Below are 115,343 nucleotides of genomic sequence, written 5' to 3' on the forward strand. Positions count from 1 at the left end.
CGAACGTGCTCGTCTGCGCCCATGGCGTGACGCGCGTGGCGGACGACTTCGACAACCTGGCGCGCGCCATGGCCAGCGATTACCGCGTGATCTGCCCCGACGTGGTGGGACGCGGGCGCTCGGGCTGGCTGGCCAATCCCCAGTTCTACCGCGTGCCCCAGTATGTGAGCGACATGGTGACCCTGCTGGCGCGCGTGCTGGCCAATGGCGAGCGCCAGACGGTGGACTGGTTCGGCACCTCGATGGGCGGCTTGATCGGCCTGGGCCTGGCCTCGTTGCCGCACAGCCCGATCAGCAAGCTGGTATTGAACGATATCGGCCCGACCCTGGCGCCGGAAGCCTTGCAGCGCATCGGCGACTACATCGGCCAGGACTTGCGTTTCGATACCTTCGAGCAGGGCGCCAAATTTGTGCGCGACGTGTCCGCCAGCTTCGGCCCGCACACGGATGCGGAATGGCATAAACTGGCAGTCGATGTGTTGCGGCAAGACAAGGATGGCCATTGGCGCCGTCACTATGATATGGGACTGGCCATGCCGTTCCGCTCGGCCACGCCGGAATCGGCGGCCAGCGACGAAGCCATGCTGTGGGCCGCGTACGATGCCGTGCGCTGCCCCACCTTGCTGGTGCGCGGGTCGGAATCCGATCTGCTGTCGCACGCGACGGCGCAGATCATGCTGGGCCGCGGCCCGAAAGCGGAACTGGTGGAAATCGCCGGCGTGGGCCATGCGCCCACTTTCGTCCACGACGACCAGATCGCCATCGCGCGCAAGTTTTTGCTGGGCAAGTAAGAAGGCAACAAGCAATACCGCTGTACAGATTTTGAAACAACCGAAAGAAGAAGCATGGAAATTACACGACTGCACGTAGGCAAACGCCTTTCTGAAGTAGCGATACACAACAACACCATCTACCTGGCGGGACAGATCGCGGAAGACACCACGCAAGGCATCGTCGGCCAGACGCGTGAAGTGCTCGGCCACGTCGACCGTTTGCTGATGGAAGCGGGCAGCGACAAGACCTGCATCCTGTCGTGCCAGATCTACATCGCCGACATGAAGGATTTCGACGGCATGAATGAAGTGTGGGACGACTGGGTCGCTTCCGGTCACACGCCGCCGCGCGCCACGGTGGAAGCGAAACTGGCCAATCCGGCTTGCTTGGTAGAAATCGTCATCATCGCTGCAGAGCGCTAAGTTATTGAGTTGTTAAGTTTATAAGGTATCACATGGTTTCCATCTCGGCCCCGAATAGCGCCACCTCGGAACAACTGGTAGAGGGCTTGAGTGCGCCGGACTGCGCGCGCGTGCTGGACGCGCTCGCGTATGCCACCGCAGCGTATGGCGACAAGCAGACCTTTGCCGGCCGCTCCGCGCTGGACTTCGCCATCGGCGTGGCCACCACCCTGGCGTTCCTGCGCAGCGATGCGGAAACGCGCATCGCCGGCCTGATGTTCGAGCTGACCTTGCTGGAACCCGATACGGCGGCCGACATCGAGCCGCGCTTCGGCAAGCAGGTGTGCGACCTGGCGACAGGCGTGCGCCAGCTGATCCGTTTGCGTGCGCTGACCCAGGCGCAGCACGGCGGCGCTGCCGGGCGCGGCAAGAATGCGGCGCAGCAAGCCGTGGCCCAGGTGGAAACCTTGCGCAAGATGTTGCTGGCGATGGCGTCCGACATGCGTGTCGTGCTGGTGCGCCTGGCCGCTTGCGTGACGACCTTGCGTTACTTTGCCGAATTAAAGCTGTTCAATGAAATGACGCGCGAATACGGCAAGGAAACCCTGGATTTGTACGCGCCGCTGGCCAACCGCCTCGGTATCTGGCAACTGAAGTGGGAACTGGAAGACTTGTCGTTCCGCTTCATCGAGCCGGAAGCGTATAAACGCATCGCCAAGATGCTGGAAGAAAAGCGCATGATGCGCGAGGGCTTCGTGTCCTCGGCGATTCTGCGCCTGCAGACGGAACTGGCTTCGGCCGGTATCCAGGCGGAAGTATTTGGCCGCCCGAAACATATTTACAGCATCTGGAACAAGATGCGCGGCAAGGAACTCGATTTCACGGCCCTGTACGACGTGCGCGCCTTCCGCGTCATCGTTGCCGACGTGAAAACTTGCTACACGGTACTGGGCGTGGTCCACAATATCTGGACCCCCATCCCGAAAGAATTCGACGATTACATTTCGCGCCCGAAACCGAATGGGTACCAGTCGCTGCACACGGTGGTGACGGCCGAGGATGGCCGCCCGCTGGAAGTGCAAATCCGCACGAATGAAATGCACAGCTTTGCCGAATACGGCGTGGCTGCGCACTGGCGCTACAAGGAAGAGGGCGGCTCGAACTTTGCCGGCCAGAAATACGACGAAAAGATCGCCTGGCTGCGCCAGTTGCTGGCCTGGAAAACGGAAGTGGCCGATGCCGTCGTGGGCCAGGAAGAAATCCAGCGCGAATGGGTGGAAAAGCTCAAGTCCGCCACGCTGGACGACCGCATCTTCGTCATGACGCCGCAGGCGCGCGTGCTGGAATTGCCCGTGGGTGCCACGCCCGTCGACTTTGCGTATCACCTGCACACGGACGTGGGCCACCGCTGCCGCGGCGCCAAGGTCGACGGCATCATGGTGCCCCTGAATACCCAGCTGAAGAACGGCCAGACCTGCGAAATCATCACGGCCAAGGGTGCGCCGGGCACGGCCGGGCCGTCGCGCGACTGGCTCAGCGCCGGCTACGCCGTCAGCACGCGCACGCGCTCGAAGATCCGCGCCTGGTTCCATGCCATCGACATGCAGGAAACCCTGGCCCACGGCCGCGCGCTGGTGGAAAAATCCCTGCAGCGCGAAGGCAAGACGGCCGTCAACCTCGAGGCGCTGGCGCAAAAGCTGGGCTTTGCGAAAGTCGACGAGCTGTTCCTGTCGGTAGGCAAGGATGAATTCAGCCTGCGCCACGTGGAGCAGGCGCTGCACGACAATGGCGAAGTGGTGGTGCCGGAAGACGCCGTGCTGGTGGGCAAGAGCCGCGCCTCCAGCGTGGAGCAGGGGGCCAAGTCCGGCGTGCTGGTGGTCGGTACGGAAGGCTTGATGACGGTGCTGGCCAAGTGCTGCAAGCCGGCGCCACCGGACAGCATCGTCGGTTTCGTCACGCGCGGCAAGGGCGTCTCCATCCACCGCGCCACGTGCAAGAACTTCGAGGAAATGCGCGCCAAGTCGCCCGAGCGCGTGATTTTTACCGAGTGGGGCAGCACGGGCGGCCACGACACCGTGTATCCGGTCGACATCTTTATTCTGGCAGGCGACCGCCAGGGCTTGCTGCGCGACATCTCCGAAATCTTTTCGCGCGAAAAGATCAACGTGATCGGCGTCAACACCCAAAGCGCCAAGGGCCAGGCCCGCATGACGTTTACGGCCGAGATCAGCTCGACGGCGCAGTTGTTGAAGGCGCTGAATGTGATCAAGGATGTGAGTGGGGTCCTGGAAGCGCGGCGCAGTTAGTTGGAGTTACCCCGAGAGCAGAGGCTGGGGTCAGACCCGGCGGGTCTGACCCCGGTCTTTGCCGTTGGGTTCAATTAATGCGTCTTGTCACCCTGATGTAACCCCGCCATCGCCGCCGTCTCCGGCTGCAGGGTGATGTGGTCTATCCCATGCTTGGCCAGCAACATCTTCTTGATCGCGCGCAAGACCTTCGGCCAATGGTCGAGGTGCTCGATTTCCACATGGCCGATCAGGGCCGGCTGGCCCGGCGACATGTCCCACACATGCAGATCGTGCACGGCAATCACGCCATCGACTTGTTCCACGTCCGTGCCCACTTCGATGTAGTCGATGTGCAGGGGCACGCCTTCCATCAGGAAGTGGTAGGACTCCTTCAATACCCCGAAAGTCGATTTCAGGATCAGCAGCGATACCAGCACGGACAGCAGCGGGTCGATCTGCATCCAGCCCGTAAAGTAAATCACGGCGCCCGCAACGATGGCGGCGACCGAGCCGAGCAAATCGCCCATCACGTGCACGAGGGCCGCGCGCGTGTTCACGCTTTGCTTGTCTTTCGACAATACCCACGCCACCACCACGTTGATCGCCAGGCCGATGAAAGCGACGATGAAGACCATGCCGCCCTTGACAGGTTGCGGGGCGGAAAAACGCAGCACGGCTTCATAGCAGATCCAGCCCACCACGCACAGCATGGCCAAGCCGTTGACGAAGGCGGCCAGCGCTTCGGCGCGGCCGAAGCCGAACGAGTGGCGCGGCGAGGGCGGGCGGCGCGCGATGATCTGCGCCAGCAGGGCCAGGCCCAGCGCGGCCGCGTCTGTGACCATGTGGCCCGCATCGGAAATCAAGGCCAGCGAATTGGACAGGAAGCCGGCTGCCACTTCGATGCCGGCAAATGACAGGGTCAGGCCCAGCGCCCACGCGAGGATGCTCTGGCTGCGCCCCTCGAAAGAGTGGGTGTGCTTGGCGTCGCCCTTCAGGTGGGCGTGCAAATGGGTGGCGTCGTGTTCGGTGTGGGTCGGCTGCATGGAATGCTTTGTTGAATGAGGTTGCCGTCAGTGTAATTGAAAAGCAACAACATAGGCGGCATGTAAAAAACCCGCAGGCCCGGAGGCGCTGTAGGTTTTTGCTGGTACACGTCAGTTACTATGCGGCCGTCTCGCCAAACTTGCCTTCGCGGAAATCCTGCACGGCCTGGAATACTTCCGCCTGGGTATTCATGACAAACGGGCCATACTGAGCGATGGGCTCGTTCAAGGGCTGGCCGGCGACGAGGATCACGCGGCCGCCTTCCGGTGCTTCGATGCGCACGCCGTCGCTGCCTGGCGTATTGGCGAAGATCGCCATGCGCAAGGCGGGTACGGCCTTGCCATCGACCCGCACTTCGCCACGGAACGTGTACAGGAAAGCGTTATGGCCTGGTGGCAAGGGCTGCTCGAAGCTGCTGCCGGCAGGTAAGTCGATATCGAGGTAGAGCGGTTCCGTCAGCTCGCGCTGCACGGCGCCCGTCACGCCATGGCTCTCGCCGGCGATCACTTGCACGGCCACGCCTGCGTCCGTCGTGTAGCGGGGGATCTCGGCGCTTGTAAAATCGCGGTACCACGGCGTGCGCATCTTGTCGCGCGCGGGCAGGTTCAGCCACAGCTGAAAACCTTCCATCACGCCTTCTTCCTGCTCCGGCATTTCCGAATGGATCACGCCGCTGCCAGCCGTCATCCATTGCACGCCGCCCGACGTCAGCAAGCCTTCGTGGCCCGCGCTGTCCTTGTGGCGCATGCGCCCCGTGATCATGTACGACACCGTTTCGAAACCCCGGTGCGGATGCTCGGGGAAGCCGGCGATGTAGTCGTTCGGCTTGTCGCTGGCAAAGTTGTCGAGCATCAAGAACGGGTCGAGACGGCGCTGCAGCTGCTGCGTCAGCACGCGGTTGATCTTCACGCCGGCGCCATCCATGACGGCCTGGCCGGCGATCACGCGCTCGACGGCGCGTGGCTTGTTGACGGTGGTGGTGTCGCTCATTGTTCTCTCCTCTAGGCCGGGACGGCGCCAGTGCGCCGTCCCTTTCACTGCTGGGGATTACACCAGGATCGCGTTGATCTCGGCGTCCGCTTGCGCCTGCGCCTTGGCCACGGCTTCCGGGCCCATGCCCATGCCTTCCGAATACACGTATTGCACGTCGGTCAGGCCCAGGAAGCCGAACATGGTGTTCAGGTAAGGCACCTGGCTATCGTTGGCGCTATCGCGGTGCAAGCCGCCGCGGGACAGGCCCACGTAGACTTTCTTGCCGGTCAACAGGCCCACGGGACCGTTTTCCGTGTACTTGAAGGTGACATTGGCGCGGGCAATCGCGTCGAACCAGCTTTTCAGTTGCACGGTGATGCCGAAGTTGTACATGGGCGCGCCGATGACGATGACGTCGGCCGCTTGTACTTGCGCAATCAGCGCGTCGTCGAGGGCGATGCGGGCCGCCTGTTCCGGCGTGCGCTTGTCGGCCGGCGTGAACAGCGCTTGCAGGGTCGGCTCGTCGAGCACAGGGTGCGGTTGGGCAGCCAGGTCGCGGCGGACCAGGGCGGCGCCAGGATTGGCGGCTTGTACGCGGGCAACGATGGCGTCAGCCAGGCGGGTCGAGGCGGAGCCGGTGCTGCGGGCGCTGGAATTGATTTGCAGGATGTTCATCTTGTTTCTCCGTGTGAGGTGTCTTGCGATGGATGAACTATAGCAATTCCAAAAACCATCCGGAAGCCGTTAAAATGGATAACATTAATCCACCAATGGAACAATTAAAGCTATGGATATCGATCCCGGAGATTTGCTGCTGTTCGCCCGCGTCGTCGAATGCGGCAGTTTTTCGCGCGCCGCCGTGCGCGTGGACTTGCCCAAGTCGACCCTGTCGCGCCGCATCTCGCAGCTGGAAGCGAAGCTGGGCGAGCGGCTGCTGCTGCGCACCACGCGCAAGCTGGCGCTGACGGAATTTGGCGCCAGCCTGCTCGAGCATGCGCGCAAGGTGGTCGAGGAAACGGAGGCGGCCGGCGCGCTGGCCCAGCACCGCCAGGCGGGACCCAGCGGCTTGCTGCGCATTTCCATGCCGGCCGACTTCGGCGACGCGCTGATGCGCCAGGTGCTGGCCGAATTCGTGCGCCGCTATCCGGCCATTTCGCTGGAACTCGACTTGTCGGCGCGCCGCGTGGATTTACTGGAAGAAAATTTCGACCTGGCCATCCGCATGGGCAACTTGCCCGACGACGCCAGCCTGTCCGCGCGCCGCGTGGCCTTCAGTACGCTGGCCTTGTATGCCTCGCCGCAATACACGAGCGTGCACGGCTTGCCCGAGCATCCCGACGATTTATATGGCCATGATTTGCTCAGCTTGCCACGGGCCGTGCATGGCCTCGTGCATTGGACTTTGATCCGCGGCAAGACGACGTGGGAGCGCGACTTGCCCGTGCGCCTGCTGGCAAACTCGCCGGAATTGCTGGTGCGCATGGCCTGCACGGGCGTGGGCATCGCGGCCAGCACGGACCGCTTTGCCAAGGCCTATGTGGCGACGGGGGAACTGGTGCGCGTGTTGCCGGAGTGGAGTTTTCCGCTGGTCACGGGCTGGGCCGTATTTCCCGGCCGGCGCCTGATGCCGGCCAAGACGCGCGCGTTTCTGGATCTGATGGAAGAGATGTATCAAACGGACGCGCCCGTATAGGCGCGCGTCCTGTTGGCTTAGCTGGGCAGGTTGCCCATGACTTCGCCCAGCTGCACGGGGCCGGCCGGTTGCCAGTTGGCGTTGAATTGCACGGTGTCTTTCGGGAACAGCATGACGACGGTGGAACCGAGCAGGAAGCGGCCCAGCTCTTCGCCCTGTTTCAGCACGACATTGTCGTTCGCATAGCTCCAGTCGCGGATCTCGCCCGTGCGGGGCGGGTTGACGACGCCGTGCCAGACGGTGGCCATGCTGCCGACGATGGTGGCGCCGACCAGGGTCATGACGAAGGGGCCGTTGGCCGTGTCGAACACGCAGACGACGCGCTCGTTGCGGGCGAACAGGCCGGGAATGCCGCGCGCCGTCGTCGGGTTGACGGAGAACAATTCACCTGGCACATAAATCATGCGCGTCAAACGGCCGTCGCACGGCATGTGGATGCGGTGGTAGTCGCGCGGGCTCAGGTACAGGTTGGCGAAGCTGCCATGTTCGAACTGGGCCGCCAGGGCCGCGTCGCCGCCCACCAGGGCCGTGGTGCTGAAGTTGTGGCCCTTGGCCTGGAAGATCTGGTCCTTGTCGATCTTGCCGAACTGGCTGATGCGGCCATCGACGGGGCAGATGTAGTCGGCCTTGGCCAGCGGACGGGCATCGGGGCGCAGCGCGCGCGTGAAAAAGTCGTTGAAGCTCGTGTAGTGCGTGATGTCCGGGTCCAGCGCCTCATCCATGTTGACGTTGTAACGGCCGACGAACCAGCGGATCAAACGGGTGGTCATGGCGCCGCCTTTGGCGCCGGCGATCCGGCCGGCAAAGTTGGTCAACGCTCCTTTTGGAAGCAGATATTGAGGCAGGACGGCAAGACGGTCAGACACGATGGGAAGCCTTTGACGGGGTGATGGGAACAATGGTGAAAACGCATTATAGCGGCGATGTGGCGCGCAATGATATGCGCCGTATGCAAGGGGGCGTATCGCAGCCTGCCGCCGAATTTAATTTGCTATAGGAAATATTTTCAGGAAACTGTGCCAGTCAGAAAAAATTACAGCACAATACGGCGGCCTGTTTTTTAGCTTTCAGCCATTTTTATTCAGCCAACTTTTTTCAGTCAGGTCATGATGCCACGCCGTTGCCTCCGCCTCACCGTCCTTTGTTCCGCCGTTTTACTTGCATGGAATGCCCATGCCCAGCAATCCGAAACGCCGGCCGTTGATACCGCCGCCGTGCCGTTGAAGGCCGAAAAGGCTGAAAATCCCATGCAAACCGTCGAAGTCAAGGGCAGCGGCTACGATCCGCGCCGCGACGATACGGCCAGCAAGATGATCGTGGGCAGCGAGGAAATCCTCAAGTATGGCGACACGAACGTCACCGACGTGCTCAAACGCTTGCCCGGCATTACCGTGTCCGGCGCAGCCGGGCGCTCGGGCGGCGAAATCCGCATGCGCGGGCTGGGCAGCGGCTACACGCAGATATTGCTCAACGGCGAACGGGCGCCGGCCGGTTTTTCGCTCGACACCCTGTCGCCCGACGTGATCGAGCGCATCGAGATTTTGCATGCGGCCAGCGCCGAATACAGCACGCAGTCGATCGCCGGCACCATCAATGTGGTGCTCAAGAAAGCCGTGAAGACGGCGCAGCGCGAACTCAAGCTGGGTGTGCAGGGCAGCGACGTGAGCTTTTCGCCCAGCGTGAATCTGCAACTGTCTGACCGCGACGGCAATTTTTCATACTCGCTGGCCGGTTCGCTGTACCGCTACGACTACCATTACGACAATCCCGGCCTGGAACTGGGCTACGCGCCCGACGGCCGGCAAAACCTGCTGCGTCGCACGAACGGCACGGGCGATGGCCGCCCGGAAGGCATCAATCTGTCGCCGCGCCTGAACTGGGTGCTGGCCAACGGCGACAACGTGACGGCGCAATTCTTTTTCAACGGCGGGCGCTCGAACCACCGCAATTTCAGCCGCGCGGAAACAGAACTGGGCTTGCGCCCCGATTACGACACCAACGCGGGCAGCTCCAGCAACCACAATGCCTTCGGCCGCAGCGACTTGACGTGGATGCACAAGCTGGGCGGCGGCGCCAAACTGGAACTGAAAATCGGCGCCTCGGCCGCCCGCAATACGTCCGACAGCCTGCAGCAAGGCTTTATCGACGGCGGCGGCCTGGCGCTCGAGCGCAAGGTGGGCGTGAAGGCGACGGAAAACGGCGTCAGTTCCACCGGCAAGTATTCCTCGCCCTTGCTGCCCGGCCATGCCCTGTCGATGGGCTGGGATGGCGCCTACACGGAGCGCGAGGAAACGCGCCGCCAGCGCGAAGCGGCCCTGGGCGTGCGTCCGCCCGTCAACAGCGACGAGGGTTTCGACGCCACCATCAAGCGCCTGGCCCTGTACGTGCAGGATGAATGGGAAATCACGCCGCGCTGGTCGATGTATGCGGGCGTGCGCTGGGAAGGCATCGATACGCGCAGCGCGGGCGATACCTACGACGAAGTGAACCAGCGCACCAGCGTGTGGAGCCCGCTGCTGCAAACCCTGTGGAAGTTGCCCGATACCAAGGGCGACCAGGTGCGCCTGGCCCTGACGCGCACCTACAAGGCGCAGCCCACGGCGAGCCTGATTCCGCGCCGCAATACCTCGACGAACAACAGCCAGACGGACCCTGACCGCGAAGGCAATCCCTACCTGAAACCGGAGCTGGCGCTGGGCATCGATGTCTCGTACGAGCACTACTGGGCCGAAGGTGCCTTGCTCAGCGCGCGCGCCTCGGCCCGCCGTATCGATGGTTATACGCGCCAGGGTTTGTTGTTCATCAATGAGCGCTGGGTGTCCACGCCCGTCAACGATGGCCGCGCCAATACGCAGACATTGGAACTGGAAGCGAAGTTCCCGCTGCGCGCCGTGCTGGCCGCGCCCGTGCCGGCCATCGACCTGCGCGCCAGCGTCAGCCGCAACTGGTCACAGGTGGAGCAGGTGCCGGGGCCAAACAACCGGCTCGACCAGCAAACGCCCGTCAGCGGCAATGTCGGTCTCGACTACAAGACGCCGGACGGCGTCTTGACCACGGGCGGCAGCTTCAACTTCCGCAATGGCGGCCCCGTGCGCATCACCGAGCGCCAGAGCGCCTATACGTCGCCGCGGCGCGACCTCGACATTTATGCGCTGTGGAAATTCGATGCGAAGAACCAGCTGCGCCTGGCCGTGTCTAACCTGCTGGCGCAAGACTTCGAAAGCGACACCATCTATGCGGACGCCAGCGGAACCATCGTGCGCAACAGCATCTCGCCGAGCTCGCCGCAGGCGCGCGCCACCCTGGAAATGAAGTTCTGATGGCGATGTTCTCGCGCTGAAAACCCCGGCCGGCATCCCCGCTGGCCTATAATCTCGGCAATTGCGCGCGCGGCCAGCCCGTGCGCGCCGCCTTTTCATTTGCCAAGATTGCTTTCCCCATGACGTTTTCCTCCCTCGGCCTGATCGATCCCCTGGCCCGCAAACTCGATGAGCTCGGCTATGCCAAGCCCACGCCCGTGCAGGCACAGGCAATCCCGGCCGTGCTGGCCGGGCGCGACCTGATGGCCGCCGCCCAGACGGGCACGGGCAAGACGGCGGGCTTTGCCGTGCCGCTGCTGCAGCGCCTGACCCTGGAAGGCGTGGTGGCGCCGCAATGCGTGCGCGTGCTGGTGCTGGTGCCCACGCGCGAGCTGGCCGAGCAAGTCTATGCCAGCTTCCGCAGCTATGGCGGCAACTTGCCGCTGCGCAGCTTTGTCGCCTATGGCGGCGTGCCCATCGAGCCGCAGATCAGCAAGCTGCGCAAGGGCCTCGACGTGCTGGTGGCCACGCCGGGCCGTTTGCTGGACTTGCAGACGCAGGGCGCCGTCAAGTTCGAGCAATTGCAGACGCTGGTGCTGGATGAGGCGGACCGCATGCTGGACCTCGGTTTCGAGCGCGAGCTCGATATATTGCTGATGACGATGCCCAAGCAGCGCCAGACCCTGCTGTTCTCGGCCACCTTCTCGGACGCCATCCGCGCCATGGCGAAAACCATGCTGAAGGACCCCGTGTCGGTGGAAGTGAGCGCGCGCAACAGCACGGTGAAAGCCGTCAAGCAGTCGGTGATCGTGTGCGACAAGAAACGCAAGCCGGAACTGTTTTTGCACTTGCTGAAGAAAAAGCGCTGGGGCCAGGTCCTCGTCTTCGTCAAGACGCGCAAGGGCGTCGAGCTGCTGGTGAATACCTTGCTGGAGCAGGGCGTGCGCGCCGATTCCATCCACGGCGACAAGACGCAGCCGAACCGCTTGCGCGCGCTGGCCCGCTTCAAATCGGCCGAGGTGCAGGTGCTGGTGGCTACCGACGTGGCCGCCCGTGGCCTCGACATCGATCAATTGCCCGTCGTCGTCAATTTCGACTTGCCAACGGTGGCGGAAGACTATATCCACCGCATCGGCCGCACGGGCCGCGCGGGCGCCTCGGGCGAAGCCATTTCCCTCGTCTGCGCCGATGAAGTCGAATTGCTGTCGGCCGTGGAAGCGCTGACGCGGCAAACCCTCAAACGCAACGAGGAGCCCGGTTTTGAGGCGGAACACCGCGTGCCGGGCACGTCCGCCGGAGGCACGATTCAGAAAAAGATCGTGAAAGTGCTGGCGCCGAAGGCGGCGGAGCGGGCGAAAAAGCGCCGTTTTTATAAGTAAAGGACGCACAAGGCGCGCAGCACGGATATCGCATTCGTGCCATCATGCGCCATGACCTCGATACCTTTGTTCCCGCTCAATACGGTGCTGTATCCCGATGGCTATCTGCCCCTGCAGATCTTCGAGGTGCGCTACCTGGACATGATACGTCAGTGCATCATGGGAGAGCAGCCGTTCGGCGTGGTGCAGCTGCTGGACGGCGCCGAAGTGCGCAAGCCGGGCCAGCTGGAAACCCTGGCGCCCGTGGGTACCCTGGCGCGCGTCATCGACTGGGCCGCGCCCTTGTCGGGCTTGCTGCAAATCAAATGCATGGGCATGCAGCGCTTTCACATCGTCTCCAGCGAACAGCTGAAAAACGGCTTGTGGATGGCGCAGGTCGAAACCTTGCCGCCCGATAAAACCATTCCCATCCCCCAGGAGCAGCAGAACGTGGCCGACGCACTCGGTGCCCTGATCCGCACCTTGCAGGAGCAAAAGATTCCGCCCGATCAAATGCCCCTGCAGCCGCCGTACCGCCTCGACGAGTGCGGCTGGGTGGCGAACCGCTGGTGCGAGCTGCTGTCCCTGAGCGCCATGCAAAAGCAATTGCTGCTGAGCCAGGACAATCCCGTGCTGCGCCTGGAACTGGTGCAGGATATGCTCACGGAAAACGGCTTGCTGGAAGAGTAGACACGCCAGCCCGCATGTTTTCTCGCGCTTCCGTTGTGCAATTGCAATTTCTATTGAGAAATACTTTACGCTTTGCCGCCGCTGGCATAAGATAATGCCCCTGGGCAAGATTGCCCTGGGCAACATTCAAGAGCAGACGACATGGCAAAAGTAAGCGCGGAACAGATCAATGCGGCAATGGAAGCGATGGCGGGTGAAGGCCAGGCCATCACGGTGCGCGCCTTGCGCGAACGGCTGGGCAACGGCGCCTGCCTGGGTACCATCAGCAAGCTCTTGCAGCGTCGCAAGGCGGGCGCGCAGCGCCAGATCGCTGCCGCCGCCGAACTGTCGCCCGTGCTGCAGCAAGCCATCCTCGATTATGTAGGGCAGGAATTAAGCGCCAGCCACAGCGCGCATGAAGCCGAGATGAACGACAATCAACAGGAATTGATGGACCTGGCCAGTGAGAACGAGCGCCAGCAAGAGTTGCTCGACCTGCAGGCGGGCGAGCTGGAAACCTTGCGCGAGGAACTCGAGCGCGAGCGGCAGGTGGCGAATCAGGCTAGAACGGACCTGGCCAAGGCGCAGCTGCGCCTGGAAGGCTTGCCGCGCCTGGAAGAGGCGGCCGAACAGGCGCGCATGGACCTGGCCAAGGCGCAATTCAAGCTCGAGGGAATACCGCGCCTGGAAGAGGCTGCCGAAGCGGCGCGCGCGGAACTGATCCAGGCCCAGCTGAAGCTGGAAAGCCTGACGCGCGTGGAAACGGAACTGGCGGCCGCCCGCCTGGAACTGGAAGCGGAACGCGAAGAGCTGGGCGAAACGCGCGCCGAGCTGGACGAAGAACGCACCTTGCGCATCAAGGCGCAGCAGTTTATCGTCGATCCGATCTTCAAAACACCTGTCTGAGGACGCCTGGCCTAAGCTGCTGCGCGTCGGTATAGGTAGCTCGCGACGGTTTTGTCAGGTGTCGATACGTCGGGGGAATATGTCATGCGAGCCTTGCTGGCTTAAAATGGCGCACTGTCGCGCCATGCCATGCCATGTGACGCCTTGATCGCAAAGAAGGTTTATGTCTGTAGAAAAAGAAGTGCCGCTCCCGCTTGCGGCCGCCCCCATCGCGCCGCGCGCGCTGCCGCCCCGGCCGCCAGCCGAATTCAGCTCGCCCGAAGCGGCCCTGGCACGCAAGCTGGCGCGCGAAGACAAGGATGCGCAGGTGCGCGGCGTTACGTCCATCGATGCCATGCGCGAGGCCATCAAGCGGGCGGCGCGTGACTTGCCCGCCATTACCGAAGTGCCGCGCCTGGCCATGCTGGACGCCGCCGCCTTCCGTGCGCGCGCCGCGCTGGGCTTGCCCTTCCTGATGCGCGGGCTGGTGCGGCGCTGGCCTTTGTCGGCATTGGGGCCAGAGGTCTTGCGCGAACGGTTCAGCCACGTGCCCGTGCGCGCGCGGGTGGGCGACTATATCAACACGGCGTTCGCGGCCGACCGCGCCATGCAGGACATGTCGATGGGGCAATATCTGGATATGGTGGAAGAAGGGGCGCACGCGTTGCCGCCGTACCTGGGCAACCTGGAATTGCGCGAGCTGAACCGTCTGTGCCACTGGCCCACGTATTTCGACAAGATGGGCCCGCCGCGCTTCTGGGTGGGGCCGGCCGGCACGGTGACGCCCCTGCATTGCGATTACGACGACAATATCTTCGCGCAAGTGTGGGGCCGCAAGCGCATCTTCCTGTCGCCGCCGCACCACGACGCCTTCCTGTATCCCAGCGAAGCGAACGCCATCCTGTTCGGTTCGCCCTTCGACCCGGAAGCGCCCGATTTCCAGCGCTTCCCCCTGGCAAGCCAGGCGACCATGATCGATTGCATCGTCGAGCCGGGCGACATGCTGTACGTGCCCGCCGGCTGGTACCATCAGGTGCGCGCGCTGACGTTTTCGCTGTCGTCTAACCGCTGGGCCAGGGCCATGCCGCTGGCCTTGCATGGAGATACGGCGCTGCGGCGTAGCGAGGCCTGATCTTATGGCGCGATGGCCAGTGCCTGCAGGCGCAGCGCGGCACCTCGTGCTGGCAGCGGAAACCGGATGAGTGTGGCCCGCCAGGAATCCACGGAGAATCATGATGGCGTCAACTTTGCACAAACCAACCTTACACAAGCGCTATCTGGGCGCCTTGCTGGGACTTGCCTGCGGCGATGCCGTCGGCACGACCGTGGAATTTTCTCCACGCGGCAGCTTTGTGCCGGTGACGGGCATGACTGGCGGCGGTCCGTTCGGCTTGCAGCCGGGACAATGGACCGACGATACGTCGATGGCGCTGTGCCTGGCCGAAAGCCTGGTCCAGAAGGGGGCGTTCGATGCGGCGGACCAGATGGTGCGGTACTTGAACTGGTGGCAATGGGGCTACCTGAGTTCCACCGGCACCTGCTTCGATATCGGCGGCACGGTAAGGAGCGCGCTGGCCAGTTTCCAGGAGACGGGCAATCCCTGGAGCGGCTCCGCCGCGCCTGACACGGCGGGCAATGGGTCGCTCATGCGCCTGGTCCCCGTCGTGCTGTTTGCCTATCCCGATGCCGAAGCGGCCATGGCCTGCGCCGCCGACAGTTCCCGCACCACTCACGCGGCGCCGGAAGCCGTCGAAAGCTGCCAGCTGCTCGCCGCCTTGCTGTGCAGCGCGCTGGCGGGCACGGCGAAAGACGCGCTGCTGGACAGCATTGCGTTCCGGCCTGCGGAACCGAAGCTGGTGGAGCTGGCCAGCGGCAGTTTCCTCGCCAAGACGGAGCAGCAGATACGCGGCACCGGTTATTGCGTGGAATCGCTGGAAGCGGCGCTCTGGTGCTTCTTCCATACCGACTCACTGGAAGCGGCGGTATTGCGCGCTGTCAATCTGGGCGAAGATGCCGATACGACCGGCGCCATCGTCGGCCAGCTTGCCGGCGCCTATTATGGCGCCCAGGCGATTCCCCCGCTATGGCTGGATGCGCTGGCCATGCGCGACGATATCGAAGAACTGGCGGGCAAATTGTTCGAGCGGGCCCGGGCCTAGCGCAGGCTGCAGCCCACCAGCAGCAGCATCGGCCGCTCGCGCTCTTCCGCCAGGGCCGGCTGCTGCGCCACCTGTTCGTCGCTCGGCCCCCATTCTTCCACATGCTCCAGCTGGAAACCCGCTTGCAGCAGTGCATTGATGGTCGTGCCCAGGGTGCGGTGCTGCTTGATCACGCCAGGCGCCAGCCAGTCCGACACGCGCGGACCTTGCTGCTGGTAGCTGTCGACGGGCCAGCGCTTGCGGCCCTGTCCATCCGTCAGCCAGCCCGGCTGGCGCGGCGCCATGAAAATCGGGTGCTCGATGGAAAATACCAGCTTGCCGCCCGGCCTCAAGCCGTGGCGGATGGCGGCCAGCAAGGTGGCGAAATCCGCGATGTAGTGGAAGGCGAGCGAGCTGTAGATCAGGTCGTAGCCGGCTGGCGGCAAGGCCAGTTGTTCCAGATCAAGCCGGGCATAGCTGACAGCCGCATGTTCTCCCATGCCGCCCGCCTGCGCCAGCATCTTTTCCGACACGTCCACGCCCAATACCCGCGCCGCTCCCTGTTCTGCCGCCCAGCGGCAGAACCAGCCATAGCCGCAACCCAGGTCGAGTACTTGCATGCCTTGTACGTCTGGCAGCATGGCGCGCAGGGCCGGCCATTCGGGCGCGCTGTCGAGGCCGCCGATGGAGCGGGGCAGCTGGCTGTAGGCCGTGAAAAAGGCGTCGTTGTCGTAGATATTTTGGGTCATGGTTCAAGATCCTGGTGGGCGCTGCGCTTGGCATGTCCGCCCCGCTGCGCCCGGTAAATGCCAGCGTGGCCGGAAAACAGGTAGGCCACGACGCAGGCGATGGCTGCGTACACGCCGATCTCGGCGCCGAACAGCTCCATCGCCATCAGGGTCGAGGCGATCGGCGTGTTGGCGGCGCCCGCGAACACGGCGACGAAGCCGATGGCGGCCAGCAAGGCGACGGGCTGGTGCAGCAGCGGCCCCAGCGCATTGCCCAGGGTCGCGCCGATGAAGAACAATGGCGTGACTTCACCGCCCTTGAAACCGGTGCCCAGCGAGACGATGGTAAACGCCATCTTGCCGAGGAAATCCCAGGCGGGCAGCGGTTCCTTCAGGGCGTCAACGATGGTGGGGATGCCCAGGCCGATATATTTGTCGGTGCCCAGCAGCCACACGGCGACGGCGACGGCGAGGCCGCCTATCAGCGGGCGCAGCGGGGCGTAGGCAATTTTGCGCTTCATCAAGCCGCTCAAGCCGTGCGTGGCTTGCGCAAACAGTTTACCGGTCACGCCGAACAGCACGCCCGCGATGACCATGGCGGATAAAGTCCAGGCGGAGAGGGCGGGGATCAAGGGCACGGCGTAATGCGTATGCTGAACGCCCCACAGCAAGCCTACCTGGTCGGCGATGACGGCGGCGGCCAGGCAGGGCAGCATGGCTTCGTAGCGCAAGCGGCCGATGGCCAGCACTTCCAGGCCGAAGATGGCGCCGGCCAGCGGCGTGCCGAAGACGGAGGCAAAGCCGGCGCTGATGCCGGCCATCAGGATGATGCGGCGGTCTTCATTGTTCAGGCGAAACATGCGCGTGAGCTGGTCGGCCAGCGCGCCGCCCATCTGCACGGCCGTGCCTTCGCGTCCGACGGAGGCGCCGAACAGATGCGAGATGACGGTGGCGCCCAGCACCAGCGGCGCCATGCGCAGCGGAATGATTTTTTTCGGATCGTGGATTTCATCGATGAGCAGATTCGCGCCGCCCTCGACACTGCTGCCGTAGCGCAGATATAGCCAGCCGACGGCAAAGCCCGCCACGGGCAGCAGCCAGATCAGCCAGGCGTGCGCCAGGCGCGTCGCGGTTGCCCATTCAAGGGCGAACAGGAAACCGGCCGAGGCGGTGCCAGCCAGCACGGCCACGACAAAGGCCAGCAGCAGCCATTTCAACAGATGCTGCAGCAGATCGGTGAGGGCGCTCAGGCGGTGCATCGGTCATCCAGTCATGGGCGATGGGTGGGTGTTTCTTACAGGCCCAGTTCCGCCACCAGCGCCTGGCCGATGGCCCGCTGTTCGGCCAAAATGGCGCGCAGGTGGTGGGGGCGCGTCTTGACGTTCGTCATGACCACGCGCAATACATTCGTCGGGCCAGGGTAGCGCGTCGATTCCAGGACCGTGCGCGACACAAAACTGTGGCCTTGCGCCTTTTGGCGGTTTTGCAGCTTGGCGTTCAAGGTGTTCAGTTGCTTGTTCAGCTCGGTCGCCGCCTCGACCTGTCCGCCGGCCAGCAAGCTGTCCATGCGCTGGCGCAAGGGCGCGGGCACGTAGCGGTAGGTGAGAATGAAGGTGTCGGAGCGCGTGACGAGTTCGAAATCCTGCTGGTCGGCCAACAAGTCCTGCAACTGGCCGGACAGGGTGGCCGCCTGCTGCAGCAAGGTCGTGTAGCCGGACACGCCCAGCACCTTGAACGAGGTCCACAGTTTCAAGGCGTCGAAGCGGCGCGAGCCTTCCAGCGAGGTCTGGCCCAGGTCGCCCGAGTTATCGCGCAAGATGTAGTTGGCGTTGTGCTTCAGCAGGTTCAGGCTGGCGCCATCCTTGAACAGCACCATGCTTTGCGCCATCGGCACCCACAGCAATTTATGCCCGTCGATGACGACGGAGTCGGCCAGGGCGATGCCGTCGTAGAGGGGGCGGTACTGTTCCGCGATCAAGAGCGCGCCGCCCCAGGCCGCATCCACGTGGAACCAGATGGACTCGCGCGCGGCAATGGCCGCCATGGCGGCCAGCGGGTCGATGGCGCCCGTTTCCGTCGTGCCGGCGATGCCGATCATGGCGACGACCTTGATATTGCGCGATTTCAAATCGGCAATCGTCGCTTCCAGCGCGGTGACGTCGATGCGGTTGTCGCGGTCGACGGCCACCAGGTGCAGGGCGTTTTCGCCGAGGCCCAAAGTCGCCAGCGCCTTTTTCACGGAATAATGGCTGCGGGCCGAACCGATCACGGCCAGTCCCGCGTAGCTAGAATCCTGCATGGCGGCAAACAGGCCGCGTTTGCGCGTGCCGGGCAATTGTTTTTCCAGCGCCACGGCCAGGGCCGTCAAATTGCCCATGGTGCCGCCATTGACGACATTGCCCAGCGCGCCGCTGGTGGCGGCCATGGCCTGCGCGTAGTCGGCGTCCGGCTGCTGGTACACCTGGCGGTGCAGCCAGCCCAGGATCTGTTTTTCGATCAGGGTCGACACATACGCCGTCTCGATCTTGACCTGGTTCTGGTTCAGGGTTGCCGTAAACGCTTCAGCCAGCACGCTGATCCAGGGCAAGGCCTGCGTCATGTGGCCGATGTATTGCGGATGGTTCAGCTGGGCCGTATTGGCCAGCACGGTGGTGTCGAGCTCCTGCAGGAATTGCGCCACGGGCATGCCATGCGCGGGCAGGCAAGTGTCGGACAGCTGCGTCAGCAATTCCGCGTACGGCGTGTGCGGATACGGTTCGGCGCGTTCGGCGGCCAGCCAGCCGCCCAGCATGCGCAGCGCCTGCTGCAGGGGCGCAGGCTCCTGTTGCAGCGCATCGATGGAAAAATGCTGCTGCAGCAGCTGTTCGATAGGGGTCTCGGTCATGGCGCGTTGTCTTCTCTACGGATTGCTGGTGCCACGGTGACAAACGAATTGCGCCCAGGCGGAAGCGGGATTTTACCCGACTCCGCCTGAGCGCATCAGTTTGCTATATCAGTTTGCTATTGCTGCGGGCGATCAGAAGTAGTTGAGGCCCAGCGCCGACTTGACTTCGTCGGCCGTGCGGGCCGCCACTTCGCGCGCCTTGAAGGTGCCTTCCTTGAGCATCTGGATGACCTGGCCCTTGTCTTTGGCGAACTCTTCGCGGCGGGCGCGGATCGGCGCCAGCATTTCCTGCAAGACCACATCCAGGCGCTTCTTGACGATGCTGTCGCCCAGGCCGCCGCGCACGTAATGGGCTTTCATTTCGGCCAGTGCCGCTTTTTCCGGATCGAACGCGTCCAGGTAAGTAAACGCGATGTTGCCTTCCAGGTGGCCCGGGTCTTCCACGCGCAGGTGCAGCGGGTCCGTATAAACTTTTTTCACGGCAGCCGTGATTTCGGCCGGGGTCGCGCCCAGGTTGATGGTGTTGCCCAGCGACTTGCTCATCTTCGCCTTGCCGTCGATGCCGGGCAGGCGGCCGATGTCCGGCACCAGCGCCTTGCATTCCATCAGCACTTCGCGGTTGTACATGCGGTTGAAACGGCGCACGATTTCATTCGTTTGCTCGATCATGGGGATCTGGTCTTCGCCCACGGGCACCACGCCCGCCTTGAAGGCCGTGATGTCGGCCGCCTGGCTGGCCGGGTAGGTCAAGAAACCGGCTGGAATGTCGCGCTCGAAGCCGCGCAGGCGGATTTCTTCCTTGACGGTGGGATTGCGCTCGAGGCGCGCCACGGTGACGATGTTCAGGTAGTAAAAGGTCAGCTCGGCCAGTTCCGGGATCTGCGACTGGATGAAGACCGTGGTCTTGCTCGGGTCGATGCCGACGGCGAGGTAGTCGAGCGCCACTTCGACGACATTGCGGTGCACCTTGTCGATGTCTTCCATATTGTCCGTCAGCGCTTGCGCGTCGGCCAGCATGATGAATTGCTTGTAGCTGTTCTGGTAGCGGACGCGGTCGCGCAGGCTGCCCACGTAGTGACCCAGGTGCAGGGGGCCGGTCGGGCGGTCGCCCGTCAGGATCACGGATTGCGAAGCGATGGCAGCGGGCGACAGCGGTGCTGCCGGTGCGTCGTTCTGGTCTTGGGTATCTGGGGTGTTAGGCAAGCTCATCAAGTTTCCTTTTGAGCCGCCTGCATCGGGGATGATCCAGGCTGAGCCTGTTACGCCACCGATCGAGGCGGCGTGGATCAAATTCACATCACTATAGAGTGGCCGCGCGAAAGTGAGCGGGACCACCAATTCAAGCAGGCGTGTTGTGACGGGATAAATTTCATGGCGTTATGGTTGCAGTTCGGGCGCGTTCTGTCAAGTTGCGTGCCCATATATCTACTGCGCTGCGTCAGAGGCTAGCCTATTGTGGAACTTGCTTTCCGGGTACTATTGCCATTCGGCCACTTTTGCGTGGCATGAATCATTGGAGAACAGTATGCGCGTGTCGTCCCCCGTCCGGCTCACCGGCCTGGCTTTTGTTATCAGTTCCTTGTTTGCAGTACCGGCGATGGCGCAAACGCCGCCGATGACGCCCGATATCGGTGCCAAGCTGGTGCTGCCCGATATGAATGATTACGTCAAGCGCGTGGTGATGATCCCCATGCGCGACGGCGTCAAGCTGTACACGGTGATCGTCGTGCCGAAAGACGCCAAGCGGGCGCCGATCATGCTCACGCGCACGCCGTACAACGCAGCGCGCCGCGCGCAGCGCGCCACCAGCGCCAGCATGCTGGCCACCTTGCCGCAGGGCGACGACACCCTGGTGGAAAACGGCTACATCCGCGTATTCCAGGACGTGCGCGGCAAGCATGGCTCGGAAGGCGATTACGTGATGACGCGCCCCGTGCGCGGCCCGCTGAACAATACCAAGGTCGATAACGTGACCGATGCGTGGGACACCATCGAGTGGCTGTCGAAAAATATTCCGGAAAGCAATGGCAAAGTGGGCATGCTCGGTTCCTCATATGAGGGACATACGGTGCTGATGGCCCTGGTCGATCCGCATCCGGCGCTGAAGGTGGCCATTCCCATGAGCGCCATGGTCGACGGCTGGCGCGGCGACGACTGGTTCCACAACGGCGCCTTCCGCATGCCGAGCTTGTCTTACCTGGCGTGGCAGACGAGCGTGCGCGGCAGCGGTGAGGCGCCCGTGCTGGGCGTCTACGACGACTACGACGCGTATCTGCGCATCGGCTCGGCCGGTGATTTTGCGAAGAAATTTGGCATCGACAAGCTGACCTATACGAAAAAGCTGTTCGAACACCCGGCCTACGACAGTTACTGGCAGGAACAGGCGCTCGATAAAATCCTGGCCAAGCGTCCGCTGATCGTGCCCACCATGCACGTGGTGGGGCAGTGGGACCAGGAAGACATCTATGGCCCCTACGCCACCTACGCGGCGATGGAAGGGCGTGACAAGCACAACAACCTCAATTACCTGGCCATCGGCCCGTGGCGTCACAGCGGCGTCAACTATGACGGCTCCAGCCTGGGCGCCTTGAAGTTTGACGGCGATACGGCGCGCCAGTTCCGCGAAAAAGTCATGCAGCCATTCCTCAATCAATACCTGAAGGATGGTGCGCCGGAAGCGAACACGGCGCCCGTCGTGTCCTACCAGAGCGGCACGAATCAGTGGCAGCGCCTGCAGCAGTGGCCGCTGGCTTGCGAGACCTGCGACACGAAATTGACGCCGATCTACCTGCAGGACGGTTCCAGGCTGGGCTTTGCGGCGCCATCGGGCGCTGCGGATGCGGCGCAAGGCGCGTTCGACGAATACGTGGCCGATCCCGCCAAACCCGTGCCTTTCGTGCCCCGTCCCGTGCGCCTCGGCGATGCCGACGTGTGGAAACCATGGCTGGTCAGCGACCAGCGCGGCTATGCGGACCGCACGGACGTGCTCAGCTATGTTTCGGAACCGTTGAAAACGGCCGTGCGCATCGCCGGCGCGCCGATGGTCAACCTGTTCGCGGCCACCAGCGGCACGGATGCCGACTGGGTGGTGAAACTGATCGACGTGTATCCGGACGAAGTACCGTCGCAGCCGGCCATGGGCGGCTACCAGCTGGGCGTGGCCATGGATATCTTCCGCGGCCGTTACCGCGACAGCTTCGAGCACCCGACACCGATACCGGCGGGCAAAGTGGAGCGCTACCGCTTCGCCTTGCCGAACGCGAATCATGTCTTCCTGCCCGGTCACCGCATTGCCGTGCAAGTACAGTCGAGCTGGTTCCCGCTGTACGACCGCAACCCGCAAAACTACGTGCCGAACATCTTCCTGGCCGACCCGGGCCATTATAGAAAGGCGACGCAGCGCGTGTACCACGCGGCAGGGGCGGCCAGCGCCATCGAGTTGCCGATCGCGCCGCTCGACGCCCGCTAGGCGATGCGCATCAAGACTGCTCCCGCCGCGATCAGGCCGATGGCCACATAGCGGCGGGGGCTGATTTTTTCGCGCAGGAACAGGGCCGCAATGGCGATGGCGAACAGGATCGACGTTTCGCGCAGGGCCGCGATGGCGGCTACGGGCGCCTGCGTCATGGCCCACAGGGCCAGTCCATACGAGGCCAGGGTGCCGAAACCGCCGAGCGCGGCCAAACGCCATTGCGTTTGCGCATAGGCAAGCAGGCCGGCGCGGCGGCGCAGCACCGTCCACAGCAGCAGCCCGGTTCCGTTCAAGACGAAAATCCACATCGTGTAGGCGGCCGGCGCGCCGGACAGGCGCACGCCGATGCCGTCGATCAGGGTATAGCTGGCGATGACGCAGGCGTTGCCCAGTGCAAAGGCGGTGGCGCGTCCCGTGTTTTTCGCGGCGATGGCCGTGGCGGGCCCGCGCGCGGCAATATACAGGCCGAGGATGCCCGCGCAGATGCAGGCGATGGCGCCCATTTGCATGGAAGACAGGCGTTCGCCGATCAGCGGCCAGCTGGCCAGCGCCACGATCAGCGGGGCGCTGCCGCGCATCAGCGGGTAGGCGTGGCTCATGTCGCCCGCCTTGTAGGCGGCCGCCAGCAGAGAATAATAGGCAAGCTGCGCCACGGCCGAGGCGGCCACGTAGGGCCAGCTGGCGGGCGCGGGAGCATCGACGAAGGGCAGGATTGCCAGCGAGATCAGGGCCGCGCCAGCGGAGACGAGCACGGTCGTGAGGAAGGTATCCTTGCCCGACTTGACGATGGCATTCCAGCTGGCATGCAGCAGGGCGGCAAACAGGACGACGGCGACGACGAAACCGGACATGCAGGCCTTAGCGCGGGCGTATGCTCTGCGACAACAGTTCCTGGCGGTGATGGCGCTGGAAGCCTTCCATCAGGGTGCCCGAGCGGCTGGCTTTTTCCAGCAGTTCGCGCAGGGCCGCCTGGTCATCCGCCGTCAGCGACTTGCGCGACAGGTAGACGCCGCTCATGCCCCACGGCAATTCCGGCAAGGCTTCCAGACGCAGGCGGTCGGCCAGGCCATACACGCGCGCATCGTTTTGCGCCACGCCGGCCAGGATGGTGGGGCTCATGATCGTGGCGTCGATGAAGCCGCTTTGCATCAGGCGCGCCACGGACAGCGCATCGACCTCGTAGAACAGGCGGCCCTGGCTGCTCAGTTCCTTGGCCAGCGCCTGGTAAGAGGCGCCATAGTCGTAGCCGCGCACGAGCGCCACGCGCAAGTCGCGCCGCTCAAGCAATTCCTGCATGGTGTTGATGGGCGCGCGCGCGCCTTGCAGCGAGATCAGCAGGGGCCGGTTGCCCATCAAGGGGATGAACAGGCCGTGCTGGTCGCGCCGCGGCGTGCTGCTGGCGGGAATCAGCATATCGGCCTTGCCCGCCTCAAACATCGCCTCCAGGCGCGCCCGGGGCACGGCCGTGAAGATGAAATTGCAGCCCAGCTTGGCGCCCATGCTACGCAGCAAGTCGGGGTAGATGCCGCCGATGGCGGCGCCATTGACCACCACGCTGGCGCCGATGGCCGAGACGGGCACCTGGATGTCGCGCGAGCATTGCGCGCCCGCCAGGGTCGGCAGCGCCAGCGCCAGCATGGCCACGGTCCGGCGCCAGGCGCTGGAATAAAAGTCAGTCATACCCATCCTTGCTCACCATCGAATCGCGGGCGTCGGCAACGTCCGCTTGATTATCCCATTCTCGCCTATTTATTTCTCAAATGCAATATTATCCTGCCGACTACTTTGTGGTGGAAACCGCAAGTCTGGCCAGGCGCTGCGCCTGGAAGTAGCGCCAGGCCACCACGATGCCCAAGGTTTGCATGATGGCGCACAGATAGAAGGTGCTGCCGATGCGCCAGTCCTGTGCTGGCAAGTGGCTCACCTCGCCGAGGATCATGCTGCCGAGCAAAGGCATGATGATGATGCCCAGGCTGCTGATCGATTGCAGGGAGCCCATCAGTTCACCCTGTTCGCCGGCGTTCGATGATTTCGAGATGATGCCCTGCAGGGCCGGACCGGCGGCAAAGGCCAGCAGGTTGCACAGGATCAGCGCGTACATCATCCAGCCTTGCGTGGCCAGGCCGTACAGCAGGTAGGTGAGGGCGCCCGAAGCCATGCCCAGCAGTGACAAACGCACTTCGCCGAAGCGCTTGATGAGGATGCCCAGCAAGCCCGCCTGCACGACGGCCGCGCACAGGCCCACGCAGAACATGGCGATGCCGTTCTGGCGCGGCGTCCAGTCGAAGCGGAAATGCGTGTACAGCACCCAGGTGGTGTTGAGCATCATCTGCGCAAACGTCATCAGGCCGAAGGCCAGCACCAGGCCGCGGATCTCCACGCGGCGCACCAGTTTCAGCAGGGCGGCAAACGGATTGATGCGCGCCCAGGTAAAGGACGCGCGGGGACCGGGCTGCAGCGATTCGGGCACGCAGAAATAGCCGTAGAGGAAATTGGCCGCCGACAGGCCGGCCGCCACGTAAAACGGCAGGCGCAGATTGACCTCGCCCAGCAGGCCGCCCAGCATGGGCCCGCAGATGAAGCCCAGGCCGAAGGCGGCGCCGATCTTGCCGAAACTCTTGGCACGGTTGTCGTGCGTGGAAATATCGGAGGCGTAGGCGGACGCGACCGACATGCTGGCCGACGAGACGCCGCCGATGATGCGGCCGATGAACAGGCAGGCCAGGTTCGGCGCCCAGCCCGTGGCGAGAAAGTTGATGCCCATGCCGGCCATCGAGTACAGCAGCACGGGACGGCGTCCCACGCGGTCGCTGATGGCGCCCAGCATGGGCATGAAGATGAACTGCAGCAAGCCGAAGACGGCCGCCATGATGCCGTACCAGAATGCCTGCGCATCCTTGCCGTCGACAAAGTCGCCGATCAGGATGGGCAGCACGGGCACCACCAGGCCGATGCCCAGCATGTCGATGAAGACGCAGACGAGGATGAAATTGAGATTGCCGGCGCGCGCGGGCGCGGCGGGCGAGGACGGGGAATGGCTGTCGGGGCTGGTTTTATCGGACATGCATGCTTTCGGCGCGTTGGCATCGCGCCGGCGCGTTACAGGATGCTGCTGACGCGCGGCGCGATAGCTGAGGCTTGCATTATAGACAGCATGCGCGTTGCTGGCTATCGCCGCCAAGCTTATGCGCCCATTCCCCATTCGTCGGCAAAGGCGGCGCGGAAATCCGTCAGCACGGCCAGGCGCTGTTCGGCCAGCGCGCGGCCCGCCGCCGTCTGCATCTTGCCGGGCAGCTTGTCGAGCTTGGTGACGATATGGTCGAGTGCGTAGGCCTTGTCGTCGAGCGGGCGATGCGCTGCCAGCGGATCCGTGCCATGCGCCAGCGCGCTATCCATGCGCGCAGCCGTGTAGAACAGGCGCGCCAGTCCCACGGCGCCCAGCGCGTCGATACGGTCGGCATCCTGCACGATCTGCGCTTCGATCGTGTGCGGCGTCAAGTTGGCGGAAAAACTGTGCGTCTCGATGGCGTGGGCCACGCCGGCCAGTTTTTCTGGTGGAAAATCCAGTTCGGCCAGCTGGCGGCAAGCCAGCGCGGCCGCCTGGCGCGAGGCCAGATGGCGCTCGGGGTGGTTTTTCGGCAGGTTGATCAGGTCGTGCAGGTAGCACGCTGCTATCACGGTGAGGGCGTCGGCCTGCGCATATTCCTGCAGCAGAACGCTGGCATTGCGCCAGACGCGGTGCAGGTGGTTGATGTCGTGGGCGCTGTCATCGCCCAGGCCGGCCGAGGCCAGCGCCAGCAGGCGTGGCTGCCATTGGGAAAGCAAAGAATGCATGGTTCACCATCATAAAAAGCGGGGGGCGCCAGTGTGGCATAAAACGTGCGCACGCAACTATCCATTGCTCTAATGGTATTTGCTTTTTTATTTACTTCTGAGCAGAATGCGCGTCTTGGGGTTTTATTGCCCATAAGATATTTTTTTAAAACAATCATTCCACATTGAAAAGGATGCTCATGCACCGTTATTGGCTGATAGTCGGTTTGTTACTTGCCTGCGGTCACGCGGCCACCTGGGCCCAGGAAGCTCCCCGCTATACCTTGACAGAGGATATGGCGCAAACAGGCACAGTCATTAAACACAAGGGTGTGAAGGCCGGTATTCCCTTGAATTACAGCTATGCGCAACTCAGTGCGGAGCAGAAGCTTGCCGTACGGGATCAGTACGAAGGCATGCCGGCCACAGACGAGCCTCCCTATCCGCTCAAGGGCTTAGCACCTTTCTTGCGTGAAGTGTACGCGGCGCAGCGCATCTTGCAGGTGCGGGGCCAACTGGTGCTGGCGGTGCAGGTAAATAGCAAGGGGGAAGGCAAGGAAGTGGCCATCTTCGAGTCTCCGGACGACAAGATGGCGAACTTCGCCGCGGCTGCCGCCATCAAGCAGCGCTACAAGCCGGGGCTGTGCGGCGGCGTGCCTTGCACCATGGATTTTGTGTATACCGTGACATTCAACCTGCCGTCGAACGAGGAGGGCGGGGAGAGGGCGGCACCATAGCGGCTGGCGCCCAGGCGTGATGCTTTTGCTACAAAGTCAGATAATCGCGGTCCAGCGGAAACAACGATGCTCTTTTTTAGTGCACTGAAAATTTACATGCGGTAACATTGCCGTATTGCAATTTCAGTGCATTATTTAATAAATTCCCTATGGGCGTCCAAGATTGGTGATAGGCGCGTCCTGCGACATTTCTAAAGGATCATCATGAACACCAATTCCAGCGACACTGGCGCCACCGTTGCCAAGGCTGCCGAGTACCTGGCCTTTACCCTGGGCCAGGAAGAGTATGGCATCGACATCCAGAAAGTCAGCGAAATCCGCAGCTATGAAACGCCGACCCGCATCGCCAACGCCCCCGAGTTCGTCAAGGGCGTGGTCAACCTGCGCGGCATCATTGTGCCGATCGTCGACATGCGCATCAAGTTCAACCTGGGCACGCCCAGCTATGACCAGTTTACCGTCGTCATCATCCTCAATATCGGCAACCGCGTCGTCGGCATGGTCGTCGACCGCGTCTCCGACGTCACTACCCTGATGCCGGAACAGATCAAGCCGGCGCCGGACATGGGCCGTTCGATCAACACGGAATACGTGATCGGCCTGGGTACCATCGACGAGCGCATGCTGATCCTGGTCGACATTGACCAGCTGATGTCCAGCGCCGACATGGGCCTGATCGAAAAACTCGCAGCCTAGGCCGCCAGGAAAAGTCCGGGACGGCGTTGCATTGCCCCTGAACATTTCCCGACATCCTAATCCGAGAGGGTTTCTTAAAAACAATTGACTCTCGACATTGCTTGGTTTTTCTGCAAGGCGCACGCTAGCGCATTTCCTGGCGCACGGTTCCGCCGAACCGTGCGCCAGTTTCACTTCAGTTTCACTTTTACACCCGCCTTGACACCGCCGCCAGCCAGCGCGCCAAAGGGAAGCCATCAGCCGTGCGGCATGCTGGCATCAGGGCTTTTTAGGATAGTCACATGAATGTATTACGCAACGTCAGCATCGGTGTCCGCCTCGGACTCGGTTTTGCCGTGATTTTGCTGTTTTCCATGCTCATTACGGGCATCAGCGTCTGGCGCCTGCACGACGTGGCCAGCGCCACGCGCGTCATGATGGAGCAGCCGCTGGCGAAGGAACGCTATATTTCCGACTGGTATGGCCGCATCGACAGCGCCGTGCGCCGCACCATCGCCATTGCCCGCAGCAGCGATACCTCGCTCAGCGGTTATTTCGCCGAAGAATCGAAAGTCTCGTCGGCCAGCTCGGCCGAGCTGCAAAAGAAAATCGAGGCCTTGATCGACAAGCCCGAGGAAAAAGCCATGTTCGCGGGCTTGCTGGAGCAGCGCAAGGTGTACATCGGTTCGCGCGACCAGGTCTACAAGCTCAAGGGTGAAGCGCAGGTCGATGCCGCCAATGAAGTGTTTGAAAAGACCTTCGTGCCGGCCGCCGCCAAGTACCAGAAGATGGTGCAGGACTTGCTGGAACACCAGCGCGCCAGCATCGACACGACGGCGCGCGAGATCGACGCCGTCGCCAATACCAGCCGCAACCTGATGCTGGTGCTGGCCGCGCTGGCGCTGGCTTTTGGCGTTGTCTGTGCCTGGGTCTTGACGACGGGCATCGTGCGCCCCCTGCGCACGGCCGTGGATATCGCCCGCAAGGTGGCCGATGGCGACTTGACGGCGCAGATCGACGCCAGCGCCAAGGATGAAACGGGGCAATTGCTGCAGGCGTTGAAGGACATGAACACGAGCCTGCTCAACATCGTTGGCGAAGTGCGCAGCGGCACGGACAGCATCGCCACGTCCTCGACGCAGATTGCCGCCGGCAACCAGGACCTGTCTTCCCGCACGGAAGAGCAGGCCGGTTCCCTGGAAGAGACGGCGTCTTCGATGGAAGAGCTCACTTCCACCGTGAAACAGAATGCGGACAATGCGCGCCAGGCGAACCAGTTGGCGGCGTCGGCCGCGCAAGTGGCCGTCAAGGGCGGCGAAGTCGTGGCGCAAGTGGTGGGCACGATGGAATCGATCAATGCGTCGTCGAACAAGATCGTCGACATCATCAGCGTCATCGATGGCATCGCCTTCCAGACGAATATCCTGGCGCTGAACGCGGCCGTGGAAGCGGCCCGTGCAGGCGAGCAGGGCCGCGGCTTTGCCGTCGTGGCGTCCGAAGTGCGCAACCTGGCGCAGCGCTCGGCCAGCGCCGCGAAAGAAATCAAAACCCTGATCGGCGCGTCCGTCGAGCAAGTCAACGCGGGCAGCATGCTGGTGGCGCAAGCCGGTTCGACCATGAACGATATCGTCGACAGCGTGCAGCGCGTGAGCGACATCATCACGGAAATTACGGCCGCGAGCAGCGAGCAAAGCGTGGGCATCGACGAAATCAACCGGGCCATCGGCCAGATGGATGCCGTCACGCAGCAAAATGCGGCGCTGGTGGAAGAATCGGCGGCCGCCGCCGAATCGATGCAGCACCAGGCGCACAACCTGGCGCAGGTCGTCAGCGTGTTCAAGCTCAACGGCCAGCAGGCCAGCGGTGCGAACGGTGTAACACAAGCGCTGAAACGCCCGGCAGCGCCGCAAACCACCTTGCGCATCGGCACGCGCTGATGCCGCTGCGGCCGCCCCGTGCGGCCGCTTTCTGCTGTCCCCCTTTTATATAGTCTGGTTCCGCTTTTTTAGGATATTCACATGAATTTGTTAAGAAACGTCAGTATTGGTGTGCGCCTCGGCCTGGGTTTTGCCGTGATTTTGCTGTTTTCCATGCTCATCACGGGCATCAGCGTGTGGCGTTTGCACGACGTGGCCACGGCCACGCGCACCATGATGGAACTCCCGCTGGCGAAGGAACGCTATATTTCCGACTGGTATTCCAAGATCGATAGCGGCGTGCGCCGCACCACGGCCATCGCGCGCAGCAGCGACACGACCTTGGGCGCGTATTTTGCGGAAGAGGCGAAACAGTCGTCCGTCGTCTCGGGCGAACTGCAAAAGAAAATCGAAGCCTTGATTTCCAGCCCGGAAGAAAAGGAACTGTTCCGCCTGGTGAGCGAACAGCGCAAGGTTTACCTCGATTCACGCGCGCAAGTATCGAAGCTGAAGGCGGATGGACAGGAAGCGGAAGCGGAGAAGGCTTTCCAGGGTATCTTCGTGCCCGGTTCGACGAAATACCTGAAAGTGGTCAACGACATGCTGCAGCACCAGCGCGCCAGCATCGACACGACGGCGCGCGAGATCGACGATGTCGCCAAGACGAGCCGCAACTTGCTGCTGACCCTGGCCGTGCTGGCGCTGGGCTTTGGCGTCGTCTGCGCCTGGTTGCTGACGATGGGCATCGTGCGTCCCCTGCGCACGGCCGTGGACATTGCCCGCAAGGTGGCCGATGGCGACTTGACGGCGCAGATCGATGCCAGCGCCAAGGATGAAACGGGGCAATTGCTGCAAGCGTTGAAGGACATGAACACGAGCCTGCTCAACATCGTCAGCGAAGTGCGTACGGGCACGGACAGCATTGCGACCTCGTCGACGGAAATTGCCGCCGGCAACCAGGACCTGTCTTCCCGCACGGAAGAGCAAGCCGGTTCCCTGGAAGAGACGGCGTCCTCGATGGAAGAATTGACCAGCACCGTGAAGCAGAATGCGGACAATGCGCGCCAGGCGAACCAGTTGGCGGCATCGGCGGCGCAAGTGGCCGTCAAGGGCGGCGAAGTCGTGGCGCAAGTGGTGGGCACGATGGAATCGATCAATGCGTCGTCGAACAAGATCGTCGACATCATTTCCGTCATCGACGGCATCGCCTTCCAGACGAATATTCTGGCGCTGAACGCGGCCGTGGAAGCGGCCAGGGCCGGCGAGCAGGGCCGCGGCTTTGCCGTCGTGGCGTCCGAAGTGCGCAACCTGGCGCAGCGCTCGGCCAGCGCCGCGAAAGAGATCAAGACCCTGATCGGCGCGTCCGTCGAGCAAGTCAACGCGGGCAGCATGCTGGTGGCGCAGGCAGGCTCGACCATGAACGACATCGTCGACAGCGTGCAGCGCGTGAGCGACATCATCACGGAAATCACGGCGGCCAGCAGCGAGCAAAGCGTGGGCATCGACGAGATCAACCGCGCCATCGGCCAGATGGATGCCGTCACGCAACAGAATGCGGCGCTGGTGGAAGAATCGGCGGCGGCCGCCGAATCGATGCAGCACCAGGCGCACAACCTGGCGCAGGTGGTCAGCGTGTTCAAATTGAATGGGCAGCAGGCCAGTGTCAGCGGCTTGAAGGGGGGCAAGCGTCCGGCAGCCAAGGCGCCAGCAGAAGCATTGCAGCTCGGCCGCGCCGCCTAAGTTGCTTACCCAGTAACGGCTGGGGTCGTACCCTGAGGGTACGACCCTGGTATTCAAGCCTCTGGGGTGAAGCTTGCGATCGCCAGCTGCGACAGCCGGTCCGCCTCGCCATTGCGGTGGCGCGGCAGCCAGCGCAAGCTCACATCCGTGAATTGTTCCAGCAGGGCCACTACGGTGGCCCTCTGCGTTTCCAGTCCCTTGGCGCCCACGGGCGTCGTTCCCAGCACATCATTGATCACCACCTGGCTGTCGCCGTACAGCAGCAGTTGCACGGGCGGCGGGCGCACGCCGAGTGCCGCCTGCAGCACGGCCGTCAGGGCCGCATACTCCGCGTCGCTGCTGCTGCCATAACCGGCCGCTTCGCTCACTTCGATGCGTTCGCCATGCGGTCCCAGCAGCAGGGCGCCTATGCCCAGCTTGCCCGGGTTCGGGTGGGCGGACCCGTCGAACCAGCCGCGCCAGGCCAGCGGGCCGCCATGGTCCTGGCGCTTGAGCGCCAGCTGGGCGCGGCGCGCCTGCATCCTGGCTTCCTTGCGCAGTTTGCGCGCCTCTGCCTCCGCCGTCATGGCTTGATCAGGAAGGTGTCGATGAGGCTGCCGATCCAGCACGCCACCAGCACACACACGGCCAGCGTCATGGCGGGGCCGTCGTTGGCGGAGAGCGCTTCCACTTTTTCCATGATCAGCTGCACGTCCAGGGGCAGGGCGCCGCTGTCGATCTGTGCCATAACCTGGTCCAATCGTGCCATGATCTGGCGCACTACGATCGCCAGCGCAACGAGGGCCGGCACGAGGAAGAGGCAGCCACGGGCCTTGCGGTGCAAGACAAAATGCCCGCTGCCGGGAAAGACGAGGGCCGACAGCAGCAGGGCGAGATGACGTTTGGAAAGGGAGGAGCCGCTCATGCGTGCCTTTTGTAGGGGAAAGAGCGGCTCATCATACTATTGCCAGCCGAATTTGCGCAGATACACGCGTTTCATGAACGTCGTCAGCACGGTGTAGCAGACGAGGATGCCCAGCAGCCATGGGAAATAGCCCAGCGGCAAGGCTTGCAGCTTGAAGTAGGTCGCCAGCGGTCCCATCGGCAGGAACACGCCCACGGCCATGATGACGGTGGTGGCCACCAGCAGGGGCACGGACGCGATGCTGTCGATGAAGGGCAGCTTGGGTGTGCGGATCAGGTGCACGATCAGCGTCTGCGTCAGCAAGCCGACGACGAACCAGCCGGACTGGAACAGGGTCTGTTGTTCCGGCGTATTCGCGCCGAACACATGCCACATCAGGATAAACGTGCTGATGTCGAAGATCGAGCTGATGGGCCCGAAGAACACCATGAAGCGGCCGATGTCGCGCGGGTTCCAGGTCAAAGGCTGCTGGATCAGCTCGGCGTCGACATTGTCGAACGGGATGGCGATCTGCGACACGTCGTACAGCAGGTTTTGCACCAGCAAGTGCAGCGGCAGCATGGGCAAGAACGGCAAAAAGGCGCTGGCCACCAGCACGGAAAACACATTGCCGAAGTTCGAGCTGGCCGTCATGCGGATGTATTTGAGCATGTTGCTGAAGGTGCGCCGGCCTTCCAGCACGCCTTCCTCGAGCACCATCAGGCTTTTTTCCAGCAGGATGATGTCGGCCGCTTCCTTGGCGATATCGACGGCCGAGTCGACGGAAATACCGATGTCGGCCGCGCGCAGGGCGGGCGCGTCGTTGATGCCGTCGCCCATGAAGCCGACGATATGGCCGTTGCCGCGCAGGGCGCGCACAAGGCGTTCCTTGTGCAGCGGGCTGAGCTTGGCAAACACGGTATTGTCTTCCGCAGCGCGGGCCAAAGTGGCGTCGTCCATGTCGTCCAGTTGCGGGCCTTGCAGCACGCCGTGCACGGCCAGGCCCACTTCGCGGCAAATCTTCGCCGTCACCAGGTGGTTGTCTCCCGTCAATACTTTCACGGTGACGCCATGTTCCGCCAGCGCGCGCAGGGCGGGCGCCGTCGATTCCTTCGGCGGATCAAGAAACGCCACATAGCCGATCAGGGTCAGCGCCGTTTCATCGGCCACGCCGTACACGGTCTTATGGGGCGGCACTTCCTTGACGGCCACGGCCACTACGCGCAATCCTTCCGCGTTGAGGCCATGCGTGGTTTCCAGTACCTTGTCCAGCAGGGCCGCGTCGAGCGGAATGTTGACGCCGCCGAGGCGCAGATGGCTGCAGGCGGCGAGGATTTCCTCGACGGCGCCCTTGCAGATCAGCTCATGGTGGTCATTCTTTTCAGACACGACAACGGACATGCGGCGGCGCACGAAATCGAAGGGGATTTCATCGACTTTCACGTAATCGCGGGCCAGTTGCATTTCCGTCTGCAATTCCACATGGTCGAGCACGGCGCGGTCGAGCAGGTTTTTCAGGCCGGTCTGGTAGTGGCTGTTCAGGTAGGCGAATTGCAGTACTTCATCGGACGGCTGGCCGAACACGTCCGTATGGCGTTCCAGCACGATCTTGTCCTGAGTCAAGGTGCCCGTTTTATCTGTGCACAGCACGTCCATGGCGCCGAAGTTCTGGATCGCATCCAGGCGCTTCACGACGACTTTCTTTTTCGACAGTTTCACGGCGCCCTTGGCCAGGGTGCTGGTGACGATCATGGGCAGCATTTCCGGCGTCAGGCCCACGGCGACGGACAGGGCGAACAGGAACGCTTCCATCCAGTCGCCCTTGGTCCAGCCATTGATCAGGAACACGAGCGGCGCCATCACGAGGGCGAAGCGGATCAAGAGCCAGCTGACGCTGTTCACGCCCGCCTCGAACGCCGTGGGCGTGCGCTCGGTGGCCGTCACTCGCGTGGCGATGGTGCCGAAATAGGTGCGGTTTCCCGTGGCCAATACCAGCGCCGTGGCCGCGCCGGAGATTACATTCGTGCCCATGAACAGCAGATTGGCCAGTTCCATCGGGTCTTTGCCATGGGCGTCGGCCAGCTCTGCCATCTTTTCCACGGGCAGGGATTCGCCCGTCATGGCGGCCTGGCTGACGAACAGGTCTTTCGCGGACAGCAGCCGGCAGTCGGCGGGGATCATGTCGCCGGCCGACAGCACGATGATGTCGCCCTGTACCAGCTGGCGGATGGGCAGCTCAATCTGCTGGCCATTGCGCAGCACGGTGGCGGTATTGCTGACCATGGCTTTCAGGCGTTCGGCGGCGCGGTTCGAGCGGCCTTCCTGCACGAAACGCAGCAGGGTTGATAAAATCACCATGGTGCCGATGACGATGGTCGCCTTCGGGTCTTCCGTCAGGTAGGACACGATGGCCAGCACGGTGAGCAGCAGGTTGAACGGATTCTTGTAGCACAGCCACAGGTGCTGGTACCAGGCCAGCGGTTTCTCATGTTCGACCTCGTTCGGCCCCGTCTGCGCGCCGATGACTTGCGCCTCGGCATCGCGCAAGCCTTCCAGGCGCGTGTGCAGGCGGTTCAGGGCGCTGTCCAGGTCTTCATGGGCGGCGGCCAGCAGCTGGCGCGCCAGGTGGTCGGGCACGGGGCGGGCCGTGCTGTTTTCCAGCGGCATGGCGCGGCGCCGGAAGTTGCCGGCCGTATGGCGCTTGCGCAGGAACGATTCGAATAAGCGGGTGAAGAGATTCATGGCTCTTCCTTTCACGACGAGGTGTTGACGGGCGGCGCAGCCGCAGGCAAGACTTGCGTGCCGCCAAGACACAATCGTGCTGGCGGGCAATCCGGGTCAGTAGCCGGTCGCGATCGGAAAGAGGGGGGAGAGGCGCGCAGCCGGAGTGGCCGCGCGAGACACCGCACCTTGCTCAGCAAGGCACGGAGGAAAGAGCGTTCCGCGTTGCTTGCTGCTTAGCTGCCGAGGCAATCACCGATACAAGATCGGCTACTGTCACTAGAACAAGTACCCACGTGGGACTCCGTAAATGAATAATGAGGGCATCTTATGGATGGGCTGCAACAGTGTCAACTGAAGAAATCTTAGCTTTCCAAAGTGTAATGTGGGCGTGGACGAACACGAAAGTCCGATGCCACGGCCATTCATGTTGTTGTGACAATGTGTGATTCTTTCTGCTTGGCAATCCGTTATGCTCGGGTACGCTGACGCGCTACTCCTGCAGGTTTCAGATCCGGCTCGAGATCAGGATGCCTTGGCCTTGTTGTGCTGTTTGCCGTCGTTCCGCTGACTTGCTTTCTACTGGTGCACGCCTAAACCGGACCCATTTTTGGCGTGGCGCGCCTCGCCAAGGGCTACGCGTTCCCTGCCAGCCTCCACGATGCTGCTGCTCCGCATGCGTAGAAACCCGTGAATAACTGTTATACGGCCGGCACGATTGGCAGCGGCCGACGTTTTTCGGTTTATTGTGTTGAAGAAATTGAGTGGCAACAGTTTTGGGAGGTCTCCAACCTCCAGGCCGCCGGTGGTCGTTCACCGGCGGCGGTACAGGCCGTGCTGGGCTCGCAGAATATTGATCTAATGGTGTACGTACCTGAGTTTTTCAACATCAAAGGGCGTGACCTGCCAACAACGGCAAGGAGCAGTCGTTCGAAGCGCAACTTGAGTAACTCAAATCAATGCTAAAAATTATGGAATCTCAAATACAGCTTCAGTTGGGACAGAAAATTTCCCGCATTTCCTTATTTTTTTTCTCCTTAATTTTCTTTGGCTGCGCCTTTGCTCCTGAAGTTGTACCGGCTAATGTAAGGTTTTTTTCCTTGGCTGTATCGGCATTATTTTATTGTGTAGGAAGCAATAAGTCTGCGTTGATTTCACCGACGAAGAGCTTGCAATGGCAGTTCATGCCGCCGATACCACGAGCTTTGTTTCTCGCTTTTTTTCAGTTGCTAGTATTGTCGGCTGTGATGATGCTCCTGGATGCTTAAATTGCCACGATTTCACTAGACACTGCTGAACTGCTCATCAGCTCTGGCTGGGCGACAGTTGCAAACAGTAAGCAATGCATGCAACGGGGCGGAGCCTGCCAACGACGGAAAACGGCGCACGCGGAACTTCGCATGCGAAAAATCCGGCAGCAAGCCGCACCACATTTGAAGGTGGCAAACCGCTGCTTCCGAAGAGTCGATGGCGGCTTGTGTCAGACCTGGTTGTCGGTTCAGCGTGTGACAGTTAGCTATACCGCATCAGGCCGGTTGCGCCGCCATCGCCAGCGAATCGGACAATATCTGCCACAGCGCCGCATGGCGCTGCTGCAGCGCGGCGCCGCCCGCGTAGATCAGTTCCACGTGCAGGCTGTCGACGATGCCCAGGTAGGCTTGCGCGTACAGGTCGACGCGTTGCGGCGGCAGCGCGGGTGCCAGCCGGCCCAGGCTGGCCACGTAGTGCCGCTGCAATTGCGCCAGCAAGGCTTCGTAGCCCGTGCCCACTTCCACGCGCAGGGGCGCGGGCGGCAAATACGCCGTGCGCAGCAAAAAGCGCAAATGGGCTGACTCCGCATAGCGCTGCGCCATGCGGTCGCAGTACAGGGCACCGGCCCGCTGTCCGCCCGGCACCGCCAGCGCCGCCTCGTCGGCGAAGCAGGCGTCCATGAAGGCTTGCTCTTCGGCCAGCGCGTCGGCAAAGACGTCGAGGAAGAGGGCGTCTTTGCCGGCGAAGTGCGAGTACAGCGAGGCCTTGCGCATGCCTGCCTGCGCGGCGATGTCGCTGAGGGAGGAAGCGTCGTAGCCGTGCTCCGAAAAATGCACGACGGCGACGGCGCAGATGTTATCGGCCGAGGCCGAGCGTTTCTTCATATGAGGGTAGTAGTTGGGTGAAGCGTCAGTGCGCTCCCAGGCTGCTGGCGTGTGCCGGATGGATGCGCGCAGTGGCCAGGGTCAGCCATGATACCAGCAGGCCGGCCACGGTCAAGAACAGCAGCCAGGGCAATGGCCCCCATTCGGACAGGCCGGCCGCCAGCGGCGTGGCCAGCGACGACAAGCTCATCTGGATGGCGCCCAGCAGCGCGGCCGTGGAGCCGAGCGCGCGTTGCTGCGAGCCCATGGCCATGGCCATCAGCGCCGCTTCCGCGATGCCTAGGCCAAACAGGGCCACGAACATGCCGGGGACGACGACCATGATTCCCCCTCCGGCCCAGGCACCGAGCAGGGCCAGCCCCGCGCCGGCCAGCATGGCGGCGCTGCCCGCCACGCTCAAGCGCGCCACGCCATGGCGGCTTACCAGGCGGCCGCTGGCCATGGCACCGAGCAGCACGGCCACGCCCGTCGCGCCGAACACGAGGCCGAAACTGCCGGCGGACAGGCCGAAATCGCGCTGGTACACGAGCGACGCGCCGCCAATATACGCAAACAGGAAAAAGAATGCGGCCGACAGGGCCAGCGCGGGCAGCAGGAAGGCGCGGTCGAGCGCGATGCGCGCATACGTGCGGTGCATGCCTTTCGGCGATACACGCTGCTTCGGCGGCAAGGTTTCAGGCAGGAACAGCGCGCTATTGAGCAGGGTCAAGGCGCCCAGCGCGGCCAGGGCCAGCATCACGGCGCGCCAGCCGTAGTGCGCATCGAGCAAGCCGCCCACGGCGGGTGCCAGCACGGGCGCCAGGCCCACGATGGTCATCAACAGGGCAAACAGCTGCGCCGCCTGCACGCCGTCGGCCACGTCGCGCACCATGCTCATCACCACGACCAGGGTCAGCGCCGCGCCCAGGCCTTGCACCGCCCGCGCCAGCAGCAGGGTGTGCAATTGCTCCGCCTGCGACGCCCATACGGCGGCCACGATGTAGACGGCGATGCCGGCCAGCAGCGGACGGCGCCGGCCCAGCATGTCCGTCAGTGGCCCGCACAGCAGCTGCCCGCCGCCCAGGGCCAGCAGAAAGACGGTCAGGCTCAGCTGCACGTTCGCATACGAAGTGTGCAGTTCGCGCGCCATGGCGGGCATCGAAGCGAGGTACATGTCGATGCCGGCCGGACCGAGCACGGCCACCAAGGCCAGGGAAGCCGCTAGAGCGAGACTGGCGGCGGGGAGAGTGGTTTGCTGCTGCATTGTGCTTCCTTCATCGTTCAAAAACACGGCATGGACGCCGCCGTGTTTTTTATTGTACACTTACTGCCTACCGGTAGGTAGCTTGTTCAATCAATGAAAAGGATGGGGACGATGAAAAAGGAAACCATGACGGATGCGTTGCATCCGCAGGGAGGGCTGGCATGACGGAAGTGGGCATTTCACTCAGCGGCGTGGCCGTGGCCTTGCTGTTTGCCGCCTGGAGTTCGCACCGCACGCGCTGCGAGCGGCGCGATGTCGTGTTGCTGACGATGCTGGGCACCGCCCTGGGATTGCCGGGCGCCGCATTGCTGGCGTTGTAGGTCGGATTAGCGGAGCGTAATCCGACATCGCCACAAGCTCCAACCATGTGTCGGATTACGCGCTTGCGCGCTAATCCGACCTACGTGGATGTGTAGGCATAAAAAAAGGCAGGCCGTCTGGCCTGCCTTCCTGTAGTCGCTACGCCCGCGGAAGCGGGCGCTTGGCGCTTACTCTTGCTTACTCTTCCTCGTACGAACTGATCGGTGCGCAACCGCAGAACAGGTTGCGGTCGCCGTACACGTTGTCGGCGCGGCCGACCGGTGGCCAGTATTTGCGTTGACGCAAGGAAGCGACGGGGTAGGCCGCGATTTCACGGCTGTACTTGCGCTCCCAGCTGTCCGACATCAATACCTGTGCCGTGTGCGGCGCGTTCTTCAACGGGTTGTCGTCGTGGTCGAATTCGCCGCTGGCGACCTTGGCGATTTCGCCGCGGATGGCGATCATGGCGTCGATGAAGCGGTCGATTTCCACTTTCGATTCGCTTTCCGTCGGCTCGATCATCAGCGTGCCCGGCACGGGGAAGCTCATGGTCGGCGCATGGAAACCGAAGTCCATCAGGCGCTTGGCCACGTCTTCGTTGCTGATGCCGGTGGCGTCCGTGATCGGGCGCAGGTCCAGGATGCACTCGTGCGCGACCAGGCCGTCGTGGCCCGAGTACAGCACAGGGTAGTGCGGCGCCAGGCGGCGCGCGATGTAGTTCGCCGCCAGGATCGCCGTCTCGGTCGCTGCCGTCAAGCCTTCCGCACCCATCATGGCGATGTACATCCACGAAATCGGCAGGATGCTGGCCGAGCCGAATGGCGCGGCGCTGACGGCGCCGATGCCTGCCGCATCGCGCTGGTAGCCCGAGGAACGCTGGTTCGGCAGGAATTTCGCCAGGTGGGCGCCGACGCCGATCGGGCCGACGCCTGGTCCGCCGCCGCCGTGCGGGATGCAGAAGGTTTTATGCAGGTTCAGGTGCGACACGTCGCCGCCAAACGAGCCGGGAGCTGCCACGCCGACCAGCGCATTCATGTTGGCGCCGTCGATGTAGACCTGGCCGCCGTGCGAGTGGATGATCTCGCACAGTTCCTGGATGCCTTCTTCAAACACGCCGTGGGTGGATGGGTAGGTGACCATCACGCAGGCCAGGTTGGCGCTGTGCTTTTCCGCCTTGGCTTTCAGGTCGGCCAGGTCCACGTTGCCGTTGGCGTCACAGCTGGTGACGACGACCTGCATGCCGACCATGTTGGCCGATGCGGGATTGGTGCCGTGCGCCGACGATGGAATCAGGCAGATGTTGCGGTGGCCTTCGCCGCGCGATTCGTGGTAGGCCTTGATCACCAGCAGACCCGCGTATTCGCCCTGCGAGCCGGCGTTCGGCTGCAGCGAGACGGCCGCGTAGCCCGTCAGCGCGCACAGCATTTCTTCCAGCTGCGCGATCATTTCGCGGTAACCGACCGTTTGCGCATCGGGCGCGAACGGGTGGATGTTCGAGAACTCGGGCCAGGTGACGGGAATCATTTCGCTCGTCGCGTTCAGCTTCATGGTGCACGAGCCGAGCGGGATCATGGTGCGGTCCAGCGCCAGGTCCTTGTCGGCCAGGCTGCGCAGGTAGCGCAGCATTTCGTGTTCCGAGTGGTAGCTGTTGAAGACGGGGTGGGTCAGGTAGGCGCTCTCGCGCGCCAGCTGCGCCGGCAGCGCGCTGGTCACCGCCGCTTCGACGACGTCCAGGTCCGGGGCGGCAGGCGCGTTGGCCAGGCCGTGCGCGAACACTTTCCACAGCAGCGCGATATCGTCGCGCGTGGTGGTTTCGTCGAGCGACACGCCCACATGGGTGGCGTCGATCTTGCGCAGGTTGACACCGTGGTGCATGGCCGTCGCGTGCAGCTGCGCCGCATCGGCCACATTGATGGTCAGGGTGTCGAAGTAAGTCGCGTTGACGACGCCATAGCCGAGGGTTTTCAGGTTGGCGGCCAGCACGCCCGTAAAACGGTGCACGCGCTGGGCGATCTGCAGCAGGCCGGCAGGGCCATGGTAGACGGCGTACATCGAGGCCATCACGGCCAGCAGCACTTGCGCCGTGCAGATGTTGGACGTCGCTTTTTCGCGGCGGATATGCTGTTCGCGCGTTTGCAGGGCCAAACGGTACGCCTTGTTGCCTTGCGCATCGACGGTCACGCCCACCAGGCGGCCCGACATATTGCGCTTGAATTCATCGCGCGTGGACAAATAGCCCGCGTGCGGGCCGCCGAAACCGAGCGGCACGCCGAAGCGCTGGCTGTTGCCGACGACGACGTCGGCGCCCCATTCGCCCGGCGGCGTCAGCATGGTCAGGGCCAGCAGGTCGGCCGCGACGATGACCATGGCGCCATTCGCGTGCAGTTTTTCCACGCCGGCGCGGTAGTCGCGCACGACGCCGTTCACGCCAGGGTATTGCAGCAGCACGCCGAAGCAGGCGTCCAGCGACTCGATTTCCGCCGGATCGAAAGTGCGCACTTCGATGCCGATCGGCTGGGCGCGCGTCTGCACCACTTCCAAGGTTTGGGGCAGCACGTCATTGGCGACGTACAGCACGTTCGATTTCGACTTGCCCACGCGCTGGATCAGGGTCATCGCTTCGGCGGCGGCCGTGCCTTCGTCCAGCATCGAGGCGTTCGAGATGCCCATGCCGGTGAGGTCCGTGATCACTTGCTGGAAGTTCAGGATCGCTTCCAGGCGGCCTTGCGAAATCTCGGGCTGGTAAGGCGTGTACGCCGTGTACCAGGCCGGGTTTTCAAAGATGTTGCGCAGCACGACGCCTGGCGTAAACGTGTTGTAATAGCCCTGGCCGATCAGGGACTTCAATACCTGGTTCTTGCCGGCGATGGCTTTCAGGCGCGACAGGGCTTCCTGTTCCGGCATCGGCTGCGAGTACGCGCCCAGGGGCAGGGCGCCCTTGTTGCGGATGTTGCTTGGCACCAGGGCGTCGATCAGCGCGGCGCGCGATGGATAGCCGAGGGTCGCCAGCATGGCTTGCTGTTCGGTGGCGGAAGGGCCGATGTGGCGGGCGATGAAGGCATCGCGTGCTTCGAGTTGGGTCAGGCTGGTGCGGGTCATGATATAGAGGCCAAAAAAGACTGAAAAACCGGGAGGCGGCGCGCGGGCGCGGCGGCGGGGTATCGCTACAAAATTAAATGCAAACGGGCCGCAAACGCGGCCCGTGAATCAAACGCGATTACGCGCTGGTGGTGGCGCCATAGGCGGCAGCGTCGAGCAAGCCGTCCAGGGCCGACACGTCGGCTGGCTTGATCTTGAACAGCCAGTTGGCGTAGGCGTCGGCGTTGATCGACTCAGGCGAGTTGACCACGTCGTCGTTGACGGCCACGACTTCGCCGGCGATCGGCGCGTAGATGTCGCTCGCTGCCTTGACCGATTCCACCACGGCGGCGTCGTCGCCGGCGCCATAGCTGTTGCCCACGGTTGGCAGTTCGACGAAGACGATATCGCCCAGCGCGTCCTGCGCGTACTCGGTGATGCCGACGGTGATCGTGCCGTCGCCTTCAAGGCGTACCCATTCGTGGGAAGCGGTGTACTTCAGGTCTGCAGGAATGTTCATGTGTGGCTCCAGATGGTAAGTGTTCGTTATTGATTATGGTTGTACGGTCTTGCGGGCGGCTCTATAAATACGCTTACGCAGCCAGGATTTTACCGTTACGCACGAAAGGCAGCTTGACGACGGAAGCGGCCAGCTGCTTGCCGCGGATTTCCACGTGCACGGTGTCGCCCACGGCCACGCCGTTGGGCACGCGCGCGAGAGCAATGGCTTCCTGCATCGTCGGGCTGAAGGTGCCGCTGGTGATTTCGCCCGTGGCATCCGTGCCGGCGATGATGACTTTCTGGTGCGCGCGCAGCACGCCGCCTTTTTCGCGCAGGATCAGGCCCACGAATTGCGCGTTCTGGCCTTTCGCCAGCAGGGCGGCCTTGCCGATGAAGTCGCGCTCGCTGACCAGGTCGATGGTCCATGCCAGGCCCGCGTCGAGCGGGTTGACGCTTTCGTCCATGTCCTGGCCATACAGATTCATGCCTGCTTCCAGGCGCAGGGTGTCGCGCGCACCGAGGCCGGCCGGCTTGACGCCGGCGGCAGCCAGGGCGTTCCACAGCGCTTCCACCTGGGTGGCGGCCACGCCGATTTCAAAGCCGTCTTCGCCCGTGTAGCCGGTGCGCGCCAGCATGACTTCGCCGAAGGCCGTGTCCTTGACGATGACGACGTTGAAGGGCTTGATGGCTTCGGACGCGGCTTGCGTTTCCGGCAGCACTTGCCACACCTTGGCGCGCGCGTTCGGGCCTTGCACGGCCACCAGGGCCATCGCGTCTTTGCCATCGCGGCGCTGCGTGATCGTCAGGCCGCTGTTGGTGCCGGTATTTTGCTGCTGCATCCAGGCTACGTCTTTTTCAGCCGTGCCCGCGTTGACGACGAGGCGGAACCAGTTTTCGTTGAAGAAGTAGACGATCAGGTCATCGATGACGGTACCTTCGGCATTCAACATGCACGAGTACAGCGCCTTGCCCGACACTTGCAGCTTGTCGACGTTGTTGGCCAGCAAGCCGCGCAGGAAGGCGCGCACATTCGGGCCTTCGATATCGACCACGCACATATGGGACACGTCGAACATGCCGGCGTCGCTGCGCACGGCGTTGTGTTCTTCGATTTGCGAGCCGTAGTTGACAGGCATGTCCCAGCCGCCGAAATCGACCATGCGGGCGCCGAGGGCACGGTGGGCGTTGTTGAGTGGGGTCGCTTTGAGCGTCATGGATTCCTCGGGACGAAGGTAAAGGGGGAAGTTAACAAAACATAGAATAGCCAAACACGGCTTTCCAGCGTGATCACTGACCCCCCTGTCCTTTGTACCTGAGAGATTACGGGGGCTTGCCCCGTGCGCCCCTTCGGTGGGCCGCCGGCATGTGCCGCGGCCGCTCTCCAGAGTTGAGCTAAAACGTGTCGCCAAAGCAACAGCTTCAGTCCGCCTGATCGGTCCTTTTGCCTGAGAGTTTTTGGGTAGTGCCCCTTCGGCGGCAACGCTGGGTTGCCCTCTCCCGATCAAGTGGGAGGAATATATGCCAGCAGGGTGTTTCTGTCAATCTGAAAAGACGTTGCCAAATTGCAGCAAAAGCCCCGGTTTGCGGGGCTGGGAGGGGCGCTGGCCCGGTGCAAAAGGGCGCCCGGCCGCGCGGGAATGCGCTATGATGAAATCCTGGCTTTCTTGCGGGTGCCTGCCATGAACACTACACAAAGCGAGACGCAAAACAACACCGAGCAGCACGGTTACTTTACCCTCTCCGGCGACGTCAACAGCGACATGGTGCGGCGCGTCTTCAATGCCGCCGCCGACATCACGGAAGACAAGCTCACCACCGCGCACATCCTGATCCAGTCCAACGGCGGCTATGTCAGCGATGGCATCTGTCTGTACAACTTCCTCAGCAAGTTGCCGCTCGACATCATCACCTACAACGCGGGCGCCGTGGCGTCCATCGCCGTCACCCTGTTCCTGGCGGGGCGGCACCGCCATGCCAGCGACACGGCCCGCTTCATGGTGCACAAGTCGCATGCGACCGCCTCGCCCGGTTCGCGCCCCGATGCGCTCAGCATCATCGTCGAGGGCTTGCGCGCCGACGACATGCGCACCGAGCGCATCTTGCGCGGCCACGTCAACCTGACGGAAGAGCAGTGGCAGGTGCACGCGTATTCCGACCTGCACCTGACGGCCGACCAGGCGCTGGTAGTGGGCATGGTCGAATCGATCCGCGACTTTGCGCCGCCCAAGGGCAAGCGCCTGACGAATATCTGAGGCGTCGCCGGTGCGGCATCCGCGAGAATATTTTCTTATGGCAATTTTCGAGGTGGAAATTGTAATGGAATGTAATTCTTGCCCGTAGTTGATGAAAACCCGGGTGCAAGCAGGGCCAGTCGTGGCATAGTGCACGCTGATCATGAAATAAGCGTAGGCACGATGACTTGGTGGAATGGGATTTCTTTTGCGGCCGACATGTCCGTGATGGGGCCGGCTGGCGTGGCGATCGCCCTGTGGCTGCTCGTGTCGCGCCAGTGGCGGCTGGTACTCAGCTGGAGCTTGTGGTACGGCGGCGGCCTGGCCCTCGTGGTGCTGTCGAAGCTGGCCTTCATGAGTTGGGGCGTGGGCAGCAGCACGCTCGATTTTACCGGTTTCAGCGGCCACGCCATGCGCGCCGGCGCCGTGTTTCCCGTGCTGATGTATGTGCTGCTGCAGCGGGCCGAACCGCGCTGGCGCCATGCCGGCGTGCTGGTCGGCGTGGCCTTTGCCGTGCTGGTGGCCATATCCCGCGTGGTCGTGCATGCGCACAGCGTGTCCGAAGCCGTCAGCGGCTGCGTGCTGGGCCTGGCGCTGGCGCTGGGCTTCATGTGGAATGCCCGTGGCGCCGTCAATTTTGCCGTCAGCCATGCGCTGGCCCTGGCCAGCCTGGCGCTGATGGTGGTGCTGAGCTTCAAGGCGGAGCCCATGCCGACCGAACAATGGCTGCAAAAACTGGCCCTGGTGCTGTCCGGCCATGAGCGCGTTTTTTCCCGCGCGGACTGGAAACTGGCGCAGGATGGCCGTCCTGCCCCCTGATCCGCTGCCGGCAGGCACCTGGCGCGACGGTTTTTTGGCCAGAAAAGCATCAGGAAATGGTATGATGAAGCACTTTTTTGCGGCGAGCGGCCAGGCTGCCGTCGCGATGCGGCATCTGAACTGAACATGAACCGGGTTCACCCATAATATAACCGCCAGCATAGGCCAGGAACTCTAAAACACGTGCGTCTCTCTTCCATCAAGTTGTCGGGATTTAAGTCTTTCGTCGATCCCACCAATTTTCAGGTGCCAGGCCAGCTCGTGGGCGTGGTCGGGCCGAATGGCTGCGGCAAGTCGAACATCATCGACGCCGTGCGCTGGGTGCTGGGCGAATCAAAAGCGTCCGAATTGCGCGGCGAATCGATGCAGGACGTCATTTTCAACGGCTCCACGCACCGCAAGCCGGCTGGCCGCGCCTCGGTCGAGCTGGTGTTCGATAACAACGATGGCAAGGCGTCCGGCCAGTGGGGCCAGTACGCCGAGATCGCCGTCAAGCGCACCTTGACGCGCGACGGCACCTCCACCTATTACATCAATGGCCAGCCCGTGCGCCGGCGCGACATCCAGGATATCTTCCTCGGCACGGGCCTCGGTCCGCGCGCCTATGCCATCATCGGCCAGGGCATGATTTCGCGCATCATCGAATCGCGCCCCGAAGAATTGCGCGTCTTCCTCGAGGAAGCGGCCGGGGTCTCCAAATACAAGGAACGCCGCCGCGAGACGGAAAACCGCTTGCAGGACACGCGCGAGAATCTGCTGCGCGTCGAAGACATCTTGCGCGAACTCAATGCCAACCTGGAAAAACTGGAAGCGCAGGCGGCCGTGGCCACGCGTTTCCACGCCTTGCAGGCGGACCAGGAAGAAAAGCAGAAACTGTTGTGGCTGTTGCGCAAGAACGAGGCGCAAAACGAGCAGACGCGCTATTTCCGCGAAGTGGAACAGGCGCAGACGGACCTGGAAGAGCAGACGGCCAAGCTGCGCAATGTCGAGCTGACCCTGGAACAGATGCGCCAGGCGCACTTTGCCGTGGGCGACCGGCTGCATACGGCGCAAGGCCATCTGTACCAGACGAATGCGGAAATCGGCAGCCTGGAAGCGCAGATCAAGTTCGTCATCGAATCGCGCGCCCGCCTGCAGGCCCAGCTGGCCACCCTGACGGCCCAGCGCGACCAGTGGACGCAACAGGGCGGCGAATACCAGGAACAGATCGAAGAGGCGGAATTCCACCTCGAGGAACTGGCCGCCAAGGTGGAACAGTCGCAAATGATGGCTGAGCAGAAGGGCGAGCAATTGCCCGAGCTGGACGCCGCCTGGCGCGCCGCGCAAAACAAGAGCACGGAATCGCGCGCGCGGATCATGCAGGCCCAGCAGCAGCTGGAACTGGAATCGGCGCACCAGCGCAATGCCTCGAACATCCTGGCCAGCCTCTTGAGCCGCCGCGAGCGGCTACAGCAGGAAAAGAACAGCCTGAGTTTGCCCGACAGCAGCCACCTGGAAAACCTGAAACTGCAACTGGAAGAAAAGCAGCAAACCCTGGAAGAGCAGGGTTTCTACCTGGAAGAAGCGCTCGAGCAGCAGCCGAAGCTGGAGCAGGAGCGGGCCGAGGCGCAGGCGCAGGTCAATGCCGAGACGGCGGCCAATGCCCAGCTGGAAGCGCGTCTTTCTGCTTTGAAACAATTGCAGGAACGGGTGCAGACGCAGGGCAAGGTCCAGCCGTGGCTGAAAAAGCACGAACTCGACACCTTGCCCCGCCTGTGGCAAAAGCTGCAGATCGAGGCGGGCTGGGAAGCGGCCATGGAGTCGATCCTGCGCGAGCGTACGTCGGCCCTGCAACTGTCGAATATCGACTGGGCCAAGGCTTTCTTTGCGGACGCGCCGCCGGCCAAGCTGGCCCTGTACGCGCCATCGACGGTGGCGCCGCTGCCGTTGCCGGATGTGCCAGGCCTGAAACCGTTTTTGAACTTGTTGAAACTGAACGATCCCGGCTTGCGCGGCTTGCTGCAGGATTGGCTGTACAACGCCTACGCCGTGGAAGACGCGGCCGAGGCGCTGGCCGAACGGGCGAAATTGCCGCCGGGCGGCTATTTCGTCACGCGCGCCGGTCACGTGGTCACGGCCACCAGCGTGCGCTTCTATGCGGCCGATTCGGAGCAGGAAGGCATGCTGGGCCGCCAGCAGGAAATCGAGAATATCGGCAAGCAGCTGCGCGCCCAGCAATTGCTGGCCGAAGAGGCGCGCGCCCGTTCCGTGCGGGCCGACGCCGCCGTGGCGACGCTCACGCGCAACCTGTCGGACTTGCGCCTGCGCATACAGCAGCTCACTTCCTCCGTGCATACCCTGCAACTGGACGTGGTGAAACTGTCGGAAGTGGAAGCGCGCTTCAACCAGCGCAGCACGCAGATCGGCGCCGACCTGGCGGAAATTGCCGCGCAGGAAGCGGAGCAGCAGCAGATCAAGGCCGAATCGGAAGAGAAATTCGAACAGCTGGACATGGAGCTGGGCAATTTGCAGGAAGCGCACGAAGAAGGCCATACGGATTTCCTGCAGAAGGAACAGCGGCTGGCCGAGGCGCGCGAAGCCTTGCGCGACCTGGAGCGGGCCGCCAAGGATACGGAATACGCGGAAAAAGCCCACCGCGCGAAGATCGAGGAATTGCGCCGCAATATCGCCACGGCCAGTACGCAGGCCCAGCAAGTGACGGAAAGCCTGGAAGCTGGCCAGCAGGAACTGGCCAGCCTGGAAAGCGGCGCGGCCGCCGACGGCTTGCAGGATCTGCTCGAGCGCCGCACGACGCAGGAGCGGGCGCTGGCCGACGCGCGCCATGAACTCGATCAAATTACGCAGCAGCTGCGCCTGTCCGAAGATGCGCGCACGCAATCGGAACGCAGCCTGCAGCCGCAGCGCGACAAGATCATGGAAATGCAGCTCAAGGAACAGGCCGCGCGCCTGAACCAGGAGCAATTCGCCCAGCAATTGCTGGAATCGGGCGCCGATGAAGCGGCCCTGACGGAAAAACTGCATCCGGATATGCGTCCATCGTATCTGCAGGGCGAAGTCACGCGCCTGACCAATGCCATCACGGCACTGGGCGCCGTCAACCTGGCCGCGCTGGACGAACTGGCGCAGGCGTCGGAGCGCAAGAATTTCCTCGACGCCCAGAACGCCGACCTGACGGAAGCGATCAATACCCTGGAAGACGCGATCCACAAGATCGACAAGGAAACGCGCGACTTGCTGCAAGACACGTTCGACAAGGTCAACCACCACTTTTCCGAGCTGTTCCCCATCCTGTTCGGCGGGGGACAGGCCAGGCTGACCATGACGGGCGACGAGATTCTCGATTCCGGTGTACAAGTCATGGCGCAGCCTCCCGGCAAGAAAAATGCCACCATCCACCTGTTGTCCGGTGGAGAGAAGGCGCTGACCGCGACCGCATTGGTGTTTTCCATGTTCCGCCTGAATCCGGCGCCGTTCTGCCTGCTCGACGAAGTCGATGCACCGCTGGACGATTCGAACACGGAACGCTTCTGCCGCATGGTCAAGCGCATGTCCGACCAGACCCAATTCCTTTTCATTTCGCATAACAAGATTGCGATGGAAATGGCCCATCAATTGATCGGTGTGACGATGCAGGAGCAGGGCGTATCGCGCATCGTGGCGGTGGACATGGAGTCCGCCGCAAATTTTGCAACCGAGGCACAAGCAGCATGACAGACCTTCAAATTACCTTGTTCGGCGCCGGCGGCGTTTTTATCGTCGGCGTTTTCTCGTACAACAAATGGCAGGAATACAAGGCCAAGAAAAGCGTGGAGCGGGCTTTTTCCACCGACCACGATGACGTGCTGATGCGCGAGGGCGACGCCCCTGCGGTGGAAGCCCAGGAACCCGTCTTGCGTCAGGAACCGCGCTTTGACGCGGCGCCCGCCGCCAAGGCCGAACCATCGTTCGGCGCGCCGCCCGCTAGCGCCGTGCCCGAAGCCCCCGTGCATGCGGAACCGTCGCTTGGCGATGCCGGCGTGGAAGCGCCTGCTGCCGTGGCCGCGCCGCTGCAGCAGGAAGTGAGCGCCGCCAGCGAACAGGCGACCAGCCTGGTCGACCCGCTCATCGATTGCCTGCTGCCTTTGTCGCTGGAAGCGCCCGTGCGCGGCGACAAGATCCTGCCCGTGCTGCAAACCCTGCGCCTGGTGGGCAACAAGCCCGTCCACTTCATCGGCTTGCATGTGAATGGCGACTGGGAACCGATCACGCATGGCGGTGTCTACACCAAGATGCAGGGCGGCGTACAGCTGGCCAGCCGCAGTACGGCCCTCAATGAGCTCGAATACTCGGAACTGGTCACGCGCCTGCGCGGCGTTGCCGACGAGATCGGCGCCGAGCCGGAAGTGCCCGACATGATGGAAGTGATGGCCGAAGCGCGCAATCTGCACCGTTTCGTCGCCGGTCACGACGCCCAGCTGGGCGTGAACCTGCACACGAATGGCGCGCCATGGGCCATTTCCACCTTGCTGTTCGCGCTGGAAAAACAGGGCTTTGACGTGCGTCCGGACGGCCGTTTCGTCATGCCCGACGGCGAAGGCAGCCATCTGTTCTCGCTGTCGACGAATGTCACCCTGGCCGAGGAAACGACGCCCCGTTTGACACTGCTGCTGGACGTGCCATGCGTGGCGCCCGCGCGCGACGGTTTCGGCGCCATGGTCGCCTGCGCCAAGGCGCTGGTGGGCCGCCTCGACGCCACCATTGTCGACGATTACAACCAGGCTTTGTCCGATGCGGCGCTGGCCGAGATCGCTGGCCAGGTGCAAGAGTTTTACCAGGAAATGGACGCGGCCGACATTCCGGCCGGTTCCACCCGCGCCCTGCGTTTATTTAGCTGAAGAATCCTGCAACAATGACTGATCCGATCAACCAGGATGCCGCAGCGCGCGTCCTGGCACTCACGGCCGAACTCAACCGGCACCTGCACGCCTACCACGTGCTCGACAATCCCACCATCCCCGACGCCGAGTACGACAAGCTGTTCGTCGAACTGCAAACGCTGGAAGCGGCCCATCCCGACTTGCGTACGCCCGATTCGCCCACCTTGCGCGTGGGCGCGGCGCCTTTGCCGCAATTCGAGCAAGTCACGCACACGGTGCCGATGCTGTCGCTGAACAATGGTTTCACCGATGACGATATCATCAACTTCGACCGCCGCGTGCGCGAAGGCCTGGACCTTGATGGTACGGATGTCGACTATGCTGCCGAAGTGAAATTCGACGGCCTGGCCATCAACCTGCGCTATGAGCGCGGCCTGTTCGTGCAGGCGGCCACGCGCGGCGATGGCGCCACGGGCGAGGACGTGACGGCGAATATCCGCACCATTTCCGGCATCCCGCTGCGCTTGCATGGCGACAAGATTCCAGCCGTGCTCGACGTGCGCGGCGAAGTGATGATGTTCAAGGGCGATTTTGCCCGCCTGAACGAACGCCAGCGCGAAGCGGGGCAGAAGGAATTCGCCAACCCCCGCAATGCGGCGGCCGGCAGCCTGCGCCAGCTCGATTCGCGCATCACGGCGCAGCGCAAGCTGCGTTTCTATGCCTACGGCATCGGTGCGCTGGAAGGCGCCGCCATGCCGGTGTCGCACTCGGCCTTGCTGGACTGGTACGAAACCCTGGGCATCCCCGTGTCCAAGGAGCGCAAGGTGGTGCAGGGCGCGCAGGGCTTGCTTGCCTACTACGCCGATATCGGCGCGCGCCGGCCCTCCTTGCCGTATGAAATCGACGGCGTCGTCTACAAGGTGAACGCAACGGAAGACCAGCAGGAGCTGGGCTTTGTGTCGCGCGCGCCGCGTTTTGCGCTGGCGCACAAGTTCCCTGCCGAAGAAGCGCTGACGCAAGTGCTGGGCATCGATATCCAGGTGGGCCGCACGGGCGCCATGACGCCCGTGGCGCGCCTGGCGCCCGTGTCCGTGGGCGGTGTGACGGTGACCAACGCCACCTTGCACAATGAAGACGAAGTGCTGCGCAAGGATGTGCGCGTGGGCGATACCGTCATCGTGCGCCGCGCCGGCGACGTGATCCCGGAAGTGCTGAGCGTGGTGCTGGATAAACGCTTGGCGCCGGCGCCGCTGCCGTTCAAGATGCTGGAAGCGTGCCCCGTGTGCGGCTCGCACGTGGTGCGCGAAGAGGGCGAGGCCATCGCCCGCTGCTCGGGCGGCCTGTTCTGCTCGGCGCAGCGCAAGGAAGCGTTCCGTCATTTCGCGGGCCGCCGCATGATGGATATCGAAGGTCTGGGGGAACGTTATATCGATACCCTGGTCGAACTCGAATACGTGCATGGCCTGGCTGACCTGTACAGCCTGACCCTGGATAAATTGCTGGAAATGAAGCTGCGCGCCGACGAGCGCGACGGTTCGACGCCGGAAACAGTGCAACAAGGCAAGATTCCCACCAAGTGGGCGGAAAATCTGCTGGCAGGCATCGAAGCGAGCAAGCGCCCGCCGCTCGAGCGTTTCCTGTTTGCGCTGGGCATCCGCCACGTGGGCGAATCGACGGCCAAGACCCTGGCCGAGTGGTTGGGCAGTCTCGACTACGTGCGCCGGGCGCCGGCCGCCTTGCTGCGCGTGCTGCCCGACATCGGCGGCACCGTGGCCGAGTCGATTGCCGATTTCTTTGCCGAAGAAAAGAACCAGCAGGCGTTGCAGGCATTGCTGGACGCGGGTGTCACGCCGCAAGGCGAACACGCGCCCAGCGCCAAGCTGCGCACGCAGCTCGAACAAACCACCTTGCTGGCCGCCATCGGCATTCCGAAGCTGACGGAGCCGCGCAGCAAACAGCTGGTGGAGCGGGGCGTGACCCTGGCCAGTCTGGCGGCGCAAGGTGCCAGCTTCCACGCGGGCTTGCCCGCCGCCGTGGCCGAAGCGCTGGCGCAATGGCTGGCCGATGAGGGCAATGTCAAGCTGCTTGGTCAACTGGACGCGCTACGAAATGAATTACTGTCACAATTGCCTGAAATGCCAGCTGCTGGCGGCAAACTGGACGGCAAGACCTTTGTTTTGACGGGCACTTTGCCCAACATGAGCCGCGACGAGGCTGCGGAGTTGATCGAGGCGGCCGGCGGCAAGGTCAGCGGTTCGGTGTCGAAGAAAACCGCTTACGTCGTGGCCGGTTCGGACGCCGGCAGCAAGCTGGCCAAGGCGCAGGAGCTGGGTGTGGCCATACTCGACGAGGCTGGTCTGCTGACCCTGTTGGCGCAAGACTAATCATTCATTACAGAAGACCCATGAAAAAAATCAGAAAAGCAGTCTTTCCCGTCGCCGGCCTGGGCAGCCGTTTCTTGCCTGCGACCAAGGCGCAACCGAAGGAAATGTTGCCTATCGTTGACAAGCCATTGATACAGTACGCGGTCGAGGAAGCCGTGGCCGCGGGTATCACGGAAATGATCTTCATCACGGGCCGCAACAAGCGCGCCATCGAAGACCATTTCGATACGGCCTATGAGCTCGAGTCGGAACTGGAAGCGGCCGGCAAGCGCCAGTTGCTGGAAATGGTGCAAAACGTCATTCCCAAGCACATCAATTGTATTTACATCCGCCAGTCGGCGCCGCTGGGCCTCGGGCATGCCGTGCTGTGCGCGCGTCCCGTGATCGGCGACGAGCCGTTTGCCGTCTTGCTGGCCGACGATTTCATGGATGTGGAAGAGGGCGTGCGCCCCGTGCTGGCGCAGATGGCCGATGTGTTCCAGTATGAAAACTGTTCCCTGCTGGCGGTGCAGGACGTGCCGCGCGCGGAAACCAGGCAGTACGGTATCGTCAGCGCCCAGCATTATCAGCCTGACCTGGAGCTGGTGTCGGGGATCGTGGAAAAACCCGTGCCGGAAGAGGCGCCGTCGACCCTCGCCGTGGTCGGCCGTTATGTGCTGACCAGCCGCATCTTCGAGCACCTGGAAAAAATCGGTACGGGCGCCGGCGGTGAAATCCAGTTGACGGACGGCATCGCCGCCCTGATGCGTGAAGAGCGCGTGCTGGCTTACCGTTACAAGGGGCAGCGTTATGATTGCGGCTCCAAGCTGGGTTATCTGAAGGCAACGACGGCGATGGGCATGAAACACCCGGAAACGGGCGCGGCCTTCCGCACTTACCTGCAAGAACTGCAATCGACACTGGACGCAAAATGACGGTACGTGAAATCCTGAAGATGGGCGATCCGCGCCTGCTGCGGATGGCCGAGCCCGTGCGTGAATTCGATACGCCCGAACTGCATGCCTTGATCGCCGACATGTTCGACACCATGCACGCGGCCAATGGCGCAGGCCTGGCGGCGCCGCAGATCGGCGTCAACCTGCAAGTGGTGATCTACGGCTTCAAGCAGAACCTGCGCTATCCCGACGCGCCGCAAGTGCCGGAAACCGTGCTGATCAACCCCGTGCTGACGCCTTTGTCGGAACGCAAGGAAGAGGGTTTTGAAGGCTGCCTGTCCGTGCCCGGCCTGCGCGGCAGCGTGCCGCGCTGGAGCGAGCTGCACTACGAAGGCGTCGACCAGTTCGGCCAGCCCATCAGCCGCGACTGCGACGGCTTCCATGCGCGCGTGGTGCAGCATGAAGTGGACCACCTGCACGGCATCCTGTATCCGATGCGTATCGTCGACTTCACGCAGTTCGGCTATACCGAGGTCATGTTCCCCGACCTGGATCCGAACGACGACGATTAATTGCCGCTTAACCTGGACGTCCGGGGTCAGACCCCCGGATGCGTTAGCGCAAAGCTATGTGTTGGCGGTGTTGAGGGTCTGACCCCAGTACTAAACTAGCGCACCTTGCGGCTGCTGCCCAGGTTATCGAGCAATGCCTTCAGCTCATCCTGCATGGCATCCGTCAGGTTCAGGAAGCGGCAGCCGATCTGCACCTGCTCGCCCAGCAGGAAGGAGCGGAAGGTGCGCGACAGGCGGATTTCCAGGTCGGCGATCATGACCTTGTCCGGCCCCAGCTCCAGGCGCACGCGCGACAGCTTGCGGCCCACGTACAGGCCTACCGTGTCGCGCGGATGGGCGCGCATGCCGATGCCGCCGGCCGAGAAATCATACAGCTGCAATTCATATGGACGGCCCTCGAGCACGAAGGCGGCCAGGTAGTACACGCCCAGCGGTGTTTCCAGGCGTGCCGATTCGCGCCGCTCCAGGACCAGGCAATGGCTGGGGAAGTTCGTCAGGTAGACGTTCGGCCGCTCGGGATACGCTTGCCATTCGCCATTGATGGTGAACTGCAGTTTGGCGTTTTGTACCCACGATACAAACGTGGCGCCGCCAGACGGCAGGGTCGCACCTTCATTGAGTTCCAGCACGAATTGCGGCAAGTCATCGTCAACGGACAGGACGCGCCCCAGGATGAGGTCTTCGCCGCCAGCCGGGTAGATGGAGATGGCGTCGCCGTTGTCAGCCAGGCTGCACAAGGTTTCGCCGATATCCCACGGATCGCTCATATGGTGCGGCTTGGTGCCGGGGGCCATCGGCTCGGCCACGTCAGCCAGACTGGGCGCGCCCTTGCGCAGGGGATTGGGGATGGGATCGTTCACGACAGCGTATCTCTTTTGTTCTAATGGGGAATAGTGTATAGGTTTAAGGCAATATTTACTAAGTAAATCACAATAATTGATTTTATATCACTATATTCCTGTTGCTTATGTATGCAGGCCTGGCATGCCGCCTTGACGTCGCCGCTTAAAACTGTTCGTCTGCGCTCAAATAACGCCATTGGCCGGTCGGCAAGTCGCCCAGTTTGACCTTGCCGATGCGCACGCGTTTCAAACCCAGCACCTTCAGACCCACGGCTTCGCACATGCGGCGGATCTGGCGTTTCTTGCCTTCGCGCAAGGTAAAGCTCAGCTGGTCTTCGTTTTGCCAGCGCACCTTGGCCGGCAACAGCGGCTTGCCGTCGAGCCACAGGCCGTGGTTGAGCTTTTTCAGCTCGCTGTCGGGCAGGGTGCCGCCCTTGGTGTAGCTCACGCGCACCAGGTATTCCTTGTCGATGTCGGTATCGTGGCCGATCAGCTGCTTGGCCACGCGGCCGTCCTGCGTCAGGACCAGCAAGCCGACGGAATCGATGTCCAGCCGTCCCGCTGCCACCAGGCTGCGCAGCTGGGTCGGATGGAATTGTTCCGGGCTGCGGTCTTCCGCCCAGCGGTTTTCCGCCTTGATCAGGGCCACGGCGGGCGTGTAGCCGTCTTCGGCCTGGCCGCTGACGTAGCCGACGGGTTTGTTGATCAGCACGGTGACGCGCTTCGATTGCTCGGCCGCCGCCTGGCGTTCCACGGTGACTCTCTGGCTCGGGTAGACCTTGCTGCCCAGTTCGGACACCACCTTACCATCCACGCGGACCCAGCCGCGGGCGATCCATTCATCGGCTTCGCGGCGCGAGCACAGGCCCAGTTCGGACATGCGTTTGGACAAGCGTAATAATTCTTCGGTCATGTTGTTTCAGTTTCAGTAAGGGTAGGCGCTGCGCGGAAAGCTTACACTTTCAGCGCATCGAGTAAATCGGTTTCCAGCAATATCTGGTTGCGGGCATTGTTGAGCGCGGGGCCGTCGACGAGGAAGACGTCTTCGACCCGCTCGCCCAGGGTCATGATCTTGGCCGTGTGCAAGTTGATGCGGTACTTGGTCAACACGTTGGCGATCGCATACAGCAGGCCCGTGCGGTCGTTGGCCGCTACCGACAGCAGGTAGTACTGGCCCTTTTCATCGGGCCGCAAGTCCACCGTCGGCTGGAAGGGGAAGGTGCGCGACAGGCGCGACAGCCGTCCCTTGCCCGGCGGCGGCAGCGGCGTCTGCGACTGCAGCAATTCGCCCAGCTCATGCTCGATCAGGCTGATGATGTCGCGGTAGCTCTTGGCGAAGTTTTGCTCGGTGACGAGGAAGGTGTCGAGCGCATAGCCATTTTTCGTCGTATGGATCTTCGCGTCGAGGATGCTGAAGTTCTTGCGGTCGAAATAGCTGCAGATGCGCGCGAACAGGTCGGGCTGGTCGGGAATGTACACGGCCACCTGCAAGCCTTCGCCGATGGGCGCCAGCCGGCATTTTACCACCGGCAACTTGCTGTCGAGCTTGTCATACAGCGAGCGCGTCTGCCAGGCGATGTCGGACGCGTCGTGGCGCAGGAAATACGCCACGTCCAGCTGTTGCCACAGTTTCAGGTGCGCATCGGGCGGCAAGCCGTACAGGCGCAGGGTGGCCAGCGCTTCCTGCTGGCGGTTTTTGAGCTCGCGGTCGGCCGTGTGCGGCTCGCCGCCCAGCACGCGCAGGGTGATCTTGTACAGGTCTTCCAGCAGCTTGCCCTTCCAGGCATTCCACACTTTCGGGCTGGTGCCGCGGATGTCGGCCACCGTCAGCAGGTACAAGCCCGTCAGGTGGCGCTCGTCCTTGACCACTTTCGCAAAGGCGGCGATGACGTCGGGATCGGACAAGTCCTGCTTTTGCGCCACTTGCGACATGGTCAGGTGATTTTCCACCAAGAAAGCCACCAGTTCCGTGTCCTCGGCAGACAGGCCGTGGTCCTGGCAGAACTGGGTGGCGTCGGCCACGCCCAGCTTCGAGTGGTCGCCGCCGCGGCCCTTGGCGATGTCGTGGAACAGGGCCGCCACGTACAGCAGCCACGATTGCGAGAAATCGGCCATCAGCTGGCTGCAGAACGGATATTCGTGCGCGTGTTCGCTCATGGTGAAGCGGCGCATGTTGCGCACCACCATCAGAATGTGCTGGTCGACCGTGTACACGTGGAACAGGTCGTGCTGCATCTGGCCCACGATGCGGCGGAAATTCGGCAGGTAGCGCCCCAGGATGCTCATCTCGTTCATGCGCCGCAGCGCGTGGATGATGCCGACAGGGGCTTGCATGATGCGCAGGAAGAGGGCGCGGTTGACGGGATCCTGGCGGAAGGCGGCGTCGATCTTGAAGCGCGCGTGCCACAGGGCTCGCGTGGCGCGCGAGGTCATGCCCTTCAGGGCCGGGCGCTCCGTCATGAGCACGAAGACTTCCAGCATGGCCGATGGGTATTGCTCGAACGTGTCGTCGGCGCTGATGTCGATCAGGCTGTTGACTTCATTGAAGCGCTCGTTGATGGGCACGGCCACGTCGTCCTGCGGGAACAGCCGCGCTTCGATGTTTTGCAGCAAAATCGTGTTGAGCTGGGTCACCGTCTTGGCGGCCCAGTAGTAGCGTTGCATGAGGAATTCGCTGGCACGGCGCATGTGCGGCCCGCTGCCCGTCGCTTGCAGGCCCAGCGATTCGGCGATCGCCGTCTGCACGTCGAACACGAGGCGGTCTTCGCGCCGCCCGGCGTGCAGGTGCAGGCGCACGCGGATATCCTTGAAGGCGCGCTCCTTTTCCATCAGCTGGCGCGCTTCCGTCAGGGTGATCAGGCCGCCCGTGGCCAAGGTGCGCCACGAGTTCGCCAGGCCGGCCGCTTTGGCCACCCACAGGATCACCTGCAGGTCGCGCAGGCCGCCCGGGCTTTCCTTGCAATTCGGTTCCAGGCTGAAAGCCGTGTCTTCGTACTTGGCATGGCGCTGGCGCATTTCCGCCGTTTTTGCCTGGAAGAAGGCTTGCGGGTCCATGGCCGCGTCATAGCGCTGCTGCAATTGCGCGAACAGGTCCGCGTTGCCGCACACGAGGCGCGCTTCGAGCAAGCTCGTCTGCACGGTGATGTCGGCCTTCGATTCGACCAGGCATTCATCGACGGTGCGGATGCTGTGGCCGATTTCCAGGCCCAGGTCCCACAGCAGTTGCACCAGTTCCTCGAGCTTTTCCTGCGTGGCGGCGTCCGGCGATTGTTGCAGCAGGATCAGCAGGTCGACGTCGGAATACGGAAACAGCTCGCCCCGGCCATAGCCGCCCACGCCCACCAGGGCCGTGCCTGGCGGCAAGCCCGCTTCCTGCCAGGCCCGCGCCAGCACGCCATCGACGCTGTGGCGCAGGCTGCGCAGCAGTTTTTCAGGCTTGCCGTCGGTCTGGAAGGCCGCAATGACGACCTGGCGGTCGGCTTTCAGTTGCTGTTTCAGCTGTTCCCGAACTTGCTTTTTCATCTGGGCCCTGGGTGGCGGTGGGTCGGGTGGGGTCAGGCTTGATTAATAATGACGCTTATCAGGCTTTATTGCCGATAAAGGCGGGCGGCGGCGGCATGCCCGGCGAGACGGTCAGCACTTCATAGCCCGTTTCCGTGACCAGCACCGTGTGCTCCCATTGCGCCGACAGGCTGCGGTCCTTGGTTTTGATGGTCCAGCCATCGTTCATTTCGCGGATTTCGCGGCGGCCCGAGTTGATCATCGGTTCCACCGTGAAAATCATGCCCGCTTCCAGGCGCTCCAGGGTGCCTGGCTTGCCGTAGTGCAAGACTTGCGGCTCTTCATGGAAGACCTTGCCGATGCCGTGGCCGCAGAATTCGCGTACCACGCTGTAGCCGGCCTTTTCCGCGTGCTGCTGGATGGCGTGGCCGATATCGCCCAGGTGGGCGCCCGGCTTGATCTGATCGATGCCCAGCCACATGCACTCATAGGTGATTTCCGACAGGCGCTTGGCCAGGATGGTCGGCGTGCCGACGAGGAACATGCGGCTGTTGTCGCCGTGGTAGCCATCCTTGATGACGGTGATGTCGAGGTTGACGGAGTCGCCGCTTTTCAGGACCTTGTCGCCGGGAATGCCATGGCAGATGACGTCGTTGACGGAGGTGCAGATGGCTTTCGGATAGGGCGTGTAGCCGGGCGGGCAGTAGTTGAGCGGGGCAGGGATGGTGCCTTGCACGTTGACCATGTATTCGTGGCACAGGCGATCGAGTTCGCCCGTCGTGACGCCCACCTTGACGAAGGGGGTAATGTAGTCGAGCACTTCGGCGCCGAGCTTGCCGGCAATGCGCATGCCTTCGATGTCGGCGGCGGTATTGATACGGATGGTGGACATGGTGTAATTCGCAATCTGCAAGAATTCAGGTGAAAAGCACAGACGATTCCTGCTGTATGGGGAAAAGTCTGCAAATATGCCGAAATTATAAACGAGGCGCCCTGAATCCGCCGCCTCCTTCCTATGGCCGGGAGGGGATTTGTGGGGAGAAAGCGGATGAAAAGGCGGTGCGGCCACGCCTTGCACCATCGTGGTGCGCCGGCTGTTTCCGCAGGGCGCGCGATTTGCGGTGCGGACTTGATGCGGCAGGCATTTCAGTGTAGAATCCCGGGTTGCTTGAATTCTCTTTTAAGCAATGCAGTAAAACAGTGTCTTTAATTTATATAAACACGCGAATCCGGTCGACAAGGGTGCCTGTATGGTGACTGATCGGATTCCAGACCCAACCCTGGAGTTAATAATGTCCGTAACAATGCGCGAAATGCTGGAAGCCGGTGTCCACTTTGGTCACCAAACCCGTTTTTGGAATCCAAAAATGGCACCGTTCATCTTCGGCCATCGCAACAAGATCCACATCATCAACCTGGAAAAAACCATGGCGATGTACCAGGACGCAATGAAGCACGTGCGTCAACTGGCTGCAAACCGTGGCACCATCCTGATGGTTGGCACCAAGCGTCAAGCTCGCGAAATCATCGCTGCTGAAGCACAACGCGCTGGCGTGCCTTTCGTTGATCAACGTTGGTTGGGCGGCATGCTGACCAACTTCAAAACGATCAAAACCTCGATCAAGCGTCTGAAAGACATGGAAGTGATGATCGAAGACGGTTCGATCGAGAAGCTGTCGAAAAAAGAAGCGCTGATGTTCTCCCGCGAAATGATCAAGCTGCAAAAATCGATCGGCGGCATCAAGGACATGGGCGGCATTCCTGACGCAATCTTCGTCGTCGACGTCGGCTACCACAAAGGTGCGATCACCGAAGCGGCTAAACTGGGTATCCCGGTCATCGGCGTTGTCGATACCAACCACTCCCCAGAAGGCGTGAACTTCGTGATCCCAGGTAACGATGACTCCTCGAAAGCCATCATGTTGTACGCTCGCGGTGTTGCTGACGCAATCATCGAAGGCCGTGCAGCTGCCGGTAACGAAGTTGTTGAAATGGTTAAAGCAGCCGCTGGCGACGAATTCGTCGAAGTTAACGAACAGGCTTAATGGCCAGGCTATCGCAAGATAGCCGTTTGTAAGCACAGCAGTAAGGGAAAAGGGGTGGCAGCAGCTCCCCCTTTTTTTTAACAAAAAAACGATAGTGACCGCTGGCGAGGCATGCATGCCCGGCCGCGACTATCGACTCACCGAATCAGGAGAAACACATGGCAGCGATTACAGCAGCGATGGTAGGCGAATTGCGCGGCAAAACCGACGCACCAATGATGGAATGCAAAAAAGCACTGACCGAAGCCGAAGGCGACATGGCTCGTGCGGAAGAGATCCTGCGCGTCAAACTGGGCGGCAAGGCATCGAAAGCATCGGCACGCATCACCGCTGAAGGCGTCGTGGCAACCTACATCGCCAATGGCGTAGGCGCCCTGGTCGAAGTGAACTCGGAAACCGACTTCGTTGCGAAAAACGACGATTTCCTGGCACTGGCCAACAACGCTGCCCGTCTGGTAGCGGAACACAACCCGGCTGACGTCGCTGCCCTGCTGGCCCTGCCACTCGATGGCAAGACCCTGGAAGACGTGCGCGCTGCCCTGATCGGCAAAATCGGCGAAAACATGACCATCCGCCGCTTCCAGCGTTTCGAAACCAGCGCCAAGCTGGCTTCGTACCTGCACGGTTCGCGCATTGGCGTGATCGTCGAATTCGACGGCCCCGATGAGCAAGTGGGCAAAGACGTGGCCATGCACATCGCTGCCATGAAGCCAGTGTCGCTGTCGTCGAACGAAGTTCCTGCGGAACTGATCGAAAAAGAGCGTTCGGTTGCACAACTGAAAGCCGAAGAAGACGCAGCCAAAGCGGCCGCCGAAGGCAAGCCAGCGCAATCGCCGGAAATCCTGGCCAAGCGCCTGGAAGGTTCCGTACAGAAGTTCTTGAAAGAAGTTTCCCTGCTGAACCAAGCTTTCGTGAAAAACGACAAGCTGTCGGTTGAGCAAATGCTGAAGGCGGCTAACACCAGCGTCAAAGGTTTCGCCATGTACGTAGTGGGCGAGGGCATCGAGAAGAAGCAAGACGACTTCGCAGCAGAAGTCGCAGCACAGATGGCTGCCTCCCAGGGAGCGTAAGTAAAGCGGGCCGAGAGGCCCGTTTTTTTGGCCCGCCCGCACCTGTGTGCCGGGCGGCGGCATGGGCAGCTTCCTCCCGCCTATCCGGCGCTGCAAGGCGCTGCGCCATGTCATACTCGAATAACCTCATTTATGGAGCCCCAGCTCATGTCAAAACCAGCCTACAAGCGCGTCCTCCTCAAGTTGTCCGGCGAAGCCCTGATGGGCGATGATCCCTACGGCATCAACCGCGCCACGATCGAGCGCATGGTGGCCGATGTGGCCGAGGTGGCGAAGTTGGGTGTGGAACTGGCAATCGTGATTGGCGGCGGCAATATCTTCCGCGGCGTCGCGCCTGGTGCGCAAGGCATGGACCGCGCCACCGCCGACTACATGGGCATGCTTGCCACGGTGATGAACGCACTGGCCCTGGCCGATGCCATGCGCCATGTCGGCATTACCGCGCGCGTCATGTCGGCCATCGGCATCGAACAAGTGGTCGAGCCGTACGTCCGCCCGAAAGCCCTGCAATACCTGGAAGAAGGCAAAGTGGTCGTCTTTGCCGCCGGTACCGGCAATCCGTTCTTCACCACCGATACGGCAGCCGCCCTGCGCGGTTCCGAGATCAGCGCCGAGATCGTCCTGAAGGCCACCAAGGTCGACGGCGTCTACACAGCCGATCCGAAGAAGGATCCGAACGCCACCCTGTTCCACACGATTACGTTCGACGACGCCATCGCCAAGCATCTGCAAGTAATGGATGCCACCGCATTCGCCCTGTGCCGCGACCAGAAACTGCCGATTAAAGTGTTTTCGATCACCAAGCCGGGCGCGCTGATGCGCGTCATCATGGGCGAAGACGAAGGCACCTTGGTTCACGTATAAGGGAAGCGGAGCGCCGAGAAGCCGTCCATGGCTGCGTTGCAGTGCCTTGCCGTACATTCGGCGCCGCGCCTTGCCCTGAACGGTTTTTGGCACTCCCGACTGCGCTGGTGTTTTCATCGCAAGCGAAGTAGCAATATTCATTATTATCAAGACAAGGAGTACAGCAATGTCCTTAGCTGACGTTAAGAAAAATACCCAGGAACGCATGACGAAGTCGCTGGAAACACTGCGGGCCGACCTGGCCAAAGTGCGTACCGGCCGCGCCCATACGGGTATCCTGGACCACGTGATGGTCGAGTACTACGGTTCGCCGACGGCGTTGACCCAGGTGGCCAACGTGACCCTGATCGATGCGCGCACCATCGGCGTGCAGCCGTACGAGAAGAAGATGGCCAACACCATCGAAAAAGCCATCCGCGACGCCGACCTGGGTCTGAACCCATCGGCACAGGGCGACCTGATCCGCGTTCCGACGCCGCCGCTGACGGAAGAGCGCCGCAAGGAAATGGTCAAGCTGGTCAAGAGCGAAGCGGAAGACGCGAAAATCGCCGTGCGTAACATTCGCCGCGATGCGAATGAGTCGCTGAAAAAACTGGTCAAGGAAAAAGCCTGCTCCGAGGACGATGAGCGTCGCTCGTCGGAAGAAGTGCAGAAGCTGACGGACAAGTTTATTGCCGACATCGACAAGATGGTTGTCGACAAAGAAAAAGAAGTGCTGACCGTCTAGTTTTCAGTCCTTTTGGCGCTGCCCGGAAAAGCACGGCTTTTCCGGGCAGTGCTATTTGGAGCATAATAGTTATCTTTTATTTTTTGGTATTCGTGTTTTCATGATCTATTCGAGTTCGACAACGGCAGTACCTGAAGTGGGCACGGTGCCGCGCCATGTGGCAATCATTATGGATGGCAATGGTCGCTGGGCAACCAAGCGCTTCCTGCCGCGTGTGGCTGGCCACGTCAAGGGCGCGGATGCCGTGCGCGGCATCGTCGAGGCTTGCATCGAGCGCGGCGTCGAATACCTGACCCTGTTTGCTTTCAGCTCGGAAAACTGGCGCCGCCCGGAAGAAGAGGTGTCGATGCTGATGCGCCTGTTCGTCACGATGCTGGAACGCGAAGTGGTCAAGATGCATGCGAACGACATCCGCCTGAAGGTGGTGGGTGACTTGTCGCGCTTCAACGACGAGCTGCAAACCCTGATCGCCAATGCGGAGCGCAAGACGGCGAACAACACGCGCCTGACGGTGTCCATCTGCGCCAACTACGGCGGCCGCTGGGACATCATGCAGGCAGTCAATAAAATGACGGCCCAGGTGCTCGCCGATGGCCAGTCTGCCGGACACGCTTACACGGAAGAGCAACTGGCGCCGCACCTGGCCATGGCTTACGCACCCGAGCCCGACCTGTTCATCCGCACGGGCGGCGAGCAGCGCATTTCCAATTTCCTCCTGTGGCAACTGGCGTACACTGAGTTGTTTTTCACCGAAACTTTCTGGCCCGACTTCAATGGCGAGTGCCTCGACGCGGCAATCGCGTCTTACCAGCAGCGCGAACGGCGCTTTGGCCGTACCAGCGCGCAATTAACTGAAAAGACAAACTGATGCTGAAAACACGGATAATCACCGCCCTGGTCCTCCTGGCGGTCTTGCTGCCGGTTCTGTATCTGAATTATTTCCCCGCCTTCGCCGTGATCGCCACGGCGTTCTTCGGCGCCGCCGTATGGGAAAGCTTCCGCATCTTCAAAAATCGCCAGGCGCTGCTGATCGCCGCCGTCTGGACTGCCGCCTTCGCGTATACTTTTTTTGTCGGCAACGGCATGGCGCAGCTCAATTTCTGGTTCGCCCTGTGCGTGGCCATCTGGCTGATCCGCTTCGTGCCTTCGCTGGCAACAGGCTTGCCGCCCACCGAAGGCCTGGGCAATACCTTGCTCAGCTTCGTGTACCCGGTGACCATCGTCGGCTGCTTCGTCGCCATCATCGCCCTGTTCCTGCATAGCCCTTTGTACCTGCTGTCCGTGATGGCCCTCGTGTGGATCGCCGATATCGGCGCCTATTTCTCGGGCAAGGCGTTCGGCAAGCGCAAACTGGCGCCAAGTATTTCCCCAGGTAAGTCCTGGGAAGGCGCCATCGGCGGCGGCATCGCCGTGCTGGTCATCTCCGCCATCACCATCGTGGCCGCGCCATCGCTGCCGGTATTGCAAGACACCTTCGCCGTGCAGCTGCAATTGCGCCGCGGCTGGCTGGTGGCCTTGCTGGTGCTGCTGCTGATCGTTGCGGCCAGCATCGTCGGCGACCTGTTCGAATCCCAGCTGAAGCGCCGCGCCGGCATCAAGGACAGCAGCAAGCTGCTGCCCGGCCATGGCGGCGTACTCGACCGTATCGATGCGCTGATCCCGGTCTTGCCATTTGCCGCCCTCGTGGCCAGCTGGCTTTAAGGAAACTCATGCAATACATCACCATTCTTGGCGCGACCGGCTCGATCGGCGTGTCCACCCTGGACGTGCTCGCGCGTCATCCGGAGCAATACAGCGTGTATGCGCTGAGCGCCCACAGCCGCGTGGCCGAACTGGCCGCCCAGTGCCTGCAATTCCGGCCCCGGCGCGCCGTCGTCGGCACGGCCGACGCCGCCCTTGAACTGACGCACTTGCTGCGCGGGCAGGGCGTCGATACGCAAGTCGAGTACGGCGTGGACGCCCTGTGCGACATCGCCAGCGCGCCGCAGGTGACGGGCGTGATGGCGGCCATCGTCGGCGCGGCCGGCCTGGCGCCCACCCTGGCGGCAGCGCGTGCCGGCAAGAAAGTATTGCTGGCCAATAAAGAAGCGCTGGTCATGTCCGGCCAGCTGTTCATCGATGCCGTGCATGACAACGGCGCCGTGCTGCTGCCCATCGACAGCGAACACAACGCTATCTTCCAATGCATGCCGCACGCCCATGGCCGCGCGCCAGGCGCCGCGGGCGTGGCGAAAATCGTGCTGACGGCTTCCGGCGGCCCTTTCCTGACGCGCGACGTCGAGACGCTCGACACGGTCACGCCGGACCAGGCATGCAAGCATCCGACCTGGGCCATGGGGCGCAAGATTTCCGTCGATTCGGCCACCATGATGAACAAGGGCCTGGAAGTGATCGAGGCGCACTGGCTGTTCGGCGCGCCGGCCGACCAGATCGAGGTGCTGATCCACCCGCAAAGCGTGATCCATTCGATGGTCTCGTACATCGACGGTTCCGTGCTGGCCCAGCTGGGCAATCCGGACATGCGCACGCCGATCGCCCATGCGCTGGCGTATCCGCAGCGCATCGCTTCCGGCGTGGCGCAGCTGGACCTGGCCCAAGTGGCCACCTTGCAGTTCGAACGTCCCGATTTCCGCCGTTTCCCCTGCCTGGCGCTGGCCTTCGATGCCTTGCGCGCGGGCGGCACGGCGCCGGCTTTGCTCAATGCGGCCAATGAAGTGGCCGTGCAAGCGTTTCTTGACGAACAGATCGGCTTCCGCCAGATCGACAGGGTCATCGCGCACGTGATCGAGACGGTGCCGCATGGCGCCGCTTCGAGCATCGACGCCGTGATGGAGCAGGACCGCCTGGCCAGAGCGGCCGCGCAAGCGTATATCGCGCAAAGGCTGGCTGCATGACGCTCATCACCACGTTGCTGGCCTTTATCGTCGCGCTCGGTTCGTTGATTACCCTGCACGAGCTGGGCCACTACCTGGTGGCGCGCTGGTGCGGCGTGAAAGTGCTGCGTTTCTCGATCGGCATGGGAAAAGTGGTGTATTCGCGCAAGTTTGGCAAGGACCAGACGGAATGGGCGATCTCCGCGCTGCCGCTGGGCGGCTATGTCAGCATGCTCGACAGCCGCGCGCAAGACCTCAGCGACTTGCCGGAAAGCGAATTGCGCCGCGAATTCACGCGCCAGAGCGTGTGGCGCCGCATCGCCATCGTGGCCGCCGGCCCGCTGGCCAACTTCCTCGTCGCCATCGTGCTGTACGCGGGCCTGTTCATGCATGGCATCGAAGAGCCGTCGAGCAAGCTCGGCCCCGTGGCCGAACAGACTGCCGCCCATGCGGCCGGCTTGCGCAGCGGCGATACGGTCGAGTCGGTGAATGGCAAGCCCGTGGCCAGCTGGTCCGAGCTGCGCTGGGAACTGATCCAGGCTGCCCTCGACAAGCTGCCGGCGCGCATCGAAGTGCGCCGTCCCGACCGTGGCCAGCAGGAAGCGACCTTGCCGACGGCCAGTCTGACGGAGGCGGACCTGGAAGGCGACGTGCTGGGCAAGCTGGGGTTGACCCTGGCCCGTTCCGCGCCCACGCTGATGGAAATCGTGCCCGATGGCGCCGCCGCGCGCGCCGGCCTGCAGAAAAACGACCAGATCCTGGCCATCGACGAACAGCCCGTGCACGACGTGGCGGCCGTCATCGCCACCCTGAGCCAGGCGCCGGGCCGCACCTTGCAATTGCAGCTCTTGCGCCAGGGCCAGGACCTGACCTTGCCCATTACGCCGGACGCCGTGCCGGGCGCCGGGGCAGAGGGAGCTGTAACAGTTGGTAAGATACAAGCAAAGCTGGGACAGGTGCCGGATATGATCACCGTGGCCTCCGGACCGTTCTCTGCCGTGGGCAAGGCGTCCGCCAAGGTCTGGGATACCAGTGTCATGAGCCTGAAAATGCTGGGCAAAATGATCACCGGCCAGGTTTCTCTGAAGAATGTGACGGGGCCTATTACTATCGCCGATTACGCAGGCCAGACGGCGCGCATCGGCTTGGTAAGCTACCTGAGCTTCATCGCCTTCATCAGTATCAGTCTGGGCGTGATGAATTTGCTACCCATTCCTGTTCTGGATGGCGGGCATTTGCTGTATTATTCGCTGGAAGTTTTGACCGGACGCCCCTTGCCGGAGCGCGTAGGCGAGATTGCCCAGCGCCTGGGGATAGGTTTGTTGCTGACCTTGATGGTGCTTGCCGTCTTTAATGACGTGTTGCGATTGCTGAATTAGGACGCTGGTTGAGGCCATTGCGTGAGTCGCACAAGCAATCTTTTGTGTATGTTGTCCATTGATTTACCCATTGAATAACCCCAATGAAATTACATTCTGCTCGTTTTGCCTTGCCTTCCTTTCGCCGCAGCCTGATCGGCGCCGCCGTCATGGCCATCTGTTCCGGCCACGCGCTGGCCGTCCAGCCATTTACAGTCAAGGACATCCGGGTCGAAGGGATCCAGCGTACTGAAGCGGGCACCGTCTTTGCCTACCTGCCGGTGCGGGTCGGCGAAACGTTCTCCGACGAGAAGAGCGTTGCCGCCATCAAGGCCCTGTATGCGACGGGCATGTTCAAGGATGTGCGCCTGGAAGCCGATGGCGACGTGCTGGTGGTGCTGGTCGAGGAACGTCCGGCCATCGCCAGCGTGGCATTTACCGGTACCAAGGAATTTGAAAAGGACGTGCTGGTCAAGGCGCTGAAGGAAATCGGCGTCGGTGAAGCCAAGATTTTCGACAAGGCCTCCGTCGACCGCGCGGAACAGGAACTCAAGCGCCAGTACCTGTCGCATGGCCTGTACGGCGTGAAGATCACCACCACCGTCACGCCGATCGAGCGCAACCGCGTCAACGTGGTGTTCGCCGTCGACGAGGGCGACGTGGCCCGCATCAAGCAGATCAACATCGTCGGCAACAAGGCCTTCACGGACAAGGAACTGCGCGAGCAGCTTGCCCTGAACACGGGCGGCTGGTTCAGCTGGTACACCAAGGCCGACCAGTATTCGAAGACCAAGCTGACGGGCGACATCGAAGCGCTGAAGTCCTACTATCTGGACCGCGGCTACATCGAGATGCAGGTCGATTCGACGCAAGTGTCGATCACGCCCGATAAAAAAGACATTTACCTGACGATCAACATCACCGAAGGTGAAAAGTACAAGATCGCCGGCACCAAGTTCGAAGGCGAGATGTTCGGCCGCGAAGAAGAGCTCAAAGCGCTGAACCTGATGCGCGAAGGCGACATCTACTCGGGCGCGCGCCTGACGGCGACGAACAAGCGCATCCAGGACCGTCTGGCCACGTTCGGCTACGCCTTTGCCAATGTCAACGCCAATCCCGAAATCAACCGCGAAAAGCATGAAGTCGGTTTCACCTTCTTTATCGATCCGGGCAAGCGCGTCTACGTGCGCCACATGAATATCGCCGGCAACACCACCACGCGCGATGAAGTCATCCGCCGCGAATTCCGCCAGTTCGAATCGTCCTGGTACGACAGCAACAAGATCAAGCTGTCGCGCGACCGTGTCGACCGCCTCGGCTACTTCAAGGACGTGACCATCGATACGCCGGAAGCGCAGGGCACGACCGACCAGGTCGACGTCAACGTGACGGTGGTGGAAAAACCGACCGGTAACTTCCTGATCGGCGGCGCCTTCTCGCAATCGGAAAAATTCACCCTGTCGGCCTCGATTTCGCAAGCCAACTTCGCCGGTAGCGGCAACACGGTCGGCATTGAACTCAATACCAGCCATTACAGCCGCACGATCGCGTTTTCGCAAACCAATCCGTACTTCACGGACGACGGCATTTCGCGCAGCTTCGAAGTCTATCTGCGCACGACGGAACCGCCGGCGCTGAACATCGGCAGCTACAAGATCAAGCAGACCGGTGGCCGCGTCAGTTTCGGCGTGCCGTTCTCGGAAGTCGACACCGTCTTCTTCGGCATCGGCGCCGAGCGCTCGCGCATCGAAACGGACATCACCAGCCCGATCCGCTTCAAGCAGTACGTGATCGACAATGGCGGCCCGTCCGACGGTATCGGTTCGGCCACCACGAATTCCATCCCGCTGACGGCGGCATGGCAGCGCGACAGCCGCGACAGCGCCCTGACGCCATCGATCGGCCGCTACCAGCGCGTCAACCTCGAGGCCGACCTGATCGGCGACCAGAAATACTTCCGCGCCATTTATGAGCACCAGTATTTCCGTCCGTTGTTCAGCAAGGTCACCCTGGCGCTGAAGGGCGAGATCGATTACGGCCACGGTATCGGCAAGCACGTGTATCCGGTCTTCAAGAACTTCTACGGCGGCGGCATCGGTTCGGTGCGCGGCTACCTGAGTTCCTCGCTGGGCGCGGTCGAACCGAGCACCAACGATGCCTTAGGCGGCGCTTCGCGCCTGATCGGTAATGCGGAACTGCAGATGCCATTCCCCGGTTCGGGCAATGACCGCAGCTTGCGCTGGTTCGGTTTCCTTGACGGCGGCCAGGTCTACCAGGAAGGCGAAAAAATGCGGATCTCGCAATTGCGCTATTCTGCTGGCTTGGGCATCAGCTGGATTTCACCGGTGGGCCCGCTCAAGCTGAGCTACGCCAAGCCGCTGAACGCCAAGCCGACGGACCGCCTGGAGCGCTTCCAGTTCCAGATGGGCACCGGTTTCTGACCGGCCATCTGAACGGGGGCGACAGCTTTTACTTTTTGACCATGGAGTATCATGAACACCGCATCCGCTACCCTGCCCAAGACCCTTGCCGTGATCGCATTGTGCTGGAGTTCGCTGTTGCCGGTGCAGGCGCAGGCTCAGGAGTCGAAGATCGCCTGGATCAGCAGCGAACGTATTTATAACGAATCGAGGCTGGCCAAGCTGGCCAGCGCCAAGCTGGCCGAAGAGTTCCGCTCGCGCGAAAAAGCCGTGCAGGAACTGGCTGCCCGCTTCAAGGTGGCCAACGAAGCCCTGGAAAAGGACATGCCGACCCTGAGCGAGGCGGAGCGCGCCAAGCGCCAGCGCGAGTTTTTCGAGCTGGACAAGGAGCTGCAACGCCGCCAGCGCGAGTTCCGCGAAGACCTGAGCCAGCGCACGAATGAAGAGCGCAGCGCCATCGCGGAAAAGGCCAACACCATCATCCAGCAGATGGCGCATATCGAAGGATATGACATCGTGCTGCAGGAAGCCCTGTGGGCCAGCCCGCGCATCGACATTACCGACAAGGTATTAAAGGCGCTGGACAAGTGATATTAGAATAGAGGTAATTAGATGGGCACTCGACTAGGAGAATTGGTCGAACGCTTCGGCGGGCAGTTGGCGGGCGATCCCAACCTGGAAGTGTCAGGTATCGCACCGCTGGCCGACGCCGGCGCTTCGCACATCAGCTTTCTCAGCAATAGCAAATTCCGCGCACAGGCGGCCCAGAGCGGCGCCGCCGCGCTGATCCTCACGCCGGCCGACGATGCGCTGATCGGCGGCGACTACGCCGGCGCGCGCATCGTCACCCCGAATCCCTATGTGTATTTCGCGCGCGCGGCGCAGTATTTCGCCGCCCTGCACGAGATCACGGCACCAATCGGCATCCATCCGGGCGCCTTTGTCGACGCCAGCGCGCAGGTTGACGCCAGCGCCTCCGTCGGCGTGCATGCGGTGATCGAAGCGGGCGCCGTGATCGGCGCCGGCTGCGTCATCGGCCCCGGCTGCGTGGTGGGGCGCGACGCCGTCATCGGCGCCGGTACCCAGCTGTTCGCCAACGTGACCTTTCACGCGCGCTGCGTGATCGGCCAGCGCGGCATCATCCATTCGGGCGCCGTGATCGGCACCGACGGATTCGGCTTCGCCAACGAAGGCGGCGTCTACATCAAGATACCGCAGACGGGCAGGGTGGTGATCGGTGACGATGTCGATATCGGCGCCAACACCACCATCGACCGCGGCGCACTGGCCGACACCATCATCGAAGATGGCGTCAAGCTCGATAACCAGATCCAGATCGGCCACAACTGCCATATCGGCGCGCACACGGCCATGGCCGGCTGTGTCGGCGTGGCCGGCAGCGCCATCATCGGCAAGTACTGCACCTTTGGCGGCGCCGCCATGGTGCTGGGCCACCTGACCATTGCCGACCGCGTCCACGTGGGCTCGGGCAGCATGGTCTCGCGTTCGATCCTGGAAGCGGGCCAGTACACGGGCTTTTATCCGCTGGCCAAGAACGCCGACTGGGAAAAGAGCGCCGCCATCGTGCGCAACCTGTCAAGCATGCGCGAGAAGATCCGCGCGCTTGAAAAAACAATTAAAACACTGACCACGCAAGACGAAAAATGACTACTGAAAAAAAGACCCTCGACATCCTCGCCATCAAATCGCTGCTGCCGCATCGCTACCCCCTGCTGCTGGTCGACCGCGTGCTGGACTGGGAAGCCGATAAAACCATCACCGCCATCAAGAACGTGACGGTCAACGAAGAGTTCTTCCAGGGCCATTTCCCGCACAAGCCGGTCATGCCCGGCGTGCTGATGATCGAAGCGCTGGCGCAGACGGCGGCTTTGCTGTCGTTCCTGTCGATGGGCGTGAAACCGGATGAAAATTCGGTCGTGTACTTCGTCGGCATCGACAATGCGCGCTTCAAGCGTCCAGTCGAACCGGGCGACCAATTGAAGATGGATGTGGAAATCCTGCGCGTCTCGCGCGGCATCTGGAAATACAAGGCCGTCGGTACGGTTGACGGCAAGCTGGCGGTGGAAGCGGAACTGATGTGCACGATCCGCAGCGCGCAAGATGCCAGCCAGTCTGCGAGCCAGCCAGCGGGGCAGTAACATGGCGGCCATCCACTCCACGGCAGTCATCGATCCGAAGGCCGAGCTTGACAGCTCGGTTGAGGTGGGTCCGTACACCATCATCGGTCCGCACGTGCGCATCGGCGCCGGCACCAGGGTCGGCCCGCACGTGGTGATCGACGGCCATACGACGATCGGCAGCGACAACCACCTGTTCCAGTTTTCTTCCATCGGCGCGCAGCCGCAGGATAAAAAATGGGCGGGCGAGGCGACGCGCCTGGAAATCGGCGACCGCAACACCATCCGCGAGTTCTGCACCTTCAACACGGGCACCGTGCAGGGCGGCGGCGTGACGCGCCTGGGCAATGACAACTGGATCTCGGCGTATGTGCACCTGGCGCACGACTGCCTGGTGGGCAACAACACTATCTTTTCGAACAACGCGCAGCTGGCGGGCCACGTGGAAATCGGCGACTGGGTCATCATGAGCGGTTTTGCCAATGTGCACCAGTTCTGCAAGATCGGCGCGCACGCCTTTGTCGGCATGAGCACCAGCCTGACGCAGGACGTGCCGCCGTTCGTCCTGTTGAACGGCAATCCGGCGCAGGCGCATGGCGTCAACATCGAAGGCTTGAAACGCCGCGGCTTTACGCGCGAGCAGATCAACGGCATCCGCGCCGCGTATAAGCTCATCTACCGCGCGGGACTGACGCTGGAAGAGTCCAAGGCGGCCCTGTTCGAAGAAGAGCAGGCTTCCTCGCCCGAGGTGGCGCAACACATTCGCGCCATGCGCGAATTCCTTGGCGTGGCGTCGCGTGGCATCGTCCGCTGACCAGGACCGCGGCCTCGGTGTCGCCAATGTCGCCATCGTCGCCGGCGAGGTGTCGGGCGATTTGCTGGCCAGCCGGCTGCTGTCCGGCCTCGTGCCGCAGCTGCCCGGCGCGCGCTTCCACGGCATCGGCGGCGAGCACATGGCCAGGCAGGGCTTCGTGTCCGACTGGCCGCTCGACAAACTGACCGTGCGCGGCCTGTTCGAGATCATTCCCCGCTACCGCGAAATCAAGGGTATCCAGAACGCGCTGCGCGACCAGCTGCTGGCGGAGCGTCCCGCCGTCTTCATCGGCGCCGACTACCCGGGCTTTAACTTGGGGCTGGAACAGCAGCTGAAGGAAGGCGGCATCCCCACCGTGCACTACATCGGGCCGCAGATATGGGCCTGGCGCGGTGGACGCATCAAGAAAATCATCAAGGCCGTCTCGCACATGCTGGTGATCTTCCCGTTCGAGGAAGAGATCTACCGCAAGGCGGGCGTGCCCGTCACCTATGTCGGCCATCCGCTGGCCGAGATGATCCCTTTGCAGCCCGACGAGGCGGCCGCGCGCCGTGTCCTGGGCTTGCCGCAAGACGCGAATGTCGTGACCCTGATGCCGGGCAGCCGCATGGGCGAACTCAAATACAATACCGCGGCGTTTGTCGGCGCCTGCAAGCTGCTGCTGGCGCGCGACCGCTCCCTGCGTTTCGTCGCGCCCATGGCCGGCGAAAAGCAGCGCCAGTATTTTTTGCAACTGATCCGTGAGGCGGGCTTGCAGGACGTCGAGATATTGCTCACCGATGGCGGCTCGCACACGGCCATCTGCGCCGCCGATGCGGTGCTGGTGGCTTCCGGTACGGCGTCGCTGGAAGTGGCGCTGTACAAGAAACCGATGGTCATCGCCTACAAGATGATGCGCGCCTCGTGGGAAATCATGCGCCACATGGGCTATCAGCCGTGGATAGGCTTGCCGAACATCCTGGCGCGCGATTACCTGGTGCCCGAGCTGCTGCAAAACGCGGCCAGCCCGCAAGCGCTGGCGGACGCCATGTGGCAGCAGCTGAGCGACGTGCCGGGCCGCTTGCGCCTGGTGCAGCGCTTCACGGACATGCACCACAGCCTGCTGCGCGACAGCGCGCGCGAAAGCGCCAACGCCGTCATGCAGGTCATCGCCGCCAACCGCAAGTAAGCCCGAATCACCGCTTCAACCGCAGCACCAACCAAAGATTCAACGTGAAAAATATCTATCCCGGCCTGTTTGACGACTTGCCATTCTCGCTCGATGAAATCATCTGCGGCGTCGACGAGGCAGGCCGCGGTCCGCTGGCCGGCCCCGTGTTCGCCGCCGCCGTGATCCTCGACCCGAACCAGCCCATCGACGGCTTGCGCGACTCGAAGAAACTCAGCGAAGCCAGGCGCGACCTGCTGGCGCCGCAAATCAAGGCCAAGGCCCTGGCCTGGGCCATCGCCGAAGCGTCGGAAGAAGAGATCGACAACCTGAACATCCTGCAGGCATCGATGCTGGCCATGCGCCGCGCCGTCGAGTCCCTGGCGACCGTGCCGACCCTGGCCCTGATCGACGGCAACCGCTGCCCCGTGATGCCGATACGCGGCATGGCCATCATCGGCGGCGACGACAAGGTCGATTCGATTTCCGCCGCCTCGATCCTGGCCAAGACGGCGCGCGATGCGGCGCTGGTGCACCTGCATGCGGCCTATCCCGAGTACTGCTTCGACCAGCACAAGGGCTATGGCACCAAGCTGCACCTGGAGCGCCTGCACTTGCACGGCGCCTCGCCCGTGCACCGCCGCTCGTTCGCGCCCGTGCGCAACGTGATCGCGCTGTTCGGCGGGCAGGAGGTGGCGGCATGAAGACGATTACCTCGCGCGACAATGCGCAATACAAGGATTTATTGAAGCTGGCGGGCAGTTCGCAGGCGCGCCGCAAGTCGGGCCGCACCCTGCTCGACGGCGTGCACCTGTGCCAGTCGTACCTGCAGCTGCGCGGCATGCCGGAGCAGTGCATCGTCAGCGAAAGCGCCTTGCAAAATCCGGAAGTGGCGGAGATCGTCGGCCAGCTGGAAAGCCAGCGCGCACATGTACTGGGCTTGCCCGATGCCTTGTATAACGCGGTGAGCCAGGTCGAGCACGGCGTGGGCGTGATGTTCCTCGTCGAAACGCCGGAACGGGCCGTCACGCAGCCTCTGAGCGTGTCGGCCGTGCTGCTCGATAACCTGCAAGACCCGGGCAACGTGGGCTCCATCCTGCGCAGCGCTGCCGCCGCCGGCATCACGCAGGTGTACTGCAGCGCCGGCACGGCTTTCTGCTGGTCGCCCAAGGTGCTGCGCGCGGCGATGGGCGCGCACTTCGTGCTCGACATCTTTGAAAACGTCGACCTGGCGGCACTCGTATCGAACGCCAAGGTGGCGACGCTGGCCACCAGCGGCTACGCCACGCAGCGTCTGTACGACGTCGACCTGCGCCAGCCCGTCGCCTGGCTGTTCGGCCATGAAGGGCAGGGCGTCGCCGACGACCTGCTGTCGATGGCCACGCACCAGGTAGTCATTCCCCACCTGGGCCAGATCGAATCGCTGAACGTGGCCGCCTGCGCCGCCGTGTGCTTCTTCGAGCAGCTGCGCCAGGGCCAGGCCTGAACAGGGTAGCCATGTCCATCCCTCCGCTGGCCGACGGCGCCGCACGTGACGAGGCCTGGTGGCGCCAGGTAGCCAGGTTTTATCCCGCGCCGCCCGACGCCATCGTCAATCTGGAACACGGTTATTTCGGCGCCATGGCCGCCCCCGTGCAAGCGGCCTTCGAGCAGGCCGTGCGCTACACCAACGAGCAACTGAGTCCTTTCGTGCGCGGCGAATTCACGCGCACGCATGTGGATAGCCTGCGCCGGCGCGTCGCCGCGCTGATCCATGCCGAACCGCATGAAATCCTGCTGACCCGCAGCGGCACCGAGTCGATGCAGGTGCTGATCACGCAATACCACGGCCTGGCGCCCGGCGATACCGTACTGTGGAGTAATCTCGACTATCCGGCCATGCGCACGGCCATGCGCTGGCTGGCACAGCGCCGTGGCGTCACCAGCACGCCAGTCGCATTGAGCTTGCCCATCAGCGATGACGAGATCATCGCCCGCTACGCGCAAGCCATGCGCCAGGCCGTCAAGCCCAAATTGCTGCTGCTGTCGCAGGTGACGCCGGCCAATGGCCAGCAAATGCCGCTGAAGGCCATCATGACGCTGGCGCGCGAACACGGTATCGACGTGCTGCTCGACAGCGCTCATGCGCTGGGGCAGGTCGACGTCGACGTGCAGGCGATGGGTGTCGATTTCGCCGGTTTCAATCTGCACAAATGGCTGGGGGCGCCGGCGGGACTCGGTGTCGTGTATATCCGCGCCTCGCAATTGCACAAGATCGAGCCGCATTGTGGCGACGACGATTATCCGCTGGACGATATCCGCAGCCGCCTGCACATGGGCATGCCGCCGATCGGCGCCATCCTGGCCGCGCCTGCCGCCTTGGACTTCCATGCGCGCCTGGGCGGCACACCGGCCAAGAACGAACGCCTGGCCTGGCTGCGCAATTACTGGGTCGAGCGGGCGGCGCAGTTGCCCGGCGTGCGCATCCTGTCGCCGCTCGATGCCAAACGCGGCACGGCGCTGGTCGCCTTTGCCGTCGACGGCATGGGCGCGCGCGATCTGCAGCAAGCCTTGCTGGAGCGCTTTGGCGTCTTTACCGTGCAGCGCAATATCGGCGATGCCGACATCGTGCGCGCCACAGTGGCAATCACCACCAACACCGCTGAACTGGACCAATTGGTGACGGCGCTGACGGTGCTGTCCCGCGAGGCGAACGCCTGACAAAACCTTCGCGAGCGGAAGGGAGAGGTGGCCGAGAAGCGCAACCGTACTTGAGTACGGGGGCGCCGAGCCGGTGAGCATCGCAAGCCGCCTATACCGACGCGCAGCAGGTTTGGTCAGGCGTGCTAGTACTCGCGGCGGTTCGGCTTGATCTCTTGCAGGATCGTCGTGGAGATCTCTTCGATCGACTTGGTGGTCGAGGAAAGCCAGCGGATACCTTCGCGTTTCATCATTTTTTCCGCCTCGTTGACTTCGTAACGGCAGTTTTCAATTGCCGCATACTTGCTTCCAGCGCGTCTTTCGTTGCGTATTTCCGACAAACGTTCGGGCGTAATGCTCAATCCGAAAATTTTATTCTTAAATTCCAGCAGGGCCGATGGCAGCTTGTCGCGCTCGAAATCGTCGGGAATCAGCGGATAATTGGCCGCCTTGATACCGTATTGCATGGCCAGATACAGGCTGGTCGGGGTCTTGCCAGAGCGCGAAACACCCACCAGAATGACATCGGCCGAGGACAGGTTCTTGTGCGACTGCCCATCGTCGTGCGCCAGCGAATAGTTGATCGCCTCGATGCGGTTCTTGTATTCCTCGCTGTCGACGATATTGTGCGAGCGTCCGATGGTGTGGGTCGACATCACGCCCAGCTCCTGCTCCAGCGGGGCCACAAAGGTCTGGATCAGGTCCATGTGCATGCCGCTGGACTTGCGGATCACGGCCGACAGGTCGTTCTTCACCAGGGTGGAGAAAATGATCGGGCGCTGGCCATCGGCGGCGAAGGCTTCGTTGATCTTGCGCGCCGCATCGTATGCCTTGTCCATGGTGTCGATGAAGGGCAGGCGGATCTGACGGAAGCGCAGGTCGAACTGCGTCAGCACCGAGTGGCCGAACGTCTCGGCGGTGATGCCGGTACCGTCGGAAACGAAGAAGACGGTGCGGGCCGCGGAGGGCAGAGGAGGGCGTGGTTCTTGTGTCATGGGTTTTCGGATCAAGATTGTGCGTCGTCAATTTGCGCCGCACAAGGTAAAATGGCTGCAACGGTATGATTGTGCTGCACGACGCCAAGAATAACAAGAAGACTGTCTGTGCGCCGCGCGTAAAGATTTCTATCATCAGTAAGGGTGTCATTATGACCAACGCAGTATCGCAACAGCAGGAAGACAAGGACGCGGTGTATGTTGCCTCGTTCGAGCATTTGCGCATGACGGATGTCGAATCCGTCGGCGGCAAGAACGCCTCCCTGGGCGAAATGATCAGCCAGCTGGCGGAAGCCGGCGTGCGCGTGCCCGGTGGCTTTGCCACCACGGCGCAGGCATTCCGCGATTTCCTCTCGTATAGCGCCAACGGCGGCTTGCCGCTGGCCGAACGCATCGCCCAGCGCCTCGAAGGGCTGAACATCGATGACGTGCGCGCGCTGGCGCAAGCCGGCGCCGAGATTCGTCAATGGATCGTCGAAACGCCGTTCCAGCCACGCCTGGCCGCTGAAATCGATCAGTTCTACGCCAAGCTGGTGGCCGATTCCGACACCGAAATGTCGTTTGCCGTGCGTTCCTCGGCCACGGCGGAAGACTTGCCGGACGCCTCTTTTGCTGGTCAGCAAGAAACCTTCCTGAACGTGGTCGGCATCGACAACGTGCTCGAAGCCATGAAACAGGTGTTCGCGTCGCTGTACAACGACCGCGCCATCTCGTATCGCGTGCACAAGGGCTTTACGCACGCTGAAGTGGCCTTGTCGGCCGGCGTGCAGCGCATGGTGCGTTCCGACCTGGGCGCGGCCGGCGTGATGTTCACCATCGATACCGAGTCGGGCTTCAAGGACGTGGTCTTCGTCACTTCCAGCTATGGCCTGGGCGAAACCGTGGTGCAGGGCGCCGTCAATCCCGATGAATTCTATGTGCACAAGCCGATGCTGGAAAAAGGCAAGTCGCCTGTGATCCGCCGCAATATCGGCTCGAAGCTGCTGAAGATGGAATTCACGAACGAAGCGAAAGCCGGCCGTTCCGTGAAAACCGTCGACGTGCCCGTCGAAATGCGCAACCGCTACTCGCTGAACGACAGCGAAGTGGTGGAGCTGGCCAAGTACGCCGTCATCATCGAAAACCACTACGGCCGTCCGATGGACATCGAGTGGGGCAAGGATGGCCGCGACGGCAAGCTGTACATCCTGCAGGCGCGTCCTGAAACCGTCAAGTCGCAGCAAAAGGCGACCGACGTGCAGGAACGCTTCAAGCTGAAAAGCACGGGCACCGTGCTGACGTCCGGCCGCGCCATCGGCCAGAAGATCGGCGCCGGCCCCGTGCGCGTGATCCACGACCCGGCCGACATGGAGCGCGTGCAGCCAGGCGACGTGCTCGTTGCCGACATGACGGACCCGAACTGGGAACCGGTCATGAAGCGCGCATCGGCCATCGTCACCAATCGCGGCGGCCGCACTTGCCACGCAGCAATTATTGCCCGTGAACTCGGCGTGCCGGCCGTCGTCGGCTGCGGCGACGCGACCGACGTGCTGAAAGACGGCACGTTCGTCACCGTCGTCTGCTCCGAAGGCGACGAAGGCAAGATCTACGATGGCTTGCTGGAAACGGAAGTGTCGGAAGTGTCGCGCGGCGAATTGCCGAAGCTCGATACCAAGATCATGCTCAACGTGGGCAATCCGCAGCTGGCGTTCGACTTCCAGTCCGTGCCGAATGCGGGCGTGGGCCTGGCGCGCCTGGAATTTATCATCAATAACAATATTGGTGTGCATCCGCGCGCGATCCTGGAATATCCGAACATCGATGCCGACCTGAAAAAGGCCGTGGAATCGGTGGCGCGCGGCCACGCTTCGCCGAAAGCGTTCTATATCGACAAGCTGGCCGAAGGCATCGCCACCATCGCCGCCGCGTTCTGGCCGAAGAAAGTCATCGTGCGCCTGTCCGACTTCAAGTCGAACGAGTACAAGAAGCTGATCGGCGGTTCGCGCTACGAGCCGGACGAGGAAAACCCGATGCTGGGCTTCCGCGGCGCGGCGCGCTACCTGTCGGCCGACTTCTCCGAAGCGTTCAACATGGAATGCGAAGCGATGAAGCGCGTGCGCAATGACATGGGCCTGACGAACGTGGAAATCATGGTGCCATTCGTGCGCACCCTGGGCCAGGCCGAAAAAGTCATCGACTTGCTGGCAAAGAATGGCCTGAAGCGCGGCGAGAACGACCTGCGCGTCATCATGATGTGCGAAGTGCCGTCGAACGCCATCCTGGCCGACCAGTTCCTCGACCATTTCGACGGCTTCTCGATCGGTTCGAACGACCTGACCCAGCTGACCCTGGGCCTGGACCGCGATTCCGGCATGGAATTGCTGGCCGCCGATTTCGACGAGCGCGATCCCGCCGTGAAAGCCCTGCTGGCCCTGGCCATCAAGGCTTGCCTGGCACGCGGCAAGTACATCGGCATCTGCGGCCAGGGGCCTTCCGACCATCCGGACTTCGCCGTCTGGCTGATGGAGCAGGGCATCGAATCGATGTCCCTGAATCCCGACTCGGTGATCGATACGTGGCAAAAGCTCGCTGCGCTGAAAGCGTAAGCTTCTTTATTGCCCCTTGAAAACCCGCTGCCACTGACCTGGCAGCGGGTTTTTTTATGCCTGCCATGCTGTGCACGGCAGTATCCGATGGGCTTGCGCCAGATCAGCTAAAATGATTCCACCAATACATTGAAACGGGAGTTTACATGGCAAGCAAGAAACCGAGCAAAGTGGCAAAGATCGATATCGGCATTTCCGAAGCGGACCGCGCGAAAATTGCGGAAGGCCTGTCCGGCCTGCTGGCCGACAGCTACACCTTGTACCTGATGACCCATAATTTTCACTGGAACGTCAAGGGGCCGATGTTCAACACCCTGCACCTGATGTTCATGACGCAATACACGGAGCAGTGGGCCGCGCTGGACTTGATCGCCGAGCGTATCCGCGCCCTCGGCTATCCGGCGCCGGGCACCTACAAGGAATTCGTCAAGCTCGCTTCGATCAAGGAAATCGACGGCGTGCCGCCGGCGCTGGACATGGTCAGCCACCTGGTGTCGGCACAGGAAGCGACAGCGCGCACGGCGCGCCGTTTGTTCCCGCTGCTCGAGAAAGCCAATGACCAGCCGACGGCCGATTTGATCACGCAGCGCCTCGATTTGCATGAGAAGACGGCGTGGATGTTGCGCAGCCTGCTCGAGGAATAAACGCCGGGCCGGCGGCGCTAATTCGCCGCCGGCTATTGACGCCATCCGGAATTGCGTTAGACTGCTTGTATATAGGTGTTTGGCAAGAATAATATCAGGCAGTGCAGCGCATTAAACCCCGTCGCTTATATAGGCTGCGGGGTTTTTTATTTTGGATTCACAAGGATGGAGGCATCATGGCTGAATGGGTGGGCTGGTTTGTCGCGGCTGGCGCGGTATTGATCCTGGAGCTGTTTACGGGCACGTTTTATCTGCTGATGATCGCCATCGGCGTCAGCGCCGGAGGATTGGTGGCGCTGGCGGGCGGAAATGGCAGCTGGCAGGCCCTGACGGCCGCTATTGTCGGCGTGGCGGCTACGCTGTTATTGCGGCGCAGCCGTTTTGGCAGGGCGGCGCGGCGCGATGCGGCGCAGGATCCGAATGTGAATCTCGATATCGGCCAAAGCGTGGCGGTCGCGCACTGGGTCGATGGTGCGGCGCGCGTCATGTATCGCGGCGCCTTGTGGGATGTGGAATTGATTCCCGGCAGCGATACGCAGGCCGGTCATTACACCATACGTGCCGTGCGTGGCAGCCGTTTGATTGTTGGATAACCTGGAGAATAGATTATGGAAGTAAGCATCGGAAGCGTGTCGCTGATCTTGTTATTGCTGGCGTTGGTATTTGTCTTCAAGACGGTCAATGTGGTGCCGCAGCAGCATGCCTGGGTGGTGGAACGCCTGGGCAAGTTCCATGCGGTATTGGGGCCTGGCCTGAATATTGTCGTGCCTTTTGTTGACCGCATCGCTTATAAGCATGTACTCAAGGAAATTCCACTCGACGTGCCGCCTCAGGTGTGCATTACGCGTGACAATACGCAATTGCAGGTCGATGGCATTCTGTATTTCCAGATTACCGATGCGATGCGTGCTTCATATGGTTCGTCGAATTATATTGCCGCCATTACGCAATTGGCGCAAACGACCTTGCGATCGGTGATCGGTAAAATGGAACTCGACAAGACATTTGAAGAGCGCGACCATATCAATACTGCCATCGTGAATGCCATCGATGAATCGGCGGCGAATTGGGGCGTCAAGGTATTGCGCTATGAAATCAAGGATTTGACGCCGCCCAAGGAAATCCTGCATGCGATGCAGGCGCAGATCACGGCCGAGCGCGAAAAGCGCGCGCTGATTGCCGCCTCGGAAGGACGCAAGCAGGAGCAGATCAATATCGCCAGCGGCGAGCGCGAAGCGAACATTGCCCGCTCCGAAGGCGAGAAGCAGGCATCGATCAACCGCGCCGAAGGTCAGGCCACAGCCATCGTTGCGCTGGCACAGGCCAGTGCCGAGGCGCTGCGCCAGGTCGGCGCCGCCATCCGCGAGCCGGGCGGCGAAGATGCCGTCAACCTGAAAGTGGCCGAACAGTATGTGGGCGCCTTCGCGCAATTGGCGAAGACAAATAACTCGATTATCGTGCCGGCCAATCTGGGCGATATGAGTGGTTTGATCGCCGCGGCAATGCAGGTGGTCAAAACCCAGAAGCCGAAAGGTGGCGTGGCGATTCCTTGATTGCCGGTGAATAGCAAACTCGTAGCAAGTTTTCGTCAATACTGCCCGCCATATCGCGGGCAGTTTTCATTTGCGCCACTGGAATATATGGCAGCAGCAGAGCTGGAGTATCAGCGTTGGAATCAGTAGCGCTGAGAATATTTTCTTTATGCTATGCTGTGCGCACTTTCTGGGTTATATGTTGTCGTGCGACGCTTATCTTTTTGATTGAAGTGGAATCTGCTGCACCGATGTCCGCGATGGACGACGACGCGGGATTGGAGGCCGGTGCATGGTGGCCGATAGTATTGGCCCCGTGTATGTTTTGAATTGCAATTTTTAATTACTATAAATTGCAATGAAACAAAAAATACTGCAGAATAAATGTGACCGATGGCGCTGTATTGAATCGCCGCCGCACAAAATACAGGTACTGGCGCAGACGGTACACTGCGGTGTCCGTCCCCTTGATTGAAGACTTGCATCGCCTGAAAGCCGGGAAGTGGGGTTTTTGGGAAAAGAATTGTAAAAAACAATCAAATCTTCAGAAAAAATCACCTCAATCGCGTTACAATTGGATAGAATTTAACTGTTCAGTTATATTTTTCAACTCACACAAGGAAATATCATGGATCTGTCCAGCTTATCCCTGTCCGAACTGCGCACCTTGCAGGACGACATCAAGAAGCAAATGAAAAAACGCGAACAAGACGATCTGTCCAAAGCGCGTGAACAAATCCTGGCGATCGCACAGAGCGTCGGCGTTTCCGTAAAAGATCTGGTTGGTACGGGTATCCGCGCTAAAACCGGCACGGTTGCAGTACGCTATCGCAATCCGGATGATGCGACGCAGCAATGGACTGGCCGTGGCCGTCAACCGAAATGGGTCAAAGAGTGGACCGATTCGGGCAAGTCGCGTGACCTGCTGAAGGTGTAATGTAATACGCCATTCATTCGGATGCTTGTCCTGAGCGGTAATACAGGTGTACAAGGCAGCATGCAAGCATCCGGAACTTTCCTCGTTTTTTGTCTTTGGCCAGGCAGGCAGAGTTGATGTCCTTCGCCGTATCTCCATGGCTTTTTCGCCAATACCGCTTTATTTCCCGCCTTACCTCTTTCTTTTCCCTGCTTTATTCCGTCGCGCTGAGTTTTTCCCGCTTGCCGCAGGCAATCGGCAAAATAAAACCCGGCATATAGCCGGGCTTGTTGGTATTGGCGCAGCACGCTGCGCGCGGTGCCGGATCAGCGGCGGTGCGATTTCATGGCCGCTTGCACTTCGCGCGCGCCATCGCGGTCGCGTTCCGCAGCGCGTTTGTCGTGCTGTTTCTTGCCCTTGGCCAGGCCGATCTCGCATTTCACGCGGCCGCCCTTGTAGTGCAGGTTGAGCGGCACCAGGGTATAGCCGGAGCGTTCCACCTTGCCGATCAGTTTATCCATTTCAGCGCGGTGCAGCAGCAGCTTGCGCGTGCGTACGGCTTCCGGGTGGATATGGGTGGAGGCGGTCGGCAGGGCGCTGATATGCGCGCCGAACAGGAAGAGTTCATCGCCGCGGACGACGACGTAGGCTTCCTTGATTTGTACGCGGGCGTCGCGGATGGCTTTGACTTCCCAGCCTTCCAGCACGATGCCCGCTTCGTAGCGATCCTCGATAAAGTAGTCGTGGAAGGCTTTTCTGTTGTCTGCTATGGTCATGAGATGGTAAATGTGCGCGGGTCGGTTAAACTACTGTCTCGCGCAAGCGCGATAAAATCAAATGTATCCAACATCATAGCAAATGGTTCTTCAATGGCAGTAGTACATAAATCAGTTTTTCTCGGCTATAGCGCCGAACAAATGTTCGCGCTGGTGGCGGCGGTGGAAGATTATCCCAAATTCCTGCCCTGGTGCGGCGCGGTCGAGATTCGCGAGCGGGGCGAGAACACGGTCGTCGCCAGCGTGGGCATACATTACCACGGCGTGCGCCAAAGCTTCACCACGTCCAACGAGAACGTGCCGCCGACGTCCATCAAGATGAAGCTGGTGGACGGTCCTTTCAAGACCCTCGACGGCGTGTGGACCTTCAAGGCCCTGCGCGAAGACGCCTGCAAGATCGAACTGGACCTGCACTACGAGTTTTCCAGCCGCGTACTGGAACAGATCATCGGCCCCGTCTTCGGCATGATTGCCAACAGCATGGTCGATTCCTTCTGCAAGCGCGCGGAGACCGTGTATGGCTGAGACCAGCATGCAGGTGCAAGTGTGTCACGCGCTGCCGGACAGCAGCTTTTTGCGCACCTTGACGGTGCCTGCCGGCACCACCATCGGGCAGGCGGTGGCGCTGAGCGGCTTGCTGCAGGAAATGCCCGGCATCGACCTGGCCGTGAACATGGTCGGCATCTATGGCAAAAAGAAGCCGCTCGATACCGTATTGCACGAGCATGACCGCGTGGAAGTGTACCGCCCCTTGCAGGCGGACCCGAAAGAGGCGCGCCGGCGCAGGGCCAGCGGCAAGCCTGCGAAGGGCTGAGCGGGCAGGGCGGCCGCTGCCTGGCGAGCGCCATTTTTTGCTATTTTCAAATATCTTTTCTATGCTGCAAGGACGGAGGGCGCTTTTTTCTGTATAATCTGCTTTTGCGCCAATAGGAAATGCTATGCGTCTACTTCAAAAAGCACTCACATTCGATGACGTGCTGCTCGTCCCAGCCTACTCCAACGTTCTGCCCGCCGATACGTCCCTCAAAACTCGCCTGACCCGCAACATCACCCTGAATATTCCCTTGCTGTCCGCAGCCATGGATACGGTGACGGAAGCCCGTCTGGCGATCGCGATGGCCCAGGAAGGCGGCATCGGCATCATCCACAAGAATTTGAATCCGAAGGACCAGGCACGTGAAGTGGCCCGCGTAAAGCGTTTCGAAGCTGGCGTGCTGCGTGATCCGATCACGATTCCGCCGGAAATGAAAATCCGCGACGTGATCGCACTGACGGAACAATACGGCATCAGCGGTTTCCCTGTCGTCAAAGGCAAGGAAGTCGTCGGCATCATCACCAACCGCGATTTGCGCTTTGAGCAGGAACTCGACGCGGAAGCTTCCGCCAAGATGACCCCGCGCGAAAAACTCGTCGTCGTCAAGGAAGACGCCGATACGGCCGAAGCCAAGCGCCTGATGAACAAGCACCGCCTCGAGCGCGTGCTGGTCGTCAATGACGCATTCGAATTACGCGGCCTGATCACCGTCAAGGATATCCAGAAGTCGACCTCGCACCCGTTCGCGTCGAAAGACAGCCAGGGCAAACTGCTGGTCGGCGCTGCCGTCGGCGTCGGTGCCAAGGATGAAGAGCGCATCGACCTGCTGGTCGCCGCCGGTGTCGACGTGCTGGTGGTCGACACGGCCCACGGCCACTCGCAAGGCATCCTCGACCGCGTACGCTGGATCAAGACCAAGTACCCGCAAGTCGAAGTGATTGGTGGCAACATCGCTACCGCCGCCGCCGCCAAGGCGCTGGTGGAATACGGCGCCGATGCGGTCAAGGTCGGCATCGGTCCTGGCTCGATCTGCACCACGCGTATCGTCGCCGGTGTGGGCGTGCCGCAAATCACGGCCATCTCGAATGTTGCCGAAGCACTGGAAGGCACGGGCGTGCCATGTATCGCCGACGGCGGTATCCGCTTCTCGGGCGATATTTCGAAGGCGCTGGCCGCTGGCGCCTCGACCGTGATGATGGGTTCCATGTTTGCCGGTACGGAAGAAGCGCCAGGCGAAGTGATCCTGTATCAGGGCCGCAGCTACAAATCGTACCGCGGCATGGGTTCGCTGGGCGCGATGTCCGACGGTTCGGCTGACCGTTATTTCCAGGACGCCACCATGAAGGCCGACAAGTTCGTGCCTGAAGGTATCGAAGGCCGCGTGGCTTACAAGGGCAGCGTGCTGGCGATCATCTTCCAGCTGGTGGGCGGCGTGCGTCAATCGATGGGTTACTGTGGTTGCGCCACCATCGACGAGCTGCGCGAAAAAGCGGAATTCGTGGAAATCACCTCGGCCGGCATGCGCGAGTCGCATGTCCATGATGTGCAGATCACGAAAGAAGCGCCAAATTATCGCTCCGAGTAAGCGGTAACGAAAGTCCAGACCGGCGCCCAGTGCGCCGGTTTTGCAATTGACCCTGAATAAAGCTCCGACCATGCATTCTAAAATCCTCATTCTCGATTTCGGTTCCCAAGTCACCCAGTTGATCGCCCGCCGCGTGCGCGATTCCGGCGTGTTTTCCGAAGTCTTCCCGTATGACGTCAGCGACGAATTCGTGCGCAACTATGGCGCCGCCGGCGTGATCCTGTCGGGCAGCCATAATTCCACGCTGGACGGCGATTCGCCGCGCGCGCCGCAAGCCGTGTTCGAGCTGGGCGTGCCCGTGCTGGGCATCTGCTACGGCATGCAAACCATGGCGGCCCAATTGGGCGGCAAGGTGGAAAACGGCCTGGTACGCGAATTCGGCTACGCCGAAGTGCGCGCCCGCAGCCATACCAAGCTGCTCAACGGTATTGCCGACTTCGTCACCGACGAAGGCCACGGCATGCTGAAAGTGTGGATGAGCCATGGCGACAAGGTGCTGGAAATGCCGCCAGGCTTCAAACTGATGGGCAACACCCCAAGCTGCCCGATCGCCGCCATGGCCGATGAAGAGCGCCAGTTCTACGGTGTGCAGTTCCACCCGGAAGTAACGCACACGGTGCAGGGCAAGGCCATGATCGGCCGTTTCGTGCATGAAATCTGCGGCTGCAAGTCGGACTGGAACATGCCTGACTACATCAGCGAAGCGGTGGAAAAGATCCGCGCGCAAGTGGGCACCGATGACGTCATCCTGGGCTTGTCCGGCGGCGTCGATTCGTCCGTGGCCGCTGCCCTGATCCACCGCGCCATCGGCGACCAGCTGACCTGCGTCTTCGTCGACCACGGCCTGCTGCGCCTGGACGAAGGCAAGATGGTGATGGACATGTTCGCCAAGAACCTGGGCGTGAAAGTCATCCGCGTCGATGCGGAAGACCAGTTCATGGGCCACCTGGCCGGCGTCACCGACCCCGAGCAAAAGCGCAAGATCATCGGCCGCGAGTTCGTCGAAGTGTTCCAGGTCGAATCGGGCAAGCTTGTCAACGCCAAATGGCTGGCGCAAGGCACGATCTACCCGGACGTGATCGAATCGGCCGGCAAAGGCAAGAAGGGCCAGACCATCAAGAGCCACCACAACGTGGGCGGCTTGCCGGACACCATGAAGCTCAAGCTCCTCGAACCCCTGCGCGAACTGTTCAAGGACGAAGTGCGCAAACTGGGCGTGGCCCTGGGCTTGCCGCATGACATGGTCTACCGCCACCCGTTCCCGGGTCCGGGCCTGGGCGTGCGCATCCTCGGCGAAGTCAAGAAAGACTACGCCGACCTGCTGCGCCGCGCCGACGCCATCTTCATCGAAGAACTGCGCAATACGCCGTATGAACCGGTGGTGGTGCCTGGCTTCGACCAGGATAGCGTGCCGACCAACTGGTACGAAGCGACGAGCCAGGCTTTTGCCGTCTTCCTGCCCGTCAAATCGGTGGGCGTGATGGGCGATGGCCGCACCTACGAATACGTGGTGGCACTGCGCGCCGTGCAGACACAGGACTTCATGACGGCTCACTGGGCACACCTGCCGCACAGTCTGCTGGGCAAGGTCTCGAACCGCATCATCAATGAAGTGCGCGGCATCAACCGCGTCGTCTACGATATTTCGGGCAAGCCGCCGGCGACCATTGAGTGGGAGTGAGTTCCCATAAAGAAACTTTGCATTTCCGAATAAAGCGAGTAAGCCAAAGCCCTGTTTTTACAGGGCTTTTTTTTTTATACATCAATGCCGGACGCCATTGCCTGCTGTGCCGCCGCCGGGCCGCGCGGGGTTTTACTAGTGGTAATTGGATAGTTGAAAGACAGTTACCAAACAGGTAAAGTTCTCAAGAAATAAATAAAGTTGCCCCATAGAAATAATTAATTTATAATTTCCTTACGTAAATAATTACTTAAGGCAACATATGCACCTGCGCTTGACGCCATGGTGCGGTGTATTTTTGTTCAGCGGCACCTTGTGTGCCGCCGTGTCCGCGCAGACCCGTCCCGAAATCGCGCCGCCCCTTCCCACCCCGCCTGGCAGCAGCCAGCGCGACGATGCCAGCCAAGAATTGATCCGCCAGCAAGAACGTGAGCGCCTCCTGCGCCAGCAGCAGGAGCGCAATCCCGACGTGCGCCTGCTCGAGGCGCCCGCGGCCGCTTCCGCCAACCGCGTGCCCACAGGCGAATCGCCGTGCTTTACCATCGATCATCTGCAATTGCGGGGCGAGGACGCCGCCCGGTTCCAGTGGGCGCTGGCCGCAGCCGGGCACGACGACCTGGGGGCACCGGACTCGCCGCTGGGCCGCTGCCTGGGCACGCAGGCCATCAATGTGCTGATGGGGCGCATGCAGAACGCCATCATCGCGCGCGGCTTTGTCACTACGCGCGTGCTGGCCGAGCCGCAGGATTTAAGCAAGGGCACCTTAACCTTGACCTTGATACCGGGCCGCATCCGCCAGATTGGTTTTGCGCCCGGCACCAACCCCCGCGCCACCTGGTGGAATGCCGTGCCGGCGCGGCCCGGCGACTTGCTCAATGTGCGCGATACGGAACAGGCGCTGGAAAACTTCAAGCGCGTGCCGACGGCCGAAGCCGATATCCAGATCATGCCGGCCGAGGGCGGCAATGCGAAGCCGGGCGAGAGCGACCTGCAGATCCAGTGGAAGCAGGGTTTGCCGTTCCGCCTGGCGCTGGGCCTCGACGACGGCGGTTCGCGCTCGACGGGCAAACTGCAGGGCAGCGTGACTCTGTCGTATGACCACTGGCTGACCCTGAACGATCTGTTTTATTTGAGCCTGAACCAGAACGTCGACGGCAACCGCAATGGTCCGCGCGGCACAGGCGGCATGGTGGCCCACTATTCGATTCCCTACGCCTACTGGCTGCTGGCCTTCACGGCCAGCGACAGCCGCTATCACCAGTCCGTGGCCGGCATCAGCCAGGATTACAACTACAGCGGCGCCAGCCAAAACAAGGAAGTGAAACTGTCGCGCCTGGTGTACCGCGACGCGTCGCGCAAGACGACGCTGTCCCTGCGCGGCTGGCAGCGCGCCGCGCAAAACTTCATCGACGACACGGAAGTGGAAGTGCAGCGCCGCCGCATGGCCGGCTGGGAACTGGGCCTTGGCCACCGCGAATTCCTGGGGCAGGCCACCCTGGACCTCAACCTGCAATACCGGCGCGGCACGGGCGCGATGCATGCGATGGCGGCGCCCGAGGAAGCGTTTGGCGAGGGTACGTCGCGTTTCAAACTGATCCTGGCCGACGCGGCCCTGTCGGCGCCGTTCAAGCTGGCCGGCCAGCCGCTGCGCTACGCGGGCAGCTGGCGCATGCAGCACAACCGCACGCCGCTGGTGCCGCAGGACCGCTTTGCCATCGGCGGGCGCTACACGGTGCGCGGCTACGACGGCGAAAGCAGCCTGTCGGCCGAACGCGGCTGGCTGCTGCGCAACGAGCTCGGCGTGCCGCTGGGCAGCAGCGGCCAGGAAGCGTATGCGGGCCTGGACCACGGCGAAGTAGCGGGACCGTCCGCCGAATGGCTGATCGCGCGGCGCCTGACGGGCGGCTTTGTCGGCTTGCGCGGGCAGTGGCTGGGCGTGCAGTACGACGCCTTTGTCGGCTGGCCCGTGCGCAAACCTGAGCTGTTCCGTACGGCCAGCCATACGGCCGGCTTCAATTTGAACGCGAGCTTTTAATCATATATCCGACACCATGAGTACCTCTTCTTTGGACATTATCGCCCCCGCCTTGGGCTTGCCTGGGCACAGCGAGGCAGAACTGTTTGGCGCGCTGACATGGCTTTGCATGCATTCTAAGAATCATCGCGATCTGCCGCTAGCGTCTTTCAGCCAGACTTTGTTGAATCCGATCAAACAGCAGCAGTTCATGCTGGCGTTGACGTCGCTCGATGGCGTTCAGCAGCCGGTGGCTTACGTGGCCTGGGCAAATTTCGATGCCGATGCCGAAAGCCGCTATCTGGCAGACGGTAACCATACCTTGATGCGCCCGGAAGACTGGAATAGCGGCGACCGCATGTGGATTACGGACTGGGTCGCTCCATTTGGCCACACGGCATCGTTCGTACGCGAAGTTTCTACACGCCTTTCCGAATCCTGTTACCGGTTTTTGTATCACAAGGGAGACGAGACGGGTTTGCAAGTAAAAACATCCCGCGGTTGCGCGGTTTCCAAGGAGCAGGCGGCCAGCTGGTGGAGCGCCAGGCCCATGCATGCCAATTACGCCAAAACGACATCCATTTAAATATTTATAACACCTAGCGCAGCAAGTTTTGTTAGGTGTTCTCAACGAGAAGAATCCATGAATAAGCACCTGTACCGCATCATATTCAATCAACGCCGTGGCCAATTGATGGTGGTGGGCGAGAATGCCACGTCGCAAGGTAAAGCTCCTGGCGGCGAAAGTGTCATGAACGACGGTGCAGGGGGAGGTGGCGCGGAATTGACGCTGGCAACGTTGCGGCCGGCCTGCCTCGCGGTATTCAGTGCCTTGGGCATGCTGCTTTTTGTGACCGGTGCTGCGCATGGTCAGGTCGTGGCGGATCGCAATGCCCCGGGAGGCCAGCGTCCAACCGTGTTGCAGACAGCAAATGGCATACCGCAAGTGAATATCCAGACGCCGAGCGGGGCAGGCGTGTCGCGCAATACGTATAGCCAGTTTGACGTGCAGAGCAATGGCGTCATCCTGAATAACAGCCGTGGCAATACGCAAACCCAGACCGGTGGCTGGGTACAAGGCAATCCGTGGCTGGCCGGCGGCAGCGCGCGCGTCATCCTGAACGAAGTCAATTCCGCCAATCCCAGCCAGTTGCGCGGCTATGTCGAAGTGGCGGGACAACGCGCAGAGGTCATCATCGCCAATCCTTCCGGGGTAGCTGTGGATGGCGGCGGCTTTATCAACGCCAGCCGCGTGACGTTGACGACAGGTTCTCCCATTGTCAATGGCGGCAATCTCGACGGCTATGTGGTGCAGCGGGGCATGGTCACCGTCAGCGGCAGGGGACTGGATACGTCACAAAGCGATTACACGTCCATTCTGGCTCGGGCTGTGCAAGTGAATGCTGGCATATGGGCCAACGATCTGCGGGTCGTCACGGGCGCGAACCGGATGGATGCAAATCATGCGGTCGAGGCTGCCGCATCTGGCGATGGCGCGAAGCCTGCGTTTGCACTGGATGTCGCCCAGTTGGGCGGCATGTATGCCGGAAAAATTACACTGATAGGCACCGAGGCTGGTATCGGTACGCGTAACGCCGGAACCGTGGCCGCATCGGTGGGTAATGTGGTGCTGCATTCGGATGGTTGGATCAGCAACAGTGGCTATATTCAGTCTGGTGCTGAAGGTGGCCAGGTACAGGCCAGCGCAGCGGGGAATTTGCAAAATGCGGGCACGATTTATGCCGCAGGCGATACTGGTATTTCAAGCGGTGGTGATATCAGCAACAACGGCGTGATCGCTGCTGCTGGCAATACTGCGCTGCATGGAGGCGGCCGCGTTGATTCAGCCGCCGGTGCGGTGCTGGCTGCTGGCCTGAATGCTGACAATATGCTTCGTCCAACGGGCGATTTGACCGTCGAGGCAAATGCAGGTGCAGGTATCCATGGCATCGGCGCCGCGGGCAATACGGTGCGGATTGCGGCAACCGCAGTCGATCTCGCCGGGGCTAATCTGTCCGCCAGACAGCTTTCTGCCGTGGCAAGCCAGGGAGACCTGGATGCCCGGCACGCCGGGCTGGCCGCGCGCGACACGCTGGCGCTGCAGACCACGCGTTTACTGCGTACCGATGGTGCGCAGGCAACGGGCGGAGAGGTGAGTATTGCTGCGCATGACATATCGAATGTGGGGGGCCAGATTTTGCAACTTGGCGAAGGCGACCTTGCGCTTCGTCTGCCTGGTCAACTCGATAATAGTGCTGGACGGATTGCCACCAATAGCCACAACCTGACCGTGGATGTGGCGGCGCTGGTCAATACAGGCGGCAAGATCGAACATGCGGGCACGGGTGCCCTTGCTATTCATGCCGCCTCGCTGGCAAATCAGCGTGGACAGATAACCGGCAATGGCGACCTTGCGCTCGCGGCTGACGCAGTGGACCACCGCGAGGCGACGACGCTGGCCAGGCATCTGACTGTGCAAGCAGGTACGCTGGATAACCGCGGTGGCAGCCTCATTCAAACGGGAACCGAGCAAACAACGGTGGATGTTGCGCGGGGGCTGGAGAATAGCGGCGGCAGGCTGGAAACCAACGGCAGTCTTGGCCTGTCGGCAGCCAGTGTGCTGAGCGAGCATGGCCGCATTGCCGCAGCGCAGGCCGTCAACATGAACGTTGCCGGGGGCCTGAACAACACGGGCGGTGTGTTGGCTGCTGGACTTTCCCTGACCTTGAATGCTGGCGACGTGAACAATACGCGCGGCCAGATCCAGGCGGTATCCGGTGCGGCCAGCCTGGCCATCGGCGATTTGCGGAATACGGCCGGCAGCGTGTTTGCGGCGGGTGACCTGGCGATTGCGGCCGGCAAGGTCGACAACAGCGGCAGCCTGTACGCAGGCGCGCATCAAACGCTCAAGGCGACGGGTGCCATTGTGAATACGGGCGTGATCGCGGCGCAGGGCAATGCGACGCTCCAGGCGGCCAGCCTGGACAGTTCGGCATCGAGCCTGCTGGGCGCGGGCGTGAAGGCCGATGGCGGCTTGCTGGCGGCGGGCGACTTGCGCGTGACGACGGCACAGGCGCTGCTGGCCAAGGGACAAAACCTGGCGGCGGGCCAGCTGGCCCTGAGCGGCGCGGCGCTGGACCTGACGGGCAGCCAGACGGGCGCGGCGAACATCGCATTGACGGCGACACAGGGCGATGTGCTGACGCGCCAGGCACTGCTGACGACGCCGGGCACCCTGGCGGTGACGGCGGGAGCACATGCGGGCCAGACCCTGGTCAATGAACAGGGGCAACTGAGCGCGGGGCAGCTGGACTTGCAACTGAGTAACCTGGACAACCGCCGCGGCACCGTGGTGCAGACGGGCGCCGGCGATACGCGCATCGTGTTGAGCACGCCGGCCGGCGTACTGGACAACACCAGCGGCCGCATCGCCATCAACAGCGCGAATGCGACCCTGGATGCGGGCAAGCTGATGAATACGGATGGCAAGCTCGAACATGCGGGCAACGGCACGCTGGCGCTCCACGCGGCAACGCTCGATGGCGAGCGCGGCAGCATCCTCGGCAATGGCCTGGTGCGCATCGACGCGGGCATCATGCGGCATGACCAGGCCAGCACGGTGGGGCAGCAAGTGACGCTGCAGGCCGATAGCCTGAGCAACCGTGGCGGCCATGTGCTGCAGACGGGCAATGCGGCGATGACGGTAGCCACGACGGGACAGCTCGACAACAGCGGCGGCGAGATCGGTGGTAACGGCGGCGTGCAGGTGCGGGCCGGCGTGCTGGACAACAGCAAGGGCCGCATCACGTCCGCGGCTGTGGCATCTGTCGCCAGCAAGGGCGCTGTGAATAACACCGATGGCGTGCTGGCGGCGACCACCGACCTGCAGGTCGGCGGTGCCGCGCTGGACAATACGCGTGGTGTCGTGCAAACGGGCACCGGTGCCTTGGCGCTGGATGTGGCCAGCCTGCTGAACCAGCAGGGCACGCTGAGCGCGGGCACGGACCTGGCGGCCAGGGTCGGCGGGGATCTGAACAACTCCGGCTTGCTGTATGCGGGCCGCGACCAGCTCCTGGTCGTCGGCGGCACGCTCGGCAACAGCGGCTCGCTGGCGGCGGGGCGCGATGTCAGTGTGCAAGCAGGCAGCATCGACAGCAGCGGTTTGCTGGGCGCGGGCATGCGGGCCGATGGCACGCTGGGCCAGGCAGGCAGCCTGGTCGTGACGGCTACGCAGGCTTTGCGGGCGACAGGCCAGAACTTGGCAGGGGGCGACGCAGTGCTGGACGGCGCCGCGCTGGACCTGACGGGCAGCCAGAGCAGTGCTGCGAATATTGCGCTGACGGCGCGCGCAGGCGACGTCCTCACCAGCCAGGCGCAGGTGAGCACGGCAGGCTTGCTGGCGATCACGGCCAATGGCAACAATGGACAGGTACTGGTGAATGCGGGCGGCCAGCTGAGTGCGGGACAACTGGCGCTGGCGGCGGCCAATGTGCGCAATGTGAAGGGAACGATCGTGCAGTCGGGCGCGGGCAGTACCGTCATCGACACGGGCGTGCTGGACAATACGGGTGGGCGCATCGCCGTCAACAGCGGCAACTTGAGTCTGGGCGCAGGCGCGCTGACGAATATCGATGGCAAGATCGAACATGCGGGCACGGGCACGCTGGCGATTCGCGCCACGAACCTGTATGGACAGCGGGGCCAGATCTCAGGCAACGGTGCATTGGTCGTGACGGCCGATAGCTTCGACCACCGCGACGGCGCATTGCTGGCCAGGCAGGTGACGCTGCATACCGGCACCCTGGATAATCGCCAGGGCAGCGTCACGCAGACGGGAACTGGCAGTGGCAGCGTGGCGGCCACCGGTCATCTGGACAACCGTGGCGGCAAGATTGAAGGCAATGGCGACATGGCGCTGAGCGCCGACATGCTGTTGAATCAGAACGGGCGCCTGGCGTTCGCCGGCGCGGCCGAGATCGTTACTGGCTCGCTGGACAATACCGATGGAGGCGTGCTGGCAGGCGGCCTGAATATACGTGGCGGCGACGTGAACAATACGCGCGGCCAGATCCAGGCGGTATCCGGTGCGGCCAGCCTGGCCATCGGCGATTTGCGGAATACGGCCGGCAGCGTGTTTGCAGCGGGCGACCTGGCGATTGCGGCCGGCAAGGTCGACAACAGCGGCAGCCTGTACGCAGGCGCGCATCAAACGCTCAAGGCGACGGGCGCCATTGTGAACACGGGCGTGATCGCGGCGCAGGGCAATGCGACGATCCAGGCGGCCAGCCTGGACAGTTCGGCATCGAGCCTGCTGGGTGCGGGCGTGAAGGCCGATGGCGGCTTGCTGGCGACGGGCGACTTGCGCGTGACGACGGCACAGGCGCTGCTGGCCAAGGGACAAAACCTGGCGGCGGGCCAGCTGGCCCTGAGCGGCGCGGCGCTGGACCTGACGGGCAGCCAGACGGGCGCGGCGAACATCGCATTGACGGCGACACAGGGCGATGTGCTGACGCGCCAGGCACTGCTGACGACGCCGGGCACCCTGGCGGTGACGGCGGGAGCACATGCGGGCCAGACCCTGGTCAATGAACAGGGGCAACTGAGCGCGGGGCAGCTGGACTTGCAACTGAGTAACCTGGACAACCGCCGCGGCACCGTGGTGCAGACGGGCGCCGGCGATACGCGCATCGTGTTGAGCACGCCGGCCGGCGTACTGGACAACACCAGCGGCCGCATCGCCGTCAACAGCGCGAATGCGACCCTGGATGCGGGCAAGCTGATGAATACGGATGGCAAGCTCGAACATGCGGGCAACGGCACGCTGGCTCTCCACGCGGCAACGCTCGATGGCGAGCGCGGCAGCATCCTCGGCAATGGCCTGGTGCGCATCGACGCGGGCATCATGCGGCATGACCAGGCCAGCACGGTGGGGCAGCAAGTGACGCTGCAGGCCGATAGCCTGAGCAACCGTGGCGGCCATGTGCTGCAGACGGGCGATGCGGCGATGACGGTAGCCACGACGGGACAGCTCGACAACAGCGGCGGCGAGATCGGCGGCAACGGCGGCGTGCAGGTGCGGGCAGGCGTACTCGACAACAGCAAGGGCCGCATCACGTCCGCGGCTGCGGCATCTGTCGCCAGCAAGGGCGCTGTGAATAACACCGATGGCGTGCTGGCGGCGACCACCGACCTGCAGGTCGGTGGTACCGCGCTGGACAATACGCGTGGTGTCGTGCAAACGGGCACCGGTGCCTTGGCGCTGGATGTGGCCAGCCTGCTGAACCAGCAGGGCACGCTGAGCGCGGGCACGGACCTGGCGGCCAGGGTCAGTGGCGATCTGAACAACTCCGGCTTGCTGTATGCGGGCCGCGACCAGCAGCTGACCGTGGGCGGTCTGCTGAACAACACGGCTTCCATCGCCGCCGCCAATCACACAACGATCTCCGCTGGCAGCGTCACCAGCAGCGGCTTGCTGGGTGCCGGCATGAAAGCGGATGGCAGCCTGGGTACGGCAGGCAATCTGACCGTCAACGCGGATGGCGTGCTGCAAGCGAGCGGGCAGAACCTGGCGGCGGGCAGCGCCGTGCTAATGGGTTCCAGCGTAGATCTGTCGGCCAGCCAAACGGGCGCTGGCAATATCGCCATCACCGCGCGCAGCGGCGACGTACTGACAAACAAGGCAGTCATTTCCGCCAGCAACGTGCTGGCCATCACCGCCAATGCCAATAATGCCCAGGCGTTGGTGAACAGCCAGGGTCAGCTGGTGGCGGGCCAATTGCAGTTGAATGTGGCGAATCTGGACAATGCCAGCGGCGACATCGTGCAGACGGGCACAGGCGATACCGTGATTACCACCGTTAAGCTGGACAACACGGCCGGCCGCATCGCCGTCAACAGTAATAACCTGGCCCTGAACGCGACGGTGTTGACGAACCTTAACGGCAAGCTGGAGCATGCAGGTGCGGGCATACTGTCCATCAACGCGGGCCAGTTCAACAACCAGTTCGGCAAGATCACGGGCAATGGCAAGCTCGACATCACGGCAGTCGCCTTCGATCACCGCAATGCGACGACGGTGGCGAATCAGATGACCGTCAACGCCGGCAGTCTGGATAATCGCGCCGGCAGTCTGGCGCAGACGGGCGCGGGCATGCTGACGGTGACTGCCACCGGGCAGCTGGACAATACGGGCGGCAAGATCGAGAGCAATGGCGATGCATTGGTGAAAGCTGGCGCCTTGCTGAACAATACGGGCCGCGTCGTGGCGGCGCAAGATGTCGAATTGAAAGCGGGAAGCCTGGACAATACGGAAGGCACGGTGGCGGCCGGGCGTCACTTGGTCTTGAACGGTGGTGACATCGACAATACCAAGGGGCAATTGCAAGCCGTTGCCGGTAACGCGACCTTGAATTTCGGCAAGTTCCACAACACTGCTGGCAGCGTGTTTGCAGGCGCCAACTTGAACGCCACGCTTTCCAGCTTGAATAACACGGGCAGCATGTATGCTGCCGGGAATCAATCCATTACCGTCAGCGGCGGCGTCGCCAATACGGGTGTGATTGCGGCGCAAGGCAATACCAGTCTTACGGCCAATAGCCTCGATAGCAGTGCAAGCAGCTTGATCGGTGCAGGCATGCAGGCCGATGGCAAGCTGGGCGCGGTTGGTGACTTGAAGATCAATACCGCGCACACGCTGGCCGCACATGGCCAGAACCTGGCGGCCGGCGTGGCGAACCTGTCGGGTGCCAATGTGGATATCACGGGCAGCCAGACCGGTGCAACGCAGATTAGCCTGGCCGCGACGAGCGGCGATGTGTTGGCCGCCAAGGCCGTGGTGAGCACGCCGGGCACGCTGACGGTCCGCGCGCACGATACCTTGCGCAATACGGAAGGGCAACTCAGTGCCGGCCAGCTTGACCTGCACGTGGGTCACCTGGATAACACCAAGGGCACCGTGATCCAGACGGGCACGGGCGACACCGTCATCCAGACGGGCAAACTGGACAATAGCGTGGGACGCATCGCCGTCAATAGTAATAATTTGATCTTGGGCACGGCCAGCTTGACGAATGCGGGCGGCACGATCGAGCATGCGGGTGCAGGTAGCCTGGCCATCACGGCGGCCACCTTGCAGGGCGCAGGCGGCAGCATCATCGGCAATGGCGCCGTCGATCTCAAGGCCGGTCTGTTTGACCATGCCAACGCCACCACCACGGGGCGGTCCCTGAGCGTGCAGGCTGACAGCTTGAGCAACCGGGGTGGCCATTTGCTGCAGACGGGCGCGGGCGGTATGACGGTGGCCGTCACTGGCCAGCTCGATAATACGAATGGGGAGATGGCCGGCAACGGCGTGTTGTCGCTGCAGACCGGCAGCCTGGACAATACCAAGGGCAAAATCACCTCGGCAACGTCCGCCGACATCGTCAGCACTGGCGCACTCGTCAATACCGACGGCGTGATCGCGGCGGCGACCGATCTGCACCTGGGCGGCGCCATCGACAATACGCGCGGCCTGCTGCAGGCAGGCACGGGCGCCTTGAGCCTGGATGCGGCCAGCGTGCGCAACGTACAAGGCACACTCGGCGCGGGCACGGATATCACGGCCAAGGTCAGCGGCGACGTCCTCAACGCTGGCGTGCTGTATGCGGGCCGCAACCAGACCCTGGAGATCGGTGGTTTGCTCAGCAATACCGGTTCGCTGGCGGCCCTGGGCAATACGGCGATCACGGCGGGCAGCCTGGGCGGCAATGGATTGCTGGCGGCAGGCATGCGCGCCGATGGCAGCTTTGCCTCGGCTGGCGATTTGACGGTGAAAACGGCCGGCGCCTTGCAAGCTGGCGGCCAGAACATGGCGGCGGGCCAGTTGCAATTGACGGGCGGGTCGGTCGACGTGGGCGGCAGCCAGACCAGCGCAGCCAATGTCGGCTTGACGGCCTTTGCGGGCAATGTGACGACCAGCAAGGCCATCGTATCGACGAATGGCTTGCTGGCCATCACGGCGAATGCCGCCAATGGGCAGGCATTGGTGAACCAAAGCGGCAGCCTGAGCGCCGGGCAGCTGGCCTTGCGCGTTGCCAATCTGGACAATACCAAGGGTACCTTGATACAGACGGGCACGGGCGACACGGTCATCGAGACGGGCAAGCTGGATAACACCGGCGGGCGCATCGCCGTCAACAGCTCCAATCTGCGCCTGCAGGCGGGCGACCTGACGAATATCGATGGCAAGATCGAACATGCGGGCAAGGGCTTGCTGGATATCCGCGCCACGAATCTTTACGGCCAGCGTGGCCAGCTCACGGGTAATGGCGCGCTGCAAGTGGCGGCCGATTACGTCGATCACCGCAATGCCAGCACGATTGCGCGCCAGCTGACGGTGACGAGCGGTGCCCTGGACAATCGTCAGGGCGAAATCATCCAGTTAGGAACCGACCTGGCGAGCATCGTTGCCACGCGTAGTCTGGACAACAGCGGCGGCAAGATCGAGGGCAATGGCGATGTGCAGGTCGAAACGGCGACCCTGCTCAACGACCATGGCCGTCTTGTTTCGGCACAGAATCTCGGTGTGAACGCCAGTACGGCTTTGAACAATACTGAGGGAAATATTCTGGGTGGGCGCAAGCTGACATTGCGCGGTGGTGCAGTGGATAATACGCGCGGCCAGATCCAGGCGCTCGATGGCAATGCGGAGCTGGCTATCGGCGACCTGAACAATAATGGCGGCAAGGTGTTTGCCAGTATCGACCTGAATACGGTTGCCGCCAACGTCGTCAACAGCGGCAGCCTGTATGCTGGTGCCAACCAGACTCTGCGTGCCTCGGGCGATGTCAGCAATACTGGCACTATCCTGGCGCAAGGACACAACACGATCAATGCAGGCAGTCTGACCGGTTCCGCGTCGAGTTTGCTGGCTGCGGGCGTCAAGGCCGATGGCAGTTTGTTGGCCGCAGGCAACCTGAACGTGACGACGGCCCAGGCCTTGCGCGCCTCCGGTCAGAATCTGGCTGCGGGCAACATGGTTTTCAGCGGTGCTACGGTGGATGTGACGGGCAGCCAAACCAGTGCGTCGAACATCGCGCTGAACGCGAGCGCGGGTGACGTCTCCACCAGCGGCGCCGTGGTAACGACCCTTGGCACACTTGAAGTCCATGCCGCCAATCACTATGGCCAGCGTTGGGAGAACGGCCGCGGCCAGGTCAGCGCAGGTCAATTGACCGTGCAAGTGGCGAACCTGGGCAATGTACAGGGCAGCATCATCCAGACGGGCAGTGGCGCCAGTTCGCTCAACCTCACTTCGCCCGGCGGCGTACTCGATAATACGAGCGGACGCATCGCCGTCAACAGCGTCAGTTTGAACCTGAACGCTGGCGTGCTGGCAAATACGGACGGCAAGATCGAACATGCGGGTAGCGGAACATTGACGATGCATGCAGGCCAGATCAGCGGCCAGCGGGGCCAGATCACCTCGAATGGCAGTCTGGACATGACCGCGGCGGCGCTTGACCATCGCAATGCCAGCACGATCGCGCAGCAGGTAACGATCTCATCCGATACGCTCGACAATCGTCAAGGAAATATTACCCAACTCGGCCTCGGACAGACCGCTATCGGCGCCAGCCAGAGCCTGGATAACCGCGGCGGCACGATCGCCAGCAATGGCAGCACCAGCATCGCTGCCTACTCCTTGAATAACCAGGGCGGCACGTTGCAGGCGGCTGGCAGCGGCAGCCTGGATATTCGCGGTGGCGGCACGCTGGACAACAGCAAGAGTGGCGTGATCGCAGCCGGCGGCAATTTCACGGCGGCGGTGGGCGAGCTGTTGAACCAGGGCGGCAAACTGACGGCTGGCGGTACGCTGCACGCCAGCGCGGCCCAGGTGCTGCGCAACGAGGCCGGCTTGCTGGCCGCGACGGGTAACGTCGAACTGGCGGCTGGGTTCCTGGACAATACCGGCGGTAAGGTTGCCACAGTGGCAGGTAACTTGAATGTCATCAGCGGCGGCGTCTTGAAAAACGACGGCGGCACGCTGCAGGCCGTTGGCGACATCACGCTTCGGAGTGCTGACTTGAGCAATACGGTCGCTGCCGGACAAGGCGCCGCCGGTATGATTGTTGGCAAGAATATCCGGATCGATACGGGCCTATGGGCGCTGGATAACCATCTGGGCACCATCGCCGCCAGCGAGACGCTGAGCGTGTACTCCGGCCCGTTGACGAATGACGGCGGCCTGTTGCAGTCTGGCGCTGGCATGCGCATCGACACGCGCGGCCAGGTCCTGAGCAACGGTAGCGCGGGCGCCTATGCTGCGCGCAACCAGGGCAATGCCGGCGGCATCGTCAGCGGTGGCGACGCCGTTCTGTCGATAGGCAGCTGGAACAACACGGCAGGTTATTTCGGTGCGGCAGGGGCGATCAGCGGCACCACCGGTTTGATCAACAATGCGGGTGGGCAGATCGTCGGCCAATCCAGCCTGGCGTTGTCTGGCGCTGGCCTCGATAACCAGAATGGCCAGATACAGGTGGTGGGCAAGCTGTCGTTCGCTACTCCCGGCGGCATCGACAACCGGAATGGATTGATACGCTCCGGCGCCACGGTCAGCCTGACGGCGGGCACGATCGACAACAGCACGACGCAAGGCAGTAACCAGGGTATCGAGGCGATTAACGCCATCCTGACGACGGGCTCGCTGAGCAACCGGGCGGGAGCGTTGCGCACCGATGGCAATCTGGATATCGTCGGCTCAGGTGTTTTTGATAATACACAAGGTCTGGCCAGCGCCGGCAGGGCGCTGAGCGTGGCCGATCTGGCGGCGAACCGCAGCCTTGCCATCATCAATACGGGAGGGACGGTGATTGCCGGCGCGCTGGCCGATGTGCGTGCCGCCAGTCTGACGGGCGATGGACGCCTGTTGTCGCAGCTGGACATGAACCTCGATCTGAGCGGTGGCTATAGCCATGGCGCCGGTGCGGAGCTCGTCGCCAACCGCAACCTTGGCATCGCCACCGGTGGTCAATTCCTGAACATGGGCAAAGTGCGCGCGGGCGGCACATTGACCCTGCGTACCAATTCCAACATCGATAACACGGCCTACGGTGACATCAGCGCGACCATCACACGCCTCAGTGCCGGCGGTCTGCTGGTGAATCGGGGCGTGATCGACGGTGTTGCCACTGAGATTAATGCAAACATCATTCATAACATTGGCACCGGACGCATCTATGGTGATCAGCTCAGCATTGGTGCCGGGACCCTGAACAATGATGTGGAAAATGGTGTTGCCGCGACCATCGCTGCGCGCAACGACCTGCAGATTGGCGCACAAACCATCAATAACTTCGAACACGCGCTGATTTTCAGCGCCAACAGCCTGTCTATCGGTGGCAGTATTGACGGCAATCGCCAGGCGACCGGGCGCACGGCGGTCTTGAACAACGCCAGCGCCACCATCGAAGCGTTGGGCAGCCTGAGCATGAGCGCTGCCCAGATCAATAATCTGAATAAGCATATTCAGATGAAAATGTCCTCATCGACGAAACAGGAGTCCGTGACCGAGTACCAGGGCGCCGGCGCGGCGAAACGCTATGTCGCCGGCACGCCGGGCGTGGAGACATATGATGACGAGTCGCTGCATCTGCGCACGCCAGATGGCACGTATGAAGTGTGGACGCTCTACAAGACCACGCGTACTTCGCGCCAGAGCGAGATCGTCAGTTCCGACCCCGGGCGCATCATTGCTGGCGGCAATATCTCCATCAGTGCCGACCTGGTTGCCAACGAAGACAGCCATATCATCGCGGGCGGGCTGCTGGACATGCATGGCAGCCGCATCAGGAATGGACAGACGCAGGGACAGAAAATCAGTACTGACAAAGGTACGGCGACCCTATACAAGCGAAAGTTCAAAAAAGGGCGCGATAGTACCAGCATTGGAAAACCGGCGGCTTTTACCGGGGCCGAGAAAACCGAGAGCATCACTCTTAACATTGCGCGGGAAGAACAGTTTGCCACGCCGCAGGGCAGCGGCATCAGCTTGTCCGGCGCCGCTACTGGCGGCGTCAATGCCTCCACCAGCGCGGCCGGCGCGGCCAGCGCGCAAGTGCAGGGCAAGGCCATTGTCAGCGTGCTGGCAGGCCTGGCCGGGGTTGACAATGCGGCAGGCCGTCAGGCCGGCGCGGCCAGCGGCGGCAGTGGGCCGAACGGAACGACGCGGGTGGCGGGGGCCGGCCTGGGCGGCACTGTCGGCAGCGTCTCCGGGAGCGCAGTCGATGCGGTTCAACAAGGCAATGGCCCGACTGGTGCTTACCCGGGCGCCATTGCGCTTGGCACGGCGGCAACGGGTGCCATGGCCCAAGAGATGCAGCATGTCGGCGGTACAGCTTCAACTACTGGCACGGATCGCCTCGGCCAGGCCGGCCAGGGGGGATTCGTTCGTACGGTCGCCGGCGCGCTTGCCGCCACCGTGACAGGTTCGAATCAGCTTGGCCAGGTCAGCCTGGCGTCCGGGAGCACGACTAGCATCGGCAATGCCTCCGGAGGCGTTTCCGCGGCGACCGGCGTCGGTGGCGTGCCGGGTGCGGCGCGCGGGGCCGGCGTCACGGAAGCGGCACTGGGCGTGCTGCCCGCCGACATGCAGGTGGGGCGCGTGACGGGGGCGGATGCACACGGCCAGGCCAGCCTGGCGCCGGCGGGCAGCACCAGCATCGGCAATGCATCCGGCACCGCCGCGCAGGCTGCCGGCCTGGGTGGCGTACCGGGCCAGACACGCCTGCCCGGCATTGCGCAAGTGGCGCTTACGGACGCTTCCGGCCGGGCGCAGTTCGTGCGCACCAGCAGCCCGTCAACGGCCTTGCCCAATGCAAGCCTGTTCCGCACCTTGCCGTCGCTGTCGTCGCGTTACCTGGTCGAGACGGATCCGCGCTTTGCCAATTTCCGCGAATGGACAGGTTCCGACTATCTGCTCAATCAGGTCAAGGTGGACCCGTCGGTGACGCAAAAACGCCTGGGTGACGGCTTCTATGAACAAAAGCTGATCCGCGAACAGGTGGCGCAGTTGACGGGGCAGCGCTTTGTCGGCGACTACACGAACGACGAGCAGCAATACCGTGCCTTGATGGACGCCGGCGTGGCATATGCGAAGAATTACGATCTGCATCCTGGTGTTGCATTGACGGCCGAGCAAATGGCAGCGCTGACGAGCGATATTGTCTGGCTGGTCGAACGCGACGTGGCGCTGCCAGATGGCTCGGTGCAGAAAGCGCTGGTACCGCAAATTTATCTGCGCCTGCGTGAAGGAGACCTGGACGGTAGCGGAGCACTGCTGGCCGGCAAGGACATCAATATCAATCTGTCGGGCGACCTGACCAACAGTGGCACGATTGCCGGGCGCAGCGTTGTCAAGTTGACCGCGGACAATGTGGAAAACATGGGTGGCCGCCTGAACGGCGACGCCGTCGCCGTGGCCGCAAGGAACGACCTGAACAATATCGGCGGCACGATCTCGGCCAACAGCGAGTTGATCGCTACCGCCGGGCGCGACATCCATATTGCCAGCACCACGCACAGTGCCAGCAGCAGCGCTGGAGGCAACAGTTTCAGCCGCACGGATATCGACCGGGTGGCGGGGCTGTACGTGACCGGTGATGGCAGCAGTGGCGGCGGAACGCTGGTGGTGTCTGCGGGCCGCGACGTGAGCATGCTTGCCGGGGTCATCGGCAATGCCGGCAAGGATGGCCAGACCATCGTCAATGCCGGCCGCGACATCAACCTGGGAACCTTGACGACGGCCAGCAGCAGCAGCCTGAGCTGGGATGCGAAAAACTACCGCAAGGACAGCAGCAGTACCGAGGTGGGTAGCCAGATCCAGGGCAGTGGCAGCATTGTGCTGCAGGCCGGCATCGATCTGACTGCCCGGGCAGCCGATGTGCAGGCAGGCGCGGGCCTGTCTGTGACGGCGGGCCATGACATCGTGCTGAGCGCTGGCACGAACCAGCTTACCGTCGACGAGGGACATGTACAGACCGGCAAGGGTTTCCTGAACAAGAAGACCATTACCACGCGCGACATGCTGGACCTGGGTACCTCGGCCGGCAGTGCTTTTGGCGGCGCTACGGTGGCGTTTGCTGCAGGCAACGACATCAAGCTTACGGGCGCGCAAATTCTCAGCGATGGCTCCGCCAGTTTGCTGGCGAAGAACGATATCAGCATAGCCGCGGCAAGCGAAACGAGCAAGGAACTGCACCACCGCGACGTCAAGGAAAGCGGCTTCATGAGCGGTGGCGGTTTTGGCTTCAGTTATGGCACGCGCACCACGACTACCGACCAGGAGCGTGACGCCGTCATCCAGAGCGGCCAGGCGCGCAGCACCGTGGGTTCGACCAGCGGCGCCTTGACTATCGTTGCAGGCAAGGACCTGAAGATCGGCGGCAGCGATATTGTCGCGGCCACTGACCTGAACCTGGCGGGCACCAGCGTGAAAATTACGCCGGGACAAGATAGTGATAAGGGGAAATTCGAGACCAAGACCACGCAGGATGGCTTTACCGTCGCCTTGGGCGGCAGCGTGGTGAGCGCCATCCAGACCTTGCAAACCATGAGCACGGCAGCCAGCACGGCGAAGAACAGCCGGGTGACGGCCATGGCTGCGGCGACCACGGCCATGGCGGCGAACGCCGCGGCCAAGGACATGATGAAGGAAGGCGGACCAAGCATCAGCATCAGCCTGACGGCGGGCCATTCGGAAAGCCAGCAGACGCAAACGACGGCGAGCACCACGCACAGCGGCAGCGTGTTGACGGGCAACAATATCAACATCACGGCCACGGGTGGCGGCAAGGATAGCAATATCACCATCCTGGGCAGCGACCTGAACGCGAAGAACGATATCCGCCTGCATGCCGACAACAACGCCAATCTGCTGGCCGCGCAGGATACGGAAAGCCAGCACAGCAAGAGCTCAAGCATGAGTGCATCGGTGGGCGTGCAAGCCATTGTCAGCACCAAGGGCACCTCGTTCGGCTTCACGGCCAGCGTCAGCGGCAGCAAGGGGCATGAGGACGGCGATGGCACGACGCAGCTCAACACGCATGTGAACGCGGGCGACAAGCTGATCATCAGCAGCGGCGGCGACACCAACATCAAGGGCGCCGTGGCCAGCGCCAACCAGGTAATTGCCGACATCAAGGGCAACCTGAACCTGGAAAGCCTGCAGGACACGGCCAAGTTCGACAGCAAGAGCCAGAGCATCTCCGCCAGCGGTACCGTCGGCTTTGGCGCCAGCGTCAGCGGCAGTTATAGCCAGAGCAAGATGCATAACGACTACGCCAGCGTGCAGGAGCAGAGCGGCATCAAGGCGGGTGACGGCGGCTTCCAGATCAAGGTGGGTGGCAATACGGACTTGAAGGGTGCCGTCATCAGCGCCACGGAGGCGGGCAAGCTTGACAGCAGCTTGATTACCTCGACTTTGACGCATAGTGATATTGCCAATCATGCGATTTCGAAGGGGAGCAGTGTTGGGGTGTCGGGAGGAGTGTCGTTCGCAGGCACGGGGCCTAAGAACGATAACCTCACCAACGTCGGCGGCGAGAAGGATGCCAAAACCGCAGGTTTGCCTATTATCGTGGGGACTAGCGAAAATGCCAGCAGCACCACGCGCAGCGGCATCAGCGGCGGCACACTCGTCATCACAGACGACGCGGCCCAGCGCGCGGCGACCGGCAAGGGAGCGGAAGAAACTATCGCGGGTGTGAACCGCGATGTGACGACCGGTGTGGATAGCAGCGGCAAGATCGGCAATAATTTCGACAAATCCAAGCTGCAGGCGACGATGGATGTAACGGCGGCGTTTGCGGCGGCGGCGGCAAATGAGGTGGAGGAGTACGCCAAAGACAAGCTGGCGGAAGCATTTGATTTGAAGGACGCAGCGTTTCGTGAGCCTGACAAGACGAAAAGAGACGAAATGTTGCTCCAGGCAGCAAAGATTGAAAGCGATTGGGCTGAGGGGGGCACTTCCCGACTGCTGGCCTCCACGGCGATTGGTGCGCTGAGCGGTGGTTTGACTGGGGCGGCAGTGAATGCCGCTGGCACCAGTGCTTCTGGCTTACTCAATCGTCCAAAATTACCGGATTCTTTCAAGTTGTTGTCATTAGAGCAGCAGGCCCAAATTGGGTATATCGGAGCTGAGTTAGGCCTCAATGCGTCTAGTTCACCTGATGAATATAAAGTATTGAAGGAAGTGACTGATCTGCAGCACGACCCTTCATTGCAAGATATTTCGCCCGCTGAAAGACTGCGTCGAGTAGACAATTATTTGAGCTTACGAGGGGCAACAGCTGAGCAAATTGCAAATATCCATGAATCTTATGTGCGGGCAGGTTTCATTAAAAATCCTAATGTAGAGATGCACACCGTTCCTGCTTCGGACGTTTCGAATGAAAATTTATCAGATGCGAGCAGTGCGGTGCCAGACGCATTCTTGCTATTTCGACATCTCGACAAAGGTTCCCAGCATGTCGGGACTGCGGTCAAGGAATTTGGTAATTTTATTGAGAGTAAGCCTGAAGCGAAACTTGTCTTGGCCGGGGCGGACTTCATGGCCGGACCTGTGATGTTTGGTGTCAAGCGGGTTCCCGTAGTAGAAAAAATGATCGACAAGGCGACAGGGGAAGTGACCAACTTCCTTGCTGGAGGATTTGAACGAGCAGGCTACGTAGGCAGCGATGTTGACGATGGCGCCATTGGCACTACTGTTATACTGTCGACTGGTATTGGTGGTATTGTTGATGCAGTCAAAAAACTGGGGAAATCCATTGATTTTTCGCGCAATACTGCTCAGGTAGCAGAGCGAACTATCGACACTAGCCAAATTCCTATACGAAATGCGGAATTGATTGGCGCGGATGGAAAAGTCATAGCGCGCCAGAATCCGTTGACCAATGCATGGGAGCCTAGTGTTCCTGCTTTGTCGAAGGATGGGGAAGCCGCCGCAAATAAGGCTGCTAACGTGAGATCTTACCCTGATGGCAGTTTGCGTACGCCAGATGGAAAATTTTCGAGTGTTAGCGGCGCGCCTGCACCCGGTACAGTTAATGCCAGTAACTATGCTGATTTTTTAAGGTCAAATGGTGTAAATGTAGTGGGCACCGAGCTGGAAGTTGCCGGTCCACTCGGAGTTCGCAAATATGACATCATGACCAGAAATCCTGATAATTCATTATTTGGAATTGAAATTAAGAGCGGCGGTGCACGTGCTACACCATACCAAGCATTTTCGGATATGCATGTGAATCGATTTGGAGCAGTTGGGACTGGCCGTATTGGCGGGCAGCCAGTGACTGGTTCGATGACGATATATTTACCTTCAGGAGGTCATTAATTCATGCGTTTAGAAGTCGAGAAAAGACCTGTTGTTGAGCAAGTGAGCGTTGCGCAAGTACGTTCTGCCATAGCAGGACTGCGTAGTTATGGCCCCTCATCGTATGCGTCGTTAACCGACGACGAGGGGAATTATCTCCAAGTTGCCGGTGGTGGGATCACGTGCATGCTGGAGCGCCGCGATGTTGCCACAGGTCGCCACTATCGTGCTTATCACGACGTTGCAAGCAAGGTTTATCCGGACGGGACTATTCTTGCTTTCGGCGGAGGCGAAATAAAGTTGTTGGCAGATGAATGGTTTACCGCCCCCGTGGTTGCGGATGTTTTTGTTGCATTTGTTAACGGACATGAGCTACCGCCATCGGTTAAGTGGCGTGACGTAACGGCTACATTTACGGGTAGCTGATTGCAGAAAGAGGGGCGGGGTCGGATACTGTCTTGGGGGCGGAGGCAGGTCCGCCATTCGGGGAGCCAGGGTCAGGTCCGCCATTCGTACACGAGCTCAACCTTGGCCGTCTCGATCTGCAGCAAGTTGCGCTTTATTAAATGCCGATACGGCTCGACTGACTGTCTTGGTCGAGACGTGAAAAGCGGCGGCGATATGGGACATAGTAAAAGCGGTTGACAGATACAGGGCCAGGGTCAGGTCCGCCATTTGTACACGATCTCAGCTTTGGCCGTCTCTTTTTTTTGCAAGTTGCGCTTTATTAAATGCCGATACGGCTCGACTGACTGTCTTGGCCGAGACGTGAAAAACGGCGGCGATATGGGACATGGTAAAAGCGGTAGACAGATACGCGCGTGCCATTGCCTCGTCTCTGTCGGCATAGCGGGCCTGATATTGCGCGAGTGACAGTGTGACTGCGCGGCGTTGCTGCCTTGGCGCATCTTTGAATGCATTGGACCGCTGCGATTTCTGATGTGCCGAAACAAAGGCGTCATCGCCCAGTAGCATCTGGTGGCAAGTGTGGGCGAGCGGACTAGTTTCACCCATACCGGCCGCGACAAACCGAGAATAGTTGGCGGCCGCCTCGTCGCGCGTGGCGCCAAACTGGCTCAAGAGCCAGTCACGCGACAACCAGCATGGAGACGCTGCTTCGTCCAAAACGTAGTGATGGCTGCTCCAGTACCAGTCGCCGGGTGATGCCACCATGTGCGCCCGGACTGGATTCAAGACGATGTAGCGGGCCAATTCCAACAGATAATTTTCCTGCTGTACCAAGATGGCTTTGTAGCGGCCTTGCAATACGTGCCCGACAAGCTTGTGGCGCCGATTGAAATGCTGGGTATAAACGCCATTCAGCTGGCGCATGCCCTGCGACAGATTCGCCTCGACCGTTTCAACGAGCAGATGATAATGATTGCTCATCTGGCAGAAACTGTGCACGACAAAATGGTACCGCTCGCAGACCAGGGCTAGTACCTCTTGCCAGGCAAGGGAGCCAGGGTCAGGTCCGCCATTCGTACACGAGCTCAACCTTGGCCGTCTCGATCTGCGGCAGGTCGCGCTTTATTAAATGCCGATACGGCTCGACTGACTGTCTTGGCCGAGACGTGAAAAGCGGAGGCGATATGGGACATGGTAAAAGCGGTAGACAGATACGCGCGTGCCATTGCCTCGTCTCTGTCGGCATAGCGGGCCTGATATTGCGCGAGTGACAGTGTGACTGCGCGGCGTTGCTGCCTTGGCGCATCTTTGAATGCATTGGACCGCTGCGATTGCTGGTGTGCCGAAACAAAGGCGTCATCGCCCAGTAGCATCTGGTGGCAAGTGTGGGCGAGCGGACTAGTTTCACCCATACCGGCCGCGACAAACCGAGAATAGTTGGCGGCCGCCTCGTCGCGCGTGGCGCCAAACTGGCTCAAGAGCCAGTCACGCGACAACCAGCATGGAGACGCTGCTTCGTCCAAAACGTAGTGATGGCTGCTCCAGTACCAGTCGCCGGGTGATGCCACCATGTGCGCCCGGACTGGATTCAAGACGATGTAGCGGGCCAATTCCAACAGATAATTTTCCTGCTGTACCAAGATGGCTTTGTAGCGGCCTTGCAATACGTGCCCGACAAGCTTGTGGCGCCGATTGAAATGCTGGGTATAAACGCCATTCAGCTGGCGCATGCCCTGCGACAGATTCGCCTCGACCGTTTCAACGAGCAGATGATAATGATTGCTCATCTGGCAGAAACTGTACACGACAAAATGGTACCGCTCGCAGACCAGGGCTAGTACCTCTTGCCAGGCAAGGCGATCGGTATCGTCCCGGTAAATGGTGCCACTCCGGTCGCCGCGCGAAGTAACGTGGTAGAGGGCGCCGGGAAATTCAAGGCGTAGTGGTCGCGTCATGCGGTAGACGTTATCTGATTCGTACGCATTGCCACTGAGATCGCGCAGAGGTTTGGACATTGGCATGGCTGAGGTCGTGTTTGAATACCGGACCTGACCCCGTCCCCCAGACTCCATTTCCAATCAAGGTTCCACGAATGCAGTTTCAGATATCTCCCCCCGATTAACTGCTCGATTGGATGCTTGGCGCTCGTATCAGCAAAATGGTGGAAAAATGACACTGCAGGAATGGGTGCCGGCACTCAGCGACAGTATGGTGGGGTCTCAGGTGGCTATCAAAGTGGATATGCGAAATGGTCAAATAGTTTAGATGGTGTTCACGGAAATAGTTTATCGGCGTCTGGCCCACATGATGTTTATGTAATTCGGGATGCAAAATCGAGAGAGTTACTTTACTTCGGGGAAACAGGTCGTGACTACCTTACACGGTTTACAGAGCATCAGCGTGTTTTCGCGAAAAAAGATATAGCACTAGATGTCGATTTATTGCGTACGGCAGAGGGGAAGAAAAATGCAAAGGAGCTTGAGTTAAAATATATACAAACCTATACTAAAACTTTCGGAAAACGCCCTCCGTATAACCCAGTAAACCATTAGTCATATGAAAATTTCTCTCAGTTTTTGCAGCAAAAAACCCTCAATTTTTAAAAAAAATACGCCGAATTAGATCGGACTTTGAAGGTTTTTTTGATGATTTCTCATTGGTGGATTTAATCAATCCAATTCATGAGGCAATATTAATTGGTGTGACTGAGTCAAGAGGGGATGATTTTTTGAAATAATTAAAAATAGAGATGGATACTTTAAAACTCTTGCAGGTTTGGGCGGCTTTAATGATGATGAGGTATTGAGGAGAAAATTATTCCTCATAGTGTCTAGATCAATATCGGCGTGCCCATTTTCAAATCCTGACAGGGAAAAATTTTCTACTCTTTTGAAAAAATGGGAGGATGAAATAATGAAAAATTGAGTTTCTCCGATGATCTAAGTATTTAGATTTGTGTGATTATGGCCCCATCCGTAGCTGGCCCCCTCTTCAAGGCTCGGCATGTTTTGAGTACACTCTTTCCTTCCGCCTAATACGGGAATCGACCGAGTCGCAGGCCGAGCTGGTGCGTCGTTACAATGTTACGCGGCAAACCGTCGGTCCCGGGGTCAGGTCCGCCATTTGTACACGATCTCAGCTTTGGCCGTCTCTTTTTTTGGCAAGTTGCGCTTTATTAAATGCCGATACGGCTCGACTGACTGTCTTGCTCGAGACGTGAAAAGCGGCGGCGATATGGGACATGGTAAAAGCGCTCGATAGATAAGCGCGTGCCATCGCCTCGTCTCTGTCGCTATCGTGCGCCCGAAACTGCTCTAATGACAGCATGACAGCGCAGCGCTGCGACCTTGGCGTATCTCTGGGCGTCTCGGTGCGCTGCGATTGCTGATGTGCTGAAATGAAGGCCTCATCGCCTAGAAGAATCTGGCGGCAGATGCGAGCCGCCTTGGATGCGCAGATCAGAGCACAGGGCTTCACGCCGCTTCCACCAAAAGTGGTCGTTCCTACACGCACACCAAAACCATGATAAGAGAATTCGATGACTGAGAAAGCATTTGCAATAGGACTTTATAGTTACACGACTCCAGCTCCAGGTGCTGATGGCTTGAAGGCATTCCATGATTTAGTTACGTCAATTTTCCATCGTATCGGGATTGCACCAACATATTTTGCGGCCGAAGGTTTAGGTTATAAAGGCGAGTTAACAAAAATTGGTGGAAGAGTATACACAAAGGCGCTGAAATCTGGCTTTTCTGATATTCATGTTATGTCATTGGTTGCAAATCCAGAAGGCAGCGCAGAGCCTGGTTATGATAGTTTTGCTTCGGCCTCTTTAAGTTATGTTGAAGAGATTGATGAGACGTTGTTTTGTTTGGCAATTGAAGAGCGCTTCTTGGAGTTTGGCGGCGATATTTTTGAAAGAATTTTAATGTCGTGTATTGGTCTGAGGCACTGGGATTTTGGGTATGCTCTTTCTGAATTTATTGAAAAGAAACCCGAATTCCATGTCCTGGGTCTGGACGTTGGAAAGCTGACGGCTGAGGATCGAAAGCGTTTAAATAAATGGTATGCGTCACTACCTGAAGTACGCTTCCAAAAAATTCGAGATGTGTATCCAGTAAACGTCCTAAATGATACACAATTAAATGCACAGGTTTCAGCTTCTCAGACCTTGGAAGATATTATTCGTGCAGATTCATTCTCTTCTTTGCGGCGTGTTGGCGATCGTCAGCTTTGGTTGTGGGAAGTCCAGCTAGGTGGTTTAGATGATCTTCGAAATATGCTTGCAACCGGCAGCGTATTGATCACCTAAGTAAGTGCTGATCAATTCGCTTTCGTAGCGAGTTTTGGCGCGCCAAATGGTCGACTGGCGCGTCGCTCGAGCCCGCACGGCCGGTGTCACGCACGGACTAGCTCAACCTAACCCCATCCCCCTGGATATGATGACGTCATTAAAAACAACTAAGCGATAATAAAGTGAGGAAGATTATGATTGAAATATTGCATCCAATGGAATTTGAATTGCCTTGTCCGCTACCCATTGAAATGTCCATAATATTAAATTCTGTTATAGAAAAGTATTTTGTTCATGATATAACTGCTGGTGATTATGTTAGGGCTGCTGAAGGTTTTTTCCGTTCTGTGAAAAGACGAAAAAATAATAATTATGTTGAGTATGTATTGGGGAAAACGCAGGAAATTTATGATGTGCTAATAAAAATCCAAGATTATATTAAAATTTCCAGGATTGACTATTTGCTAAAATCTGGGTTGATGATTGGTGTGTATGTTATGAAAGATAAGGGGGAAGTGGTCGGTTGCATAAAGGGATACCGTGCGGATAAAATGACTGAGGAGGAATTTATTAATTCGAATTATGAGTAGTTAAGAAAAACTAATATTTTCTTTGGTTTGGCGGTTTGGTTGGCGTGTTAATAATTAATGAAATTTGTTTTTAAAAAATTAATTGATGCATGGAGAGCTGGCAGGAGCGGGGGCGGTGTTAGGTCCACCATTCGTACACGATCTCAGCCTTGCTTATGTCTATCTGTGACAAGTTGTGCTTATTAAATACCGATACGGCTCGATTACTGTCCTGCTTAAAATGGCAGAATAGCCACTGTCTATCCACCTCTCTATATGCTTCTCTCGTTCTGGCGTTGCTGGTAGCTCATTGCATGACTATACTTCAGGGGATATTTTTCACGTTTGGAAATAAAGAGCGATAGTGCATGATTTTTTCAAAACTTACAGGGTAGGCGAATTATGTTTATAGAAGCCATTGAATTCCCTTTTCTTGCTCGTTTACAAAATGAATGGTTGGTGATCAGGGATGAGCTTGTTGCGTTAAGGGCGGCTTGTTGGACGGAGTGGCCGGAGAGGGATATTTATGACGGCGACTGGAAAGTATTTGGCCTGTATGTTTTTGGTGAGAAGAATCTCGAATTTTGTAACCTGTGTCCGCGTACAACCGAAATTATCGAGGGAATTCCTGGCATGGTGACTGCGGGTTTTTCATCAATGGCTGCTAATACTCATATAACGCCACATCGTGGCTATACGAACGATGTATTGCGCTGCCACTTGGGGTTGGTTACTCCCGAAAATTGTGCTTTGCGCGTTTCGAACCAGATACGCACATGGACGCCTGGTTCCTGTTTTGTCTTTGATGACACTCAGGAACATGAGGCATGGAATCGGAGCAATGCTACGCGCATTGTGCTTTTGCTTGATTTTAAACGTGATGAAGGCATTGATATTATTTTCCCAGAGGAAGTGTTCGCATATGGCCTGAATTAATCAGCCAGAATGGCAAGTAGCCGCGACCGTTTCAACAAGCCGGAACGCCAGGGGCGAGTCGGCCAGTTGTGCACGATCTTAGCCTTGAGGCGTGTGGTATAGCTTGTAGCTTGAGGCCAGTCGCAAAACTGTTGGCGAGATTTGCATCGGCTAAGCCGTCTGTCCCAAGCCGACCAGCCGGCCCAGTGTCTCCTGCGCATTCATGCTCTTGGCCAGCTTGACGGCAGTCATGCCGCGGCTGTCCACGGCATCGATGCGGGCGCCGTGTTGCAGCAGCAGGTCGAGGATGGCGAGGCGGTTGAACATGGCGGCCATCATCAACGGTGTCTTGCCGTCCGGGCTGGCGCCTTCCACATGCGCGCCATGCTGGAGCAGCAGTTCGGCGATCTCCAGATAGCCCTTGTAGGCCACGCCGGCCAGCGGCGTCTGGCTCTGGTCGTTGGGGACGTTGGCGTCGGCGCCCGCTGTGAGCAGCAGGCGCGACGTTTCCAGGTGGCCATGGTAGCTGGCCAGCATGATCAGGCTGTCGCCTTTTTCGTTGCGAAAGTTGACCGGCACGCCCTGGGCAAGCATGGGGCCCAGTTGCTGCGTATCGCCTTCGCGCACGAGGGCGAACAGGCTCTGGATGAATGCCAGGGTTTCGGCATCCATCGTTGGCGGGAGTTTTCGAGCATCGGCGGTCA

General features: G+C 61.4%; 87 protein-coding genes and 2 riboswitches (2 of these 89 cut by a window edge). Of the genes, 58 read left to right on the forward strand and 29 right to left on the reverse strand.

Going from position 1 to position 115,343, the window contains the following annotated elements; all coding sequences use genetic code 11:
- The 3 genes in view from D9M09_RS10275 to D9M09_RS10285 are tightly spaced (at most 54 nt apart) and all read left to right on the forward strand, a layout consistent with a single transcriptional unit that may run on beyond the window.
- Positions 1-791 carry the 3' portion of an alpha/beta fold hydrolase gene (locus D9M09_RS10275; RefSeq protein ID WP_121669202.1) on the forward strand. Its footprint begins 91 nt before the window's first position, so the window shows 791 of its 882 coding nt (coding positions 92-882); the start codon falls outside the window, past its left edge; the stop codon is at positions 789-791.
- Between the two features lie 54 nt (positions 792-845).
- Entirely contained in the window at positions 846-1,196 is a 351-nt protein-coding gene (locus D9M09_RS10280) for a RidA family protein (RefSeq protein WP_070221557.1), read from the forward strand.
- 32 nt (positions 1,197-1,228) lie between these two features.
- Positions 1,229-3,481, forward strand: coding sequence for a RelA/SpoT family protein (locus D9M09_RS10285; RefSeq protein WP_121669203.1), 2,253 nt, complete (start codon positions 1,229-1,231; stop codon positions 3,479-3,481).
- A gap of 74 nt (positions 3,482-3,555) precedes the next feature.
- On the opposite strand, the gene D9M09_RS10290 is transcribed toward D9M09_RS10285, so the two are convergent.
- The 3 genes from D9M09_RS10290 to D9M09_RS10300 all read right to left on the reverse strand — a co-directional run bounded on the left by D9M09_RS10290 (position 3,556) and on the right by D9M09_RS10300 (position 6,154).
- A complete protein-coding gene (locus D9M09_RS10290) occupies positions 3,556-4,506 on the reverse strand; it encodes a cation diffusion facilitator family transporter (RefSeq protein WP_070221555.1) in 951 nt (316 codons plus the stop codon).
- 118 nt (positions 4,507-4,624) lie between these two features.
- Positions 4,625-5,497: a pirin family protein gene (locus D9M09_RS10295; RefSeq protein WP_121669204.1), complete on the reverse strand. Its 873-nt coding sequence runs from the start codon at positions 5,495-5,497 to the stop codon at positions 4,625-4,627.
- Between the two features lie 57 nt (positions 5,498-5,554).
- A complete protein-coding gene (locus D9M09_RS10300; protein WP_070287943.1) occupies positions 5,555-6,154 on the reverse strand; it encodes an FMN-dependent NADH-azoreductase in 600 nt (199 codons plus the stop codon).
- A gap of 112 nt (positions 6,155-6,266) precedes the next feature.
- On the opposite strand from D9M09_RS10300, the gene D9M09_RS10305 reads away from it, so the two are divergent.
- Positions 6,267-7,172 carry a LysR family transcriptional regulator gene (locus D9M09_RS10305; protein ID WP_070311834.1) on the forward strand — a complete coding sequence of 302 codons (906 nt, stop codon included), beginning with the start codon at positions 6,267-6,269 and terminating at the stop codon, positions 7,170-7,172.
- Positions 7,173-7,189: 17 nt separating this feature from the next.
- On the opposite strand, the gene asd is transcribed toward D9M09_RS10305, so the two are convergent.
- Complete coding sequence (gene asd, locus D9M09_RS10310; protein ID WP_070311833.1) at positions 7,190-8,038, reverse strand: archaetidylserine decarboxylase; 849 nt, start codon at positions 8,036-8,038, stop codon at positions 7,190-7,192.
- Between the two features lie 381 nt (positions 8,039-8,419).
- Between asd and D9M09_RS10315 the strand changes: the two genes are divergently transcribed.
- The 6 genes from D9M09_RS10315 to D9M09_RS10340 all read left to right on the forward strand — a co-directional run bounded on the left by D9M09_RS10315 (position 8,420) and on the right by D9M09_RS10340 (position 15,542).
- The gene (locus tag D9M09_RS10315; RefSeq protein ID WP_070311846.1) at positions 8,420-10,492 is read left to right on the forward strand and encodes a TonB-dependent receptor plug domain-containing protein; all 2,073 of its coding nucleotides are present in this window, start codon (positions 8,420-8,422) and stop codon (positions 10,490-10,492) included.
- A 119-nt stretch (positions 10,493-10,611) separates the two neighbouring features.
- The gene (locus D9M09_RS10320; protein WP_121671036.1) at positions 10,612-11,850 is read left to right on the forward strand and encodes a DEAD/DEAH box helicase; all 1,239 of its coding nucleotides are present in this window, start codon (positions 10,612-10,614) and stop codon (positions 11,848-11,850) included.
- Between the two features lie 51 nt (positions 11,851-11,901).
- On the forward strand, positions 11,902-12,519 hold the full coding sequence (locus D9M09_RS10325) for an LON peptidase substrate-binding domain-containing protein (RefSeq protein ID WP_070287945.1): 618 nt from the start codon (positions 11,902-11,904) through the stop codon (positions 12,517-12,519).
- Positions 12,520-12,660: 141 nt separating this feature from the next.
- Positions 12,661-13,404: a DNA-binding protein gene (locus D9M09_RS10330; RefSeq protein WP_046684938.1), complete on the forward strand. Its 744-nt coding sequence runs from the start codon at positions 12,661-12,663 to the stop codon at positions 13,402-13,404.
- 163 nt (positions 13,405-13,567) lie between these two features.
- Complete coding sequence (locus D9M09_RS10335; protein WP_121669205.1) at positions 13,568-14,515, forward strand: cupin-like domain-containing protein; 948 nt, start codon at positions 13,568-13,570, stop codon at positions 14,513-14,515.
- Positions 14,516-14,615: 100 nt separating this feature from the next.
- Complete coding sequence (locus tag D9M09_RS10340; RefSeq protein WP_346428575.1) at positions 14,616-15,542, forward strand: ADP-ribosylglycohydrolase family protein; 927 nt, start codon at positions 14,616-14,618, stop codon at positions 15,540-15,542.
- Here D9M09_RS10340 and D9M09_RS10345 read toward each other — a convergent pair.
- From D9M09_RS10345 to trpS, 4 genes are all read right to left on the reverse strand, one after another.
- Entirely contained in the window at positions 15,539-16,270 is a 732-nt protein-coding gene (locus tag D9M09_RS10345) for a class I SAM-dependent methyltransferase (protein WP_121669206.1), read from the reverse strand. The genes D9M09_RS10340 and D9M09_RS10345 overlap by 4 nt on opposite strands.
- Positions 16,267-17,508, reverse strand: coding sequence for a voltage-gated chloride channel family protein (locus tag D9M09_RS10350; RefSeq protein WP_121669207.1), 1,242 nt, complete (start codon positions 17,506-17,508; stop codon positions 16,267-16,269). The genes D9M09_RS10345 and D9M09_RS10350 overlap by 4 nt, the downstream gene beginning before the upstream one ends.
- A 35-nt stretch (positions 17,509-17,543) precedes the next feature.
- Positions 17,544-19,133, reverse strand: a complete 1,590-nt coding sequence (locus D9M09_RS10355; RefSeq protein WP_121669208.1) for a pyridoxal-dependent decarboxylase — start codon at positions 19,131-19,133, stop codon at positions 17,544-17,546.
- Between the two features lie 132 nt (positions 19,134-19,265).
- A complete protein-coding gene (gene trpS, locus D9M09_RS10360) occupies positions 19,266-20,342 on the reverse strand; it encodes a tryptophan--tRNA ligase (protein WP_205602349.1) in 1,077 nt (358 codons plus the stop codon).
- Between the two features lie 316 nt (positions 20,343-20,658).
- Here trpS and D9M09_RS10365 point away from each other — a divergent pair, with 316 nt between their 5' ends.
- Complete coding sequence (locus tag D9M09_RS10365) at positions 20,659-22,602, forward strand: CocE/NonD family hydrolase (RefSeq protein WP_121669209.1); 1,944 nt, start codon at positions 20,659-20,661, stop codon at positions 22,600-22,602.
- On the opposite strand, the gene D9M09_RS10370 is transcribed toward D9M09_RS10365, so the two are convergent.
- From D9M09_RS10370 to D9M09_RS10385, 4 genes are all read right to left on the reverse strand, one after another.
- Positions 22,599-23,456: a DMT family transporter gene (locus tag D9M09_RS10370; RefSeq protein WP_121669210.1), complete on the reverse strand. Its 858-nt coding sequence runs from the start codon at positions 23,454-23,456 to the stop codon at positions 22,599-22,601. The two genes, D9M09_RS10365 and D9M09_RS10370, sit on opposite strands and share 4 nt — an antisense overlap.
- Before the next feature lie 7 nt (positions 23,457-23,463).
- Complete coding sequence (locus D9M09_RS10375) at positions 23,464-24,285, reverse strand: substrate-binding periplasmic protein (protein WP_121669211.1); 822 nt, start codon at positions 24,283-24,285, stop codon at positions 23,464-23,466.
- Positions 24,286-24,385: 100 nt separating this feature from the next.
- The gene (locus D9M09_RS10380) at positions 24,386-25,669 is read right to left on the reverse strand and encodes a TCR/Tet family MFS transporter (RefSeq protein ID WP_121671038.1); all 1,284 of its coding nucleotides are present in this window, start codon (positions 25,667-25,669) and stop codon (positions 24,386-24,388) included.
- Positions 25,670-25,788: 119 nt separating this feature from the next.
- A complete protein-coding gene (locus D9M09_RS10385; protein WP_070221541.1) occupies positions 25,789-26,439 on the reverse strand; it encodes an HD domain-containing protein in 651 nt (216 codons plus the stop codon).
- Between the two features lie 179 nt (positions 26,440-26,618).
- Between D9M09_RS10385 and D9M09_RS10390 the strand changes: the two genes are divergently transcribed.
- The 4 genes from D9M09_RS10390 (at position 26,619) to D9M09_RS10405 (ending at position 31,486) form a co-directional block, all read left to right on the forward strand.
- Positions 26,619-27,155, forward strand: a complete 537-nt coding sequence (locus tag D9M09_RS10390) for an energy transducer TonB (RefSeq protein ID WP_139142882.1) — start codon at positions 26,619-26,621, stop codon at positions 27,153-27,155.
- A 204-nt stretch (positions 27,156-27,359) separates the two neighbouring features.
- On the forward strand, positions 27,360-27,851 hold the full coding sequence (locus D9M09_RS10395) for a chemotaxis protein CheW (protein ID WP_034752308.1): 492 nt from the start codon (positions 27,360-27,362) through the stop codon (positions 27,849-27,851).
- Between the two features lie 281 nt (positions 27,852-28,132).
- Entirely contained in the window at positions 28,133-29,767 is a 1,635-nt protein-coding gene (locus tag D9M09_RS10400; protein WP_070221539.1) for a methyl-accepting chemotaxis protein, read from the forward strand.
- Between the two features lie 81 nt (positions 29,768-29,848).
- Positions 29,849-31,486, forward strand: coding sequence for a methyl-accepting chemotaxis protein (locus tag D9M09_RS10405; RefSeq protein ID WP_099411141.1), 1,638 nt, complete (start codon positions 29,849-29,851; stop codon positions 31,484-31,486).
- A 53-nt stretch (positions 31,487-31,539) separates the two neighbouring features.
- Here the strand turns inward: D9M09_RS10405 and D9M09_RS10410 are convergent, their stop codons facing one another.
- The 3 genes from D9M09_RS10410 to mgtA are packed head-to-tail and all read right to left on the reverse strand — an operon-like array spanning position 31,540 to position 35,111.
- Complete coding sequence (locus D9M09_RS10410) at positions 31,540-32,052, reverse strand: ribonuclease HI family protein (protein WP_121669212.1); 513 nt, start codon at positions 32,050-32,052, stop codon at positions 31,540-31,542.
- A complete protein-coding gene (locus D9M09_RS10415; RefSeq protein ID WP_121669213.1) occupies positions 32,049-32,390 on the reverse strand; it encodes a hypothetical protein in 342 nt (113 codons plus the stop codon). Before D9M09_RS10415 ends, D9M09_RS10410 begins: the two co-directional genes overlap by 4 nt.
- Before the next feature lie 36 nt (positions 32,391-32,426).
- On the reverse strand, positions 32,427-35,111 hold the full coding sequence (gene mgtA, locus D9M09_RS10420) for a magnesium-translocating P-type ATPase (protein WP_121669214.1): 2,685 nt from the start codon (positions 35,109-35,111) through the stop codon (positions 32,427-32,429).
- Between the two features lie 669 nt (positions 35,112-35,780).
- On the opposite strand from mgtA, the gene D9M09_RS28875 reads away from it, so the two are divergent.
- Positions 35,781-36,056: a hypothetical protein gene (locus D9M09_RS28875; protein ID WP_162995628.1), complete on the forward strand. Its 276-nt coding sequence runs from the start codon at positions 35,781-35,783 to the stop codon at positions 36,054-36,056.
- Positions 36,057-36,616: 560 nt separating this feature from the next.
- On the opposite strand, the gene D9M09_RS10425 is transcribed toward D9M09_RS28875, so the two are convergent.
- Together D9M09_RS10425 and D9M09_RS10430 are read right to left on the reverse strand one after the other, a co-directional pair.
- On the reverse strand, positions 36,617-37,225 hold the full coding sequence (locus tag D9M09_RS10425; protein ID WP_070288507.1) for a TetR/AcrR family transcriptional regulator: 609 nt from the start codon (positions 37,223-37,225) through the stop codon (positions 36,617-36,619).
- A gap of 25 nt (positions 37,226-37,250) precedes the next feature.
- Positions 37,251-38,468, reverse strand: a complete 1,218-nt coding sequence (locus D9M09_RS10430; protein WP_121671039.1) for a Bcr/CflA family efflux MFS transporter — start codon at positions 38,466-38,468, stop codon at positions 37,251-37,253.
- A gap of 161 nt (positions 38,469-38,629) precedes the next feature.
- Here D9M09_RS10430 and D9M09_RS28880 point away from each other — a divergent pair, with 161 nt between their 5' ends.
- Positions 38,630-38,788, forward strand: a complete 159-nt coding sequence (locus D9M09_RS28880) for a hypothetical protein (protein ID WP_162995629.1) — start codon at positions 38,630-38,632, stop codon at positions 38,786-38,788.
- A 178-nt stretch (positions 38,789-38,966) separates the two neighbouring features.
- On the opposite strand, the gene gcvP is transcribed toward D9M09_RS28880, so the two are convergent.
- From gcvP to gcvT, 3 genes are all read right to left on the reverse strand, one after another.
- On the reverse strand, positions 38,967-41,867 hold the full coding sequence (gene gcvP / locus D9M09_RS10435) for an aminomethyl-transferring glycine dehydrogenase (protein ID WP_121669215.1): 2,901 nt from the start codon (positions 41,865-41,867) through the stop codon (positions 38,967-38,969).
- Between the two features lie 118 nt (positions 41,868-41,985).
- Positions 41,986-42,366 carry a glycine cleavage system protein GcvH gene (gene gcvH, locus D9M09_RS10440; protein ID WP_070221532.1) on the reverse strand — a complete coding sequence of 127 codons (381 nt, stop codon included), beginning with the start codon at positions 42,364-42,366 and terminating at the stop codon, positions 41,986-41,988.
- A gap of 73 nt (positions 42,367-42,439) precedes the next feature.
- The gene (gene gcvT / locus D9M09_RS10445; RefSeq protein WP_121669216.1) at positions 42,440-43,561 is read right to left on the reverse strand and encodes a glycine cleavage system aminomethyltransferase GcvT; all 1,122 of its coding nucleotides are present in this window, start codon (positions 43,559-43,561) and stop codon (positions 42,440-42,442) included.
- A 75-nt stretch (positions 43,562-43,636) separates the two neighbouring features.
- Positions 43,637-43,742, reverse strand: a riboswitch (glycine riboswitch).
- Between the two features lie 28 nt (positions 43,743-43,770).
- A riboswitch (glycine riboswitch) is annotated at positions 43,771-43,857 on the reverse strand.
- A 169-nt stretch (positions 43,858-44,026) separates the two neighbouring features.
- Between gcvT and D9M09_RS10450 the strand changes: the two genes are divergently transcribed.
- The 7 genes from D9M09_RS10450 (at position 44,027) to def (ending at position 54,084) form a co-directional block, all read left to right on the forward strand.
- Positions 44,027-44,599, forward strand: coding sequence for an ATP-dependent Clp protease proteolytic subunit (locus D9M09_RS10450; protein ID WP_070288509.1), 573 nt, complete (start codon positions 44,027-44,029; stop codon positions 44,597-44,599).
- Between the two features lie 162 nt (positions 44,600-44,761).
- Entirely contained in the window at positions 44,762-45,397 is a 636-nt protein-coding gene (locus D9M09_RS10455; protein WP_230505599.1) for a phosphatase PAP2 family protein, read from the forward strand.
- A 183-nt stretch (positions 45,398-45,580) separates the two neighbouring features.
- Positions 45,581-49,108 (forward strand): chromosome segregation protein SMC, encoded by a 3,528-nt coding sequence (gene smc / locus D9M09_RS10460; protein ID WP_121669217.1) that lies wholly within the window; start codon positions 45,581-45,583, stop codon positions 49,106-49,108.
- The gene (locus D9M09_RS10465) at positions 49,105-50,271 is read left to right on the forward strand and encodes a cell division protein ZipA C-terminal FtsZ-binding domain-containing protein (protein WP_070287991.1); all 1,167 of its coding nucleotides are present in this window, start codon (positions 49,105-49,107) and stop codon (positions 50,269-50,271) included. The genes smc and D9M09_RS10465 overlap by 4 nt, the downstream gene beginning before the upstream one ends.
- A gap of 14 nt (positions 50,272-50,285) precedes the next feature.
- Positions 50,286-52,637, forward strand: a complete 2,352-nt coding sequence (gene ligA, locus D9M09_RS10470; RefSeq protein WP_121669218.1) for an NAD-dependent DNA ligase LigA — start codon at positions 50,286-50,288, stop codon at positions 52,635-52,637.
- Positions 52,638-52,657: 20 nt separating this feature from the next.
- Positions 52,658-53,551 (forward strand): UTP--glucose-1-phosphate uridylyltransferase GalU, encoded by an 894-nt coding sequence (gene galU, locus D9M09_RS10475; protein ID WP_070221526.1) that lies wholly within the window; start codon positions 52,658-52,660, stop codon positions 53,549-53,551.
- Positions 53,548-54,084, forward strand: coding sequence for a peptide deformylase (gene def, locus D9M09_RS10480; RefSeq protein WP_070221525.1), 537 nt, complete (start codon positions 53,548-53,550; stop codon positions 54,082-54,084). Before galU ends, def begins: the two co-directional genes overlap by 4 nt.
- A 95-nt stretch (positions 54,085-54,179) precedes the next feature.
- Here the strand turns inward: def and D9M09_RS10485 are convergent, their stop codons facing one another.
- From D9M09_RS10485 to map, 4 genes are all read right to left on the reverse strand, one after another.
- Entirely contained in the window at positions 54,180-54,944 is a 765-nt protein-coding gene (locus D9M09_RS10485) for a flagellar brake protein (protein WP_121669219.1), read from the reverse strand.
- Between the two features lie 145 nt (positions 54,945-55,089).
- Entirely contained in the window at positions 55,090-55,839 is a 750-nt protein-coding gene (locus D9M09_RS10490; RefSeq protein WP_034752263.1) for a pseudouridine synthase, read from the reverse strand.
- 41 nt (positions 55,840-55,880) lie between these two features.
- Positions 55,881-58,448 (reverse strand): [protein-PII] uridylyltransferase, encoded by a 2,568-nt coding sequence (locus tag D9M09_RS10495; RefSeq protein ID WP_121669220.1) that lies wholly within the window; start codon positions 58,446-58,448, stop codon positions 55,881-55,883.
- Between the two features lie 58 nt (positions 58,449-58,506).
- Complete coding sequence (gene map, locus D9M09_RS10500) at positions 58,507-59,319, reverse strand: type I methionyl aminopeptidase (protein ID WP_070221576.1); 813 nt, start codon at positions 59,317-59,319, stop codon at positions 58,507-58,509.
- A 400-nt stretch (positions 59,320-59,719) separates the two neighbouring features.
- Between map and rpsB the strand changes: the two genes are divergently transcribed.
- From rpsB to D9M09_RS10585, 17 genes are all read left to right on the forward strand, one after another.
- A complete protein-coding gene (rpsB, locus tag D9M09_RS10505) occupies positions 59,720-60,472 on the forward strand; it encodes a 30S ribosomal protein S2 (protein WP_010397614.1) in 753 nt (250 codons plus the stop codon).
- A 158-nt stretch (positions 60,473-60,630) separates the two neighbouring features.
- The gene (gene tsf / locus D9M09_RS10510; protein ID WP_070221523.1) at positions 60,631-61,542 is read left to right on the forward strand and encodes a translation elongation factor Ts; all 912 of its coding nucleotides are present in this window, start codon (positions 60,631-60,633) and stop codon (positions 61,540-61,542) included.
- Between the two features lie 147 nt (positions 61,543-61,689).
- The gene (gene pyrH / locus D9M09_RS10515; protein WP_034752258.1) at positions 61,690-62,406 is read left to right on the forward strand and encodes a UMP kinase; all 717 of its coding nucleotides are present in this window, start codon (positions 61,690-61,692) and stop codon (positions 62,404-62,406) included.
- A 166-nt stretch (positions 62,407-62,572) separates the two neighbouring features.
- A complete protein-coding gene (gene frr / locus D9M09_RS10520; RefSeq protein WP_070221522.1) occupies positions 62,573-63,133 on the forward strand; it encodes a ribosome recycling factor in 561 nt (186 codons plus the stop codon).
- A gap of 100 nt (positions 63,134-63,233) precedes the next feature.
- Positions 63,234-64,001, forward strand: a complete 768-nt coding sequence (gene uppS / locus D9M09_RS10525; protein ID WP_121669221.1) for a polyprenyl diphosphate synthase — start codon at positions 63,234-63,236, stop codon at positions 63,999-64,001.
- Entirely contained in the window at positions 64,001-64,834 is an 834-nt protein-coding gene (locus D9M09_RS10530) for a phosphatidate cytidylyltransferase (RefSeq protein WP_070288002.1), read from the forward strand. The genes uppS and D9M09_RS10530 overlap by 1 nt, the downstream gene beginning before the upstream one ends.
- An 8-nt stretch (positions 64,835-64,842) precedes the next feature.
- A complete protein-coding gene (gene ispC / locus D9M09_RS10535; protein ID WP_121669222.1) occupies positions 64,843-66,027 on the forward strand; it encodes a 1-deoxy-D-xylulose-5-phosphate reductoisomerase in 1,185 nt (394 codons plus the stop codon).
- Positions 66,024-67,385, forward strand: a complete 1,362-nt coding sequence (rseP, locus tag D9M09_RS10540; RefSeq protein ID WP_121669223.1) for an RIP metalloprotease RseP — start codon at positions 66,024-66,026, stop codon at positions 67,383-67,385. The genes ispC and rseP overlap by 4 nt, the downstream gene beginning before the upstream one ends.
- Before the next feature lie 83 nt (positions 67,386-67,468).
- Positions 67,469-69,805 carry an outer membrane protein assembly factor BamA gene (gene bamA, locus D9M09_RS10545; protein ID WP_070221517.1) on the forward strand — a complete coding sequence of 779 codons (2,337 nt, stop codon included), beginning with the start codon at positions 67,469-67,471 and terminating at the stop codon, positions 69,803-69,805.
- Between the two features lie 51 nt (positions 69,806-69,856).
- A complete protein-coding gene (locus tag D9M09_RS10550; protein ID WP_046684967.1) occupies positions 69,857-70,375 on the forward strand; it encodes an OmpH family outer membrane protein in 519 nt (172 codons plus the stop codon).
- A gap of 21 nt (positions 70,376-70,396) precedes the next feature.
- On the forward strand, positions 70,397-71,452 hold the full coding sequence (gene lpxD / locus D9M09_RS10555; RefSeq protein WP_121669224.1) for a UDP-3-O-(3-hydroxymyristoyl)glucosamine N-acyltransferase: 1,056 nt from the start codon (positions 70,397-70,399) through the stop codon (positions 71,450-71,452).
- Positions 71,449-71,943 carry a 3-hydroxyacyl-ACP dehydratase FabZ gene (gene fabZ, locus D9M09_RS10560; RefSeq protein WP_034752234.1) on the forward strand — a complete coding sequence of 165 codons (495 nt, stop codon included), beginning with the start codon at positions 71,449-71,451 and terminating at the stop codon, positions 71,941-71,943. The genes lpxD and fabZ overlap by 4 nt, the downstream gene beginning before the upstream one ends.
- A gap of 1 nt (position 71,944) precedes the next feature.
- Positions 71,945-72,736 carry an acyl-ACP--UDP-N-acetylglucosamine O-acyltransferase gene (lpxA, locus tag D9M09_RS10565; protein ID WP_070221515.1) on the forward strand — a complete coding sequence of 264 codons (792 nt, stop codon included), beginning with the start codon at positions 71,945-71,947 and terminating at the stop codon, positions 72,734-72,736.
- Positions 72,720-73,904 carry a lipid-A-disaccharide synthase gene (gene lpxB, locus D9M09_RS10570; RefSeq protein WP_070288510.1) on the forward strand — a complete coding sequence of 395 codons (1,185 nt, stop codon included), beginning with the start codon at positions 72,720-72,722 and terminating at the stop codon, positions 73,902-73,904. Before lpxA ends, lpxB begins: the two co-directional genes overlap by 17 nt.
- A 44-nt stretch (positions 73,905-73,948) precedes the next feature.
- Positions 73,949-74,587: a ribonuclease HII gene (rnhB, locus tag D9M09_RS10575; protein WP_070221514.1), complete on the forward strand. Its 639-nt coding sequence runs from the start codon at positions 73,949-73,951 to the stop codon at positions 74,585-74,587.
- Positions 74,584-75,369, forward strand: a complete 786-nt coding sequence (locus tag D9M09_RS10580) for a TrmH family RNA methyltransferase (RefSeq protein ID WP_121669225.1) — start codon at positions 74,584-74,586, stop codon at positions 75,367-75,369. The genes rnhB and D9M09_RS10580 overlap by 4 nt, the downstream gene beginning before the upstream one ends.
- 11 nt (positions 75,370-75,380) lie before the next feature.
- Positions 75,381-76,583 carry an aminotransferase class V-fold PLP-dependent enzyme gene (locus D9M09_RS10585; RefSeq protein WP_121669226.1) on the forward strand — a complete coding sequence of 401 codons (1,203 nt, stop codon included), beginning with the start codon at positions 75,381-75,383 and terminating at the stop codon, positions 76,581-76,583.
- A gap of 125 nt (positions 76,584-76,708) precedes the next feature.
- On the opposite strand, the gene ppsR is transcribed toward D9M09_RS10585, so the two are convergent.
- Positions 76,709-77,557 carry a posphoenolpyruvate synthetase regulatory kinase/phosphorylase PpsR gene (gene ppsR / locus D9M09_RS10590; RefSeq protein WP_070288024.1) on the reverse strand — a complete coding sequence of 283 codons (849 nt, stop codon included), beginning with the start codon at positions 77,555-77,557 and terminating at the stop codon, positions 76,709-76,711.
- Between the two features lie 152 nt (positions 77,558-77,709).
- Here ppsR and ppsA point away from each other — a divergent pair, with 152 nt between their 5' ends.
- The 5 genes from ppsA to D9M09_RS10615 all read left to right on the forward strand — a co-directional run bounded on the left by ppsA (position 77,710) and on the right by D9M09_RS10615 (position 83,255).
- Positions 77,710-80,142, forward strand: a complete 2,433-nt coding sequence (ppsA, locus tag D9M09_RS10595; RefSeq protein WP_070221573.1) for a phosphoenolpyruvate synthase — start codon at positions 77,710-77,712, stop codon at positions 80,140-80,142.
- Between the two features lie 146 nt (positions 80,143-80,288).
- Positions 80,289-80,786 carry a Dps family protein gene (locus D9M09_RS10600; protein WP_034752224.1) on the forward strand — a complete coding sequence of 166 codons (498 nt, stop codon included), beginning with the start codon at positions 80,289-80,291 and terminating at the stop codon, positions 80,784-80,786.
- Positions 80,787-80,962: 176 nt separating this feature from the next.
- Positions 80,963-81,379, forward strand: a complete 417-nt coding sequence (locus D9M09_RS10605; RefSeq protein WP_070221510.1) for an NfeD family protein — start codon at positions 80,963-80,965, stop codon at positions 81,377-81,379.
- A gap of 15 nt (positions 81,380-81,394) precedes the next feature.
- On the forward strand, positions 81,395-82,339 hold the full coding sequence (locus tag D9M09_RS10610) for an SPFH domain-containing protein (protein ID WP_070221509.1): 945 nt from the start codon (positions 81,395-81,397) through the stop codon (positions 82,337-82,339).
- 607 nt (positions 82,340-82,946) lie between these two features.
- The gene (locus tag D9M09_RS10615; protein ID WP_010397665.1) at positions 82,947-83,255 is read left to right on the forward strand and encodes an H-NS family nucleoid-associated regulatory protein; all 309 of its coding nucleotides are present in this window, start codon (positions 82,947-82,949) and stop codon (positions 83,253-83,255) included.
- A 305-nt stretch (positions 83,256-83,560) separates the two neighbouring features.
- Here D9M09_RS10615 and smpB read toward each other — a convergent pair whose 3' ends face one another.
- On the reverse strand, positions 83,561-84,010 hold the full coding sequence (gene smpB / locus D9M09_RS10620; protein WP_034784131.1) for an SsrA-binding protein SmpB: 450 nt from the start codon (positions 84,008-84,010) through the stop codon (positions 83,561-83,563).
- A gap of 93 nt (positions 84,011-84,103) precedes the next feature.
- Here smpB and D9M09_RS10625 point away from each other — a divergent pair, with 93 nt between their 5' ends.
- From D9M09_RS10625 to D9M09_RS10660, 8 genes are all read left to right on the forward strand, one after another.
- Positions 84,104-84,535 carry a type II toxin-antitoxin system RatA family toxin gene (locus tag D9M09_RS10625; RefSeq protein ID WP_035818194.1) on the forward strand — a complete coding sequence of 144 codons (432 nt, stop codon included), beginning with the start codon at positions 84,104-84,106 and terminating at the stop codon, positions 84,533-84,535.
- On the forward strand, positions 84,528-84,824 hold the full coding sequence (locus D9M09_RS10630) for an RnfH family protein (RefSeq protein WP_070221508.1): 297 nt from the start codon (positions 84,528-84,530) through the stop codon (positions 84,822-84,824). The genes D9M09_RS10625 and D9M09_RS10630 overlap by 8 nt, the downstream gene beginning before the upstream one ends.
- 124 nt (positions 84,825-84,948) lie before the next feature.
- Positions 84,949-86,409, forward strand: a complete 1,461-nt coding sequence (gene guaB, locus D9M09_RS10635) for an IMP dehydrogenase (protein ID WP_034752206.1) — start codon at positions 84,949-84,951, stop codon at positions 86,407-86,409.
- A 70-nt stretch (positions 86,410-86,479) separates the two neighbouring features.
- On the forward strand, positions 86,480-88,090 hold the full coding sequence (guaA, locus tag D9M09_RS10640; RefSeq protein WP_070288027.1) for a glutamine-hydrolyzing GMP synthase: 1,611 nt from the start codon (positions 86,480-86,482) through the stop codon (positions 88,088-88,090).
- Between the two features lie 262 nt (positions 88,091-88,352).
- Complete coding sequence (locus D9M09_RS10645; RefSeq protein WP_121669227.1) at positions 88,353-90,125, forward strand: ShlB/FhaC/HecB family hemolysin secretion/activation protein; 1,773 nt, start codon at positions 88,353-88,355, stop codon at positions 90,123-90,125.
- A gap of 16 nt (positions 90,126-90,141) precedes the next feature.
- On the forward strand, positions 90,142-90,690 hold the full coding sequence (locus D9M09_RS10650; protein WP_070221506.1) for a toxin-activating lysine-acyltransferase: 549 nt from the start codon (positions 90,142-90,144) through the stop codon (positions 90,688-90,690).
- Positions 90,691-90,747: 57 nt separating this feature from the next.
- Positions 90,748-108,474, forward strand: coding sequence for a hemagglutinin repeat-containing protein (locus D9M09_RS10655; protein WP_121669228.1), 17,727 nt, complete (start codon positions 90,748-90,750; stop codon positions 108,472-108,474).
- Between the two features lie 3 nt (positions 108,475-108,477).
- Positions 108,478-108,879 (forward strand): hypothetical protein, encoded by a 402-nt coding sequence (locus tag D9M09_RS10660; protein ID WP_071654368.1) that lies wholly within the window; start codon positions 108,478-108,480, stop codon positions 108,877-108,879.
- Positions 108,880-109,140: 261 nt separating this feature from the next.
- Here D9M09_RS10660 and D9M09_RS29610 read toward each other — a convergent pair whose 3' ends face one another.
- A complete protein-coding gene (locus D9M09_RS29610) occupies positions 109,141-109,950 on the reverse strand; it encodes a transposase (RefSeq protein ID WP_121669230.1) in 810 nt (269 codons plus the stop codon).
- On the reverse strand, positions 109,947-110,876 hold the full coding sequence (locus D9M09_RS10675; protein WP_240453606.1) for a transposase: 930 nt from the start codon (positions 110,874-110,876) through the stop codon (positions 109,947-109,949). The genes D9M09_RS29610 and D9M09_RS10675 overlap by 4 nt, the downstream gene beginning before the upstream one ends.
- A 123-nt stretch (positions 110,877-110,999) precedes the next feature.
- On the opposite strand from D9M09_RS10675, the gene D9M09_RS10680 reads away from it, so the two are divergent.
- The 4 genes from D9M09_RS10680 to D9M09_RS10690 all read left to right on the forward strand — a co-directional run bounded on the left by D9M09_RS10680 (position 111,000) and on the right by D9M09_RS10690 (position 114,660).
- Positions 111,000-111,413 carry a hypothetical protein gene (locus D9M09_RS10680; protein ID WP_139142886.1) on the forward strand — a complete coding sequence of 138 codons (414 nt, stop codon included), beginning with the start codon at positions 111,000-111,002 and terminating at the stop codon, positions 111,411-111,413.
- A 986-nt stretch (positions 111,414-112,399) separates the two neighbouring features.
- A complete protein-coding gene (locus D9M09_RS28885; RefSeq protein WP_139142889.1) occupies positions 112,400-113,173 on the forward strand; it encodes a hypothetical protein in 774 nt (257 codons plus the stop codon).
- A gap of 176 nt (positions 113,174-113,349) precedes the next feature.
- Positions 113,350-113,745: a hypothetical protein gene (locus D9M09_RS28890; protein ID WP_162995630.1), complete on the forward strand. Its 396-nt coding sequence runs from the start codon at positions 113,350-113,352 to the stop codon at positions 113,743-113,745.
- Between the two features lie 381 nt (positions 113,746-114,126).
- Positions 114,127-114,660 carry an aspartyl/asparaginyl beta-hydroxylase domain-containing protein gene (locus D9M09_RS10690; protein WP_071650208.1) on the forward strand — a complete coding sequence of 178 codons (534 nt, stop codon included), beginning with the start codon at positions 114,127-114,129 and terminating at the stop codon, positions 114,658-114,660.
- Between the two features lie 150 nt (positions 114,661-114,810).
- Here D9M09_RS10690 and D9M09_RS10695 read toward each other — a convergent pair whose 3' ends face one another.
- Positions 114,811-115,343: the 3' portion of an ankyrin repeat domain-containing protein gene (locus tag D9M09_RS10695; RefSeq protein WP_121669232.1), read on the reverse strand. Its footprint extends 1 nt past the window's final position; the window shows 533 of its 534 coding nt (coding positions 2-534); only part of the start codon is in view: it crosses the right edge, with 2 bases visible at positions 115,342-115,343; it ends in the stop codon at positions 114,811-114,813.

The sequence above is a fragment of the Janthinobacterium agaricidamnosum genome (assembly GCF_003667705.1).
Lineage (GTDB): Bacteria > Pseudomonadota > Gammaproteobacteria > Burkholderiales > Burkholderiaceae_D > Janthinobacterium.

Coding starts and splice junctions, on each gene's coding strand:
- D9M09_RS10390 (WP_139142882.1), top strand. CDS start 26,619: ATGCACCGTTATTGGCTGATAGTCGGTTTGTTACTTGCCTGCGGTCAC.
- lpxA (WP_070221515.1), top strand. CDS start 71,945: ATGGCGGCCATCCACTCCACGGCAGTCATCGATCCGAAGGCCGAGCTT.
- D9M09_RS10385 (WP_070221541.1), bottom strand. CDS start 26,439: ATGCATTCTTTGCTTTCCCAATGGCAGCCACGCCTGCTGGCGCTGGCC.
- frr (WP_070221522.1), top strand. CDS start 62,573: ATGTCCTTAGCTGACGTTAAGAAAAATACCCAGGAACGCATGACGAAG.
- D9M09_RS10285 (WP_121669203.1), top strand. CDS start 1,229: ATGGTTTCCATCTCGGCCCCGAATAGCGCCACCTCGGAACAACTGGTA.
- uppS (WP_121669221.1), top strand. CDS start 63,234: ATGATCTATTCGAGTTCGACAACGGCAGTACCTGAAGTGGGCACGGTG.
- D9M09_RS10330 (WP_046684938.1), top strand. CDS start 12,661: ATGGCAAAAGTAAGCGCGGAACAGATCAATGCGGCAATGGAAGCGATG.
- D9M09_RS10405 (WP_099411141.1), top strand. CDS start 29,849: ATGAATTTGTTAAGAAACGTCAGTATTGGTGTGCGCCTCGGCCTGGGT.
- bamA (WP_070221517.1), top strand. CDS start 67,469: ATGAAATTACATTCTGCTCGTTTTGCCTTGCCTTCCTTTCGCCGCAGC.
- D9M09_RS10605 (WP_070221510.1), top strand. CDS start 80,963: ATGGCTGAATGGGTGGGCTGGTTTGTCGCGGCTGGCGCGGTATTGATC.
- D9M09_RS10550 (WP_046684967.1), top strand. CDS start 69,857: ATGAACACCGCATCCGCTACCCTGCCCAAGACCCTTGCCGTGATCGCA.
- D9M09_RS10375 (WP_121669211.1), bottom strand. CDS start 24,285: ATGACTGACTTTTATTCCAGCGCCTGGCGCCGGACCGTGGCCATGCTG.
- galU (WP_070221526.1), top strand. CDS start 52,658: ATGAAAAAAATCAGAAAAGCAGTCTTTCCCGTCGCCGGCCTGGGCAGC.
- D9M09_RS10600 (WP_034752224.1), top strand. CDS start 80,289: ATGGCAAGCAAGAAACCGAGCAAAGTGGCAAAGATCGATATCGGCATT.
- D9M09_RS10530 (WP_070288002.1), top strand. CDS start 64,001: ATGCTGAAAACACGGATAATCACCGCCCTGGTCCTCCTGGCGGTCTTG.
- D9M09_RS10675 (WP_240453606.1), bottom strand. CDS start 110,876: ATGTCCAAACCTCTGCGCGATCTCAGTGGCAATGCGTACGAATCAGAT.
- ispC (WP_121669222.1), top strand. CDS start 64,843: ATGCAATACATCACCATTCTTGGCGCGACCGGCTCGATCGGCGTGTCC.
- gcvT (WP_121669216.1), bottom strand. CDS start 43,561: ATGACGCTCAAAGCGACCCCACTCAACAACGCCCACCGTGCCCTCGGC.
- D9M09_RS10320 (WP_121671036.1), top strand. CDS start 10,612: ATGACGTTTTCCTCCCTCGGCCTGATCGATCCCCTGGCCCGCAAACTC.
- trpS (WP_205602349.1), bottom strand. CDS start 20,342: ATGAGCTTGCCTAACACCCCAGATACCCAAGACCAGAACGACGCACCG.
- D9M09_RS10455 (WP_230505599.1), top strand. CDS start 44,762: ATGACTTGGTGGAATGGGATTTCTTTTGCGGCCGACATGTCCGTGATG.
- D9M09_RS28880 (WP_162995629.1), top strand. CDS start 38,630: ATGACGGAAGTGGGCATTTCACTCAGCGGCGTGGCCGTGGCCTTGCTG.
- D9M09_RS10655 (WP_121669228.1), top strand. CDS start 90,748: ATGAATAAGCACCTGTACCGCATCATATTCAATCAACGCCGTGGCCAA.
- mgtA (WP_121669214.1), bottom strand. CDS start 35,111: ATGAATCTCTTCACCCGCTTATTCGAATCGTTCCTGCGCAAGCGCCAT.
- D9M09_RS10425 (WP_070288507.1), bottom strand. CDS start 37,225: ATGAAGAAACGCTCGGCCTCGGCCGATAACATCTGCGCCGTCGCCGTC.
- tsf (WP_070221523.1), top strand. CDS start 60,631: ATGGCAGCGATTACAGCAGCGATGGTAGGCGAATTGCGCGGCAAAACC.
- D9M09_RS10295 (WP_121669204.1), bottom strand. CDS start 5,497: ATGAGCGACACCACCACCGTCAACAAGCCACGCGCCGTCGAGCGCGTG.
- ligA (WP_121669218.1), top strand. CDS start 50,286: ATGACTGATCCGATCAACCAGGATGCCGCAGCGCGCGTCCTGGCACTC.
- D9M09_RS10625 (WP_035818194.1), top strand. CDS start 84,104: ATGGCAGTAGTACATAAATCAGTTTTTCTCGGCTATAGCGCCGAACAA.
- rpsB (WP_010397614.1), top strand. CDS start 59,720: ATGTCCGTAACAATGCGCGAAATGCTGGAAGCCGGTGTCCACTTTGGT.
- D9M09_RS10350 (WP_121669207.1), bottom strand. CDS start 17,508: ATGCACCGCCTGAGCGCCCTCACCGATCTGCTGCAGCATCTGTTGAAA.
- D9M09_RS10645 (WP_121669227.1), top strand. CDS start 88,353: ATGCACCTGCGCTTGACGCCATGGTGCGGTGTATTTTTGTTCAGCGGC.
- D9M09_RS10400 (WP_070221539.1), top strand. CDS start 28,133: ATGAATGTATTACGCAACGTCAGCATCGGTGTCCGCCTCGGACTCGGT.
- def (WP_070221525.1), top strand. CDS start 53,548: ATGACGGTACGTGAAATCCTGAAGATGGGCGATCCGCGCCTGCTGCGG.
- D9M09_RS10410 (WP_121669212.1), bottom strand. CDS start 32,052: ATGACGGCGGAGGCAGAGGCGCGCAAACTGCGCAAGGAAGCCAGGATG.
- smpB (WP_034784131.1), bottom strand. CDS start 84,010: ATGACCATAGCAGACAACAGAAAAGCCTTCCACGACTACTTTATCGAG.
- D9M09_RS10415 (WP_121669213.1), bottom strand. CDS start 32,390: ATGAGCGGCTCCTCCCTTTCCAAACGTCATCTCGCCCTGCTGCTGTCG.
- D9M09_RS10660 (WP_071654368.1), top strand. CDS start 108,478: ATGCGTTTAGAAGTCGAGAAAAGACCTGTTGTTGAGCAAGTGAGCGTT.
- D9M09_RS10365 (WP_121669209.1), top strand. CDS start 20,659: ATGCGCGTGTCGTCCCCCGTCCGGCTCACCGGCCTGGCTTTTGTTATC.
- D9M09_RS10305 (WP_070311834.1), top strand. CDS start 6,267: ATGGATATCGATCCCGGAGATTTGCTGCTGTTCGCCCGCGTCGTCGAA.
- D9M09_RS10370 (WP_121669210.1), bottom strand. CDS start 23,456: ATGTCCGGTTTCGTCGTCGCCGTCGTCCTGTTTGCCGCCCTGCTGCAT.
- D9M09_RS10450 (WP_070288509.1), top strand. CDS start 44,027: ATGAACACTACACAAAGCGAGACGCAAAACAACACCGAGCAGCACGGT.
- ppsR (WP_070288024.1), bottom strand. CDS start 77,557: ATGACACAAGAACCACGCCCTCCTCTGCCCTCCGCGGCCCGCACCGTC.
- D9M09_RS10495 (WP_121669220.1), bottom strand. CDS start 58,448: ATGAAAAAGCAAGTTCGGGAACAGCTGAAACAGCAACTGAAAGCCGAC.
- D9M09_RS10300 (WP_070287943.1), bottom strand. CDS start 6,154: ATGAACATCCTGCAAATCAATTCCAGCGCCCGCAGCACCGGCTCCGCC.
- D9M09_RS10690 (WP_071650208.1), top strand. CDS start 114,127: ATGTTTATAGAAGCCATTGAATTCCCTTTTCTTGCTCGTTTACAAAAT.
- D9M09_RS10585 (WP_121669226.1), top strand. CDS start 75,381: ATGTCCATCCCTCCGCTGGCCGACGGCGCCGCACGTGACGAGGCCTGG.
- D9M09_RS10465 (WP_070287991.1), top strand. CDS start 49,105: ATGACAGACCTTCAAATTACCTTGTTCGGCGCCGGCGGCGTTTTTATC.
- D9M09_RS10395 (WP_034752308.1), top strand. CDS start 27,360: ATGAACACCAATTCCAGCGACACTGGCGCCACCGTTGCCAAGGCTGCC.
- rseP (WP_121669223.1), top strand. CDS start 66,024: ATGACGCTCATCACCACGTTGCTGGCCTTTATCGTCGCGCTCGGTTCG.
- D9M09_RS10335 (WP_121669205.1), top strand. CDS start 13,568: ATGTCTGTAGAAAAAGAAGTGCCGCTCCCGCTTGCGGCCGCCCCCATC.
- D9M09_RS10345 (WP_121669206.1), bottom strand. CDS start 16,270: ATGACCCAAAATATCTACGACAACGACGCCTTTTTCACGGCCTACAGC.
- D9M09_RS10650 (WP_070221506.1), top strand. CDS start 90,142: ATGAGTACCTCTTCTTTGGACATTATCGCCCCCGCCTTGGGCTTGCCT.
- D9M09_RS10430 (WP_121671039.1), bottom strand. CDS start 38,468: ATGCAGCAGCAAACCACTCTCCCCGCCGCCAGTCTCGCTCTAGCGGCT.
- D9M09_RS10340 (WP_346428575.1), top strand. CDS start 14,616: ATGATGGCGTCAACTTTGCACAAACCAACCTTACACAAGCGCTATCTG.
- D9M09_RS10615 (WP_010397665.1), top strand. CDS start 82,947: ATGGATCTGTCCAGCTTATCCCTGTCCGAACTGCGCACCTTGCAGGAC.
- D9M09_RS10610 (WP_070221509.1), top strand. CDS start 81,395: ATGGAAGTAAGCATCGGAAGCGTGTCGCTGATCTTGTTATTGCTGGCG.
- D9M09_RS10355 (WP_121669208.1), bottom strand. CDS start 19,133: ATGACCGAGACCCCTATCGAACAGCTGCTGCAGCAGCATTTTTCCATC.
- D9M09_RS10315 (WP_070311846.1), top strand. CDS start 8,420: ATGCAAACCGTCGAAGTCAAGGGCAGCGGCTACGATCCGCGCCGCGAC.
- guaB (WP_034752206.1), top strand. CDS start 84,949: ATGCGTCTACTTCAAAAAGCACTCACATTCGATGACGTGCTGCTCGTC.
- D9M09_RS28890 (WP_162995630.1), top strand. CDS start 113,350: ATGATTGAAATATTGCATCCAATGGAATTTGAATTGCCTTGTCCGCTA.
- guaA (WP_070288027.1), top strand. CDS start 86,480: ATGCATTCTAAAATCCTCATTCTCGATTTCGGTTCCCAAGTCACCCAG.
- map (WP_070221576.1), bottom strand. CDS start 59,319: ATGTCCACCATCCGTATCAATACCGCCGCCGACATCGAAGGCATGCGC.
- D9M09_RS10290 (WP_070221555.1), bottom strand. CDS start 4,506: ATGCAGCCGACCCACACCGAACACGACGCCACCCATTTGCACGCCCAC.
- D9M09_RS10630 (WP_070221508.1), top strand. CDS start 84,528: ATGGCTGAGACCAGCATGCAGGTGCAAGTGTGTCACGCGCTGCCGGAC.
- D9M09_RS28885 (WP_139142889.1), top strand. CDS start 112,400: ATGACTGAGAAAGCATTTGCAATAGGACTTTATAGTTACACGACTCCA.
- gcvH (WP_070221532.1), bottom strand. CDS start 42,366: ATGAACATTCCTGCAGACCTGAAGTACACCGCTTCCCACGAATGGGTA.
- pyrH (WP_034752258.1), top strand. CDS start 61,690: ATGTCAAAACCAGCCTACAAGCGCGTCCTCCTCAAGTTGTCCGGCGAA.
- D9M09_RS10325 (WP_070287945.1), top strand. CDS start 11,902: ATGACCTCGATACCTTTGTTCCCGCTCAATACGGTGCTGTATCCCGAT.
- fabZ (WP_034752234.1), top strand. CDS start 71,449: ATGACTACTGAAAAAAAGACCCTCGACATCCTCGCCATCAAATCGCTG.
- gcvP (WP_121669215.1), bottom strand. CDS start 41,867: ATGACCCGCACCAGCCTGACCCAACTCGAAGCACGCGATGCCTTCATC.
- D9M09_RS10280 (WP_070221557.1), top strand. CDS start 846: ATGGAAATTACACGACTGCACGTAGGCAAACGCCTTTCTGAAGTAGCG.
- D9M09_RS10580 (WP_121669225.1), top strand. CDS start 74,584: ATGAAGACGATTACCTCGCGCGACAATGCGCAATACAAGGATTTATTG.
- D9M09_RS10490 (WP_034752263.1), bottom strand. CDS start 55,839: ATGACCGAAGAATTATTACGCTTGTCCAAACGCATGTCCGAACTGGGC.
- lpxD (WP_121669224.1), top strand. CDS start 70,397: ATGGGCACTCGACTAGGAGAATTGGTCGAACGCTTCGGCGGGCAGTTG.
- D9M09_RS10380 (WP_121671038.1), bottom strand. CDS start 25,669: ATGTCCGATAAAACCAGCCCCGACAGCCATTCCCCGTCCTCGCCCGCC.
- ppsA (WP_070221573.1), top strand. CDS start 77,710: ATGACCAACGCAGTATCGCAACAGCAGGAAGACAAGGACGCGGTGTAT.